This window comes from Nitratireductor aestuarii, from assembly GCF_014641695.1.
Classification (GTDB): domain Bacteria; phylum Pseudomonadota; class Alphaproteobacteria; order Rhizobiales; family Rhizobiaceae; genus Chelativorans; species Chelativorans aestuarii.
The window spans coordinates 1-81,356 of record NZ_BMIF01000017.1 but is presented as its reverse complement, the minus strand read 5'-3'; the positions used below and the strand labels follow the sequence as shown (position 1 = coordinate 81,356).

The 81,356-nt window shown below is 60.2% G+C and carries 73 protein-coding genes, 1 tRNA gene and 1 pseudogene; 37 read left to right on the top strand and 38 right to left on the bottom strand.

What is annotated here, in order from left to right:
* Positions 1–156: 156 nt before the first annotated feature.
* Positions 157–2,415 (bottom strand): DNA topoisomerase IV subunit A, encoded by a 2,259-nt coding sequence (gene parC / locus IEX27_RS19375; protein WP_188722751.1) that lies wholly within the window; start codon positions 2,413–2,415, stop codon positions 157–159.
* Between the two features lie 172 nt (positions 2,416–2,587).
* On the opposite strand from parC, the gene IEX27_RS19370 reads away from it, so the two are divergent.
* Complete coding sequence (locus IEX27_RS19370) at positions 2,588–3,781, top strand: aq_1923 C-terminal domain (protein ID WP_188722750.1); 1,194 nt, start codon at positions 2,588–2,590, stop codon at positions 3,779–3,781.
* 117 nt (positions 3,782–3,898) lie between these two features.
* A complete protein-coding gene (locus tag IEX27_RS19365) occupies positions 3,899–5,074 on the top strand; it encodes an aq_1923 C-terminal domain (RefSeq protein ID WP_188722749.1) in 1,176 nt (391 codons plus the stop codon).
* A 57-nt stretch (positions 5,075–5,131) separates the two neighbouring features.
* Here IEX27_RS19365 and aspS read toward each other — a convergent pair whose 3' ends face one another.
* Positions 5,132–6,916 carry an aspartate--tRNA ligase gene (gene aspS / locus IEX27_RS19360; protein ID WP_188722748.1) on the bottom strand — a complete coding sequence of 595 codons (1,785 nt, stop codon included), beginning with the start codon at positions 6,914–6,916 and terminating at the stop codon, positions 5,132–5,134.
* A gap of 219 nt (positions 6,917–7,135) precedes the next feature.
* On the opposite strand from aspS, the gene rnd reads away from it, so the two are divergent.
* Positions 7,136–8,308, top strand: coding sequence for a ribonuclease D (rnd, locus tag IEX27_RS19355; RefSeq protein ID WP_188722747.1), 1,173 nt, complete (start codon positions 7,136–7,138; stop codon positions 8,306–8,308).
* Here rnd and IEX27_RS19350 read toward each other — a convergent pair.
* The 3 genes from IEX27_RS19350 to IEX27_RS19340 all read right to left on the bottom strand — a co-directional run bounded on the left by IEX27_RS19350 (position 8,305) and on the right by IEX27_RS19340 (position 13,196).
* Positions 8,305–9,390: a serine hydrolase domain-containing protein gene (locus IEX27_RS19350; protein WP_188722746.1), complete on the bottom strand. Its 1,086-nt coding sequence runs from the start codon at positions 9,388–9,390 to the stop codon at positions 8,305–8,307. The two genes, rnd and IEX27_RS19350, sit on opposite strands and share 4 nt — an antisense overlap.
* Before the next feature lie 71 nt (positions 9,391–9,461).
* Positions 9,462–10,985, bottom strand: a complete 1,524-nt coding sequence (ppx, locus tag IEX27_RS19345; protein WP_188722745.1) for an exopolyphosphatase — start codon at positions 10,983–10,985, stop codon at positions 9,462–9,464.
* A 6-nt stretch (positions 10,986–10,991) separates the two neighbouring features.
* Positions 10,992–13,196, bottom strand: coding sequence for an RNA degradosome polyphosphate kinase (locus IEX27_RS19340; RefSeq protein ID WP_188722744.1), 2,205 nt, complete (start codon positions 13,194–13,196; stop codon positions 10,992–10,994).
* Positions 13,197–13,363: 167 nt separating this feature from the next.
* Between IEX27_RS19340 and IEX27_RS19335 the strand changes: the two genes are divergently transcribed.
* Positions 13,364–13,609 carry a zinc-finger domain-containing protein gene (locus IEX27_RS19335; RefSeq protein WP_188722743.1) on the top strand — a complete coding sequence of 82 codons (246 nt, stop codon included), beginning with the start codon at positions 13,364–13,366 and terminating at the stop codon, positions 13,607–13,609.
* A gap of 12 nt (positions 13,610–13,621) precedes the next feature.
* The gene (locus IEX27_RS19330) at positions 13,622–14,827 is read left to right on the top strand and encodes an FAD-dependent oxidoreductase (protein ID WP_188722742.1); all 1,206 of its coding nucleotides are present in this window, start codon (positions 13,622–13,624) and stop codon (positions 14,825–14,827) included.
* Here IEX27_RS19330 and IEX27_RS19325 read toward each other — a convergent pair.
* Positions 14,824–15,270, bottom strand: a complete 447-nt coding sequence (locus IEX27_RS19325; protein WP_188722741.1) for a DNA polymerase III subunit chi — start codon at positions 15,268–15,270, stop codon at positions 14,824–14,826. The genes IEX27_RS19330 and IEX27_RS19325 overlap by 4 nt on opposite strands.
* Positions 15,271–16,767: a leucyl aminopeptidase gene (locus IEX27_RS19320; protein ID WP_188722740.1), complete on the bottom strand. Its 1,497-nt coding sequence runs from the start codon at positions 16,765–16,767 to the stop codon at positions 15,271–15,273.
* 291 nt (positions 16,768–17,058) lie between these two features.
* Here IEX27_RS19320 and IEX27_RS19315 point away from each other — a divergent pair, with 291 nt between their 5' ends.
* The 6 genes from IEX27_RS19315 to rsmA all read left to right on the top strand — a co-directional run bounded on the left by IEX27_RS19315 (position 17,059) and on the right by rsmA (position 24,598).
* Positions 17,059–18,264: an LptF/LptG family permease gene (locus IEX27_RS19315; RefSeq protein ID WP_188722739.1), complete on the top strand. Its 1,206-nt coding sequence runs from the start codon at positions 17,059–17,061 to the stop codon at positions 18,262–18,264.
* The gene (lptG, locus tag IEX27_RS19310; RefSeq protein ID WP_188722738.1) at positions 18,261–19,346 is read left to right on the top strand and encodes an LPS export ABC transporter permease LptG; all 1,086 of its coding nucleotides are present in this window, start codon (positions 18,261–18,263) and stop codon (positions 19,344–19,346) included. The genes IEX27_RS19315 and lptG overlap by 4 nt, the downstream gene beginning before the upstream one ends.
* 61 nt (positions 19,347–19,407) lie before the next feature.
* A complete protein-coding gene (locus IEX27_RS19305; RefSeq protein WP_188722756.1) occupies positions 19,408–21,687 on the top strand; it encodes an LPS-assembly protein LptD in 2,280 nt (759 codons plus the stop codon).
* A gap of 70 nt (positions 21,688–21,757) precedes the next feature.
* Positions 21,758–22,717, top strand: a complete 960-nt coding sequence (locus tag IEX27_RS19300) for a SurA N-terminal domain-containing protein (RefSeq protein WP_188722737.1) — start codon at positions 21,758–21,760, stop codon at positions 22,715–22,717.
* A 17-nt stretch (positions 22,718–22,734) separates the two neighbouring features.
* Positions 22,735–23,763 (top strand): 4-hydroxythreonine-4-phosphate dehydrogenase PdxA, encoded by a 1,029-nt coding sequence (pdxA, locus tag IEX27_RS19295; protein WP_188722736.1) that lies wholly within the window; start codon positions 22,735–22,737, stop codon positions 23,761–23,763.
* A gap of 7 nt (positions 23,764–23,770) precedes the next feature.
* Positions 23,771–24,598, top strand: a complete 828-nt coding sequence (gene rsmA / locus IEX27_RS19290) for a 16S rRNA (adenine(1518)-N(6)/adenine(1519)-N(6))-dimethyltransferase RsmA (RefSeq protein WP_188722735.1) — start codon at positions 23,771–23,773, stop codon at positions 24,596–24,598.
* A 7-nt stretch (positions 24,599–24,605) separates the two neighbouring features.
* Here the strand turns inward: rsmA and IEX27_RS19285 are convergent, their stop codons facing one another.
* The 8 genes from IEX27_RS19285 to fabD all read right to left on the bottom strand — a co-directional run bounded on the left by IEX27_RS19285 (position 24,606) and on the right by fabD (position 31,734).
* Entirely contained in the window at positions 24,606–25,199 is a 594-nt protein-coding gene (locus IEX27_RS19285; protein ID WP_210315573.1) for an ankyrin repeat domain-containing protein, read from the bottom strand.
* A gap of 131 nt (positions 25,200–25,330) precedes the next feature.
* Positions 25,331–25,984, bottom strand: coding sequence for a guanylate kinase (gene gmk, locus IEX27_RS19280; RefSeq protein WP_373869899.1), 654 nt, complete (start codon positions 25,982–25,984; stop codon positions 25,331–25,333).
* A gap of 3 nt (positions 25,985–25,987) precedes the next feature.
* Positions 25,988–26,872: a YicC/YloC family endoribonuclease gene (locus tag IEX27_RS19275; protein WP_188722732.1), complete on the bottom strand. Its 885-nt coding sequence runs from the start codon at positions 26,870–26,872 to the stop codon at positions 25,988–25,990.
* 28 nt (positions 26,873–26,900) lie between these two features.
* Positions 26,901–28,073 (bottom strand): endolytic transglycosylase MltG, encoded by a 1,173-nt coding sequence (gene mltG, locus IEX27_RS19270; RefSeq protein ID WP_188722731.1) that lies wholly within the window; start codon positions 28,071–28,073, stop codon positions 26,901–26,903.
* Between the two features lie 105 nt (positions 28,074–28,178).
* Positions 28,179–29,435 carry a beta-ketoacyl-ACP synthase II gene (gene fabF, locus IEX27_RS19265; RefSeq protein WP_188722730.1) on the bottom strand — a complete coding sequence of 419 codons (1,257 nt, stop codon included), beginning with the start codon at positions 29,433–29,435 and terminating at the stop codon, positions 28,179–28,181.
* Positions 29,436–29,479: 44 nt separating this feature from the next.
* A complete protein-coding gene (locus IEX27_RS19260) occupies positions 29,480–29,716 on the bottom strand; it encodes an acyl carrier protein (RefSeq protein WP_188722729.1) in 237 nt (78 codons plus the stop codon).
* 241 nt (positions 29,717–29,957) lie between these two features.
* Positions 29,958–30,695 carry a 3-oxoacyl-[acyl-carrier-protein] reductase gene (fabG, locus tag IEX27_RS19255; RefSeq protein WP_188722728.1) on the bottom strand — a complete coding sequence of 246 codons (738 nt, stop codon included), beginning with the start codon at positions 30,693–30,695 and terminating at the stop codon, positions 29,958–29,960.
* Positions 30,696–30,792: 97 nt separating this feature from the next.
* On the bottom strand, positions 30,793–31,734 hold the full coding sequence (gene fabD, locus IEX27_RS19250; protein ID WP_188722727.1) for an ACP S-malonyltransferase: 942 nt from the start codon (positions 31,732–31,734) through the stop codon (positions 30,793–30,795).
* 291 nt (positions 31,735–32,025) lie between these two features.
* On the opposite strand from fabD, the gene IEX27_RS19245 reads away from it, so the two are divergent.
* The 13 genes from IEX27_RS19245 (at position 32,026) to IEX27_RS19185 (ending at position 44,915) form a co-directional block, all read left to right on the top strand.
* Complete coding sequence (locus tag IEX27_RS19245; protein ID WP_188722726.1) at positions 32,026–32,952, top strand: ABC transporter ATP-binding protein; 927 nt, start codon at positions 32,026–32,028, stop codon at positions 32,950–32,952.
* Positions 32,949–33,710 (top strand): ABC transporter permease, encoded by a 762-nt coding sequence (locus IEX27_RS19240; protein ID WP_188722725.1) that lies wholly within the window; start codon positions 32,949–32,951, stop codon positions 33,708–33,710. The genes IEX27_RS19245 and IEX27_RS19240 overlap by 4 nt, the downstream gene beginning before the upstream one ends.
* A gap of 269 nt (positions 33,711–33,979) precedes the next feature.
* Positions 33,980–34,423 (top strand): 30S ribosomal protein S6, encoded by a 444-nt coding sequence (gene rpsF / locus IEX27_RS19235; protein ID WP_188722724.1) that lies wholly within the window; start codon positions 33,980–33,982, stop codon positions 34,421–34,423.
* A complete protein-coding gene (gene rpsR, locus IEX27_RS19230) occupies positions 34,423–34,671 on the top strand; it encodes a 30S ribosomal protein S18 (RefSeq protein WP_006466219.1) in 249 nt (82 codons plus the stop codon). The genes rpsF and rpsR overlap by 1 nt, the downstream gene beginning before the upstream one ends.
* A 190-nt stretch (positions 34,672–34,861) precedes the next feature.
* Positions 34,862–35,440, top strand: coding sequence for a 50S ribosomal protein L9 (gene rplI / locus IEX27_RS19225; protein WP_188722723.1), 579 nt, complete (start codon positions 34,862–34,864; stop codon positions 35,438–35,440).
* Between the two features lie 178 nt (positions 35,441–35,618).
* Entirely contained in the window at positions 35,619–36,869 is a 1,251-nt protein-coding gene (locus IEX27_RS19220; protein ID WP_188722722.1) for a cyclopropane fatty acid synthase, read from the top strand.
* Between the two features lie 198 nt (positions 36,870–37,067).
* Positions 37,068–38,558 carry a replicative DNA helicase gene (locus IEX27_RS19215; protein ID WP_188722721.1) on the top strand — a complete coding sequence of 497 codons (1,491 nt, stop codon included), beginning with the start codon at positions 37,068–37,070 and terminating at the stop codon, positions 38,556–38,558.
* A gap of 2 nt (positions 38,559–38,560) precedes the next feature.
* The gene (gene alr, locus IEX27_RS19210) at positions 38,561–39,715 is read left to right on the top strand and encodes an alanine racemase (protein WP_244630460.1); all 1,155 of its coding nucleotides are present in this window, start codon (positions 38,561–38,563) and stop codon (positions 39,713–39,715) included.
* Positions 39,715–41,130, top strand: coding sequence for a DNA repair protein RadA (radA, locus tag IEX27_RS19205; protein ID WP_188722720.1), 1,416 nt, complete (start codon positions 39,715–39,717; stop codon positions 41,128–41,130). Before alr ends, radA begins: the two co-directional genes overlap by 1 nt.
* A gap of 30 nt (positions 41,131–41,160) precedes the next feature.
* On the top strand, positions 41,161–41,700 hold the full coding sequence (locus tag IEX27_RS19200; protein WP_188722719.1) for a CvpA family protein: 540 nt from the start codon (positions 41,161–41,163) through the stop codon (positions 41,698–41,700).
* Positions 41,701–41,755: 55 nt separating this feature from the next.
* Positions 41,756–43,228, top strand: coding sequence for an amidophosphoribosyltransferase (gene purF, locus IEX27_RS19195; protein ID WP_188722718.1), 1,473 nt, complete (start codon positions 41,756–41,758; stop codon positions 43,226–43,228).
* Positions 43,229–43,300: 72 nt separating this feature from the next.
* Complete coding sequence (locus IEX27_RS19190; protein WP_188722717.1) at positions 43,301–44,047, top strand: SDR family NAD(P)-dependent oxidoreductase; 747 nt, start codon at positions 43,301–43,303, stop codon at positions 44,045–44,047.
* A gap of 142 nt (positions 44,048–44,189) precedes the next feature.
* On the top strand, positions 44,190–44,915 hold the full coding sequence (locus IEX27_RS19185; protein ID WP_188722716.1) for a 2-acyl-glycerophospho-ethanolamine acyltransferase: 726 nt from the start codon (positions 44,190–44,192) through the stop codon (positions 44,913–44,915).
* Positions 44,916–45,100: 185 nt separating this feature from the next.
* On the opposite strand, the gene IEX27_RS19180 is transcribed toward IEX27_RS19185, so the two are convergent.
* The 7 genes from IEX27_RS19180 to cysS form a co-directional block, all read right to left on the bottom strand.
* Entirely contained in the window at positions 45,101–45,928 is an 828-nt protein-coding gene (locus tag IEX27_RS19180) for a CDP-alcohol phosphatidyltransferase family protein (protein ID WP_188722715.1), read from the bottom strand.
* Positions 45,928–46,629 carry a phosphatidylserine decarboxylase gene (locus IEX27_RS19175; protein WP_308642633.1) on the bottom strand — a complete coding sequence of 234 codons (702 nt, stop codon included), beginning with the start codon at positions 46,627–46,629 and terminating at the stop codon, positions 45,928–45,930. The genes IEX27_RS19180 and IEX27_RS19175 overlap by 1 nt, the downstream gene beginning before the upstream one ends.
* Before the next feature lie 116 nt (positions 46,630–46,745).
* Positions 46,746–48,638: an ABCB family ABC transporter ATP-binding protein/permease gene (locus IEX27_RS19170; RefSeq protein ID WP_244630459.1), complete on the bottom strand. Its 1,893-nt coding sequence runs from the start codon at positions 48,636–48,638 to the stop codon at positions 46,746–46,748.
* A 22-nt stretch (positions 48,639–48,660) separates the two neighbouring features.
* Positions 48,661–49,002, bottom strand: a complete 342-nt coding sequence (locus tag IEX27_RS19165; RefSeq protein WP_244630458.1) for an ArsR/SmtB family transcription factor — start codon at positions 49,000–49,002, stop codon at positions 48,661–48,663.
* Positions 49,003–49,056: 54 nt separating this feature from the next.
* Positions 49,057–50,727 (bottom strand): LysM peptidoglycan-binding domain-containing protein, encoded by a 1,671-nt coding sequence (locus IEX27_RS19160; protein WP_188722712.1) that lies wholly within the window; start codon positions 50,725–50,727, stop codon positions 49,057–49,059.
* A 255-nt stretch (positions 50,728–50,982) separates the two neighbouring features.
* Positions 50,983–52,593: a citramalate synthase gene (gene cimA, locus IEX27_RS19155; protein ID WP_188722711.1), complete on the bottom strand. Its 1,611-nt coding sequence runs from the start codon at positions 52,591–52,593 to the stop codon at positions 50,983–50,985.
* The gene (gene cysS, locus IEX27_RS19150; protein ID WP_188722710.1) at positions 52,590–54,092 is read right to left on the bottom strand and encodes a cysteine--tRNA ligase; all 1,503 of its coding nucleotides are present in this window, start codon (positions 54,090–54,092) and stop codon (positions 52,590–52,592) included. The genes cimA and cysS overlap by 4 nt, the downstream gene beginning before the upstream one ends.
* A 355-nt stretch (positions 54,093–54,447) precedes the next feature.
* Between cysS and IEX27_RS19145 the strand changes: the two genes are divergently transcribed.
* Positions 54,448–54,627 carry a hypothetical protein gene (locus IEX27_RS19145; protein ID WP_188722709.1) on the top strand — a complete coding sequence of 60 codons (180 nt, stop codon included), beginning with the start codon at positions 54,448–54,450 and terminating at the stop codon, positions 54,625–54,627.
* On the opposite strand, the gene IEX27_RS19140 is transcribed toward IEX27_RS19145, so the two are convergent.
* On the bottom strand, positions 54,601–55,221 hold the full coding sequence (locus tag IEX27_RS19140) for a LysE/ArgO family amino acid transporter (protein ID WP_188722708.1): 621 nt from the start codon (positions 55,219–55,221) through the stop codon (positions 54,601–54,603). The genes IEX27_RS19145 and IEX27_RS19140 overlap by 27 nt on opposite strands.
* 49 nt (positions 55,222–55,270) lie before the next feature.
* The gene (locus IEX27_RS19135) at positions 55,271–56,023 is read right to left on the bottom strand and encodes an SOS response-associated peptidase (protein ID WP_188722707.1); all 753 of its coding nucleotides are present in this window, start codon (positions 56,021–56,023) and stop codon (positions 55,271–55,273) included.
* Positions 56,024–56,105: 82 nt separating this feature from the next.
* On the opposite strand from IEX27_RS19135, the gene IEX27_RS19130 reads away from it, so the two are divergent.
* From IEX27_RS19130 to IEX27_RS19105, 6 genes are all read left to right on the top strand, one after another.
* The gene (locus IEX27_RS19130; protein WP_188722706.1) at positions 56,106–56,540 is read left to right on the top strand and encodes an NUDIX hydrolase; all 435 of its coding nucleotides are present in this window, start codon (positions 56,106–56,108) and stop codon (positions 56,538–56,540) included.
* Positions 56,537–56,920, top strand: a complete 384-nt coding sequence (locus tag IEX27_RS19125; RefSeq protein ID WP_188722705.1) for a TIGR02301 family protein — start codon at positions 56,537–56,539, stop codon at positions 56,918–56,920. The genes IEX27_RS19130 and IEX27_RS19125 overlap by 4 nt, the downstream gene beginning before the upstream one ends.
* A gap of 115 nt (positions 56,921–57,035) precedes the next feature.
* On the top strand, positions 57,036–57,293 hold the full coding sequence (locus IEX27_RS19120; protein ID WP_188722704.1) for a hypothetical protein: 258 nt from the start codon (positions 57,036–57,038) through the stop codon (positions 57,291–57,293).
* Positions 57,294–57,351: 58 nt separating this feature from the next.
* On the top strand, positions 57,352–58,047 hold the full coding sequence (locus IEX27_RS19115; RefSeq protein WP_188722703.1) for a hypothetical protein: 696 nt from the start codon (positions 57,352–57,354) through the stop codon (positions 58,045–58,047).
* A 122-nt stretch (positions 58,048–58,169) separates the two neighbouring features.
* Positions 58,170–59,078, top strand: coding sequence for a CAF17-like 4Fe-4S cluster assembly/insertion protein YgfZ (gene ygfZ, locus IEX27_RS19110; RefSeq protein WP_188722702.1), 909 nt, complete (start codon positions 58,170–58,172; stop codon positions 59,076–59,078).
* Complete coding sequence (locus IEX27_RS19105) at positions 59,078–59,704, top strand: YfbR-like 5'-deoxynucleotidase (protein WP_188722701.1); 627 nt, start codon at positions 59,078–59,080, stop codon at positions 59,702–59,704. The genes ygfZ and IEX27_RS19105 overlap by 1 nt, the downstream gene beginning before the upstream one ends.
* A 1-nt stretch (position 59,705) precedes the next feature.
* Here IEX27_RS19105 and IEX27_RS19100 read toward each other — a convergent pair whose 3' ends face one another.
* Together IEX27_RS19100 and IEX27_RS19095 are read right to left on the bottom strand one after the other, a co-directional pair.
* Positions 59,706–61,166, bottom strand: a complete 1,461-nt coding sequence (locus IEX27_RS19100) for a RimK family ATP-grasp domain-containing protein (RefSeq protein WP_188722700.1) — start codon at positions 61,164–61,166, stop codon at positions 59,706–59,708.
* Positions 61,163–61,621, bottom strand: a complete 459-nt coding sequence (locus tag IEX27_RS19095) for a GNAT family N-acetyltransferase (protein ID WP_188722699.1) — start codon at positions 61,619–61,621, stop codon at positions 61,163–61,165. The genes IEX27_RS19100 and IEX27_RS19095 overlap by 4 nt, the downstream gene beginning before the upstream one ends.
* Before the next feature lie 289 nt (positions 61,622–61,910).
* Here IEX27_RS19095 and IEX27_RS19090 point away from each other — a divergent pair, with 289 nt between their 5' ends.
* Positions 61,911–63,149 (top strand): MFS transporter, encoded by a 1,239-nt coding sequence (locus IEX27_RS19090; RefSeq protein WP_188722698.1) that lies wholly within the window; start codon positions 61,911–61,913, stop codon positions 63,147–63,149.
* A 1-nt stretch (position 63,150) separates the two neighbouring features.
* Here the strand turns inward: IEX27_RS19090 and recO are convergent, their stop codons facing one another.
* The 8 genes from recO to rpoZ all read right to left on the bottom strand — a co-directional run bounded on the left by recO (position 63,151) and on the right by rpoZ (position 70,443).
* The gene (gene recO, locus IEX27_RS19085; protein ID WP_188722697.1) at positions 63,151–63,885 is read right to left on the bottom strand and encodes a DNA repair protein RecO; all 735 of its coding nucleotides are present in this window, start codon (positions 63,883–63,885) and stop codon (positions 63,151–63,153) included.
* Positions 63,886–63,931: 46 nt separating this feature from the next.
* Positions 63,932–64,864: a GTPase Era gene (era, locus tag IEX27_RS19080; RefSeq protein WP_188722696.1), complete on the bottom strand. Its 933-nt coding sequence runs from the start codon at positions 64,862–64,864 to the stop codon at positions 63,932–63,934.
* On the bottom strand, positions 64,861–65,565 hold the full coding sequence (rnc, locus tag IEX27_RS19075) for a ribonuclease III (protein WP_188722695.1): 705 nt from the start codon (positions 65,563–65,565) through the stop codon (positions 64,861–64,863). Before rnc ends, era begins: the two co-directional genes overlap by 4 nt.
* Positions 65,566–65,581: 16 nt before the next feature.
* Positions 65,582–66,331, bottom strand: coding sequence for a signal peptidase I (gene lepB / locus IEX27_RS19070; RefSeq protein ID WP_188722753.1), 750 nt, complete (start codon positions 66,329–66,331; stop codon positions 65,582–65,584).
* Positions 66,332–66,410: 79 nt separating this feature from the next.
* Entirely contained in the window at positions 66,411–66,830 is a 420-nt protein-coding gene (acpS, locus tag IEX27_RS19065; RefSeq protein ID WP_188722694.1) for a holo-ACP synthase, read from the bottom strand.
* Positions 66,827–67,423: a DUF2062 domain-containing protein gene (locus tag IEX27_RS19060; protein ID WP_188722693.1), complete on the bottom strand. Its 597-nt coding sequence runs from the start codon at positions 67,421–67,423 to the stop codon at positions 66,827–66,829. The genes acpS and IEX27_RS19060 overlap by 4 nt, the downstream gene beginning before the upstream one ends.
* 192 nt (positions 67,424–67,615) lie before the next feature.
* Positions 67,616–69,853 (bottom strand): RelA/SpoT family protein, encoded by a 2,238-nt coding sequence (locus IEX27_RS19055; protein ID WP_188722692.1) that lies wholly within the window; start codon positions 69,851–69,853, stop codon positions 67,616–67,618.
* A gap of 197 nt (positions 69,854–70,050) precedes the next feature.
* Positions 70,051–70,443: a DNA-directed RNA polymerase subunit omega gene (gene rpoZ / locus IEX27_RS19050; RefSeq protein WP_188722691.1), complete on the bottom strand. Its 393-nt coding sequence runs from the start codon at positions 70,441–70,443 to the stop codon at positions 70,051–70,053.
* Positions 70,444–70,743: 300 nt separating this feature from the next.
* Between rpoZ and IEX27_RS19045 the strand changes: the two genes are divergently transcribed.
* Together IEX27_RS19045 and IEX27_RS19040 are read left to right on the top strand one after the other, a co-directional pair.
* Entirely contained in the window at positions 70,744–71,322 is a 579-nt protein-coding gene (locus IEX27_RS19045; RefSeq protein WP_188722690.1) for a LabA-like NYN domain-containing protein, read from the top strand.
* On the top strand, positions 71,303–71,974 hold the full coding sequence (locus IEX27_RS19040) for a uracil-DNA glycosylase (protein WP_244630457.1): 672 nt from the start codon (positions 71,303–71,305) through the stop codon (positions 71,972–71,974). Before IEX27_RS19045 ends, IEX27_RS19040 begins: the two co-directional genes overlap by 20 nt.
* Before the next feature lie 63 nt (positions 71,975–72,037).
* Here IEX27_RS19040 and smpB read toward each other — a convergent pair whose 3' ends face one another.
* Positions 72,038–72,511 carry an SsrA-binding protein SmpB gene (gene smpB / locus IEX27_RS19035; protein WP_188722688.1) on the bottom strand — a complete coding sequence of 158 codons (474 nt, stop codon included), beginning with the start codon at positions 72,509–72,511 and terminating at the stop codon, positions 72,038–72,040.
* Positions 72,512–72,535: 24 nt separating this feature from the next.
* Complete coding sequence (gene dapA, locus IEX27_RS19030) at positions 72,536–73,417, bottom strand: 4-hydroxy-tetrahydrodipicolinate synthase (RefSeq protein WP_188722687.1); 882 nt, start codon at positions 73,415–73,417, stop codon at positions 72,536–72,538.
* A gap of 259 nt (positions 73,418–73,676) precedes the next feature.
* Between dapA and IEX27_RS19025 the strand changes: the two genes are divergently transcribed.
* Positions 73,677–75,710: a lytic transglycosylase domain-containing protein gene (locus tag IEX27_RS19025; RefSeq protein WP_188722752.1), complete on the top strand. Its 2,034-nt coding sequence runs from the start codon at positions 73,677–73,679 to the stop codon at positions 75,708–75,710.
* Positions 75,711–75,817: 107 nt separating this feature from the next.
* Here IEX27_RS19025 and IEX27_RS19020 read toward each other — a convergent pair whose 3' ends face one another.
* Positions 75,818–76,897, bottom strand: a complete 1,080-nt coding sequence (locus IEX27_RS19020) for a porin (RefSeq protein ID WP_188722686.1) — start codon at positions 76,895–76,897, stop codon at positions 75,818–75,820.
* A gap of 527 nt (positions 76,898–77,424) precedes the next feature.
* Here IEX27_RS19020 and IEX27_RS19015 point away from each other — a divergent pair.
* A tRNA-Ser gene (locus IEX27_RS19015) sits at positions 77,425–77,515 on the top strand.
* 109 nt (positions 77,516–77,624) lie between these two features.
* On the opposite strand, the gene IEX27_RS19010 is transcribed toward IEX27_RS19015, so the two are convergent.
* A complete protein-coding gene (locus IEX27_RS19010; protein WP_188722685.1) occupies positions 77,625–81,137 on the bottom strand; it encodes a CLIPPER-2 domain-containing protein in 3,513 nt (1,170 codons plus the stop codon).
* A gap of 149 nt (positions 81,138–81,286) precedes the next feature.
* Here IEX27_RS19010 and IEX27_RS21710 point away from each other — a divergent pair.
* Positions 81,287–81,356 (top strand): annotated as a pseudogene (locus IEX27_RS21710) (DUF6429 family protein); the annotation flags it as partial.

Below are 81,356 nucleotides of genomic sequence, written 5' to 3'. Positions count from 1 at the left end.
CACACATGGCCGGGGCGTGAGCCCGCGGGCTCCTTCTTCATCTTCTCTGCGTCAACGCCCGCAGCGACGCCTTCCCGCTCCAACGAAAAACCCGCCAAAAAAATCGGCGGGTTTGTCAGCGGTCTGAGCGGATCGCCAGGGATCCGCTCTTTTACTCTATCCGTTGAACTTGCCAGTGCGGGGGAAGCCCTTCGGCACCATGCGGCCAGCGGCAGCCCGGTCGCCAATCCACTCCAGCAGCTCTTCACGGCTGCGTGAATGGACCCTGTCGGCTGAATCGCGCCAGGTGAGCCCATCGGCGATGTTGAACGTCTTGATATCGCCGACACCGCCATCCTTGTAGCGCTGCAGCCGCACACCCTTGCCGCGTGTCATCTCGGCTATCTGATCGGCCGGGAAGACCAGCAACTTTCGGTTCTCGCCCACGATCGCCACCGTGTCGCCGACAACCGGGATGCAGAAGCGCGCTTCGTCGGGCAGCTTCACGTTCATCACCTGCTTGCCCTTGCGGGTGTTCGCCAACACTTCCTTCTCGGGAACGATGAAGCCGTTGCCAGCATGGGAGACGAGCAGCAGCTTGCGTTCAGGATCGTACGGGAAGGCCGCGACGATGTCCTGATCGGCTTCCAGATCCACCATGATGCGGACCGGATCGCCGTGTCCTCGTCCGCCTGGCAGCTTGTCTGCACCGAGCGTCAGGAACTTGCCGCCGGTCGACAGCAGCAGGATCTTGTCCGTCGTCTGTGCATGGAACGAAAGCTTGAGGCTATCGCCTTCCTTAAAGGAGAGCGACGACAGATCCGTCACATGACCCTTCATGGCGCGGATCCAGCCCTTCTCGGACAGGATGACAGTGATCGGCTCACGCTCGATCATCGCCTGCTGGACGTCTTCCAGATCATGGACCGAAGCCTCGCCGAAGCTCGTGCGACGCTTGCCCAGTGTCGGGTTCTTCTCCGGATCAAACGTCTGGCGAACCTTCTGCACTTCCCAGCGCACCGTCTGCCACTGCTTGGTCTCGGAGCCAAGCAGACCTTCGATCTGCTGCTTCTCCTCGGCCAGCTTGTCGTGCTCGGTGCGGATCTCGAATTCCTCGAGCTTGCGCAGGGCGCGCAGACGCATGTTGAGGATGGCTTCGGCCTGAACATCGGTCAGGTTGAAGCGCTCCATCATCTCCTGCTTCGGCTCGTCCTCCTCACGGATGATCCGGATCACCTCATCAATGTTGAGATAGGCGATCAGATAGCCAGCGAGGATCTCGAGGCGCCGCTCGATCTCAGCGAGACGATGGCGGGAGCGGCGCAGCAGCACTTCACGCCGGTGGTCCAGCCACTCGCGCAGCACTTCCTTGACGGAAAGCACGCCCGGCACCTTGCCCCGCGACAGCACGTTCATGTTGAGCGGGAAGCGCGATTCGAGGTCTGTAAGCCGGAACAGCGACTCCATCATCAGCTCGGCTTCAACCGTACGGCTCTTCGGCACGAGCACTAGGCGGATGTCCTCGGCACTTTCGTCGCGTACGTCGTCAAGCAGCGGCAGCTTCTTGCTGATGATCAGCTCGGCCAGCTTCTCGATCAGGCGGGACTTCTGCACGCCATAGGGGATCTCGGTCACGACGACCTGATAGCCGCCGCGCCCCTGATCTTCCTTGTGCCAGCGCGCGCGAACGCGGAAGCCGCCACGGCCCGTGTGATAGGCCTCTCGGATCGATTCCTTGCTTTCGACCAGAACACCGCCGGTCGGAAAGTCCGGGCCCTTGATGTATTCCAGGAGGTCATCGATCGTGGCTTCGGGATTGTCGATCAGCGCCAGCGCGGCGTCGCAGACCTCGGCCGCATTGTGCGGCGGGATCGAGGTCGCCATGCCGACGGCAATACCGGACGAACCGTTGCAGAGCAGGTTCGGGAATGCGCCCGGCAGCACGATGGGTTCTTCGTCTTCCTCATTATAGGTCAGGCGAAAATCGACCGCGTCTTCGGTGATGCCTTCGAGCAGCTCGGCCGCCACCTCGGTCATGCGGGCTTCGGTGTAGCGCATCGCTGCCGCACCGTCGCCGTCGATGTTGCCGAAGTTCCCCTGCCCGTCCACCAGCGGATAGCGCATCATGAACGGCTGGGCGAGGCGCACGAGTGCGTCATAGATCGACTGGTCGCCGTGCGGGTGGAACTTACCCATCACGTCACCGACGATGCGCGCGCACTTGGCAAAGCCCTGTTCCGGGTTGAGCCGCAGGAGCCGCATGGTATGCATGATGCGACGGTGCACCGGCTTCATGCCATCGCGCACATCGGGCAGCGCCCGGTGCATGATGGTTGAAAGCGCGTATGCGAGATAGCGCTCTTCAAGCGCTTTTTTCAGGTCGACCGGTACGGCCGAGTCACCGCCATCGGTTGGCGGAAGCGTATCTTTTCCCATAGATTTCGGTTACCGGAGCAAGTGATTCGGAACAAGTCTGACGAAGTGAAGCAGACGCTCTGCCCCAACTTTACGCGGGAAAATTGACAGCATTCCCATCAATGGCCATCTTGGTGGCCTTCTACTGCCCCGAACACCCTTCCGCTGAACGCTTTTCGAACAGGACTGGATGATGAACGCCTTTTCACTTGGTTTGAAATCCCTGATGCTGGCCGGCGCCGTGTCGGCCCTTTCCGTTACAGCGGCCCATGCGGTAGAAGCAGCCGATGCCGCAAAGCGCCTGCAGGACCTGCTCGCCCAGCAGCAGATGGAGCTCTCCTTCAGCGCGGCGAATGAGGATGGTAATGATATTATCCTTAGAGATACCACGGTCAAATTCCCGGAGTCGTCCGAAGCAGTCGATCTGGGCGACGTAACGCTCTCCTCGGTGACAGAGGAAGGCAACGGTGACTATCGCGTCGGCAGGCTCTTCATCGACACCATCCTGCAGCAGGACGACGACGGGACGGTCGAGATCAATGATATCACCTTCGAGGGCCTCGTCCTGCCGCGCGATGCGGCATCGGACCCTTTCGGTGGAGCCACGCGCTACGACAGCATGGAGGTCAAGAGCGTGGAGATCGATCTGGACGACCAGGACTTCCTCTGGATGGAGAACCTGACCAGCAAGGCCAGCGTGACGGCTGACGGCGCCATTGAGAGCACCGCAGGGGTGGCAAGCTTCACGCTCAAGCTTTCGGCCATCGACAATGACGAGGATGACGACGAATTTGTCGATACCCTGCAGGAGATCGACTATGACGAGCTCAGCGGCCGCGTGGAAATGGCCGGAAAGTGGAGCCCGTCCGACGGCCGCCTGACGGTCGATCAGTTCGATGTGCAGGTTGACGATGTCGGCACCATGCGTTTCACGGCGGATCTCGCCGGTTACACGACTGAATTCATCAAGAGCCTTCGCGAGCTGATGCCGCAGGATGGAGATTCCACCGACGCTTCGGCGCAGGGCATGGCGGCCCTGGGCCTCATGCAGCAGCTCACGTTCCACGGGCTGAGCTTCCGCTTCGATGACGACAGTTTCACCAGCCGCATGCTCAACCATGTCGCAGATAAAAAAGGCGTTGAGCCAGCGAAGCTGATCGACGAGACCCGTGCAGGCATCCAGGCGCAGCTTGCTCCCTTCGCGGGCGACGCCTTCGCCAAGTCGACGGCTCAGGCTGTCGCCACATTCCTCTCGGATCCTGAAAACATCGAGATCGCCGCAAGGCCTGCCGCGCCGGTGCCGTTCTTCATGCTGGGCGCAGCCCTCATGGGCGCACCGGCTACGCTAGTGACGCAGTTGGGACTGGCCATCACCGCCAACCAGTAATTTGCATTCACCAACTCACTACGATAGAGGGGTCCCTTCAACAAAATTTGGAGGGATCCCTTTTTTTGAATATCTTTTAAGTAATTCAGAATATTATTTAGCAGGATTGCGAATTTAATGCATACCATTTCCTACAAGAGATTGTCTTTTCTATCAACACTATGCCTTCTATCCTTTGCCCCTGGCGCCCAGGCTTTTGAAGCCGAGGATGTTGTCCAGCGCTTCCAGGATAGTTTGTTGTCGGCCCGATATACCCTGAATTATGAATCCCTCCGTCAGGAGGATGCCAACATTATCCTCAGCAAGACCTCCGTCGGCTCACCCTATGGCTTTACGGCCGAACTCGGGGATTTCACCCTCGAGCAGGTAACTGAAGATGAGCATGGAAACGTCCGCGTCGGTCGGATCGCCGTCGACAATGTCAAGGCTGAGGCTGGCGATCTGACCGTTGCCATCTCCGGCTACGAAGAACGCGGCATAGCGCTTCCTCGCGACCCGAACACGGATCCGTTTGCGGGGGTGTGGCGATCTGACGCTCTAAAGATTCGTCGCTTTCACGTGGCATTGAAAGGTGCCGAGGCCTTCTCGTTCGATAATCTAGACAACGAACTGACCATTTCGGAGGGCTCGTTGGGTGTCGATCGATACACGGTCGAACGCTATACGGTGAATTTGCCTGTAGCACTGTCTGCCGCACAGCAGAACACCATACCTTCACTACCCATCGAAACGATCACAGGCCAGCTCGATCTCACTTTTGCGATGGACGTTGAGTCCGGCGAGGCTCAGTCGAAATTGCAGCTTGTTATGGATGGCCTTGGCGTCATCAAAACAAACGAGACCCTGAGTGGATACACACGAGATTATCTCAATCGGATAAGGAAATCTGCCGCCCAGCAACCAAAAACCCATGAAGCCAGCGGCAATTATCCGATGGAGTTGCTTGAACTTTTCAGTGAGCTTCAACTCGTTGAGTCGAGCTCGCGGTTCGAGGACAAGGGCCTGACGCAGCTCCTGCTTGAATACGCAGCAAAATCGCAGGGCATGTCTCCGGAGCAGATGCGAGCGACTACCAAGCAGTCGCTTGCGTTGCTCACACTCGATCTTGAGAAGAAGCTGGGTGACGCCAACGCCGCTGAGGCAATCGAAGCATTCCTAGAAAATCCCCGCTCCATTGAACTCAGGTCCAGGCCAAAAAAGCCTGTCCCGTTGCTACCGCAGGGATCGAATTACCAAGAGATAGCAAGAGCGGTGCACGCGATGGGTCTGACGATCATTGCCAATCAGGAATAAAAGAAGGCTCCCCGCGGTGCCGTGGGGAGCCTTTTCAATTCAAAAGTGCCGTCAGGATCAATCCTGGCGCGGGATGAGACGCAGGTGCAGTTCGCGCAGCTGCTGCGGCGTTGCTTCCGAAGGTGCGTTCATCAGCAGGTCCTGTGCCTGCTGGTTCATCGGGAACAGCGAGATCTCGCGCAGGTTCTTCGCACCGACGAGCAGCATCACGACGCGATCGATACCAAAGGCGCAACCGCCGTGCGGAGGAGCACCGTACTGGAACGCGCGGTAGAGGCCGCCAAAACGCTCCTCCACGTCATCCTTGGAGAGACCGACCTTCTCGAACGCCTTCACCATCAGTTCCGGCGACTGGTTACGGATCGAGCCCGAAGCAATCTCGAAGCCGTTGCAGACGGCGTCGTACTGATACGCCTTGAGGGTCAGCGGATCGGCGCTGTCGAACGCTTCCATGCCGCCCTGCGGCATGGAGAACGGGTTGTGCGCGAAATCGATCTTCTTCTCGTCCTCGTTCCACTCGTAGAAGGGGAAGTCGACGATCCAGCAGAGCTCGAAGCGGTCGCGGTCAACGAGGTTCAGCTCCTCGCCGGCGCGGGTACGCGCAGCACCGGCAAACGAGGCGAACTTCTTGGGATCGCCGGCCGCGAAGAAGCAGGCGTCACCGTCCTCAAGGCCAAGCTGGGTGCGGATCGCTTCGGTGCGCTCTTCGCCGATGTTCTTGGCGATCGGGCCAGCGCCCTCGATCTTGTCGCCTTCCTTGCGCCAGAAGATGTAGCCGAGACCCGGCTGACCTTCACCCTGCGCCCAGGAGTTCATGCGATCGCAGAAAGCGCGCGAACCACCGGTCTTGGCCGGAATTGCCCAGACTTCAGCTTTTGGGTCGTTAGCGAGGATGTTTGCGAACACCTTGAAGCCCGAGCCCCGGAAGTGCTCGGAAACCTCTTCCATGACGATCGGGTTGCGCAGGTCCGGCTTGTCCGAGCCATACTTGCGGATGGCGACGTCATAGGGGATGCGTGGCCAGTTCTTGGTGACCGGCTTGCCCTCTGCGAACTGCTCGAACACCTGCGTGATGATGGGCTCCATCGTGCCCCAGATATCTTCCTGGGTCACAAAGCTCATCTCGACGTCGAGCTGGTAGAACTCGCCCGGCAGGCGGTCGGCGCGCGGGTCTTCGTCACGGAAGCAGGGTGCGATCTGGAAGTAGCGGTCGAAGCCTGCGACCATCAGCAGCTGCTTGTACTGCTGCGGAGCCTGCGGCAGCGCGAAGAACTTTCCGGGATGAATGCGGCTCGGCACCAGGAAGTCGCGCGCGCCTTCCGGCGAAGAGGCCGTCAGGATCGGCGTCGAATATTCGGCAAAGCCGGCGCCTGCCATGCCGGTGCGCATCGAGGCGATGATCTGCGTGCGCTTGACAATGTTCTTGTGCAGCGTCTCGCGGCGCAGATCGAGGAAGCGGTAGCGAAGGCGGATGTCTTCCGGATAGTCCGGCTCACCGAAGACCGGCAGCGGCAGTTCGGCGGCCTGCGACAGGACCTCGATCTCGTTGGCGTAGATCTCGATCTCGCCCGTTCCGAGATTCGGGTTCACGACGTCAGCCGCACGGGCCTTCACCTCGCCATCGACGCGGATCACCCATTCGCCGCGCACGCGCTCGGCGGTCTTAAACGCAGGCGAATCCGGATCGGCCACGATCTGGGTCAGGCCGTAATGGTCGCGCAGGTCAATGAACAGCAGTCCGCCATGATCTCGTACGCGATGCACCCATCCGGAAAGGCGCACGGTCTGGCCGACATGAGAGCTTCTGAGTTCAGCGCAGTTATGGCTGCGGTAGCGGTGCATCGTCTTCAATCCATTCTTTGGTGCTGGGCAACACCCGAAAAGCCCACAAAAGTTGGCGGGAAAAGCGCATGACAGCCCGCCTTTGTCAAGGCGTGGCGATCGAGTGCTGTTCTTGTAGTCGATCCGGAGCCGTTCCTCCATATCAAACAGCTGGTGGCAAACGGAAACAGCTTGTTATCACTGCTTCACATTTACAAAAACTGCGCATAAACAGTCCAAATGGACCTTTTAAAAACCGCACAAGAACTTCAAGACGCAGTCGATCGCCTCTCGGACTCTGCTTTCGTTACGGTTGATACCGAATTTATTCGCGAAACGACTTTCTGGCCGGAGCTTTGCCTGATTCAGTTGGCAGCACCGGGCGTGACCGCATTGGTCGATCCCCTTGCCCCCGGCATGGACCTGAAGCCGTTCTTCGATCTCATGCGCAACGAGCGCGTCACGAAGGTCTTCCATGCGGCCCGGCAGGACATCGAGATCATCTTCCATCTCGGCAATCTGATTCCTGCTCCAGTCTTCGACACGCAGATCGCGGCAATGGTCTGCGGTTTTGGCGACAGCATCTCCTACGACCAGCTGGTTGCCCGCATCACGGGCGAAAAACTCGACAAGACGTCCCGCTTCACCGACTGGCGCCACCGCCCGCTCTCCGAGCGGCAGCTGGAATATGCGCTGGCCGACGTGACGCACCTCATTCCGGTCTACGAACATCTCGTCTCCCGCCTCGAACGCGACAACCGCGGCGAGTGGCTGAAGGAAGAGATGGACATCCTGACGGCGCAGGAAACCTACGACCTGCACCCGGACGATGCCTGGAAGCGCCTCAAGATGCGAGCTCGCAAGCCGATCGAGCTGGCCGTCCTCCAGCAGATCGCCGCCTGGCGTGAACGCGAGGCGCGCGAAAAGAACGTACCGCGCGGTCGTATCCTCAAGGATGACGTTCTCTACGAGGTCGCGCAGCAGCAGCCCCGCGACGTAGCGGCACTTGCACGCCTGCGCGGCGTTCCGAACGGTTGGGAGCGCTCCTCCAACGCTGCGGGTCTCCTTGCAGCAGTCAACGCCGCCTTTGCGATCCCGAAGGAAAAGCTGCCCAAGCTGCCGCGTCCGCCGGTTCTGCCGGAAGGCACGCCCGCAGCAGCGGAGCTCATCAAGGTTCTGCTGAAGCTGGTGTCGGAAAAGGAAGGCGTGGCCGCCAAGATGCTGGCCTCCGGCGACGACATCGAGCGCCTTGCCGCTTACCGCGAGAAGGCGGAGGTTCCGGCCCTCACCGGCTGGCGGCGCGAAGTGTTCGGCGAGCAGGTCCTGAAGCTTCTGAACGGCGAAGTGGGTTTGCGCTTCGAAAACCGCCGCATCCAGGTTTTTCCGATAGATCAGACAGAGACCCCGGCCTAGTTCTTTTCAGCCGGGTTCTTCTTCTCTTCAGTAGCACTCCCTGTCTCAGAAGCCATCGCCGACACGATGTTCCCCATCAGCTTGTGAAGCTTGCCGAGATAGCCGTTGCTGGCCGATGGCCGGCTTTCGTCAGATGTCATCACAACCGTGAGTTCTTCCTCCGGCGCGATGTAGATCATCTGTCCGCCAAAGCCCCAGGCGTAATAGACGGGCTGTCCTTCCATCTCGGTGATGAACCAGCTGTAACCGTATTGGTCACCGTTGCGGATGGATCGCGTGCGCGGTGTCCACGACTGCTCGACCCACGCTTCCGGGACAACCTGCACATCGCCCGCCTTGCCGCGATTGCGGTAAAGTTCGCCGAATGCCAGCATCGAGCGTGGGCTCATCGCCATCTGGTTGCCGCCCATGTAGATGCCCTGGCGATCGCGCTGCCAGTGGCCAATGCGGAAACCCGTCACCGGCTTCAACCATTCGCGCGCCAATTCCAGGGTGGGCTTGCCGCCCTTGCGCGTGAGGATGGCAGAGAGGAGATGCGTGCTGCCGGTGGAATAGAGCATCCCGCCACCCGGCTCATCCTCGAACGGCTGGGCAAGCGCCGCAGCCACCCAATCCCGCGACGCGATCCACCGGCCGTAGTTCGCGCCTGAGGTGGGCCCAATCCCCGCCTGCATGGAAAGCAGATGGCCAATGGTGATCTCTTCCAGTCGGGGATCCGGATCCTCCGGCAGCTTGTCCTTGAGGATCGGCGCGATCTTCTGGTCCACGCCGTCCAGGATGCCCTTTCCGATCGCGATGCCGACGAGTGCAGAGACGATCGACTTCGAAGCGGACTTGATGTTTGTCGTTTCCGTGGTGGTGTGGCCGTGAAAGCCTTCCTCGACGACCACCTCACCGTCACGGGCCACGATCAGCGTTTCAATCGCGTCGAGGGCCCGGGCCTGATCGATGATGTCCTGGTACGGGTGCAGATCGGCAGCCGGAGCCTTGAGGGCATCCGTGACTTCCGTCTGCGCGAGCGTGACTGAGGGATACCCTGCGACAAGGCCGCAGGTAAGCGTCAAGGCCAGAATCGTTTTCATGCGGATTATGATGGGACTGGAAAATGGCAACTTCGGGCACAGCCTATAGCCTGCGCCTGAAGTCCGGCCCTTTATTCACCGGTGAGTTCGAAGGCCAGGTTCAGGCCTGTCACCTTGGCGAGTTGTTCCATGCGGCCCTGCGGCCGTTCACCGATCAGCGCTTCAAACTCACGCGGCACAACCAGCACAAGCGCACCTTCGCCCCTCCGCTCCCATCTGAGCCGCGGGATGATCCCAGGCATCGAGGCCGTGAGCAGGTAGACGACGCGCAGCAACCCGCCAAGAACCTGGGCAAGCTGCACGTAACGCGGCGTAGCCAGCTCACGCATCTCGTCGGACAGGATGTCTTCGTAGAGCCCCTCGTGGCGGAACAGGTTTGCCAGCGCGATATAGGCGCGTGCCGGATGGTCAATGCCGACGAAGGCACCGTGCGAGATCAGGTTCAGCGACTGCAGGCCGCGATAGTCCGGATGCGCCCGCCAGCCGATATCCGCGAGCAGGCAGGCAGCCCGGCGATAGCGTGCTTCCTCTTCCGTCTCGCTTATGCCGAGAGCATCAAACGAATGGCCGGACCATTCGGCAAGCTCGCGCGCATGGGCGACTGAGCGGGAGCGCAGGATCGCCAGCTCTTCCGCCGCCGAAAGCAGCGGATCGGCACTGCGTTCCGGTTCCTGGAGAAGCGACTGGAGGTATCCTTCGCGCACACCATTGGCAGAAATGACGATCTCAGACGGCTTGAGCCTGCGGATCACCTCCAGCAGCACGATAGCCCCATAGGGCAGAAGGTTGCGCCGGCTCTTGGAAATCCGGCCTGAACCCTTGATTTCCTTGACGTCGCCCCTCGCCACCTTCTCGAGGAACTTGAGATGCTTTTCCGGGTCGAGCTTGTAATTGTGCATCACCTGCAGCGGGTATTCCACTGACAGCATGTGAAGCTTGGCAAGGTTGCGCCATGTGCCGCCTACGCAATAGAAAGCCCTGCCCTGGCATTCGGATAGCAGCCAGTCCGCGCGGTCCATTTCCTTGCGGACGATCTTCGCAGCATCCTCAAGCGACCCGTCCGACATCTCCTGCAGCCGCAATCCGCCGAGCGGCAGGGTGAAGCCATCGCCGATCTCTTCGCCGCTTACGTCTACCAGCTCCAGGCTGCCACCGCCAAGATCGCCCACTATACCGTCGGGCTTGTAGAAGGACGACGTCACGCCGAGCGCTGCGAGATGGGCCTCTTGCCGTCCCGACAAGACCTGGATCTCGGTGCCGAGGATCTTCTCAACCTGAGCGATGAACTCGGGCCCGTTACGCGCCTCGCGCGCGGCAGCCGTTGCGATCACATGGAGCGATTCCGCGCCTGCCTGCTCCGACAGCGCGCGAAAGCGGCGGAACTCTTCAATCGAGCGCTTCACGCCTGCGGGATCGAGCTCGCCGGTGGTAACGATGCCCTTGCCGAGACCGGCGAGCATCTTCTCATTGAACAAGACAGATGGAGAGCGGGCAATGCCCTCATAAACCACCAGACGGATGGAGTTCGAACCAATATCGATGACGGATACCGGGCGGCGGTCCTGCAACCTGCCTTGAGATGCCTCGATCGCCACGTGCGTTCAGCCCTCGACAGCGTCTTTCTTGCGACGCTTATAGGCGACGATGCGCTCCGGGGCATTGGACTTCAGCGCCATGCCGCGGCCTGAAAGGCTGGGGTTCTTCATGAAGTATTCCTGGGCGTTGAAGGGTTTCTCTCCATCCTCGGGCACGATGCGCCTGGACGTTCCGTCGGCCAATACTTCGAAACTTTGCTGGTTGTCCATCAGATTCCCGAGCATTATCTGATCAAGAACCTGCTCATGCACAGTGGGGTTCGTGATGGGTACGAGGCACTCCACGCGGCGGTCGAGGTTACGTGGCATCAGGTCTGCCGATCCGATATAGACGATCGCCTGATCCGATGGCAGGCCGTGACCGTTACCGAAACAGTAGATGCGGCCATGCTCGAGGAAGCGTCCGACGATGGACTTCACCCGGATATTCTCGGAAAGCTTTGGCACCTGCGGACGCAGGCAGCAGATGCCGCGCACCACAAGGTCGATCTCCACGCCGGCGCGGCTCGCCATGTAGAGCGTATCGATGACTTCCGGATCGACCAGCGCATTCATCTTCATCCAGATCTGCGCGGGACGCCCTTCCTTCGCGTGTCTTATCTCATCGCGGATATGCCCGAGGATACGCTGGCGCAGCGTGAACGGAGAGACGGCGAGTTTCATATCCACGTCCGGCTCGGCATAGCCGGTGATGAAGTTGAAGACCTTCGTGACGTCACGTCCAATGACCGGGTCGACAGTGAAGTAGGAAAGGTCCGTGTAGCTGCGGGCCGTGACCGGATGATAGTTCCCGGTGCCCAGATGCACATAGCTGCGCAGCTTGCCTTCCTCGCGCCGCACGACAAGCGACATCTTTGCGTGCGTCTTGAGCTCGATGAAGCCGAACACCACCTGCACGCCGGCGCGCTCCAGGTCGCGTGCCCAGCGAATATTTGCCTCTTCGTCGAACCGCGCCTTGAGCTCCACCAGCGCGGTGACGGACTTGCCCTCCTCCGCCGCATCGATCAGCGCCCGCACGATCGGGCTGTCATTGGAAGTGCGGTAGAGCGTCTGCTTGATGGCGACAACGTCCGGATCAGCGGCCGCCTGCCGCAGGAACTGGACGACGACGTCGAAGCTCTCGTAAGGGTGGTGGACGATGAAATCCTTCTCCCGGATGGCCGCGAAGCAGTCACCGCCATGGTCGCGAATGCGTTCCGGGAAGCGTGGATTGTAGGTCTTGAACTTCAGATCCTCGCGCGGCAGCTTGACGATCTCGGAGATCTGGTTGATCGCAAGCGGCCCTTCAAGCACGCTGACGCGCGACGGCGGCACTCCCAGTTCGCTCGCGACGAACTCGCGCAGATCCTCGGGCATCGAGCTCTCGAACTCGATCCGGATCACCGAACCGCGCCGGCGGCGTTTCAGAGCCGTCTCAAACAGGCGGACGAGATCTTCCGCCTCTTCTTCTACTTCAATATCGCTGTCGCGGATGATGCGGAATGTGCCCGAGCCGATGACGCTGTAGCCCGGGAAGAGCTTCGGGATGAACATCTCGACCACGTCTTCCAGCATGACGAAGCGCGCCACCTTGCCCCGGTTAGGCAGAGGGACGAAGCGCGGCAGCGCACTGGGCAGGCGCAGAAGTGCGCTCATCCGCTCGCGCGTGGCTGCATGCCGCAAAGAGAGCGCGATCGAAAAACCGAGGTTCGGGATGAACGGGAATGGATGCGCCGGATCGATCGAAAGCGGCGTCAGCACGGGATAGATGGTCTCGTGGAACTGCTGGTCGATCCAGCGCTTGTCCACCCTGCTCAAGGCATCCGGACGCAGGACTTCGATCCTGTTTGCCTTCAACAGGTCGTGGAGCTGCATCAGGCTCTCGTGCTGGTCATTCTGCAGCTGGTTCGCTTCACGCAGCACCTGCTCGAGCTGCTCTTCCGGAAGAAGGCCGTCAACACTGCGCGCGCTAATGCCTTCGCGGATCTGGCCGGCAAGACCGGCAACGCGCACCATGAAGAACTCGTCGAGGTTATCGGCCGAGATCGACAGGAAACGCAGCCGCTCCAGCAGCGGATGATTGGAGTTCTGGGACTCCTCCAGCACCCGCCGGTTAAACTGCAGCCAGGAAAATTCCCTATTAATGAAACGGTTGACCCCATAGCCGAGGACGACGGCATCAGGCCCATGCGGATCTGGCAGGTCGGGTCTCAGCGGCTTCAATTCGTTCATGGCCAACTCATTAATCCAACGGAAGTCGCCGAAGCGCGACATCCCTGAAATCGAATATGATACATAATTCTGAGTTGTGACAGAGCTTTGCGACAGTTTCATGAGGGCTTGCAAAGTGGGCGTTTATGTATCAAACCCCGCCTGACATCAGAGCGTGGAGAATTGAGATGGCGGGACATCAGACACCCCATTTCCAAAACACCGACGGACATTCATCCATCGAGATCGGCGTGAAGGAATTCATGTGCATGGGTGCCAAGCCCCCGTTCGATCATCCGCATGTGTTCCTGGACCTGGGTGACGATGTGGAGCGGGTGTGCCCCTACTGCTCAACGCTCTACAAGTTCAATCCGAACCTGAAGGCCGACGAGACCGTGCCTCCGGGCGCTCTCTACCACGACGAGACAGCGTAAGCGGATCCGGCCATGGCCGGACTATCCATCGCAATCATCGGTGCCGGCATCGCGGGGCTGACAGCAGCCCTGGCGTTGGCGGCTGAAGGCATTTCCGTCACCCTGTTCGAGCGCGCCGAGCGCATCGAAGAGCTTGGCGCCGGCATCCAGCTGTCGCCCAACGCGACGCGGCTGCTCGCGCGCCTAAACGTCCTCGACGACGTCCTTGCGAAGGCTGTCGAACCCCGCAGCGTGGTCATCCGCAGCGCTCGCGACCTTGGTTCCTTGGCCGAAGTGCCCCTTACCATGGCGCGCCAGCGCTGGGGCGCGCCTTACCTGGTGCTGCGCAGATCCGACCTTCAGGGCGTTCTGCTCAAGGCCGCCGAGCAGAAAGACCTCATCACCATCGTGACCGGCGCGAACGTGCAGAACCTGTCGCTCGCCAACGACAGTCGTTGCGTTCACGTCGATGTTCGCGGGTCAATTCCGGAGCGGCACACCTTCTCCCTGGTCATTGCGGCGGACGGGGTGTGGTCCGGCATACGCAAGAGCCTGGGTGGCCCAGCGAGCAAATTCACCGGCCACGTGGCCTACCGCGCGGTGCTGGACCCGCAGAATGCTGAACCATTTCGCGGCTCGCTCCTGCCCTCGGATCAGGTTTCCACCTTCGCCTCGCCCGGATTTCACCTTGTAAGCTATCCACTGCAGGACGGCGCGTTCAACCTGGTCACCATCCTGCGCGGGAAGGACCTTGCCCGGCGCTGGGAAAATGTCGCCGACATCGCCGAACTCTCGACGGCGGCGCGCAACGTCTCTCCACGCCTCTCCTCCCTGATTGTCCAGGCCGGACCGTGGCATGCCTGGCCCATCCATGAGGTACGCTCGACCTCGCCCTGGAGCACCGGAGACCGAATTGTCCTGATTGGCGATGCGGCACACGCGTTGGCCCCGCACGCCGCTCAAGGGGCGGCCATGGCCATCGAAGATGCGATGTTGCTAGCCAGATTGCTGGGCGGTTCGCGAGATGCGGGAAATGCGCTCGCCCAGTTCGAAAAACTGCGCCGCCCTCGCCTGATCCGAGTTGCGATGCGCGGTCAGTTCAATCATTTCGCCTGGCAGGTCGGTGGGCCGGCTGCCCTGGTCCGCAACCTCATCCTGCGCACAAGATCTGGCGAGAGCCTCGCTGCCGATTTCGACTGGCTCTACGGCTACGATATAGGGAAGATCGCTTTAAACTAGTTCTTCTTCATCCAGCGGCGATCAGGGCCCTGCTGCCAGTAGGTCACCGCGTGACCGGCAGCCTTCAGCACCTTCCAGTGCGACCGGGCAGCTTCAAGCTGCATCATGTCGTGACCATCGAAGAGAAGTGCCGCTCGCTGGTAGCCGTCGAGCGGTCCAGGTTCCGCACCATCCACCAGGAAGCGGATGACCGCCCCGTTGATGTTTTCCGAACTGGTGGTGATCAAAACCGGTTGCTCAGGCGCGTGCGGTTCGCGGTCGGTCCCATGCGGAATGAAACTGTCATCCGCATAGGTCCAGAGCCGCGCATCAAGCGCATCCAACCGCTCCTCGGAGCCGGTCTGGATGGCGACGCGCCACCCGCGCTCGAGGCTTTTTTCCACGAGCGGGGGCAGCGCTTCTTCAAGCGTGGTTTCCGTCAGATGGTAGAATAAGACGTCCACCTATCCCTCGTAATTGTCGGCCACGAGGCGATCGAGCAGACGAACGCCGTAGCCGGAAGCCCAACCCTGGCTGATCTCGTTGGTAGGCGAACCCATGGCGGTGCCGGCAATGTCGAGATGCACCCACGGCGTATCGCCGACGAAGCGCTTCAGGAACTGCGCCGCGGTGATCGAACCAGCGTAACGGCCTGCAGAGTTCTTCATGTCGGCGTTCTTGGTGTCGATCATCTTGTCGTATTCGGAGCCCATCGGCATGCGCCAGACCCGCTCGCCCGTAACATTGCCTGCAGCGGAAAGCTGCTCGGAAAGCTGGTCGTCGTTGGAGAAGAGACCGGCATACTGGCTACCAAGCGCAACCATGATCGCGCCGGTAAGCGTAGCCAGATTGATCATGAACTGCGGGTTGAACTGCTCCTTGCAGTACCAGAGCGCATCAGCCAGCACGAGGCGACCTTCTGCGTCCGTATTGATGACTTCGATCGTCTGGCCTGACATGGAGGTCACGATATCACCCGGACGCTGTGCATTTCCGTCCGGCATGTTCTCGACCAGGCCGATGATGCCGATGGCATTGGTCTTCGCCTTGCGGGCGGCGAGAGCATGCATGGTGCCAACCACGGCGGCTGCGCCACCCATGTCGCCCTTCATGTCTTCCATGCCACCAGCCGGCTTGATGGAGATGCCGCCCGTATCGAAGACAACGCCCTTGCCGACGAAGGCGACAGGCTTTTGCTTCGGCTTGCCGTTCAGCCACTGCATGACGACGAGACGCGGCGGACGCACCGAACCTTGGGAAACGCCGAGCAGCGCACCCATGCCAAGGCGCTTCATCTCGCGTTCGGTCAGGATCTCGACCTTGACGCCGAGCTGCTCGAGCTCCTTGGCCCGAGCGGCAAATTCAACAGGGCCCAGAACGTTGGCGGGTTCGTTGACGAGATCACGGGCCAGAAGCACGCCCTCGCCGACTGCGCTCAACGACGCGTAGGCCTTCTTCGCGCCATTGGGATCAGCGCACTGGATGGTAACCTTTGCCGGCTTCTTGGCGGCTTTACCGTTGCCGTTCTCGTCTTTCTTGGTCTTATACTTGTCGAACTTATGCGCGCGCAGCAGCATGCCAAGGCCGATGGACGCTGCTTCGTGCCCGCCAACCGTCGCTTCCGCGGCATCGGCTACGACGGTGATCTCAGTTGCTCCCTTAACCGCCGCCTGAACCACGCCGCCGATCTTGACCCATGCGTATTCATCGAGCTCGGTTACCTTGCCGAGGCCGATGACCGTGATGCGATCATATGCAGTACCCTGTGGCACCAGTGCCTCGACCGTGCTGGCGAACTTGCCCGAGAACTCCGCAGCAGCAAAAACCTTGGGCAGGATGCCGGCAGGATCGCAGGCTTGCACAGCCTCCGAGAGCGCTCCCCCTTCAGGTACCAGAACAATGACACTCCCCTTCTTGGGGGCTGCAAATTTGGCGAAGGCCAGCGTCGGTCTTTCAGTCATGGATTATCCTATACGGTGAATAACTGATCCAGGCTCGTTCAATTATTGCAAACGAATTGACATGGGGTACCGCGCAAATGCAAGCGCGATCAGGGCGTAAGCTCACAATCGCAACAACGTAAATGCACCGTTAACCCTGTTTCTTTCCGTTTCATTATTCCTGTCAGCCCCAAAATGGAATTGATAAGGTAGGCGATTGGCTTTCAAGTAGGAAGGACGTGCTGTAACCACTCCGGCAGAATAGCGCCGCATGTCAAAGAGTGGCCACTAAAACCGGGAACAAGGGCGCCCATGAAAGTCATCGAATATTACATTCTGCGGCGCGCAGTCACCATCTTCGGTGCGGCGCTCGCATGGGTGCTGGTGATTGCCTGGACGACTCAGGTTTTGAACCGCGTGGATTTCGTCTCCGGAGGCGGTCAGTCCGCGGCAGCCTTCTTCCAGATCGCCTCGCTCCTTCTGGTGCCCATCATCCCGATCGTCATCCCCTTCGCCATCGGCATCGCGGTTGCGCAGACGCTTGCCACCATGAACCAGGATTCCGAGCTGGTGGTGATCAGCGCCGCCGGAAGCCCGCGCAGCACCGTGGTGCGACCCATGCTTCTGCTGGCGATCATGGCGAGCATCGCCTCCTTCGCCATCAACAACACGCTGGAACCCTATGCCCGGCAGGCGCTCCGCTCGTCGCTCGCCAACGTCAACGCCGACATCATCACCTCGGTGGCCCAGGAAGGCGTGTTCTACAAGATCTCCGACGATCTCTTCGTCCAGATCTCCAAGCGCCTGCCGCAGGGGCAGCTTGCCGGCATTTTCGTGGCCGACACCCGCGACAAGGAAGCGAAGTACATCTACCACGCGCAGCGCGGCGCCACCGTCGACCGCGAAGGTCAGAGCATCCTCGTCCTGGAGGACGGCATCCTGCAGCGCCAGACGTCGGGCGGCAATGTCTCGACCGTCCAGTTCGACTCCTATTCGCTCGATCTCTCGCAGTTCCAGCAGGGCATTCCGAACGTGCCCACGCTGCACCCCAAGGACCACTACCTGCCTTATCTCCTGAACCCCGACCCGCGCGACCGGTTCAACCTCAGCAATCCGCAGCTCTTCCGCGCCGAACTGCACATGCGCCTCTCCGAATGGCTCTATCCGATCGTCTTCGCCCTGATCGGTCTGGCTGTTGCAGGTGACGCTCGCTCGTTCCGCGAAGCGCGGCTCCATCCAATGGTCACCGCCCTCGGCATCGGCCTGCTGGTTCGCTGGGCGGGCTTTTATTCGGGCGGAGCAGCCGAGACGAATCCCTTCTTCTCCTTCATGCTCTACGCGATCCCCGTCGGCATGAGCGCGATCTGCATATGGTTCATCGCCACCAGCAGGCCGATGGAACTGCCAAGCGCCTGGACCGAAAAGCTGATGAACAAGGTGCAGCGAGACCGCGAACGGCTCGAGCGCTTTGGAACCTGGCTTGCCCGTCTTTTCGGTTTTGAAAGGAAGCAGGCATGATCGGCCGGACGCTCGGTTTCTATTTCCTGCGCCGCTACGGTGCGATCGCCGCGTGGAACTTCATCGGCATCGCAGCCCTCGTCTTCATCGTCACCTTTACCGAGGTGTCGGGACGTGCCGGCGGACTGGAGAACTACACGGTTGGCTGGGCGCTTGCCGTGGCCCTGCTCCAGCTGCCGATCCTGATGCAGCAGGCGGTGCCGTTCATCGGCCTCATCGCCGCCATGGCAACGCTGATCAGCCTCAACCGCAAGTATGAGCTGGTCATTGCACGCGCGGCCGGGATCTCGGCCTGGCAGTTCCTCACACCCATCGCTTTCGGTGCCTTCCTCTTCGGCCTTCTCTCGCTCCTGGTCCTGAACCCGATCGCAGCCGCTGGATTCGCCAAGTCGGAAGCCTTGCAGGCGGATGTGCGCGGCGCAAGCACGCTCGCCAATTCCGAAACCACACGCTGGCTGAAGCAGCGGACCGAAAACGGCGAAGCCTTCATCGGCGCCGATGCGACGACGAACTTCGGTTCGACCCTCGTCCGACCCGTGTTCCTACTGGTTGGTTCTGACGGCCGAATCATCGAACGACTGGACGCGCAAAGCGCAACTTTACGCGATGGTTACTGGGAGCTTACCGGCGCAATCCGTCACCGCGACGGAGTGCCTTCTGAACGCATGGCGAGCATGCAACTGCCCACAAACCTCAGGCCGGAATACGTCAGCCAGGAGCTCCTAGACCCGCAAGCCCTTTCAATCTTTGAACTTCCCTTCAAGATTCGCGAGGCGGATTCGCTGGGTCTGAGAGCAAGCAACTTCGCGACCCAGTTTCACTCAATGGTTGCTTTGCCGGCTTTGCTCATAGCCATGACGTTAATTGCAGCTACCGTTTCGATGCGTTTTACACGACTTGGTCAGTCCGGGACGATGATTCTGGGTGGAATACTCGCTGGGTTTCTGCTTTATGTCGTTTCGGTTCTGATGAAGGCTTTCGGGGGGTCGGGTGCAGTACCGCCTCTGGTTGCCGCTTGGACGCCGGTTATTATCGCAACTTTCTTTGGAATCACTTTCTTGCTTTTCAAGGAGGACGGCTAGGTTGGGGGCAGTACCCGCTCAAAAGAGCTCTCTTCTGAGCCCGCTTAAGCGCGGACTGCGCATGAAGGCTGGCGTGGCGCTGATCGCGCTCGCGGCATCCCTGTCCGTCGCCCACACGCAGGTTGAAGAGCTTGTTGGAGAAATCCCCGCCGGTCAGCAGATGATCCTGGTGGGCGATACGCTCGTCTATGACTTCGACGCTGGTACGGTTACCGCCGTTGGAGGCGTCCAGATCGAATACGGCGGCATCAACGTCGTTGCCCAGCGCGTCTCCTACAATCGCAACACGTCGCGCGTGATCGCCAGCGGCGGCGTCGAAATTCGCGACCGCAGCGGTAACAAGTACTACGCCGAAGAGATCGACATCACGGATGACTTCAGCGACGGCTTCGTTCGCGCCCTGCGTGTCGAGACGACCGAGAAAACCTATATGGCAGCCGAGAGCGCCGAGCGCTCCGGTGGCAACCTGACGACCTTTATCAAGGGCGTCTACACGGCCTGCGAGCCGTGCGAGGAAAATCCCGAGAAGCCCCCACTGTGGCAGATCAAGGCCCAACGCGTGATCTGGGACGGCAAGGCAAAGACAATCCGCTTCGAGCGGTCCCGCTTCGAGTTCCTCGGCATTCCGCTCGCCTACCTACCCTATTTTGAGGTGGCCGATCCGACAGTGAAGCGGAAGTCCGGCTTCCTGATGCCAAGTGTCGTTGGCGGCTCCGAGGTGGGTGTCGGCCTGACCGTGCCCTATTACTTCGCGCTTTCGCCAACTTATGATCTTACCATCTCGGGAACCGGCTATACAAAGCAGGGCTTCCTTGCCGAGGCAGAATGGCGCCAGCGGTTTGACAATGGCGGCTACACGCTCAAGCTCGCCGGTATCCACCAGAACCGGCCTGGCGCATGGCCCGCTACCTACGTCGATTCCACGGTGGAAAATCGTGGCATGATCGGCACCACGGGTGAGTTCCAGATCAACCCCCGCTGGAAGGCGGGCTGGGATGTTCTGATCCAGTCGGACAAGAACTTCGCGCGCAGCTATCGCATCGAAGGATTTTCGGAGGCTGTCCAGCGTTCGACGATCTACCTGACTGGTCTCAGCGACCGTAACTACTTCGACCTGCGCGCCTACAAGTTCAACGTTCAGGAACGCTATCTGGATTCAAATCCCGGCGCGCGTCACGACAAGCAGCCGGCGGTTGCTCCCTTGCTTGACTACTCCTACACCGTTGGCACTCCGGTGCTGGGTGGCGAGCTGAACTTCGACGTGAACAGCCAGGGCATCCATCGCAAGGAAGGCATGTATGGTGAGACGAAGCTGTCAGGCCTTGAAAGCTCATCAGCTCGCTTCTCCGGCGAAGGTGAGTGGAAGCGCTCGTTCATCACAGGCGGTGGTCTGGTCGTTACGCCGCTGCTCCATGCGCGCGCCGATGCCATCAATGTAAATCTCTCTCAGAGCGCGGTCGCGGCGATCGCCGGCTTTGACAACGGGATAGAGGACATCCGCAGCCACTATTACCGCGCCATGGCGACTGCCGGCCTTGAGATGCGCTGGCCGATCCTGTTCTCGTCCGCCAGCTCCACGCACGTCCTGGAGCCAATGGGCCAGATCTTCGTCCGTCCGGACGAGCCTTATGCAGGCCGCCTTGGAATTCCGAACGAAGACGCTCAGTCGCTGGTGTTCGATGCAAGCACGCTCTTCGAGCGCGACAAGTTCTCGGGCTATGACCGCATCGAAGGTGGTACCCGCGCCAACGTCGGCATCCGCTACTCGGGCCGCTTCGCCAATGGCTGGAGCGCGCAGGGTCTGTTCGGTCAATCTTACCATCTGGCAGGAACGAATTCCTACGCCCAGGCGGATCTGGTCAATGTCGGCGCCTATTCCGGGCTTGAGACGGATCGATCCGACTATGTGGCGATGCTCGGCTTCACGACACCGTTCGGCCTCTCTGCTTCGACCTCCGCCCGGTTCGATGAAGAAACGTTCGAGCTCCGCCGCAACGACCTGAAGGTCGGCGCCAACATCGCCAACGTGTCCGCCAATGCAAGCTATGCCTATATTTCGGCGCAGCCGGATTATGGCTTCAACCGGGACCGTCAGGAAGTGTCCGGCTCGGCCAGCCTGAAGTTCAACGAAAACTGGCGCGTGTTTGCCTCGGGTACCTACAACATCCAGGACAGCGAGCTCACCCGGAACGCTCTCGGCTTTGGTTACAGCGACGAATGCTTCATCTACACGATGACGTTCTCGCAGGTGCGGGAAGACGGAAATACGGAGAACCGTTTCGGCTTCAATATTTCCTTGCGCACGCTTGGGGAAATCGGCAGCAACACATTTGCTCAGTAACGGTAATTTTGCCACGGTTTCGTGTATGCTCTACGGTAACATGAAGCGGAGAGCGTTGATCGAGGGTCGCATGAAACATTTGAAGTTGAAGACTGGGTTTAGAGCGTCGTTGTCTGCGGTCGCGCTTTTGCTCGCGCCGGCCGTGATTACCGCCCCGGTCCTTGCCCCCTCTGTAGCCTACGCCCAAGGCGCTGAAGTCCGCTACATCGTCAACGATACGGCCATCACGAGCTATGACATTGACCGCCGCGTTGCGCTCCTCAAGCTCATGGGCCGCAAGGGCAACCTTCGCGAGATCGCCAATCAGGAGATGGTCGACCAGACCCTTCGCCTGCAGGAGATCGCTCGTCTGCGCGTTGGCGCAAACGACCAGATGGTCAATCAGGCTTACGGGCAATTCGCCCAGTCCAACAAGCTTTCGACCGCTCAGATGGACCAGATCCTTTCACAGGCTGGTGTAACGCGCGATCATTTCAAGACTTTCATTCGCACCCAGATGGGCTGGGGCCGTGTGCTTCAGTCGAGGCAGCAGTCCTCCAAGCGGCTTAGCGAGCAGGAAGTTGTCGCCAAGATCCTGCAGCAGGGCGGCCGCAAGCCAAGTGCGACCGAATACACACTGCAGCAATTCATCTTCGTGATCCCGGCTTCAGAGCGCGGACGCACGCTTGGCAAGCGCAAGGCTGAGGCGCAGGCCATGCGCAGCCGCTTCAACGGTTGCGAAAACTCGCATGCACTCGCCAAGACGCAGCTGGACGTAACCGTCCGTGACCTGGGGCGCTTCCTGAGTCCGCAGCTTCCGCCGGAGTGGAAGACAGATATCGAGAAGATCCGCGCCCGTGGCGCCACCGCAGTGAAGGAAACTGAACGCGGCGTTGAATTCGTGGTCGTCTGCAGCACGCGTGAAGTATCCGACGACTACGTCGCGCAGCTCGTCTTCCAGAGCGAACAGAAGGCCGACACGAACGCCGACAAGTTGTCTGAAGAAGTCATGGCAGAGCTCCGCAAGAAGGCGCGCATCGTCAAGCGCTAAACCGAAAGCGCATCAGGATGACAGACAATCAGGCCCCCGCTCCGCTCGCCATTTCGATGGGCGAGCCAGCTGGGATAGGACCGGAGATTCTCCTCTCCGCATGGGAACGCCGGTTCTCTGCGTCGCTGCCGCCATTCTACGTGCTAGGTGATGTCGCCCTTCTGCGATCGCGTGCAAACGCCCTGAAGCACGACATCTCCTTCGCCGAGGTCGAACCCGAGGATGCGGTTTCGTGCTTTGCCACGGCACTTCCTGTCTTTCCCCTGAAGAACACGCTGATCGATCAGCCAGGCGTTCCTTCCGCAATGAATGCGGCTGGCGTGATTGAAGCGATCGAGCGCGGCGTGGAGCATATCTTCGCTGGTCGGGCAGCCGGCCTTGTCACCTGCCCGATCGCCAAGAAGCCTCTCTATGATGCGGGCTTTCAGTATCCCGGCCACACGGAATTTCTGGGCTATCTGGCGCAGATCCGTACCGGCCAGCCGGCCCTGCCGATCATGATGCTGGCGGGACCGGAGCTGCGCACCATCCCGATTACGGTCCATCTTTCGCTTGAAAAGGCGATCGAGCAGCTCAGCACCGAGCTGATCGTGAACACGGCCCGCATTGTCGCGGCCGACCTCAAATCCCGCTTTGGGATCGCAAACCCTCGCCTGGCGTTTTCCGGCTTGAACCCGCATGCTGGCGAGGGGGGCTCGATGGGGCTGGACGAAATCGAGAAGATCATTCCCGCGATCGAGATCTCGCGCGCGGAAGGCATCGATGCCATCGGCCCCCTGCCCGCCGACACCATGTTCCATGCCCGCGCGCGCGCTTCCTACGACGCCGCACTCTGCATGTACCACGATCAGGCGCTGATACCGGCGAAGACCCTTGCCTTTGACGATGCCGTCAACGTAACGCTGGGGCTGCCCTTCATCCGCACGTCGCCCGATCACGGCACCGCGTTCGATATTGCCGGCAAGGGGATCGCCAAGCCGGACAGCCTGATAGCGGCGATCAGGCTTGCCCGCGAGCTGGCAGACAATTCCATTCCGACTTTGTGAGCCCCCGATGAGTTTCGACGACCTTCCCCCCCTTCGCGAGGTCATCCGCGCGCATGGCCTGTTTGCCAAGAAGGCGCTGGGGCAGAACTTCCTGTTCGACCTGAACCTGACGGCCAAGATCGCCCGCAGCGCCGGCAAGCTTGAGGGCGTGGACGTGATCGAGGTCGGCCCCGGTCCCGGTGGGCTCACTCGCGCCCTTCTAGCCGAAGGTGCAAGCCGCGTCATCGCCATCGAACGCGACGAACGCTGCCTGTCGGCCCTGGCCGAGATCTCGGATCGCTATCCGGGAAAACTTCAGGTGATCCCGGGCGATGCCCTGAAGACCGACTTTGCTTCGCTCACCGACGGAAGCCGACCGGTGAAGATCGTTGCCAACCTGCCCTACAATGTCGGCACAGAACTCCTGATCCGCTGGCTCACGGTCGAGCCTTGGCCGCCCTTCTACGAGTCGCTGACGCTCATGTTCCAGCGTGAGGTGGCCGAACGCATCGTCGCCGAACCGGCTGACAATCACTACGGCCGTCTTGGCGTACTTGCCGGATGGCGCACCCGTTCGCGGATCGTCTTTGACGTTCCGCCGCAGGCCTTCACCCCGCCTCCGAAGGTCACGTCATCGGTGGTCCACATCGAACCGCGTTCCAACCCGCTTCCGGTGGACGGCTCAAAGCTCGCACGTGTGACTGAAGCGGCCTTCGGCCAACGCCGCAAGATGCTGCGCCAGAGCCTGAAGAGCTTAGGCGGCGAAGCTCTGCTCGCGAAAGTCGGTATCGACCCGACCCGCCGCGCCGAAACACTGAGCATCGACGAGTTTGTAGAACTCGCGCAGAATATCTAGGCGAAGTTCAGTCCTGCAACAGCCGGACGATTTGGGTAAATCCGCGAGCCTTCGCGTGATCGAGTGCCGTCACGCCTTGTGCATCGGGGATGGTCTTGTCCGCTCCGCCATCGAGCAGGCGCCGGATGATGTCCTGGTGGATGGGACCACCGCTGGAAAGCACCACTGCCTCCATCAAGGCCGTCCATCCGAGGTTGTTAATGTGATTGACATCCACGCCAGCCTCGATGAGCAGGGACACCGCTTCCGGGTGTCCCTTTTCTGCAGCGGGGATTAGCGCGGTGCCGCCATAGTGGTTGGTGCTTTTCAGATCCGCGCCATGCTCGAGGATCATCTTCAGGATTTCCAGGCGGCCGTGTGCGCCGGCGACCAGATACGGGCTGTCCTGAATGCTGTCCTCGGCGTTTACATCCGCGCCCGCTTCAAGGAGTAACCTGGCGGCCTCGACATCGTTGTTCCAGACTGCGACCAGAAGTGCGGTCTGGCCTGCCCCGTTTCGTTCATCGACATCATGCCCGCCGGCAATCGCTTGAGCCAGCCGATGCACATCATTGGCGTTAACCGCCTCAAGTACCGAAGCTGATGCGAAGCTCGAACCCATGATCAATCCTGCCAGAATGAGAGTGAACCGGTTGAGCCCTGCTTTCACCTCCCGGGCACACATAACACGGCTGAGAGCATGTCACCGCCAGTCTCGCAAGACAACAGGTCTCGCTCAGCCGGCCCAGCAGCTCACTCCGGCTCTTCCTGGAGCAGAGTATTGACGAAGCTTTCCAGCCCGGGGCGGCGGCCGCTCTTCAGTCGTTCTGCGAGAATGATGCTGCGGACGGAGTCATAGGCCCGGTTCAGGTCATCGTTCACGATCACGTAGTCGTAGTTGCGCCACTGCTCGATCTCGGAGCGGGCATTGGCGAGGCGCGTTGCGATCACATCGTCCGGATCCTCGGCGCGCCGCTTCAGACGCGACAGCAGTTCCTTCATCGTGGGCGGCAGGACAAAGATCGAAACAATATCCTCCGGCATCTTCTGACGCAGCTGCTCGGCTCCCTGCCAGTCAATGTCAAAGAGCATGTCGCGCCCTGCGGCAAGCGCCTGCTCCACCGGCTCCCGAGGCGTGCCGTAAAAGTTGCCATGCACCTGCGCCCACTCGAGCAGCTCGCCACTATCGCGGCGCATTTCGAAATCCCGCTGGCTGATGAAGTGGTAGTGCACGCCGGCGATCTCGCTCGGTCGACGTGAACGCGTCGTGACGCTGACCGAAAGCTCGAAGCCCGGCACGTTCTCGAGAATGTTGCGCGCTATGGTCGACTTGCCTGCGCCCGAAGGCGAGGAAAGAACAAGCATCAGTCCGCGCCGGCGGATCGTATCGGAAGGAAGGACTTCCATCATCTACTCCAGATTTTGAATCTGCTCGCGGAACTGGTCGACAGCGACCTTGAGCTCCAGGCCAACCGCCGTGATCGTGGCGGCATTGGATTTCGAGCAGAGCGTATTAGCCTCCCGATTGAACTCCTGAGCGAGGAAGTCAAGCTTGCGTCCGACCGGACCGTCTCCCTTCAACAGGGAACGGGCGCTCGCCACATGGGTGAGCAGGCGGTCGATCTCCTCCCGAATGTCTGCCTTGGTCGCAAGGATCGCGGCCTCCTGATAGAGACGCGCCTCATCCATGGAGGAAATGTCGAGCAAGGGCCTGAGCTGTGTCTCCAGCCGCGCCCGGAGGTTGGCTGCCTCCCGGGCCGGATCCTGCTCGGCCTTCTTCGTCAGCACTTCGATCGTATCGATGTGGCCGAGAAGCACGTCGCGCAGGGCAGCGCCCTCCCCGCGGCGTGCCGTGGCGAGCGCCCCGGCTGCCTCATCGAGCGTGACAAGGATCAGCGCGTCCAGCTTCTGGCGCGTCTCCTCGTCCTCCTCGTGGTCCGGCATTTCGAGAACGCCGCGCAGCGCCAGCAGGCCATCGGCGGTGGCAGGTGCTGCCCCATGCTTTTCGTGAAGGTCCTTGGCGATTGCCGCCAGTTCCGTGAGCAGCTGCTCGTCGATTACCGGTCGCCGCACGGCATCGCTGCGATTGATGGTCAGACTCGCCTGAATGTTACCGCGCGAAAACTGCTTTTGTAGAACGGCCCGCGCCGGCTGTTCCAGACGTTCATATCCGGGCGTCAGGCGCAGGCGGGCTTCAAGCCCCCTGCCATTCACGGAACGCAGCTCCCAGGTCACCGATGCTACGTCATCTTCACGACTGGCGCGGGCAAAACCCGTCATACTTTGAAGGTTCATGCCTCGCCTCTGCGATGCCTGTGCGGCATTAGTTGCTTTTGGGTGCGGAGGCCGCATCGCCCTTGTCCTGGGCGGCCGCCTCGGCCTGTTTCGCGCGTTCGCGCTCTATCTTGCGCCAGCGAGCTACATTCTCGTTGTGCTCATCAAGCGTCTTGGCGAAGGCATGGCCACCGTCGATCCCGTTGGCGACGAAATAGAGCTCACCCGTGCGGGACGGGTTTGCCACGGCTTCGAGCGCCGCGCGGCCCGGATTGGCGATCGGCGTCGGCGGTAGACCCTTTATGGCATAGGTGTTGTAAGGCGTTTCCTTCTCCAGATCGCTCTTGTAGATCGGGCGATCGGCAGGCTTACCTTCGCCGCCAAACAGGCCATAAATGACGGTCGGATCCGATTGGAGACGCATGCCCTTCTTCAGTCGGTTGATGAAGACGCCGGCCACACGCGAACGCTCATCGGCGCGACCCGTCTCCTTCTCAACAATCGAGGCGAGTGTGACGAACTCTTCAATCGTCTCGATCGGAAGATCCGGTGCACGGCGTTCCCAGATGGATTTCACAAGGTTCTTCTGGTCGGCAATAAGCTTGTTGACGACTTCCTGGCGTGACAGGCCGCGGGTGAAACGCAGCGTATCAGCGGCAAGAGAACCCTCAGGCGGCAGTTCAGCGGGTAGATCGCCCGACAGCTCTTCCGTACTGGCGATACGGTCGAAGATCTGCTTGACCGTCAGCCCTTCCGGAATTGTCAGCGAATACATGACCGACTTGCCGCCCTCGAGCAATTCCATGATCTCCTTCATGGAAGCGCCCGGCTTGATCTCGTACTCGCCGGCCTTGAGGCGGCTGTCAGCATTGTTGATGCGCAGGCCTACAAGGAACACGCGGGCATCGCTGATGACGCCCTCCCGCTGAAGCAGGTTGGCGATCTCTCGCGTCCCGGTATTCGGCTTGATGAGTACGGTTTCGGTAGTAGTGGACGGGCCTGGCCGCGTGAATTCGCGCTGTCCGAAGTACAGAACACCCACTGCCAGCAGGATGATGAAGACGACAGACGACAGCACGAAGTTGAGAAACGTAACGATCTGGTTACGTGACTGGCGCGACCGCTTGGGAGGAGGCGGTGTTCCCTGTGCAGGACGAAGGCTGCCCCGTGACGAACTCACCGCTAGAGGGCGCGCCGTATAATCGTTCTGTTCTCCAGGCATACTGCTCGGTAGTCTCCTATGGCGTCGTCCCAAGACTCAAAAATATTAGGATGCTGCACAATAGCGACAATTTTCCGGCGTCAAAGCCTGAATATCAATCAATACTCAGGCTTCGTAGCGTCGGAAGAGCAATGAAGCGTTCGTACCGCCAAATCCGAACGAATTGGAAAGGGCGACATCGATCTTGCGCTGGCGCGGCTTGTTGGGAACGAGATCGATCTCGGTCTCAACCGCCGGGTTGTCCAGATTGATCGTAGCCGGAGCAATGTTGTCGCAAATCGCGAGCACCGAGAAGATCGCTTCGGCAGCACCGGCAGCACCAAGCAAGTGTCCGATGGAGGACTTGGTCGAGGACATGGAGGCGGAGCCTGCTGCATCCCCAAGCAGACGCTCTACGGCCTTCAGCTCGATCGTGTCCGCCATGGTCGAGGTGCCATGGGCGTTGATGTAGTCGATGTCCGCAGCCGAGATGCCGGCGCGCTTGACGGCTGCGCTCATGCAGCGGAAAGCGCCGTCGCCGTCCTCGGACGGAGCGGTAATGTGATAGGCATCGCCGGACAGGCCATAACCGATGATCTCGGCATAGATCCTGGCGCCGCGCGCCTTTGCATGTTCGAGCTCTTCGAGCACGACAACGCCGGCGCCCTCGCCCATGAGGAACCCGTCGCGGTCCTTGTCATAGGGTCGGGAAGCCTTTTCAGGCGTGTCGTTGTAGCTCGTGGTGAGCGCCTTGCACGCGGAAAAACCGGCAATCGAAAGCCGGGAGATCGGCGATTCAGCGCCGCCCGCCAGCATCACGTCGGCATCGCCGAACATGATAAGCCGAGCTGCATCGCCAATAGCGTGCGCACCGGTGGAGCAAGCTGTGACAACCGCGTGATTCGGCCCCTTCAATCCATGACGGATCGAAACCTGGCCGGAGACGAGGTTGATGATGTTTCCCGGGATGAAGAACGGGCTGATGCGCCGCGGACCCTTTTCCTGCAGTATCAGCGCACCTTCTGCGATGCCCTGAATGCCGCCGATGCCCGAACCGATCATCACGCCGGTGGCGCAACGATCTTCTTCGGTCTTGGGCTCCCATCCGGAATCAGCCAGTGCCTGATCAGCTGCGGCTATTCCATAGGTGATGAAGTCCGAGATCTTCCGCTGTTCGCGAGGCTCAAGGAAATCGTCCGGATTGAACGCACCTTCACCTTCGCTCGGGATAAGACTCGCAATCTTGCAGGGCAGATCATCGACCTCAAAACGGTCGATGCGCTTTGCCCCGGACTTGCCTTCGAGCAGCCTCTTCCAGCTCAGCTCGGCCCCAAGGCCGAGCGGAGAGAGGAGACCCATGCCTGTGACGACGACGCGTCTCATCTCTGGAATGTCTCGTCTTCTGATTGCACTAGCTTGGATCGAAATTAGGCCTGGGCCTTTTCGATGAACTTCACAGCGTCGCCGACGGTAAGAATCGTCTCGGCGGCATCATCAGGAATTTCGACGCCGAACTCTTCTTCGAACGCCATGACAAGCTCAACCGTGTCGAGGCTGTCGGCGCCAAGATCGTCGATGAAGCTAGCCTGCTCGGTGACCTTTTCGGCATCGACGCCAAGATGTTCGACAACGATTTTCTTGACGCGTTCTGCAGTATCGCTCATGTGAGAACCCTCAACTTCAGGAATTTTCCAGTCTTCGTTAGCCGCAGGCTTGCAGCTAATCAAGCTTAAAAGAAAGCCGGTACTCGGCTTTTGCGTTCCGTACCGGCTGTTCCGTACAAGGGCTATCTTGGGCCCGTTTGCGTCAGGGCAATACCACGACGCAATATTATAGCCAAGACACCCAGCGTACTTCCACAGCCAATGTGGGCGGAAAGCAGCGCTTTCCCAGCACCCAAAAGGCTTACACCATCAGCATTCCACCATTCACGTGGATGGTCTGACCCGTCACGTAACCGGCTTCATTCGATGCGAGATAGAGCACCGACGTGGCAATGTCAGCCCCGGTGCCCATGCGCTTCATCGGAATTCCGGCCATGATCGATTCGCGCTGCTTCTCATTCAGCTTGTCGGTCATTGCCGATTCGATGAAACCCGGAGCGACGCAGTTGACCGTAACATTACGAGTGGCGATCTCCTGCGCGAGCGACTTGGTGAAGCCGATGAGGCCCGCCTTCGAAGCGCAATAGTTGGCCTGGCCGGGGTTGCCGGCAACGCCCACCACGGAGGTGATGTTGACGATGCGGCCATAGCGGCGGCGCATCATCGGATGGGTCAACTCGCGGGTAAGGCGGAACGCAGCGGTGAGGTTCACCTCCAGTACGGCATCCCAGTCATCGTCGCTCATGCGCACGAACAGGCCGTCACGCGTGATACCGGCGTTGTTGACGAGGATGTCCACACCTTCCAGCGCTTCCTCTGCCTGCTTGGCGAGTTCCTTCACCTGCTCCCGGTTGGACATGTCCGCAGGCAGGATCTTGGTGCGCTCGCCGAGTTCAGCCGCCAGCTCCTCGAGCTTCTCGCGGCGGGTGCCGTGGAGCCCGACGACAGCACCCTGTGCATGCAGCGTCCGTGCGATGGCTTCTCCAAGGCCTCCCGAGGCCCCGGTAACGAGCGCCTTGCGGCCCGTGAGATCAAACATGGAAGTACCTCTCATGCAATGAGTAGTGATTGGCCAGAACATTCCGCCAAACTGCGGCGTCTGTTAGCACAATCACTGAAAAAATGGAAAATCGCTGTTAGAGCAGCGCCTTCATGGCCGTATCGATATCTGCCGGCGTATTGACCGAAACCGGCGTGATTTCGCGGTTGATGCGGCGGGCAAGACCGGAAAGCACCTTGCCGGAGCCGATCTCGTAGAGGGTGCCGATGCCATTGGCGCCGAACCACTCGACCGTCTCGCGCCAGCGCACGCGGCCCGTTACCTGCTCGACCAGCTTGGCGGCGATCTCTTCTGGATCGGTGAGCGGGCTCACCGTCACGTTGGCGACAACCGGAACGACCGGCGCCTTCTTGGAAACCTCTGCCAGCGCTTCCTTCATGCGCTCGGCGGCCGGAGCCATGAGCGTGGAATGGAAGGGAGCGGAGACCGGCAGCATGATGGCGCGCTTGGCACCCTTTTCGGTCGCGAGCCTGGCGGCCTCTTCAACCGCAGTCTTGGCGCCGGAGATGACCAGCTGGCCGCCGCCATTGTCATTGGCGATCTGGCAGGCGCCTGCGGAAGATGCAGCCTCGCAGGCGGCTTCCACGTCAGCGGTTTCGAGGCCGATGATGGCGCACATCGCACCTTCGCCAACCGGAACCGCAGCCTGCATCGCATCGCCACGGATGCGCAGAAGACGCGCCGTGTCGCTGATGCTGAACATGCCGGCGGCGCAGAGCGCGGAATATTCACCGAGCGAATGGCCGGCGACATAACTTACCTTGTCGGAAAGCTTCAGTCCGCCCTTCTCCATAACGCGCATGACGGCCATGGAAACAGCCATCAGTGCAGGCTGGGCATTGGCGGTGAGCGTCAGCTCATCCTCCGGGCCTTCCCACATGATCTTTGAGAGCTTCTGCCCGAGCGCATCATCGACCTCTTCAAAGACCTCCCGTGTCTCCAGGAATGCCTCTGCGAGATCACGACCCATACCGACAGCCTGGCTGCCCTGCCCGGGAAATGTAAAAGCTATGCTCATGCCGCGCTCCGTTTAACTGGAGATGAGGTGACAAATTTCGCGCGGTGGTGGCGCAATGCTTGGGCTCCGTCAAGCCTTTTGCCACGATACAGGCGGCAAAACCGTGATATTCGGCAGGAAATTCAGCTTTTTGGACCCGTCAGGAAGTGTCAGCATTCGATGATAAGCTGCGCCGGCCCATAGATAATCGAACTTTTGCTCCTTATATCATGACCTCATTCGAAGGGCGCCTGTACATTCTTCTGCCCTCCAGCCGCCCAGCCAACCGCAGTTCCAACGCCGCCGGTTCCCATGCAGAACGCAATTTCGGTACAGCAGCTAACGAAGACCTATGACTCAGGCCTGACGGCGCTTCATAGCGTCGACCTGGACATTCACGATGGCGAGATCCTGGCCCTGCTCGGGCCGAACGGCGCCGGCAAGACGACGCTGATCTCCATCATCTGCGGCCTCGTGAGGCCGACGAGCGGCAATGTGCTCGTTCAGGGGCACGACATCCAGACCGACTACAAGACCACCCGTTCACTCATCGGCCTGGTGCCGCAGGAACTCCACGTCGAGACCTTCGAGTCGGTGTGGAACACGGTCACCTTCAGCCGCGGCCTGTTCGGCAAGAAGCCAAACCCGGCCCTGGTCGAATCGCTCCTCAAGGATCTTTCCCTTTGGGACAAGAAGGACGCCAAGATCATGACGCTCTCCGGCGGCATGAAGCGCCGCGTCATGATCGCCAAGGCTCTCTCCCATGAGCCGAAGATTCTCTTCCTCGACGAGCCGACCGCGGGCGTCGACGTAGAGCTGCGCAAGGACATGTGGCAGCTCATCGGACGGCTGCGCCAGTCAGGCGTCACCATCATCCTCACCACACACTATATAGAAGAAGCCGAGGAGATCGCCGACCGCGTCGGAGTGATCAACAAGGGCAGGCTCGTGCTGATCGAGGAAAAGAACGAGCTGATGCGCAAGCTCGGCAAGAAGCAGCTGACGCTGGAACTGCACCAGGCGCTGCAAACCCTTCCCGAAGGGCTGTCGCAGTACGACCTGAGCCTTGTCGATGGCGGTGCAACGCTCGTCTACAGCTACGACACGCAGGCCGCCCGTTCCGGCATCGGCTCTCTGCTTGCCGATCTGAACCGCTCCGGCATTGCCGTGAAGGACCTCAGCACCAAGCAGAGCTCGCTTGAAGATATCTTTGTCAGCCTGGTGGAGGGCGCCCGATGAACCTGCAGGCGATCAAGGCAATCTACGTCTACGAAATGAGCCGGATGCGCCGCACACTGCTTCAGAGCATCGTGTCGCCGGTCCTCTCCACCTCACTCTACTTCGTCGTGTTCGGTACCGCCATTGGCGCCCGCATCGAGACGGTGGAAGGCATCCACTACGGATCCTTCATCGTCCCCGGACTGATCATGCTGACGCTTCTGCAGAACTCGATTTCCAACGCGTCCTTCGGCATCTATTTCCCGAAGTTCGTCGGCACGATCTATGAGGTGCTGTCGGCACCGGTGAACTTTCTCGAGATCGTCATCGGCTATGCAGGGGCGGCTGCCACCAAATCCATCATCCTTGGGCTGATCATCCTTGCGACGGCGCATCTCTTCGTGCCGCTCCACATCGAACACCCGGTTTTGATGGTCTTCTTCCTCGTTCTGACGGCAGTGACCTTCAGCCTGTTCGGCTTCATCATCGGCATCTGGGCCGACAACTTCGAGAAGCTGCAGCTGATCCCTATGCTGATCGTGACCCCGCTCGTCTTCCTCGGCGGATCGTTCTATTCGATCGAGATGCTGCCGGAGACCTGGCAGACGGTGACCCTGTTCAACCCGGTACTCTATCTCGTCAGCGGCTTTCGCTGGAGTTTCTTCGGCCAGTCCGACGTGAGCGTCCATGTGAGCCTGATCATGATCGGCGTGTTCCTGCTTGCCTGCATGTCCATCGTCTGGTGGATGTTCAAGACCGGCTACAAGCTGCGAACCTGACGCAGGCAGAAACGGGCTACAAGGGCCTTAACGCCTTGCATCCCGCCGGAAACCATGTATAAGCCCCCCATCTGCCGGTCCCGGCTGGGGGCTGAACGGAGGGCCTCGCACGTCCGTGCGAGTGTTGAAGCCAAACTGGTTTCCGCCTCCCGTGTCTCCGCTCTCGACCGTCTCGATACGCCTTTCTTCCCCGGACCTGTCCGGCAAGATTGGTCGTTGGGGCTCTGCGCCGCGTCCTGGCAGATGCGAAACTGAAGAAAGGCAAGACAGTGGCTCTATACGAACATGTGTTTCTTGCTCGGCAGGATCTGTCGTCGCAGCAGGTCGATGCGCTCGTTGAACAGTACAAGGGCGTTATCGAAGAGAACGGCGGCAAGATTGGTCGGGTTGAGAACTGGGGACTGAAGTCCCTCGCCTACCGCGTCAAGAAGAACCGCAAGGCTTACTTCACGCTGATGGATATCGACGCTCCGGCAGCAGCCGTGAAGGAAATGGAACGCCAGATGGGTCTGTCGGAAGACGTCCTGCGTTTCATGACGGTTCGCGTTGAGCAGCATGAAGAAGGCGTTTCTGCAATGATGCAGCGCCGTGATGACCGTGGCGATCGCGGTGATCGTGGTGATCGTGGCCCGCGCCGCGATGACCGTGGTCCGCGTGAAGACCGTCCGCGTCGTGATCGCGATGACCGTCGCGCAGAGCAGGGAGCTGAATAATGGTAGACATCAACCAGATCCCGACCCGTCGTCCGTTCCATCGTCGTCGCAAGACCTGCCCGTTCTCGGGTGCGAATGCGCCGAAGATCGACTACAAGGACATCAAGCTCCTGCAGCGCTACATCTCCGAGCGTGGCAAGATCGTTCCTTCCCGTATCACGGCTGTAAGCCAGAAGAAGCAGCGTGAGCTGGCCAAGGCCATCAAGCGCGCACGCTTCCTGGGCCTGCTGCCCTACGTTGTGAAGTGATATTGCGGGGCGCGGGCAACCGCGCCCTACCCTTTCCGTGACGGGCACGGCGAGGCCTTTCTCAAATCCCGGGTTGGAGCCCTGCTCCTAACTGCCTTGGCAGGACAGCGAAATATCAAACCGCCTTTGCGGTCCGTTTCCTGACTGCCTCCAAGCACATGCGGCACTGCCGCCATGAAAGGAAACGAAGATGGACGTCATTCTTCTCGAACGTATCGCACGCCTCGGTCAGATGGGCGACGTGGTCAAGGTCAAGGACGGCTTTGCCCGCAACTTCCTGCTGCCTCAGGGCAAGGCGCTCCGCGCCAATGAAGCAAACCGCAAGAAGTTCGAATCCCAGCGCGTTGAGCTCGAAGCTCGCAACCTGGAGCGCAAGCAGGAAGCTGAAGCCGTTGCTGAGAAGCTCGACGGCCAGAGCTTCATCGTTGTTCGTTCCGCTGCCGAGACCGGCCAGCTGTACGGTTCGGTATCGGCTCGCGACATTGCCGATGTTCTGGACGAGGCAGGCTTCAAGATCGGCCGCAGCCAGGTTGAACTGAAGGCTCCGATCAAGTTGATCGGTATCACCGACGTTACGATTTCGCTGCACGCTGAAGTCACCGCAACCATCACGCTGAACATCGCTCGTTCGGCTGACGAAGCAGAGCGTCAGGCTCGCGGTGAGACGCTTGATTCGGCCGAAGCCATCTACGGCGACGACATCAACGAAGCTGCAAATCCTGATGAATTCTTCGATCCGAACGCGGAAGAGGAAGAAGGCGAAGAGTAATCGCCATTTCGGTTTTTGCCGATCTCTGGCCGGGCTTGTGCCCGGCCTTTTTGTTTACAGGTCACTATAGAATAAATGTCGTAATAATTAGACGGCAAAACGTGAAGATAACCGCCCCCTTTTCATAGCTATCTTTCTGATCCATATTTGCACTGTCCCATAGCCGTGGGGGTGTAAGATGAATAGCTTACTGGAAAGCCTTGCATCACGCCTGATCCGAAATGGATCTCTCACTGTTACTGATGCAAGGGGAAGAATTTTGCGTTTTGGAGATGGCACGGGCGAGCCTGTGCACATCGTTATACATACCAGAAAGGCGGAGCGCGCCATCGCGCTTGATCCCAGCCTTGGTTTCCCTGAAGCCTATATGGATGGCGAACTGGACTTCATCGAGGGTAACCCTCTGGAGTTCCTGCGCATCGCCTACCAGAACATGGGTCTGAGTGCGGCGCACTCGATCACGATGCGGGTAAACGAAGGAGCGCGAAAGCTCTTCCGACGGCTGCAGCAGATCAACCTGCCCGGCAAGTCCCGCGAAAACGTCCATCACCACTACGACTTGTCCGGCGACCTCTACCGGTTGTTCCTGGACGACGACATGCAGTACTCCTGCGCCTACTTCCCCAGACCGGACGCTACACTGGAGGAAGCCCAGCTCGCCAAGAAGCAGCATATCGCCGCCAAGCTCGACCTTAAGCCCGGCCAGAAGGTGCTCGATATCGGCAGCGGCTGGGGCGGCATGGGACTTTTCCTGGCCAGAAACTTTAATGTCGATGTGCTGGGCGTCACGCTTTCAACGGAACAGCTCACGGTGTCCAACCAGCGGGCAGCGGACCAGCATCTCGACAATCGCGCACGATTCGAGTTTGCCGACTACCGTGCGCTCAAAGGACCATTCGACCGCATTGTTTCCGTCGGCATGTTCGAGCATGTGGGGCTCAACCACTACCGGACCTTTTTTGAGAAATGTGCCGAACTCTTGAGCGACGACGGCGTGATGCTGCTGCACACGATCGGGCGGAGCTATGTTCCGGCGCCGACAGCCGCGTTTATCCGCAAGTACATCTTCCCGGGCGGCTATATCCCCTCGCTTTCGGAGGTAATGCCTGCGATCGAGAAGTCCGGGCTGATCGTCACCGACATCGAGATCCTGCGGCTCCACTATGCCGAGACCCTCAAGGCCTGGCGTGAACGCTTCATGGCCAAACGCGACCAGGTGGTGAAGATCTACGACGAACGCTTCGCACGCATGTGGGAATTCTACCTCGCAGGGTCCGAGGCTTCGTTCCGCTGGCAGGAAATGGTCAACTTCCAGATCCAGCTCTCGAAACAGCGCGAAACCCTGCCGCTTACCCGAGATTACATGTTCGAAGCCGAGCGCCAGCTCACCACAGGCACCCGCCCCGCGTTTTCGGATGCCGCCGAATAGGACTACAATTCCGTCAGACGCTGATTCGCTGTCGGTGCCTTGAAGGTGCCCTGGGATAACGGTGAATAACGGGCGCAACTCGCGTCTGTTCTCATCGGGCGGGTTACTTCATGGCGCCAGACGGCATAGGAAGAAACCATGTCTATCGCACGAAACGCCGCCGCGTCGTGCCACGCAGCAATTGAACACGGGTAGGTAATGGTCGACGCAGTCCGAAAACTGGAAGTGGCGGAATCGCCGGTCTACCGCGAGGCGCCGCACAACATCGAGGCCGAACAGGCCCTGCTCGGCGCGATCCTCGTCAACAATGATGCATTCTACCGGGTGTCCGACTTCCTGAAGTCGACTCACTTCTACGAGCCGCTTCACAAGAAGATCTACGAGGTCGCGGGCGACCTCATCCGCATGGGCAAGATGGCCAATCCGGTCACGCTCAAGACCTTCCTGCCGGCAAACGAGAAGGTGGGCGAACTGACGGTCGCCCAGTATCTCGCTCGTCTCGCCGCGGAAGCGGTGACGATCATCAACGCGTCCGACTATGGCCGCGCCATCTACGACCTCGCCATCCGCCGCGCCCTGATCTCGCTCGGCGAGGAGATGGTGAACGTGGCCTACGACGCGCCGGTCGACATGCCGCCACCGGAACAGATCGAAGCGGCTGAGCGCCGCCTGTTCGAACTGGCCGAAACCGGCCGCTACGACGGCGGTTTCGAAAGCTTCGCGGACGCCACCAAGATCGCCGTGGACATGGCGAATGCCGCCTTCATGCGCGACGGTGGCCTCTCGGGTGTCTCGACTGGCCTGCGCGATCTGGACAAGCGCATGGGTGGCCTGCAGCCGTCTGACTTGATCGTTCTGGCAGGTCGTCCGGGTATGGGTAAAACCTCGCTTGCGACGAACATTGCCTACAACATCGCCCACGCCTATGAGCCCGCCCAGCAGGCGGATGGTTCGTTCAAGGCAGCACGCGGCGGTGTCGTCGGCTTCTTCTCTCTCGAAATGTCGTCCGAACAGCTGGCAACGCGTATTATCTCCGAGCAGACGGAAATCGGCTCGTCCAAGATCCGTCGCGGTGAGATCACCGAGGCAGACTTTGAAAAGCTGGTTGCCTGCGCCCAGATGATGCAGAAGGTGCCGCTCTATATCGACCAGACCGGTGGTATCTCGATCGCCCAGCTGGCGGCGCGCGCCCGCCGCCTCAAGCGCCAGCGTGGCCTCGACGTTATCATCATCGACTATATTCAGCTGATGCAGGGCTCGTCCGCCAAGTCGAGCCAGAACCGCGTGCAGGAGATCACGGAAATCACCACGGGCCTGAAGGCACTGGCGAAGGAGCTGAACACGCCGATCATCGCGCTGTCACAGCTCTCCCGTCAGGTGGAATCGCGCGACGACAAGCGTCCGCAGCTCTCCGACCTTCGTGAATCGGGTTCGATCGAGCAGGACGCGGACGTGGTGCTTTTCGTCTACCGTGAAGAGTACTACCTTAAGAACAAGGAACCGAAGCCGGGCACCGACGAATACCTCCGCTGGGAAACGGAGATGAACGAGGTGCGCGGAAAGGCCGAAGTCATCATCGCCAAGCAGCGTCACGGTCCTACCGGTACTGTCAGCCTTGGCTTCCAGGGCGAGTTCACGCGCTTTCACGATCTCGCCGAAGAACACCATCTACCGGAGCGCTTTGAATAGTTGTGGTCAATACAACAAGCATAGGTCAGCCTGGACCGCTCATCGCCGGGGGGCATCTTGTCATCGATCTCGACGCGTTGGCCTACAACTACCGCCTGCTGAAGGAACTGGCAGAGCCCGCCGAAGTGGCGGGCGTCGTGAAGGCGGACGCCTATGGGCTCGGCATCGAGCCTGTGGCCCGCACCCTGTGGGAAGCAGGCTGCCGCCGCTTCTTCGTGGCGCTCCCAGCTGAAGGGGTTGCGCTGCGCCATGTCCTGCCGGACGCGGAAATCTATGTGTTCAACGGCTTGTTCGGTGCCGAGGCGGCCGCGGTGTACTGCGCCCATCGCCTGATCCCGGTGCTGAATTCCTTGTCTGACGTTTCCATGTGGGAAGCCTATGGCTGGGACAATGACGTTCCCCGCCCCTGCGTGCTGCACGTGGAATCGGGCATCAACCGTCTTGGTCTGACCGCAGACAACGTCCGCCAGTTCGCCGAAGAGAACGCGCTGACGTCGGCTCTGACGCCGCTTATCGTCATGACGCATCTGGCCTGCGCGGACGCTCCCGGTCATCCAATGAGCGCCGAACAGTTGCAGCGGTTCAATCAGCTGCGCGCACTCTTTCCCGAGGCAGAAGCCAGCATCGCCAACTCGGCCGGTGTGTTCCTCGGCGGAGACTATCTTTGCGACGTGGTCCGTCCGGGCATAGCACTCTATGGCGGCACGCCCATTGCTGGCATGAACAGCCCATTGCGTTCCGTCGTCACCGCGCTTTCCCGCATTGCGCAGATCAAGCATGTCCCTGCCGGCCAAACCGTTGGCTATGGAGCGACGCCCGTGCATCGTGATTCAATCATCGCGGTCGGCTCCACCGGCTATGCCGACGGCTATCATCGCGCGGTTACATCCCATGCCGCAAAGCCCGGAAGCAGGCAGGCTTATGCCTTCGTCAATGGCCAGCGCGTCCCCGTGATCGGCCGCATTTCCATGGACCTGACGCTTTTTGACGTGACCGAGCTGGGACCAGACGCCGTGTCAATCGGCGACATGGCTGAACTCTTCGGCAAGAACATTCCTGTCGACGAGGTTGCGGAAGTCTGCGGGACCATCTCCTATGAGCTGCTGACGTCTCTCGGCCAGCGGTACTACCGGGAATATGTGAGAAACGAGCGCTGATGGCCCGGCCCCGCACCCAATTTATCTGCCAGAACTGTGGCACCGTTCACGCGCGCTGGGCTGGCAAGTGTGACGGCTGCGGTGAGTGGAATACGCTTATCGAGGAAGGCACATCGAGCGGCATCGGAAGCGGCCCGCAAACCGGGCGCAAGGCCCGCGCCGGTACCCCGGTGACGCTCACCACGCTCTCCGGGGAAATAGAGGACGCACCGCGCATTCGCACCCGCATCGAGGAACTCGACCGGGTGACCGGCGGCGGATTCGTTCGCGGTTCCGCCCTTCTGGTCGGCGGTGACCCCGGTATCGGCAAGTCCACACTGCTGACCCAGGCTGCAGCAGCTCTGGCGGAGCAGGGTTACCGTATCGTCTATGTTTCGGGCGAAGAGGCCGTCGCGCAGATCCGCCTGCGCGCGCAGCGCCTCGGCGTTGCCGATAAGCCCGTCGAGCTTGCGGCAGAGACCAACGTCGAAAACATTCTTGCGACGATCGAAGACGGCAAGCGCCCGGACCTTGTCATCCTCGACTCGATCCAGACGCTCTGGACGGACCTTGCGGATTCCGCCCCCGGCACGGTGACGCAGGTGCGCGCCTCGGCTCAGGCGATGATCCGCTACGCCAAGTCCACCGGTGCGGCGATCGTTCTCGTCGGCCACGTCACCAAGGAAGGCCAGATTGCCGGTCCCCGCGTCGTTGAGCACATGGTTGATGGCGTTCTTTATTTTGAAGGCGAAGGCGGCCATCACTACCGGATCCTCAGAACCGTCAAGAACCGCTTCGGCCCGACCGATGAGATCGGCGTCTTCGAGATGGGCGACAAGGGCCTGCGCGAAGTTCCGAACCCCTCCGAGCTTTTTATGGGCGAACGAAGTGCGGCCTCACCCGGTGCAGCCGTGTTTGCTGCGATGGAAGGCACCCGGCCACTTCTGGTCGAAATCCAGGCACTGGTCGCCCCCTCGCCACTCGGCACGCCGCGGCGCGCAGTCATCGGCTGGGATTCCTCGCGTCTTTCCATGGTATTGGCGGTGCTGGAAGCCCATTGCGGCGTTCGCTTTTCCCAGCACGACGTCTATCTCAACGTCGCTGGGGGTTACCGTATCAGCGAGCCGGCGGCCGATCTTGCGGTTGCTGCAGCACTGATCTCCTCCCTGACTGGTCTTGCCCTGCCGCACGATTGCGTCTATTTCGGCGAAATCAGTCTCTCTGGAGCCATAAGGCCCGTATCGCACGCTTCAAGCCGGTTGAAGGAATCGGAAAAGCTGGGTTTCACGCAGGCCATTCTGCCCGCGGGGAATGAAGAGCTTGTTGGTGGTATCTGGTCGAGAGCATATAGGCCTCGCGAGCTGGCGGACCTTGTAGTAAAGATTGCGGGCGCCTCGAAGGTTGCCAGAGGCGGCAAGTCAGAGAGCGACGAATGAAAGCCGGACCGGAAACGAATTGGGGTAGGAATGCCAATAACGCTTCTTGATGGAATTCTGATCGGATTCACACTGATCTCAGCCATCCTCGCAATGGTTCGTGGCTTTTCGCGCGAAGTTCTATCCATCGCGTCATGGGCAATTGCCGCTGTTGCGGCATTTTTTCTCTATCCGGTGGTATTGCCCTTCATCACACCCCATATTAGCAACGCGATGATTGCTCTGGCCCTGGCTGCGGCAGGCGTTTTCCTCGTTGTGCTGATCGTTGCGACGCTCATCACGATGAAGATGGCGGACTTCATCATAGACTCCCGCATCGGTGCGCTGGACCGTACCCTTGGCTTTGTCTATGGCGCCGCCCGCGGCATTGTTGTCATGGCCGTAGCTTTCCTGTTCCTGACCTGGCTCCTGGGCTCGAACCCTCCGACCTGGGTCGCGGAAGCAAAGTCGAGACCTTTGCTTGAAGGCGTTGGAACCTATTTGAAGGATCTGCTGCCGGATGACTCGGAAACGTCGATCCTCGACCGGTTGTCGCCTCGCTCGGCGGACGATGCCGCCACAAGTAACTGACGGCTGGAAGAGCCGCCGCGCACACGCTGCAAATCTTACATGAGGCACGCCAGCAATGGCTGATGAATGCATTCTTCCTGACGAAGCTGACGACCACTTTCACGACGAATGTGGCGTCTTCGGCATTTTTGGCCGCAAGGACGCAGCCGCAATCGTGGCCCTGGGTCTCCATGCGCTCCAGCATAGAGGTCAGGAAGCGGCCGGTATCGTTTCATTCGATGGCAGCCAGTTCTTTGTCGAGCGGCACATCGGCCTGATCAGCGACAACTTCACAAAGCCAGCCGTTATCGAGCGCCTTCACGGCAGCCGCGCGATTGGCCATACGCGCTATGCGACAGCGGGCGGCTCCGGCCTCCGCAACGTCCAGCCCTTCTTCGCGGAACTCGCCGACGGCGGCTTTGCGATCGCCCATAACGGCAATCTCACTAACGCCAGCACGATCCAGCGCACCCTGCAGAAGCAGGGCTCAATCTTCTCGTCCACGTCCGACACCGAGACGATCCTCCACCTGGTTGCGACCAGCAAGGAGAAAGATACCAACGCGCGTTTCATCGACGGCGTCCGCCAGCTCGAGGGCGCATTCTCGCTCGTGGCGCTCACCAACAAGAAGATGATTGGTTGCCGTGATCCCCTCGGTATCCGCCCGCTGGTGCTGGGTGATCTCGACGGCTCCTACATCCTCGCTTCCGAGACCTGCGCGCTCGACATCATCGGTGCCCGTTATGTTCGTGACGTGAAGCCCGGCGAGATGATCGTGATCACCGATCACGGCACCGAAAGCTTCTTCCCGTTCGAGCCGCAGTCGTCCCGCTTCTGCATCTTCGAATACGTCTACTTTGCCCGTCCCGACTCTTCCGTCGAGGGCCACAACGTCTACGAAGTGCGCAAGCGTATCGGCGCCCAGCTGGCGCTTGAGCATCCCGTCGACGCTGACATCGTCATTCCGGTGCCGGACTCCGGTACGCCTGCTGCCATCGGCTTCGCGCAGGCAGCTGGCATCCCGTTCGAGCTCGGCATCATCCGCAACCACTACGTGGGCCGTACCTTCATCCAGCCGACGGATTCGATCCGTCATATGGGCGTGAAGCTGAAGCACAACGCCAACCGCCGCTCGATCGAGGGCAAGCGCGTTGTTCTGGTGGATGACTCCATCGTGCGTGGAACCACGAGCCAGAAGATCGTGCAGATGGTGCGCGATGCTGGCGCGAAGGAAGTACACATGCGCATCGCTTCGCCGCCCACCCGCGCGCCCTGCTTCTACGGCGTCGACACGCCGAGCGCTTCCAAGCTGCTCGCCTCGCGCATGACGACCGAAGAGATGACGGACTTTATCCGCGCCAACTCGCTGGGCTTCCTCAGCATTGAGGGACTTTATCGTGCGCTGGACGAAGCTGGTCGCAACAATGAGGCTCCTCAGTATTGCGACGCCTGCTTCACCAAGGACTACCCGACCCGTCTGACGGATCAGGAAGGCTCGGAGAACCTGCGCCATCCGTCCGTGCTCGCGGCCGGCGGCCACAACAGCTAATTCCCAGGAGCGTCATCTGGCCCCTGGTGGATACGGCGGGGGCTGATGTCTCAAGAAGGACCAATCTCTTCCATGACTGAAGCTCTCGACCTTAACGGGCAGATCGCTCTCGTAACCGGCGCATCGCGCGGCATCGGCTATTTCCTGGCAAAGGAACTGGCCGCTGCCGGAGCTCATGTCGTCGCAGTCGCCCGCACCACGGGTGGACTGGAAGAGCTCGACGATGACATCAAGTCGGCTGGCGGCCAGGCTACACTGGTGCCGCTCGACCTCACCGACATGGCAGGCATCGACCGCCTCGGCGGCGCGATCTATGAGCGTTGGGGCAAGCTCGACGTTCTGGTCGCAAATGCCGGCATCCTCGGCGTCATCTCCCCGCTTGGCCATGTGGAAGCTAAGGTGTTCGAGCGCGTCATGGCGATCAACGTCACCTCGACGTGGCGTCTGATACGCGCGGTCGACCCGCTGCTGCGCGCTGCCGAAGCCGGACGCGCTGTCGTCCTGTCTTCGGGTGCCGCGCATTCCGCCCGCGCCTTCTGGGGGCCCTATGCCGCCTCAAAGGCAGCTGTGGAAGCACTCGTCCGCTCCTGGGCGCATGAGACAGAAAATCTTCCACTGCGGATCAACGCCGCAAATCCGGGTGCAACGCGCACCGCGATGCGCGCCCAGGCGATGCCCGGCGAAGACCCGAACACGTTGCCGCATCCCTTTGAAGTTGCTGCCAAAATTGCCCGTCTGGCAAGTCGTTCCGTGACCGAGACTGGCGCTATCTTCGACGTCCCGCAGAACAAGTTCCTGCACTATCAAATGCCGCAGTAGTCTCAGAAATCGCTGTTGACGTCCTCCCACCTATGGTTAGGCTAGCCATCCGCTGTGAAGATCTCGCTCCTCGCCTGCGTGAGGGCCGCAACTTCACCATACGTGGGTTTCTGCAGGAAGCGTTCCTATCCAGAGGTAGATCATGCTAGCAGCGGCCATTGTCATTGTTGCCCTGATCCTGGCTCTCTGGAGCGCTTTGGCGCTTTGGCTCATGTCAGCAATGAAACTCACCTTCCAGCAGGCGCTGCTCTATGTGCCGTTCAAGGTGCTCTTCCGGGTGAACGACGAGGACATGGCGACTGCCCAGAAGGCGCAGCCGCCGGTCATCTATGCGATCTGGCACAGTTCGCGGCTGGAACCGGCGCTCATGCTGTCACTGCTGCCGGAAGACACGCTGCACATACTCGACGTCGATTCCGCCAAGGCTTGGTGGCTCGATCCGTGGCGGACCCTGGCGCGCACAATCGTTTTCAACGCGCACCATGTGTTCGTGAGCCGGAGGCTGGTTCGCCGTCTGCGCGGCCGCGGTCGCCTGGCCGTCTACCTGCCGGACGATCCGGCGCCGGACCAGAAGACGTTCCGGCTATTCCGCGCTATCTCACGCATCGCCGTCAGTGCCGAAGCCCGCATCGTTCCAGTCTATATCGAAGGCGCGGCCACTAGCATGTTTTCGCTGGAGAAGACGAAACGCAGGAGCCTCCTGCCTCGCCTGACGATCAAGACCCTGCCCGCGATGACGATCGCTGAACTGATCGCAGCGTCCGCGCAGGAGCGCCCGCTCGCAGCCATGGCGATGTTCAATCACCTGCTGAATGCCCGCACCGACGTCGAAATCGCGCCTGTCCGGGAAGCCGAGCCCTCGCTGTAAGATTGTAGGCTTCAGCGGACAAAGAAAAAAAGCGCACCGCCAATTTGGCAATGCGCTTCGGAATACCCCTGAGCCGTTCCAGGAAAAGTGGAAACCGGTTTTCCGTCCGGAACCGCGAGAAAACAAAGTGGTAAAGCAGTTCAGAGTTTCTGTGAAAGTCTGAACTGGTCTAGAGTTTCTCCCCCTCACCCCTCGTTGACAGTATCTGCCGCAGCCTCTTCCTTTTCCTTCTCCCGAATGGCACGGCGTGAATAGGCGCGCGCGCTGAACCCGAGGAAGATGATGTAGGCGATGGAGGAAGCCGCGACGGTCTGCCAAGTGTAGCTTGCAAGCAGGAACACATAGGCGACCAGCACCAGAAGCAGCGGCATGACGAACTCGCGGCGAATGCGCGTTCCGGTTGACTTGCCCGAATAGACCGGCAGGCGGCTGATCATCAGCATTGCGATGACGATCGTGTAGACGGAGGCGCCGATGGCGACCGTGTCGTTCGTCGGAAAGCCAAGGAAGCCGAAATAGACGGGCAGCATGACGAGCACACCTCCGGCAGGTGCCGGAACGCCGACAAAATAGTCACCCTCCCAGGCGGGACGGTTCGGATCCTCAAGAGCCACGTTGAAGCGAGCAAGGCGCAACGCGCAGGCAATGGCGAAGACGAGCGCGGCAATCCACCCGAACGCGTGCGCGCCGTGCAGAAGATAGGCGTAGAGGACGAGACCTGGCGCGACGCCGAAGTTGACGATGTCGGCGAGCGAATCCAGCTGCTCACCGAACTTGGAGCTCGCCTTGAGCATGCGCGCAGCGCGACCGTCGATCGCATCGAGGAAGGCCGCCACCAGAACCATGATGACTGCGATTTCGTACCTTCCTTCGAAGGCGAGCCGGATTCCCGAGAGGCCTGCGCAGATAGCCGTGACCGTGATCATGTTCGGCACGAGCATACGCAGCGGGATCTCACGAATGCGGGGGCCGCCGCCGCCGTGCGGCTCGAACGGAGCGAAAGGCCCCGCCATCAGGAAACCCTCACAAGCGGTGCAGGATGAGAGCTGCCGAACTCGGCAATGACGGTTTCGCCACCCACAGCCGTCTGGCCGACGGCCACCCGTGGCTTTGCGCCTTCCGGAAGATAAACGTCGACGCGGGAACCGAAGCGGATCAGACCGAAGCGTTCGCCAGCGACGATCTCGCTTGTGGGCTGCGCCCAGCAGACGATGCGGCGCGCGACGAGGCCTGCAATCTGCACGACGCCCACGGGACCGTGGCTCGTTTCGATGACCAGGCCGTTACGCTCATTCTCCTGGCTTGCCTTGTCGAGATCGGCATTCAGGAACTTGCCCGGACGATGTTCGATCATTGAGATACGTCCACGCACCGGAGAGCGGTTGATATGGCAGGAGAAGACGTCCATGAAGATGGAAACGCGCATCATTTCGCCGGAGAGCCCAAGCTCCTGCGGCGGAAATGCCGGGCCGACGGAGGAAACGACACCATCGGCCGGTGCGATTACCAACTGGTCGTCTATCGGCGTGAAACGCTCGGGATCGCGGTAGAAGTAGATGCACCAGACAGTGAGGACGAGGCCGATCCAGAAGAGCGGCTCCCAGATCAATCCGAGCAACAGCGATGCGACGAAGAATGCCGCGATGAAGGGGTATCCTTCACGATGAATCGGCACAAGCGTCTTCTTGATCGTATCGGTCAGGCTCATTTTCACTCGCTTGTAGCTGGGAACAATTCTCTAGAAATGGGGGTTTCGGCGCGAATAGTAAAGGGAGTATGGCAAAATGGCACGCCTTGCCAACACCTTAGCTTTTCACATCCTTCCGGGGCCTAGACCTTTTCTTCGTAGGCCGGCACCTTGCGAACAACAACGCCCATCTCGTCCTCCTCGCGAGCACGGCGCAACCGCTCTTCGGCCTCCGTCGCCTCGCGCTGACGGCTCCACATCTGTGCGTAAAGCCCGTCCTGCTCGAGCAGCGACCAGTGCGTTCCGCGCTCGGCGATGGTGCCATCCCGAAGCACGATGATCTCGTCGGCGTTGATGACGGTTGAGAGCCGGTGCGCGATGACCAGTGTGGTGCGATCGCGGCTCACCAGATCGAGTGCTGCCTGGATTTCCTGCTCCGTCTGGGTATCGAGTGCAGAGGTCGCCTCATCGAGGATTAGGATCGGAGGTGCCTTCAGGATGGTGCGGGCGATCGCGACGCGCTGCTTCTCGCCACCGGAAAGCTTCAGACCGCGCTCACCCACCATCGCCTTGTAGCCATCCGGCAGGTTGCGGATGAATCCATCGATCTGCGCGAGTTGAGCCGCATTGTGCACCTCTTCTTCGCTGGCATCGGGGCGGCCATAGCGGATGTTGTAGGCGATCGTGTCGTTGAAGAGCACCGTATCCTGCGGCACCATTCCAATCGCCTTGCGCAGGCTCTTCTGCGTCACGTCGCGTACGTCCTGGCCATCAATCAGGATCGCGCCCTGCTGGATGTCATAGAAGCGGAAGATGAGGCGCGAAATCGTCGACTTGCCTGCGCCTGAAGGGCCAACAATCGCCACAGTCTTGCCTGCCGGGATCGTGAAGCTGATGCCCTTCAGGATCGGACGGCTCGGGTCATAGGCAAAGTGCACGTTCTCGAACCGAACCTCGCCCTTCTCGATCTGCAGCTCCTTCGCATCCGGCCGGTCCTCGACATCGGGTGCAACGTCGAGCAGGTCGAACATCTCTTCGATGTCGGTGAGGCCCTGGCGGATTTCGCGATAGACCGAGCCGATGAAGTTGAGCGGGATCGAAAGCTGCATCAAGAGCGCATTGACGAAGACGAAGTCGCCGACCGTGTGCGTGCCGCGCATGACCTCAAGCGCGGAGAGCGCCATGATCGCCATCATGCCGAGGCCGAAGATCACGCCCTGACCGAAGTTGAGCCAGCCGAGCGAGGTCCAGGTCTTGGTCGCCGCTTCCTCGTAGCGCTCCATCGACTTGTCGAAGCGCCGTGCCTCCATCTCCTCATTGTTGAAATATTTGACAGTCTCGAAGTTGAGGAGAGAGTCGACGGCCTTTGTGTTGGCCTCGGTGTCTGACCGGTTCATCTGCTTGCGGATGGAGATGCGCCAATCGCTCGCCTTCACGGTGAACCAGATGTAGAGCCAGACCGTGACGGCTACGACGGCGAGGTACTGCCAGCCATAGACCACCGCCAGGATGATTGCCGACAACAGGAACTCCAGAAGCGTCGGAACGCTGTTCAGGATCGTGAAGCGGACGATGATCTCAATGCCCTTCGTTCCGCGCTCGATGACACGGGAAAGGCCGCCCGTGCGCCGCTCCAGATGGAAGCGCAGCGAAAGGGCGTGAAGGTGAACGAAGGTACGATTGGCAAGTTCGCGCACCGCATGCTGGCCGACACGGGCGAAAAGCGCATCACGGAGCTGGTTGAAACCGAGCTGCGCCACGCGCACAACGTTATAGGCAACCACCAGCATGATTGGCCCGGCAAGAACCGCGGGCACCCATGCCGGAGCACCGCCCTCCCCTGCGAGCGCATTGGTCGCCCACTTGAAGAAGTATGGAACCGTAAGCAGGATCACCTTTGCCAGCACCAGGAAGGCGAGCGCAACGACGACGCGGGCTTTCAGGTCCGGACGGTCGGAAGGCCACATGTAGGGCCACAGGTTACCCAGCGTACGTAGAAGGGAGCCCGACTCGGCTGAAACGGTTTTCTGTTGCAATTTTCGCGCCTTAGACTGTCTGTTAAATCTTCTGCTCGTCCTGGAGCGGCGCCATGGCAAAGCCGCCCGCCAGACGGTTCACCGCCGAAGCGAGGGATTGTAGCGCCTCTCGATTGGGCGAGTATTGGGACCTCTGCCCCTGGGGCTTCATCTCAAGCAGGCCCGCCTCAAGCAGTATCTTCAGGTGCTGCGAGACCGTCGACTGCGCCAGATCGAACTGGCACACGACATCTTTGCAGCAGCAGCCATTCACCCGAGTGAGGTAGCTCAGGATCTGCAAACGCACGGGATGCGCCAGCGCGTTGAGTTCCCGCGACAGGCGCTCGGCCGAGCAGTTTTCATGGATACTGTTATGAGGCGACATGTTCATCGTTCATCGTCGATATACGATGAACGATGAAGCTGCAAGCCAGGACCGTCAGTTTGACTGACGGTCCTTGATTGCTTCCAGATCGGCGGTCTCGCCATCCTCGCTCTGACCCGGCAGCGCAAAGGTCTGCCCAGGGTAGATGCGGTTCGGATTGCGGATCTGGTCCTTGTTTGCCTGATAGATGGTCGTGTAGCGAATGCCACGGCCATAGACGCGACGCGAAATGTGCCAGAGCGTATCGCCCTTGCGGATGATCACGGCGCCGTCGGAGCGCTCCAACGCAGCGCCCATCTCGGGATCCTGAGCGGCAGTCGACTGAACCGCAGCGCCCTCGCTTGCAGGGGCCTCCGTTGGTGCCGGGGCGACGGACGTCATGCTCTCGCCTGCCGGTCGCGCGAATGGCACCGCTGCACGGGCAGCCACGGTCACACCGTCTTTGCCGAGGACATCGGCGCGAACGATGTAATCGCCCACTGGAAGATCGCGCTCGGTTTCGATCAGGAAGCGTCCGTTCGTATCCACCGTTGCCTGACCAAGCAGAACCTCGTTTGCATAGACGCGAACGCGCTTGCCCGCTTCAGCCTGCCCCGCCACGAACACCTCGCGACCGTCGATTTCCACCGCCTCAATGAAGGGCGAAGTGCTGGCGCGCTGCACGCTTTGCGGCGCGGCAGGCGGCGTCTGCTGCTCATCCTTTGCAGCCTCATGTGCTGGCTGCGGCTCTTCTTGTGGAGCCGCCGGAGCCACCTGCGGCGCGCTCGGAGCAACGTCCGGTGTGACCGGTTGAACAGCGGCTTGCCGTTCGACTGCAGGCTGCTCGCTGGCCACGGCTGATGGTTCCTCGGCCTTCCCTGGTTCCTCTGCAGCTACATCGGAAGGTGCGGCTTCGGAAGAAGCAGCATCTGAAGCGGCGGCGGCGTTATTCTCAGCGGGCTGCGGGGTGACGACCTCAGGCCGGGCAACGACATCCGATGTATCAGAGGCAACATTGTCCTCGGCCGCATCGGCCTTGGCCGTATCGGCCTTGGCCACATTGTCCGGAGCAGCAGCATCATCATCGGACTTCGGCTGTTCGTCTGCCTGCGCCACCACCTGGGGGGCAGCTTCCGGCACGGAGATCAGGCGGCTCGGCTGACCGGGCTGCTGAACCAGCGCCACGACTTCGCCTTCCTTGCTGGACGGCACGGAGATGATCGCCGTCTCGAGCGAAGTAGCCGAAACCTTTTCGGAGGAGGTCGAGCGCAGGACGACGGTGTGGTCCCCCGGCTTCAGTGCACGATCCAGAACGCTTACGAAATCGCCACTGGCTTCCGTCTTCGCAGAGGCAAGTACCGAGGAGCCGTTGACGATCTCGACCGTCGAATTGGGAGCGGCCTGCCCCGCGATGACGAGCGAACCATCAGGCTCGACGCGCAGCAGGTCAAAACTCGGAACGACGACCTTCGCCTCGTCAGCCGCAGCCTCTTTGGCGGCAACAACGGCTTCATCCGCGCCAACGCTTTCCTCTGACTTGGCGGGAGCCTTTTCCGCTTCGGCAACGGTTTCAGCCGGCTCGGTCTTTTCCGCGCTTGATCCCTCTGCCGTTGCTGTGGCTGGTTGCGTCACGGCAGCCTGGTGAGGCGCCTGTCTGTCAAAGACACCATTGTAGTAGGCTGCGCCAAAGCCTGCGATAAGCAGCCCTGCCAGAAAGAGCAGAATTCGTTGCGGTGTCATTGTCATTGCCGTTTCCCTAGCCCTTCTGCCGGTCTAGCGTGTTTTCAATGTCTGGACAACAAAAGCCTTTGAAAATCAACGTCTCAGCACATCGGAAAGTCCGTTCGTCGCAGTTTCACACAGGAACACTGAAATCCATGCCAAACGACGGGTGCGAGAGCTGCCATGCCATGGCGCATGAGCAGGGCCTAAAGGCGCGCAGTGGCAGGGATTATAAAGGATTCGTGCTCATTTTATAAGGGCGTCGCTGGATGAAATGCTTCACCCAGCCAGCCGGATCGCCTCACGGTTCTTGACCAGCTTGTAGATGATGGAGTCCATGAGGGCCTGGAACGAAGCGTCGATGACGTTGTCGGAGACGCCCACGGTCCACCACCGCTCGCCGGTGCTGTCGAAGGACTCGATGAGCACGCGCGTGATGGCGTCGGTGCCGCCATTCAGGATGCGCACCTTGTAGTCCGTCAGCGACATGTCTTCGATCTCGGATTGGTACTTGCCGAGATCCTTGCGCAGCGCGATGTCGAGCGCGTTGACCGGGCCATGACCCTCGGCCACCGAAAGGCGCGTCTCCCCATCGACTGTAACCCGGACGACAGCCTCGGAAACGGTCTTGATGTTTCCGTTGGCATCGAAACGGCGCTCCACCATGCAGCGGAAGCTGTCGACCTTGAAGAATTCCGGTACGCTGCCGAGCACCCGCCGCGCGAGCAGCTCAAAGCTCGCATCCGCACCCTCATAGGCATAACCCTGAGCCTCGCGCTCCTTCACCTGCGCGATCAGGCTGTCGAGGCGCGGGTCGTCCTTGTCGATCTGGATGCCGCGACGGCGCAGTTCCACGAGGAAGTTCGACTTGCCGCCCTGATCCGACACCATCAGCCGCCGCTCGTTGCCAACGGCCTCCGGAGCCACATGCTCGTAGGTCTGCGGGTCTTTCAGGATCGCAGACGCATGGATGCCTGCCTTCGTCGCGAAGGCGGAGCTGCCGACATAGGGCGCCTGCGCATCCGGCGCGCGATTCAGCAGTTCATCGAACGCATGGGAGAGCTTGGAGAGGCCCGCGAGACGCTCAGGCGTGATGCCCACCTCAAACCGCTCAGCATAGACGGGCTTCAGCATGAGCGTCGGAATTATGGTGACAAGATTGGCGTTGCCGCAGCGTTCGCCAATGCCGTTCAGCGTGCCCTGAATCTGCCGGGCGCCAGCCTCAATGGCAGCCAGAGAATTGGCGACTGCCTGCCCCGTATCGTTGTGGGCGTGAATGCCGAGATGATCTCCGGGAACGCCAGCGGCGATTACTGTTGAAACGATCCTGCGCACTTCTTCCGGCTGCGTGCCGCCGTTGGTGTCGCAGAGCACGATCCAGCGGCTTCCAGCTTCGTAAGCGGTCTTCACGCAGGATAGCGCGTATTCCGGGTTGGCCTTGTAGCCGTCGAAGAAATGCTCGCAATCGACCATCGCCACCTTGCCAGCGCCTTGAGTAGCGGTGACGGAAGCGCGAATGGACTCGAGGTTCTCCTCGTTCGTCGTGCCGAGCGCGACGCGGACGTGATAGTCCCAGCTCTTGGCGACGAAGCAGATCGCATCGCTTTTCGCCTGGATGAGAGCCGCAAGACCCGGATCGTTGGAGGCGGAAACGCCAGCGCGCTTGGTCATGCCGAAAGCAACGAACTGCGACCGGGTCGTGCGCTTTTTGGCGAAGAATTCGCTGTCGGTCGGGTTCGCCCCCGGATAGCCGCCCTCGACATAGTCGATACCGAGATCGTCGAGCATCTGGGCGATGGCAATCTTGTCCTCAACCGAGAAGTCGACGCCGGGCGTCTGCTGCCCGTCGCGCAGGGTCGTGTCAAAGAGGTAGATGCGTTCCTTGCTCATCGTTTCACTTCCCAGCGCGTGCGACGTTCGCCCGTTTCGGTGTCCTTGTAGTCCATGAGTTGCACGCCCTGACTGGTCAGCTCCGCGCGGATCCGGTCAGCCTCCTGGAAATTCTTTTCCTTGAGGAAGGTCAGCCGCTGTTCGATCTGTGCCTCGATGGCCGCCTCGTCGATGCCGGCCGACTGCCGCTTGCCAGCCTCCCATTCGTCATGCGTCTTGGTGAGCAGGCCGAGCAGATTGGCAGCGCCTTTGAGTGCAGCCGCCAGCGCCGGGTCCTTCTTTGTCTCGGCAGCGTCAGCTGCACCCTGCAGCGCAATCAGCGCTTCCCATGTGTTGAGATCGTCCTTGAGCCGCGCCGCGACCTCGTCCTTCGTCTCAGAAGTTTCAGCCGCCTCGACATTGCCGACGACGCGATAGAGCCGGTCGAGCACCTTCTCCGCCTGGGTGAGCTTGTCGACGCTGAAGTCGATCGGCTGGCGGTAGTGCGTCATCAGCATGGCGAGGCGCAGCACTTCACCCGGCCAGGAGCGTCCACCGAAACGGTCCGTCTCCAGCAGCTCGTTGATGGTGACGAAGTTGCCCTCGGACTTCGACATCTTTCGGCCTTCAACCTGCAGGAAGCCGTTGTGCATCCAGTAGCGCGCCATCGTGTGCGTGCCGTGGGCGCAGCGCGACTGGGCAATCTCGTTCTCATGGTGCGGGAAGATGAGGTCGAGCCCGCCACCGTGAATGTCGAAGACTTCACCGAGGTAGGCGGCCGACATGGCGGAACACTCGATGTGCCAGCCTGGACGGCCACGGATGGTGAGCGGCTGGCCGTCGATCTTGAATTCGGCATCCCAGCCGGGTTCTTCCGGCGCGGATTCCTTCCATAGCACGAAGTCTGCCGGCTGCTTCTTGTGCGCCTCGACGGCGACGCGTGCTCCGGCCTGCTGCTCATCCAGCTTGCGGTGGGAAAGCTCGCCGTAGTCATGCATCGAGGCGGTGTCAAAGAGGATTTCTCCTTTTGCCGCATAGGCATGGCCGCGATCGATAAGATTTTGAATCAGCGTCACCATATCGGTGCGGCCGTCCTCGCGCGGCAGCACGAATTCGGTTGCACGCGGCTCCACCGTCGGCGGAAGCGTACCGATTGCGGCGACGTCCTTGTGGAACTGGTCCGCCGTCTTTTCGGTGACCGCGCGGATCGCCTCGTTGAGCGTCAGCTTTCCCGCCCCAATCTCAACGCCATAGTCGCGCAATGCGCGTGCGTTGATCTTGTCATCAACGTCCGTGATGTTGCGGACATAGGTAACCTTGTCCTCGCCATAGAGATGGCGGAGCAGCCGGAACAGCACGTCAAAGACGATGACGGGTCGGGCGTTGCCGATATGGGCAAAGTCGTAGACCGTTGGGCCGCAGACATACATGCGCACACGAGACGGATCGAGGGGAATGAATTCCTCCTTGCGCCGCGTCAGCGTGTTGTAGACGACAAGGCCCTTAAATCCCTCTGACATCTTCGCATCCTGCTCTTTGCGCGTCACGCACGATAAGCCGCCCTGGCCATTCTGGCCTCGGCGTTTTCCATTTCGGGGAGAGAGGTAAAAACGGCCGGACCAGCGATGAAGCTAGCCAATAATGCTAATGCAGATATCGATGGTGGCGCACAGCGTTTTCATGCGCGTCTTATCGCTTTGCCGCTTCCCCGCGTCAAGCGTTGAATCTGTGCTCTGCAAGATACAGTCGCAACCGTTTGTTAACGCTAAACCTATCACGCGGTGCTTAAGGAGAGTAGACTGCGAGCCCTGACATGAATTTGTCAGAATTCAAGCATGCTCTGGACGACCGTTTTACAGCCAAGAGGGCGAACAAATGTCCACCCATCAGGTACAACGACAACCTGCAGTGCAGGCTCCGCAACCGCCGAAGAGCGACCTGATCACCAATTATCATCGCATCGGCATCTCGGCCGTCAACGCAGCGCTTGCCTGCCGTCCGAAGAAGCAGGCAGAAGAGCAGCAAAGCCTACAGGAGCCGCGCGAGGAGTCCTGAAGCGAGAGCCGCCATGACCAGCGCGATGATACTGTCCAGCACCCGCCATGCCATCGGATTGGCGAACAGCGGCTGAAGCAGACGCGCTCCATAGCCAAGGCTGTAGAACCAGATGAATGAGGCCAGCATCGCGCCAACCGCGTAGGCCCATCTTGCAGCCCCCTCATAGGCCGCCGAGAGCGAGCCGACGAGCACCACCGTGTCGAGATAGACATGCGGGTTCAGGAAAGTGAAGGCGAGACAAGCGAGCACGGCGGCTCGCAGATCCCTCTTGCCTTCCCGCGCAGCCTGCATCGCCTCCGGCTTCAGCGCGCGACGCAGCGCGAGAAACGCATAACCGTAGAGAAACGCGGCACCCGCGACGGTCACCACCGTGATCAGCGCCGGCGACTGCTTGATCAAGGTGCCGAGACCAGCCACCCCGGTGACGATCAGAAGCGCATCGGATAGCGCGCAGATCAGGCAGAGCACGAAGACGTGGCTGCCTATGAGCCCCTGCCGCAGAATGAAGGCATTCTGCGCCCCAATGGCGATGATCAATGAAGCGCCGAGGAAAAGTCCCGCCGCGAATGCGGGGATGAGTGAAACGTCCATACTCTGCCTATAGCATCAGATTTCTGGATTGCATCAGATTGGTCGGCTCTTAGAAGAGCTGAAGCTGTGCGGTGGCCTCAGCCTTTTTCTCGCTGCGGCGGGGAGCCTTCGCCTTCACCTCCGCCTGGATCTCCGGAGAAGTATTGGCGACATTGTTGACGAGGTCCGAAACGGCGATGGCTTCGAAGAAGCCCTCCTCCACCGGCTGCAGCAGTTCCTCCACGTGACGTGGCTCATTGGTCCAGCAGTTCAGCCAGTGGTCGAAATGCTCCGGCCGGATGACGACCGGCATCCGTTCATGGATGTCGCGGATATCGGCACTCGCTCGCGTCGTGAGGATCGCGCCGGTGTCGATCTCGCAACCGCCCGGTTCCGACCAGCTCTCCATCAAACCGCCAAAGGCGATCACACCGCCATCGCGTGGCCGCAGCCAATAGGCCTGCGTGCGCCCGTCGTTGAGCTTGCGCCACTCGTAGAAGCCTGAGGCCGGGACGAGCGTACGGCGATGACGCATTGCCGTGCGGAATGAAGGCTTTACCGCAGCACTTTCAGACCGGGCGTTGAACATCAGCGACACGTCCTGCGTGTTCTTGGCCCAGGAAGGGATGAGCCCCCAGCGCACCAGAACCGCCTGCCGGTGCGGCAGATTGGAGCCTTGAGCCCTCGGCGGTGCGGGAACGACCATCATGACCGGCTGCGTCGGCGCGATGTTGAAGCGAGGAGGAAAGTCGTCGCCCTCGGCGAGGCCGAAGACGCGCTCTACCTCTGCGGGCTTGCCCGTCAACGCGAAGCGTCCGCACATTGTTCTTATCCGCTCCTGAATGCTTGCCAGCGCGCCAGTCTCCACTAAGCTAGAGCACCGAAGTCTTCAGGCGCAATCATTTATGGCCGATATCCACGCAGTTTCAATCGTAGCTTTGGACGGGGACCGGTTCCTGCTGGTGAGGCGCGGCCGTGCCCCGTCCGCCGGCCTTTATGCCTTTCCGGGCGGACGCGTGGAGCGCGGCGAGACGGACGAGGAGGCAGCCATGCGCGAGCTTAACGAGGAGACGAACCTGACGGCAGCGCGCCTCACTGCACTCGAGCAGATGACTCTGGAGGGGGATAACGGCAAGCGCTACCGACTGGCGATCTTCCTGGCCGAAAGCCTCTCCGGCACTTTGCAGGCGAGCGATGACGCCGCCTCTGCGGGATGGTACAGCCTTGACGAGATGCGTGCTCTTCCGATCACACCCAGCACGTTGTCGGTTGCTACGCGGCTGATCGACAACGCCAGCCCCCTTGTTGTTCCGCCGGATAGCGGCAAGATGAGCGAATGAAGACGAAGTCCCTTACGGTATCCATACTCCTGATTCTGGCTCTCCTTGCTCCCTTGGGCGGAAGGACAGCCGTGGCCGCCGAGATGGCCTATGACCGCCAGCTGCTGCGGCTGGCCGAAGTGTTGGGCTCGCTCCACTACTTGCGCCCGCTTTGCGGGGAGAAGGATGGGCAATGGCGGGAGCGCATGGAAGCCCTGCTGGATGCCGAGAAGCCCGATCCTGAACGGCGGGCGCGCCTCGTCTCCAGCTTCAACCACGGCTACAGCGCCTTTGCTTCCGTCTACAAGACCTGCACGAAATCGGCTGTCATGGCCATCGAACTCTACATGAAAGAGGGCGAACAGCTGTCGACCGGCATTGTCGATCGCTACGGATATTGATCTTTGTTTACCGTCGCTTAACCACAAAGTGGTTGGTCTCAGCGGGGCCGCATTTCACGTGATAAGGTTTGCGGATCGAGTTCAAGCCACTCGTGCAATGCGAAGGATGATAACGATGTTCGTAACGGTAGCTGATCTGCGTGCAAAGATTGAAGAAGACATGCGCCTGAGCTCCGCCGAGTATCAGAACGAGGCATGGGCCGAAGCCCAGCTCGCCGGCATCGAACCCGAGATCATGGCCGAATCAGCCTTCTCGACCGCGCTCCGCGAGCTCGGCAAGACACACGACGAAGAGGAGCTTCTGATGCTTCTCGACGAACTGCGCGACCGTGTCGTGTCCGGCGAATTCCTCGACGCGCGCACACATCATTGAGCCTCGTGCCGCTGCTGGTATAGTTTCCGGGAATCATACCAGAAGGCGACCTGCTCCGATGTCCAAACGATCTGCCACTTTTCCGCTTGCGGCCGTTCTTTTGCTGACGGTAGCGGCTGCCGCCACGCCTGCGCTTTCGCTCCCGAAGGATGTCGTCGACGACGGTGAGGAGAAGGTGATCCAGGAGAAGGTGCAGCGTATTCCGCTCGACTCCATGACGCCTGGCGTAACTACAACAGACACGGATGACGATGCGCCCGCCGCCAGTGCGGATGAGGATGCCACGCCACCGCCGATCCTGCGCGACACGGCCATCCTGCCGGAACCTGTGCAGCGCATGCGTCGGCTCATCATGGAAGCGGCCAGGAGCGGCGACATCAATCGCTTCCGCCCCCTGCTCGGCTCGCCCGAAAACGGCACCCAGCTCTCCTTCGCGGACCAGCCTGAGGATCAGGTCGATTTCCTGCGCAGCATGTCCGGTGACGCGAAGGGCTATGAGATCATGGCGATCCTGCTCGAGCTCCTGGAAGCTCCATTCGTGCAGGTGGCCCAGGGTACCGATGAGGAGCTCTATGTCTGGCCGTACTTCGCTGCCATGCCGCTACAGAAGCTGACGCCAGAGCAGATGGTCGAGCTCATGACGCTCGTCACTGCCGGCGACTACGAGGGCATGGAGGAGTTCGGCGCCTACAATTTCTTCCGCGTCGGCATCTCGCCTGAAGGCGAATGGGTGTTCTTCGTCGCCGGTGACTGAGTAGCCCAAGCGTCGGGGTGTGTCCCTCGTCTCGCTCTTGTCCGACTCTGTAAAGCGTCTTACCTACGGGCCTGCAGCCGCAGCGCACGTCGAAGAGCTGTCCCAGATCTGGAGAAATATTCATGGCGCTTGTTCATCTTGCCGACCGGGCCGTCATTCGTGCCGAGGGTCCGGACGCGGAAAGCCTTCTGCAGAATGTGCTGACGCCGGACCTGACGCAGCTCGCCGAAGGTGAGGTTCGACCGGGCGCACTACTCACACCGCAGGGCAAGGTACTCTTCGATTTCGTGATTTCGCGCGCTGGTCCCGACGCCTTCCGGCTCGACTGCCGCAAGGATATTGCCGAGGAGTTTCTCAAGCGCCTGACCTTCCTGCGCGTCCGCGCCAAGGTCAATTTCTCTCTTGCTGATCAGGAGCTTGTGTCTGCCTGCTGGCAAAATGATTCATCAACTTCAGACGTTGATTCAACGACCGGAGAGATTGATTCAGCTTCCTCAGAAACTGATTCAGCAAAGCTCGCTGACCGTCGATTCCCGGACGAAGTTTCCGTCTTCCGTATCTACGGCCCGGCTGCCGAAAACGAGCAGGTCCTCGCCGAATGGCACCGCCTGCGCATTGAGCATGGCGTACCGGAAAGCGGGCTGGACTACGACCTGTCTGACGCCTTTCCGCACGACATCCTGTTCGACCAGAATGGCGGAACAGGGTTACGAAAAGGTTGCTATGTCGGCCAAGAGGTCGTCTCGCGGATGCATCATCGCGGCACCGCCCGTCGTCGGCTGGTGATCGTGGAAGCTGCTGCTCCCTTATCGGCGGATGAGCGTGACATCGTTGCCGACGGTAAGCCCGTCGGCCAACTCGGCACCGTCAGCGGCAACCAGGCTCTCGCCATCGTGCGCATCGACCGGGTGGCGGAAGCGCAGGCCTCTGGTATTCCGGTTCTCGCTGGGGAAACGGAACTCTCCTTCCGGCTTCCAGCCTATGCGAAATTCTCCCTCGAAGGTGCTGTCAGCGAAGCGGGCAATCACTGATGTCGGAGACCAATGGCAAACCGGCGCGCGCCTGGCAGCGGATGCTTTCCGGTCGCAGGCTCGATCTCCTCGACCCCTCGCCGCTCGATGTAGAGATCGCCGACATCGCCCATGGACTTGCACGTGTGGCCCGCTGGAACGGACAGACGGTCGGTGACCACGCCTTCTCTGTCGCCCAGCATTCGGTTCTGGTCTGCGAGATCTTCCGCAAGCTGAACCCCGAGGCGACAGCGCGCCAGCAAATGGCCGCCCTTCTCCATGACGCGCCTGAGTACGTGATCGGCGACATGATCTCCCCCTTCAAGGCTGCACTCGGAGACGACTACAAGCTGGTCGAAAAGCGGCTCCAGAACGCTGTGCACCTTCGCTTCGCCCTGCCGGTGGAGCTGCCCGCTGCGCTCAAGAAGGAGATCAAACGGGCCGACCGTGTGAGCGCCTATTTCGAGGCGACGCGACTTGCCGGATTTGACGAGAAGGAAGCAGCCAAGTTCTTCGGAAGGCCGCGCGGCATCCATGCCGATGATCTGGATCTCTCACCCCTGCCCACGGTACAGGCTCAGGCCTGCTTCATGGACTGCTTCCACGGCATTGAAACGCTCATAGCGGATTTGCGCGCCACAGGCTGAACTATCTGCGCTGCCTTTCCAGCTTGTCGATGAACCATTGGGTGAGGCGCACCCAGACCTCATCCTTCTCGCCCACATCCTCGCATCCGTGATTTAGGTTTGGATTGTCATTCACCTCGATCACGTAGATGCCCTCCGGCGTTTCCTTGATGTCGACGCCATAGAAGCCGTCGCCAATGCAGCGTGCCGCCCGCACGGCAACATTGAGCACGTTGGGCGGGGTCTCGGATAGTTTGAAGCTGCGGAAGCCGCCCTCTACCGGCCTGCCGCGCCGGTCGTGGTTGACGATCTGCCAGTGCCGGCGGGCCATCAGGTACTGGACTGAGAAGAGCGGCTCGCCGCCGAGCACGCCGATCCGCCAGTCGAACGTGGTCGGCAGGAACTTCTGCGCGATCAACAGGTCAGAGTCCTCCAGCCACTTGCCCGCGAGCGTCTGCAGCTCGTCCATGTTCTCCGCCTTCTTGACGCCGCGCGAGAACGCACCGTCCGGGATCTTCAGCACGAGCGGGAAACCGAGCGTCTGGGCGGCCGCCTCAAGGTCTCCTCGCCCGGCAATGATGATTGTAGGCGGGACCTGGATCTGCTTCGCCAGCATCAGTTCATTGAGGTACACCTTATTGGTGCAGCGGATCATCGACAGCGGATCGTCGATCACCGGCATACCCTCCTGTTGGGCTCGGCGGGCAAAGCGGTAGGTATGGTTGGAGATGGACGTCGTCTCGCGGATGAAGAGTGCATCGTAATTGGCTAGCTTCGGCAGGTCCTTCTTGGTGATCGGCTCTACTTCGACGCCCATCCGTTCGGCAATGCGCGACCAGTGCCGCAGTGAGGCGACGGTAGACGGCGGTAGCTCCTCCTTCGGATCGATCAGCGTTGCGAAGGTATAGCGCGACGGCGTGCGCGTCTTCCCCTCCCGCCATTGACGGCTGGTGTAAGTCTCCAGCGCGGCAAGGAAGCGCTTGCGCTCCTCGTCCTTGATGCGTGCGAGCGGCAGAAAACCGATCTTGCGGATACTCGCCCATTCGCCTTCATCGATCTGCACTTCCAGGGCTGGCGCCCTGAACCAGTCGAAGAGCAGCCGGGCGAACCGCTCCCATGCCTTGTCGGGCCCGAGGCCAAAGAAAATGGTCACACGCGAAGGAATCGTTCCACCGAGATCCTTCCGGCAGCGGTTGAGCGCGAGTTCAAGCTCCGGCAGCGCATTCTCGTAGAGCTTGCGCTCCGACAGTTCGATCATCGTCTCGACCGAAGGAATGACGCGGTGAGCGCGCGAGCTTGCGAGCAGCGAAGCGTAATAGCCCCGGCTCTGGTAGGCATAGTTGTTCGAGAGGTTGATGATCTTCGGCTGCTGCGACCGAAACAGCGCCGGATGCGCGAGGTATTCTCGGCTCGTGATGATCTTGTGCGGTGTTGCCGCCTGGTCGAGGTCACCCTGCCTCCCCGTCAGAATGACCCACGTCATGACTTGCTCTCCAGAGACTTCCGCAGCCTCAGTGCCGGCGCGCCGTCCTCATAGTAGTTGGCTATCTTTTCTGCGCCTGCGTAACCGGCCTTCCGGTAGAGTTCGGCGGCGCGGCCATTGTCCTCCCGGACCTCGAGCGTCAGCAGGGAACGCCCGAGTGCGCGAGCTTGCGCTTCCGTCGCCTCCAGCAGCGCGCGCCCGATCCCCCTGGCCTTGAAGGGCTCGGAGACGGCGATGGAATAGAGCCTTGCGCTCCGTCCACCACGGCGGTGGAAGAGCAATGCATAGCCTGCAATCTGGCCCCCTGCCTCAGCAACCAGCAATGATGCGGTCTCACTTTCGACATGGCGATGAAACGAACGGCGGGAGAGGCGATCACCCGTGAAGGCGGCAGACTCGATAGAGAGCAGCGTGTCGATATCTTGCCTGCGCGCACGCCGAATGCTGACGCTCATCGGGTGATCGTATCCGCCCGCTGACGACGGCGATCAGGACCGCACTGCAACTCTGTGGACATACCGATTGGCATCACGAAAAGCCCCTCCTCCCAATAGCTTGAGTCTCGTTCTGATAGAGGCGGAATTGCGGCGGAACAGCAGGAAAGCGGCAACTGCTCGGGGAGGAACAAACGCAGAAATTCCATGATGATTACTATCAATACATTTGAAGCTTCCGCCGCCTTCCAGTCATTTCAATAATGATAATCGTCGGCTATGGTATTGCCATCTGACAAAGGTTTCTCCCATGGCCAATACCCACGCCTCCAGGCACACTTCGGCATCGTCCTTTCCCTGGCTGATCATCATCAGCGGCTGCCTCATTGCGGCGATGTCCTTCGGTCCTCGTTCTGCGATGGGGCTCTTCCAGCTTCCCATGCTGCAGGAAAAAGGCTGGGACCGAACCACCTTTGGCCTCGCCATGGCGTTCCAGAATCTCTGCTGGGGCTTAGGACAGCCATTCTTCGGCGCGATTGCTGACCGGTTCGGAAGCTGGCGTGTTCTGGCCCTCTCGGGCATTATTTACGCCACCGGCCTGCTCATGATGGCCTGGGCGCCTGCGCCGATATTCCTGCATATATCCGGAGGTGTGCTCGTGGGCCTCGGCGTGGCAGCAGGCTCCTTCGGCATCATACTCTCGGCTTTCGCCCGCCATGTGCCGGCAGAAAAGCGCAGCGTCGTCTTCGGCATAGGCACGGCCGCGGGATCGGCTGGCATGTTCCTGTTTGCGCCGATCACCCAGGGCATGATCGACTCACTCGGCTGGTCGGACACGCTGGTGTGGATGGGTATCGCCATGCTCTTCATCCCGCTTCTGGCCATCCCCCTTGCAGGCAACTCGAAGTCCGGTCGCCAGCAGGTGCACTTCGAGCAGACCTTCGGGCAGGCCTTGCAGGAAGCCTTCGGTCACCGCAGCTTCAACCTGCTGGTATCCGGCTTCTTCGTCTGCGGTTTCCAGGTGGCCTTTATCACCGCCCACTTCCCCGCCTACCTCGGCGACATCGGAATTGACGCCCGCTATGCCGTGATCGGTCTTGCTGCCATCGGCTTCTTCAACGTCATCGGCTCGCTCGCCTCGGGCGCCATCAGCCAGTACTATTCCAAGCCGATCTTCCTTGCGATCATCTATCTGGCGCGTTCCGTGGCAGTGACAGCCTTCCTGCTCCTGCCGCAGACGCCGACCTCCGTGGTGATCTTCTCGATCGTCATGGGTCTTCTCTGGCTCTCCACCGTACCGCCGACGAACGCGCTGGTCGCGATCATGTTCGGCACGAAGTACCTCGGCATGCTGGGCGGCATCGTCTTCTTCTCGCACCAGGTCGGCTCGTTCCTGGGCGTCTGGCTTGGTGGCTATCTGTACGACAAGTTCGGATCCTACGATCCGGTGTGGTGGCTGGGTGTTGCGCTTGGCGTCTTTGCCGCGATCGTCCACTGGCCGATCCAGGAGCGACCGGTCGACCGCGCAGCGCCTGTACCGGCTGAGTAGTTCAAGCGGCTTCGAGCTGCTTCAGCACCGCGGTGATGAAGCCGCCGCGGGCTTCCGGGACGCTGAGGCCGCGCGGTTCATAGACGTGGCGCGACAGAAAATGCCCTGTCAGCCCCAGCGCCTGCCGTACAGCCAGTGCGTCACAATCGGCTTGATCAGGTTCGGTGAGAACAACCGGCAGTGGCAGGAGCTTCTCCGCCCATGGGGCTCCGGCCTCACGCGTCACAGCCCGTCCCGTCTTGGGCGAAACATAGGCGAGGTTCGCCCTCGCGCCAGTCAGCGCACACTGCGCGAGATCGAGACCGAACCCCAGTTCCTCAAGCACAGCCAATTCGAAGCGCGCCAGCAGGATCCCGCAGAGCGTAGCATCGGCGAGATGTTCGGAGATGAAGCCCAGCGCCTTGAAGAGGCCCGGGTGCGGATCGCGCTCCGGCAATAGCCGCAGGTGGGCGGCGAGCGTCTGGATGCCGTAGATGGCAGTGGCAGAATCGAGGAGCCGGGCGGCGTTGAGCTGCAGCGGCTCAACCTGAAAAGTGCCTAGATGCTCATCAAGCCGCGCCCACCAGGTCAGCTCCAGCAGGTTACCCGCCTGAAGTGCCGGCTGCATGCGCTTTGAGCGCCCTCCCCGCACGAGCCCCATGTGGCGCCCGTGGGTTTCGGTCATAACTTCAAGCACGACACTCGTTTCGCCGTGCTTGCGCGTGCCCAGCACTATGCCCTGATCGCGCCATTCCATGGCTGGAACCTCTTTCGGCACTCCTCAAGGGTGATGGAGCAGAGCGTCAGCTCGAAAAGTCGAGCCCCATCTCGCGGTAGCGCTCCGGATCATCGCCCCAATTTTCGCGAACCTTCACGAACAGGAACAAGTGAGCCTTCTGCTCGAGGATATCCCCGATCTCCTTGCGTGCGGCCTGTCCGATCGAGCGGATCGTCGTTCCCTTGTGGCCGAGCACCAGCTTCTTCTGGCTCTCACGCTCCACGTAGATGACCTGCTCGATCCGCACCGAGCCGTCCTTCATCTCTTCCCACTTTTCAGTGGTGACATGGGCCGAATATGGAAGCTCCTGATGAAGGCGCAGGTAAAGCTTCTCGCGCGTGATTTCCGCCGCGAGCTGCCGCATCGGCAGATCGGAAATCTGGTCTTCCGGATAGTACCAGGGTCCTTCGGGAAGCGTGGACGCGAAATAGGCCAGCACGTCCTTGCATCCGGGGCCCTTGAGCGCGGAAATCATGAAGGTGCGCTCGAACTGAGCGCGCTCGTTGGCCTCGGCAGCCAATGCCAGAAGCTTCTCCGGCTCGACGCGGTCAATCTTGTTCAGGATCAGCACCTTCGGCTGCTTGACCTCGGACAGACTGTCGAGAATGGCTTCCGCGTCACCCTTGATGCCGCGTTCGGCATCGATGAGGAACGCAATGATATCAGCATCGCCCGCCCCGCCCCAGGCACTCTTGACCATGGCGCGGTCGAGACGGCGGCGCGGACGGAAGATGCCGGGCGTGTCGACAAACACGATCTGCGTCTGACCTTCGGTCGCGATGCCGCGGACGAGCGAACGCGTCGTCTGCACCTTGTGGGTGACGATCGAGACCTTGGCGCCCACCAGCTGGTTGAGAAGCGTCGACTTGCCCGCGTTCGGCGCGCCGATCAGCGCGACAAATCCTGACCGCGTTGCCGCTTCACTGTTCTCCGCTGGAGATTGAGGCTCGTTACTCATACGTCTGTTGCTTTCCATACGCCTTCGCGGGTTAGAACCTCGAGCGCAGCGTGCTGTTCCGCCTCGCGCTTCGACCGTCCCTGACCCCGCCCGTCGGCAATTCCCTTGATCTTAACAGAGATGGTGAAGACCGGCTCATGATCCGGTCCACTCCGCTCTTCTATCACATAGCGCGGCGTATCGCCCGCGACTTGATGCGCCCATTCCTGCAACGCCGTCTTGGCATCAGCGCGGGCCTGTCCAATGGACATCGCCCGTTCTTGCCAATGGGCAAGAATGAAGGACCGCGCACCTTCGATGCCATCTTGCAGATAGATCGCCGCGATCAGCGCTTCCATCACATCGGCGCGGATGTTGAGCTGCTTGCGCGCGGCAAGCGCCTTCACGTCGCTGCCGGTGCGGATCAGCTCGCCAAGGCGCAGCTCATCGGTCATTTCGGCCAGCACTTCGGCATTGACCAGCCCGTTCAGGCGGATGGACAGCTCGCCTTCCGTCGCCTTGGGGAACTTGCCGAACAGCATCTCTGCGATAACGAGGCCGAGCACCCGATCGCCCAGGAACTCGAGCCGCTGGTAGTCCGCATGGGCCCTCGCGCTAGAATGCGTGAAGGCCTCCTCCAGGAGGGGGATGTTGTTCAGTGTGATCCCGATGCGCTCTTCAACGGCCTTGACCACTTCCTTCCCGCTTGAAGGCTTGCTCATGATAGTACGGCCGTCATTACTTGACCCAGGTGAAGAGACGCGAGAACCGCACCTCGGCCGGCCATCTCCAAACTTCAAGCGCGCTTGCGCCGCCCGCGATAGAGAAGAAGATCATGTTAGCGCGACCGACCAGATTTTCCTTCGGAACGAATCCGACGGAGAAGCGGCTATCGGTGGAGTTGTCGCGGTTGTCGCCCATCATGAAGTAATGGCCGGCAGGAACGACAAACTCACGCGTGTTGTCGCCGATCGAGTTCGGCGCCAGATCCAGCGTCTCGTAGGAAACGCCGTTCGGCAGCGTCTCGCGGTAGACGTCCACCGGACGATTCATCTCGGTGATATCGATGTCATTGATCTGGTTGACCAGCTCGCGCGGCACCACCTGACCATTGATGTAGAGCTCACCATCACGCATCTGCACGCGGTCACCCGGCAGGCCGATCACGCGCTTAATGTAGTCGAGCGACGGCTGCGGCGGATATTTGAAGACCACCACGTCACCACGTTCCGGCTCCGAGCCGAAGATGCGACCGGAAAAGAGCGGCGGCGAGAACGGGAAGGAGTGGTGCGAATATCCGTAGGCCCACTTGGTGACGAACAGGTAGTCACCTTCGAGCAGCGTCGGCCGCATCGAACCCGACGGGATCGAAAATGGCTGGAACAGGAATGTGCGAATGACAAGCGCCAGCAACAGCGCCTGAATGATGACACTAACCGTTTCTCCGAGTCCGCCGGACTTTTTCCGTGTTTTGACAGCCACGCCTATCTCTTTCCTCAGCTCTATCGTTGCGGCCGCAACAATGCGCTTTCATATCGGCTAGAATCTATGCCCGCAATGCGGCAGGTCACACTTTGCGATCTTGATGCTGGTTCTGTATTGCTTCAATTACCACGAAGGCCTGAGCCAGTGGATAATCGTCCGTGATCGTTAGATGGACGACCGGCTGCATGCCTTCGGGCACCAGCGCCTGAAGGCGCTTGGCGGCACCGCCCGTGAGTTGCATGGTGGGCTTGCCCCCCGGCAGGTTCACGACACCCATGTCGCGCCAGAACACGCCCCGTGCGAGGCCGGTCCCAAGCGCTTTTGCGCAGGCTTCCTTGGCGGCGAAACGCTTAGCGTAGGATGCCGCCCGCTGTGCCCTCGCCTCAGACTTCCTTTGCTCGATCTCCGTGAAGATGCGGCTGATGAAGCGCTCGCCATGACGCTCTAGGGTCTTTTCGATCCGCCGGATATCGATGAGATCACTGCCAAGCCCGATTATCACGAGACCACCGTCGCGTTGATTTGCACCGATTGGTTCAATGCGCGTCGCTGAGCTCGTTCAGCAAGGCGCATGCGTCGTTTCTCACGGAATGTACGCGCAGCCATGAGCACGAGGAAATAAGCGATCACTGCCGCCGCCGCGCCAAGCAGCACGGAGCCGATCAGCATGGGCTTCAGGATCGGATCCCAGAGGCTGGCAAACTCAAGTTCGAGCAGATGGTGGCCGAGGTCATCCTTGGCGATATCGTCCAGAAGATCCTGGTTCAGGATGAGGTTGCCGAGCTGCAGCGTCGCGCCCCAGATGAAGGGGATGGTGATCGGATTGCCCAGCGCCGTTCCGGTGACAGCAGCCACGATATTGGCGCGGATCATCCAGGCGATCACGATGGCGAGCAGGAAGTGCAGTCCGACAAAAGGCGTAAACGTGCAGAACACGCCGACCGCCACACCCGCAGCAATCGCGTGGGGCGAAGCCTGGAGTCTCAATGCTCTCTTCGCAAAATACCGGGCCGAACGGCGAAACGAACGCCGCGGCCAGAGCATGAGCCTGACACACTCTCCGATGGTAACCTTCGCTCTGCGCCTAAACAGCATGTTATTAGACTATCATCCCTACTCTTGCTGCATGGCTCCTGGCGTCTAACAGCAGGTCAATTTTTTATTTACCGGCTGAGCCAGGCGAAGGAAAGCACAACTTGCGCCTGCCAATGCCTGGCACCGGCGCCGCTGCGGGAATCGCATACGCCTGGTGCGCGGCAGAATTGCGGCTCCGAACGGTTCCAAACCTCAGCCATGGACGCGCTTCACGTCGCTCACGCACCCAATGTCCTTGAGCTGGGAGATGAGCCGCGTCAGGTGCTTCAGGTCCCAGACTTCGAGCTCGAAATCCATCTCGGTGAAGTCCGGCGCAGTGCGGCTCATCGACAGCTGATGAATGTTGGCGTCATTCGCCGCGATGACCTGGGAGATCTCCGCCAGCGAACCGGGCTCGTTGATGGCTGAAACCGAGAGCCGGGCGGGGAACCGCTCCTTCATGTTCTCGTCGATGTCCCAGCGCACATCGACCCAGCGCTCCGGCTGATCGTCGAAAGCGGTGAGCGCCGGCGACTGGATCGGATAGATTGTAATGCCTTTGCCGGGCTGCAGGATACCGACGATGCGGTCGCCCGGTACGGCCCCTTCGGGAGCAAAACGAACCGGCAGATCGGAATTGATGCCGCGGATCGGCAGCGCATTCTCGCCGCCGCCCTGTCCATCCTTGCCCTTGCCCTTGCGGCTCCTCAGCCCTGGCACCTGGAACAGCATGCCGGCGGCATTGCGCAGGTTGAACCAACCCTCCTCGCGGGGTTGCTGATTCTGCGTTACGCGCTCATCCTTGTAGTCGGGATGAACCGCACGCAGCACGTCCTGTGAGGTGATCTCACCGCGTCCGACAGCCGCCAGCACATCCTCGATGTCCTTACGCGCCAGGCGATGGAGCACCGGCTTGATCGCTTCCTTGGTGAAGACCTTGCCGGCGCGTTCAAACGCACGTTCAAGGATGCGCACGCCGAGCCCTGAGTACTGCTTGCGGATCGCGTTGCGGGTTGCGCGGCGGATGGCCGAGCGGGCCTTGCCGGTAACGACGATGGATTCCCACGCCGTCGGCGGTACCTGCGCCTTCGAGCGGATGATCTCGACTTCGTCGCCGTTCTTGAGCTCGGTCATCAGCGGCATGATACGACCGTTGATCTTGGCGCCCACGCAGGTGTCGCCGACGTCGGTATGGACCGCATAGGCGAAGTCGATGGGCGTGGCTCCGCGCGGCAGCGCGATCAACCGGCCCTTTGGCGTGAAGCAGAAAACCTGGTCCTGGAACAGCTCAAGCTTGGTGTTCTCCAGAAAATCTTCCGGATTGTCGCCCTCAGCCAGAGCTTCGATCGTCCGCCGCAGCCATCCATAGGCGTTGGTGTCCTTGGAGATCTGGTGGCCTTCCACCTGTTTCTTCGAACCGAAATCCTTGTAGACGGTGTGGGCAGCCACACCGTATTCGGCGACGAAATCCATCTCCCTGGTGCGGATCTGCAGTTCAACGCGCTGGCGCGACGGGCCGACGATGGTCGTGTGGATCGAGCGGTAGTCGTTCTGCTTCGGCGTCGAGATATAGTCCTTGAAGCGTCCGGGAACCATCGACCACGTGCGGTGGATCACGCCCAGCGCGCGGTAGCAATCCTCCAGATCGTCGACGAGAACGCGGAAGCCGAAGATGTCTGACAGCTGCTCGAAGGACAGCGCCTTGGTCTCCATCTTGCGGAAGACCGACCACGGCTTCTTCTGCCGGCTCTTCACGCTTGCCTTGATATTGCTCTCTTCGAACTTCCTGGCGAGTGCCTGCTCGATCTCGCTGATGACGCCCTTGTTGCGCTCCATGAGCTCGGCCAGACGTTCGGTAACCGCCTGGAACGCTTCCGGATTGATGTAGCGGAAGGCGAGCTCTTCGAGCTCCTCGCGCATGTCCTGCATGCCCATGCGGCCGGCGAGCGGCGCATAGATATCCATCGTCTCTTCGGCGATGCGCAGGCGCTTTTCCTCGCGCATGACTTCGAGGGTGCGCATGTTGTGAAGGCGGTCAGCGAGCTTGACCAGGAGCACGCGGACGTCGTCGGCGATCGCCAGCAGCAGCTTGCGCAGGTTTTCCGCCTGGGCCGCCTTGGTGGAAACGAGGTCGAGCTTCTTGAGCTTGGTCAGGCCTTCGACCAGTGCGCCGATGTCCGCGCCGAAGAGCTCATCGATCTCTTGGCGGGTGGCCGTCGTATCTTCGATGGTGTCGTGCAGAAGCGCAACGGCGATGGTCGATTCGTCCAGATGCATATCTGTGAGAATCGCCGCGACTTCGAGGGGATGGGAGAAATACGGGTCGCCTGAAGCTCGCTTCTGATGGCCATGCTTCTGCATGGCATAGACATAGGCTTTGTTCAGCAGGGCTTCGTTGACGTCAGGCTTGTATCGCTGCACGCGCTCAACAAGCTCATACTGACGCATCATGCGCGTTCTCTCCCCAAGCGTAAGACATGCCCGCAAAGCGATTGGAACTGGCGAGACGAGCCAGCAGTTGCTTTGACGGCCTGCATCTACATGGTGTGTCCGGGAGCCATTCGCCAGACAGACAGAAAGATGCAGCGCGTAAAAACTAGCCCCGCCCTGCGGGGCTAGCATAGTTCGGGGAAGCGTAGATCTACGAATTAGTAGTCTTCGTTCTTCTCAGGTGCGACCAGACCTTCGATACCTGCGAGGAGCTCGTCTTCGCTCATGCGGTCGAAGGAGATCGTCTCCTCAGCGATCAGTTCGCCGGTCTCGCTCTCGGTCTCATCGGCAATCGCCGGCAGATCCGGTTCGGGCTCATCGACCTCCACATGCTTCTGCAGCGAGTGGATGAGGTCTTCCTTGAGGTCGCCGGGCGAAAGCGTTTCGTCAGCGATTTCGCGCAGGGCTACGACCGGATTCTTGTCATTGTCGCGATCGACGGTGATTGCCTCACCCTGAGAAATCAGGCGAGCGCGATGAGCAGCCAGCAGAACCAGCTCAAAGCGGTTGTCCACCTTGTCAATGCAATCTTCTACGGTGACGCGGGCCATCCCTTGCCCCTTTCATTCGTATGTTCCGGAAAAACTTGGTCGTCCCATAGCTTTTCCTCACGGAAAACACAAGGGTTCCGACCTAGGAGCATCCTCCTAACGGTGAATGATTTGGCTCATCAGCCTCAGTCAGTTCGCGCTAACACATAATATTTTTGATGGCAAATTGTAACCCATTGGCATGGTTTCAATAGAGCACTATGTATGCAAATATCAACGTTTGCTTGGGACCGTGCAAGACCGCCGCAGCCCACGTCATTGAGAAATAGCTGATTGCCGTTATGAAGGGATTGTCGTCACATGTTTGACTCTCGGGAAAAGATCGCAATGTTCATCGACGGTGCGAATCTTTACGCGACTTCCCGTGCGCTGGGCTTCGACATCGACTACCGCAAGCTGCTCGCGGCCTTCCAGAAGCGGGCGTACCTCCTGCGCGCTTACTATTACACAGCGCTCGTGGAGGATCAGGAGTACTCATCAATCCGCCCGCTGATCGACTGGCTCGATTACAACGGCTACAAGGTCGTCACGAAGCCGGCGAAGGAATTCACGGATTCTGCCGGTCGCCGCAAGATCAAGGGCAACATGGATATCGAGCTCACCATCGACGCGCTGGAGCTCGTCGACGTGGTCGATCACTATGTCCTGTTCTCTGGCGATGGCGACTTCCGCACCCTGGTTGAGGCGCTTCAGCGCAGGGGCCGCAAGGTCAGCATCGTCTCCACGATCCAGTCGCAGCCGCCGATGATCTCCGATGAGTTGCGCCGCCAGGCGGACAGCTTTATAGACCTTGCTTCGCTCCAGAATGAAGTTGGCCGGGAGCAGTCCGAGCGCCCGGTTCGCAAGGTTGACCCAGAGTTTGACAACTCACACGACTGATCATCCCGCGGAACCACCGCACACCTGTCTACTCTGCCCCCGTCTCGCGAGCTTCATCGCGGGATGGCGAGCGCGGGAGCCGGAATGGTTCAATGGTCCGGTGCCAAGCTTCCTGCCGCGTAGCGGCGAGGAAGACGTTCGCGTTCTGATCATCGGCCTTGCGCCGGGTTTGCGCGGAGCAAACCGCACGGGCCGGCCATTTACCGGCGACTATGCCGGCGACCTTCTCTACTCGACGCTGGTGAAGTTTGGCTTTGCCAAGGGGATCTTCGAGGCGCGTCCTGACGACAGCCTCGAACTGCTCGACGCTGCGATCACCAACGCCGTCCGCTGTGTTCCGCCGGAGAACAAGCCCGAAGGTGCGGAGGTCAACACCTGCCGCCAGTACTACCTTACGCCCACCATCGCCCGCTTCCCCAATCTCCAGGCGATCGTGACGCTGGGCACGATCTCGCACCAGACGACGGTGCGCGCGCTTGGCCATCCGGTGAGACTGTTTCCATTCTCCCATGGAGGAGAACACGACGCGGGTGGCCTGCGGATTTTTTCCAGCTACCACTGCTCGCGCTACAACACGAACACCGGCAAGCTGACGACGGAAATGTTCGAGAGCGTCTTCAGCCGCGTGCGCGGCTATCTGAACGATTGTTAGTAGTCATAAGGGATTGATCCCCTTTCATGGTGAGCTTGTCGAACCACGAAAGGGGGATAGACGCTACGCCCTCTCCTTCAGGAGGCGGGCTTTTTCTCTCTGCCAGTCGCGCTGTTTTGAGGTCTCACGCTTGTCGTGAAGCTTCTTGCCGCGCGCAACCGCCAGCTCGAGCTTTGCCATTCCCCGCTCGTTGAAATAGAGCTTGAGCGGAACCATTGTCATGCCTTCGCGCTCGATGGCCTGGGCAAGCTTGCTCAACTGCTTCTTCGAGACAAGAAGTTTTCGTCTCCGCCTTGGCTCGTGGTTGAACCGGTTTCCGGCGAAATATTCCGGCACATAGGAGTTGATGAGCCAGAGCTCACCACCCTCCACCGAGGCGTATGATTCCTGGATGTTGGAGCGCCCCTCGCGGAGCGCCTTCACCTCAGTACCGGTCAGCACCAGGCCAGTCTCGAGCGTATCCATAATCTCATAGGCAAAACGCGCCTTGCGATTATCGGCAACGATCTTGATGTTCGGGTTCTTCTGCTTGGACATACTGCCTACATAAGGGCTTACGCCCTAATTCAAAAGTCCTGCGTGCATCAGCGCAGTATCGATACGGTCCGCCGTCTCACGCTCTACCGTAACGAGCGGATTGCGCAGCACGTTCTGGATCTTGCCGAGACGCGACAGAGCGTACTTCACGCCAGCCGGATTGGGCTCGAGGAAAAGCGCCTTGTGCAGCGGCATCAGACGGTCCTGAAGCTGCAGGGCCGTCTCACGATCGCTGGCAAGGGTAGCAGCCTGGAACTCCGAGCAGAGACGCGGCGCAACGTTGGCCGTGACCGAGATGCAGCCGACGCCGCCATGGGCATTGAAGCCGAGCGCAGTCGCGTCTTCGCCAGAAAGCTGGATGAAGTCGGCACCGCAGGCAAGGCGCTGTTCGGTCACACGATCGAGCTTTGCGGTCGCATCCTTGACGCCGACGATGTTCTTGAAGTCGGCAGCAAGGCGACCCATCGTCTCCGGCGTCATGTCGATGACCGAGCGTGGCGGGATGTTGTAGATGATGATCGGCAGCGACACTGAACGGGCGATCGCGGCAAAATGCTCGTAGAGCCCGCGCTGGTTCGGCTTGTTGTAATAAGGTGTCACGATAAGCAGGCCGTCTGCTCCGACTTCCTCGGCATGCTGGGCGAGATAGATCGCCTCGCGCGTGGAGTTGGAGCCGGCGCCGGCGATGACCGGAACGCGGCCGGCAGCGATCTCGACGCACATCTTCACGACGTCGCCATGTTCCTCATGGCTGAGCGTCGGCGACTCACCGGTGGTGCCGACCGGAACAAGACCGTTCGTGCCCTCCTGGATCTGCCAGTCCACCAGTTCGCGAAAGGCTTTTTCGTCCAGGCTCCCATCCTCACGGAATGGCGTCACGAGCGCTGTGATGGAACCCCTGAACATGCGAATGTATCTCCTTAAAGATCGTTGACGGTGCCCTTTCGCGAGGACACCTCGGCGCGCGGCCGACGAGTGACGCGCACCATAGTATTGCCATGCTGACGCTGCAAGAACTCTACGTTAAAGACACAAAACCGTTACGTGCGACAAACGCGACAGTTGTTCTTCAGACCTTAAGCCTGCTTCGAAGGGAGTTGATATCTTTTTTTTGTCGAACGAAAAAGGTGTTTCTCGTTCTGTATCGGCGAGTGCGATTGCCCTGGTGCTCGCCCTTTCGCCTGCGTCTGTATGGGCACAGGGAGTAAAGCTCCCTTCCGAGGCCCCCGTCCCTGAACTGCGCCCGTATTTTCCAACAAGTTCCGTCGCAGCGTCAGCCTCCTCCATATTGGGAAGCCTCCTGAAAACGGCACCGGAACACCAGCGCCTGAGAGAGGGGCTGGAGGCAATCGCTGCCGGAAATGTTGCGACAGCGAAGGAAGCGCGTGACGCATTGGCTTCAGGCTCGCGCGACCGCAAGATTCTCACCTGGGCGCTAGCGCTATCGAACCACAGTGAGGTTTCAGGTCTAGACATTGCCAAGGCCAAGGCGGAGCTGAAGGATTGGCCCGGCCTCAACCGGCTCGAGGCCGCGCAGGAACGGGCGCTCTATCGCGAAGAGCCGCCGCTTCAGTCGGTGCTCGCCTCCCTCGGCCAAACGAAGCCCCAGACTGTCGAAGGAACGATCCTGCTCGCGCGCGCCTATCTTGCAGCCGACAACCCTGCGGCCGCCCATGCGCTGCTATCGCCCTTCTGGCGCACCGGAGAACTGACAGACTATCAGGAAGATCGCATCATCAGCGAGTTCGGTGCCCTGCTCACGGAAGAAGACCATCGATTCCGCACTGAGCGGATGCTCTATGCCGGCCGCATCGCTTCGGCGGACCGGGTCGCGCATCTTGCGAAGATGAAAGAGCTGGTTGCAGCCTGGCGTGCGGTTGAGCGAAACGCTTCGAAGGCTTCCGAGCAGATCGAGGCTGTCGCGAAGGCGCAGCGCACCGCAGCCTGGCATTTCCTGAAGGCACGGCAGCTGCGACGGTCTCAAAAATTCGAGGAAGCAGCCAGGATACTGCAGGCAGTTGACCCGTCCGATGCGGAGAAGGTCGATCCGGATGCCTGGTGGGTGGAGCGGCGCGCTCTGAGCCGAGAGCTGCTCGACATCAAGCAGGAGGAGCTTGCGCATAAGGTAGCCGCAGCCTACACGGGCGGCACGCCGGTGGCGATCACGGATGCCGAGTTCCACGCGGGCTGGTACGCGCTTCGCTTCATGGATGATCCGATAACGGCAGTCGCGCATTTCCAGCGGATGAACGAGGTTGCAAACGGCCCTATCTCCCTGGCGCGTGCTCACTACTGGATCGGACGAGCAGCCGAGGCAGGTGCGCCAGATATCGACGCGCAAAAACACTACGCCGAGGCTGCGCGATACAGCACTGCCTTCTACGGCCAACTGGCCGCTGCGAAGATTGGCCAGACCAAACTCGCCAGCTCCCTGCCCTCGATCTCACCGGAGCAGAGACTCGCCTTTGCGGCCCGCGAGCCGGTCAAGGCCATACTGCGCCTGCAGGAGATCGGCTTTGATGAACGCGCCGGGGTGCTCTACCGCGACCTTGGCGAGGAGCTTGCATCGGCGGAAGACCTCGCGCTGCTGATCGAGATGGCCGAAAAGGCGGGAAAACATTATCTCGCGCTGCGCATCGCCAAGGCGGGTTCTTCACGCGGTCTGGAGATCGGCAGCCTCACCCATCCCGTTGGCGTCATTCCGAAGGGCACAACGCTTTCGGGTGCCGGAGAAGCGCTCGCCTATGCGATCGCCCGTCAGGAAAGCGAGTTCAACGTGGGCGCCGTCTCGCAGGTTGGCGCGCGGGGATTGCTGCAGCTGATGCCCGCCACGGCGCGGGAAGTTGCGCGAAAGAATGGCCTGCCCTTCTCTGCCCTGAAGCTCACGTCGGATGCCGGATATAATGCCACCTTGGGTGCGGCCTATCTTGACGAGCAGCTTGCCCGCTTCGGCGGATCCTACATTCTGACGTTCATCGGCTACAATGCCGGGCCGCGACGCGCCAACGAATGGATCGAGCGCTATGGCGATCCGCGCGGAAAGCCATTGGAACAAGTCATCGACTGGGTTGAACGGATACCGTTCACGGAGACGCGCGGCTACGTCCAGCGCGTGCTGGAAAACTACCAGATCTATAAAGCGCAGCTGACGGGTCAATTCGAGATCGAACGCGATCTCGTGCATGGTCGCTCACAGTAAGCGAACGCGCCCCGCGCCGATCGGTGTCAGCACATATATATAATGAGTCACTAAAAAGTGGCCTGTGGAGATCCACAGGCCACCAATTGGCTAACTTCTAACCTAGATTAGAAGCTGCGCTGCAGGCGCAGGAAACCATTCCAGTTGTTGTCGTCACCGAAGCTGTCGCCGTCGAAGTAGTTGACTGCGAGCTTGGCGTCGAAGCCCTTGACGATCTGGTAGTCGACAACTGCGCCGAGAGCCCAGTCGTTGTTGCCACCGAGAACGGCGTAATCAGTGGTGCCAACCGTTACGACGCGGTCGTACGCATCGCCGTAGTACTCACCACCGAAGCCGAGGCTCAGCTTGTTGCTGACGGCGTACTTCAGGTGCGCACCGGCAGCCCAGGTGTAGTTACGCGCAAAGGACGTAGCCGTGGTGCCCGTGAAGATGTCGGAGAAGCCGAGGCTCGGAGCGTAGACGTTGTTGCCCGAAGCGTATGCAGCAGCAACCTGCAGGGACAGCGGGTCAGACAGCTTTACAGTCGCACGAGCCTTTGCAGCCCACTCTTCAGCGGTCGCATCGTAAGCAGCCCAAGCGTCGAACGAGCCCCAGCCCTGCTTGACGCCAACCTTACCAACAACGTTCGGCGTGTAGTCGTAGTTGTTGTCGTACTCTTCAAGAGCGAGACCAACGTTTACGCCGTTAGCAGCTGCGAAGTTGTAACCAACGGTGTGGACTTCAGCGTCATAACCGAAGTTGTCGTACTCGCCGTCCAGACCACCGTCCCACAGGGTAACCTTGGTACCGAGGTAGAGGCCACCGAGCTCAATGAAGGCCTGACGAACGCGAGCCGTGTCGCTGGCGCCACCGTTGTTCGGGGTGTTGTTCTGGAACCAGAGTTCCGTGAAGGCGCGCAGGGTGCCAAGCTCGGTCTCGGAGCGAGCGTCGAGCTGTACGTTAGCGCGGCTTGCCTTGCGCCAGCCATCGTCACCTTCGGCCCAGTCGATCTGGTAACGAACGTAGCCGCCGATCTTGAGGCAGGTCTCGGTGCCAGGAATGTAGAAGAAGCCTGCGCCGTAGACGTCGCAAACGCGAACGTATTCCATCGGTTCCGGCTCTGGAACGAAGATTGCGTCAGCAGCCTGAGCGCCGGTGAAAGCCACCGAGGCGACCGCGGAGCCGAGAAGAAGGCTCTTAATGTTCATTTTCTGACCTCCAGTCAAAAGTTCTAATAACGGGTCTGGGTTTTTGCTGAAGGACAGCGTTCCCTGCCCCATCCCCAACATGTGAAAAGTTGCTTACGCCCCTTCTCCGAAGTCGACATTACCGATCACGCGATCCGGTTCAACTGTCTTGGTCACTTTGATGCCACGTTCTGGTCGGGATGGGAAAGGGCTGTTGCAGAAAAGCCACGATTGGAGCACCCCAATTAACACTTTGTTAGGGAAAGACGGCCGGACTTACCGCAATGTGCGGGTAAAAGTGCCCTGTTGTTAGTGGCTTATGATTCGAAGGTGATGAGAATCAGGGGCGAGGGCGTGGCAGGACCGTGGGGGCTGAGTTTCGGCTGTTCCGGGTGCTGTGGAGCCACGTGGCTCCAGGCTGCGGGCGTCCCTCTGGCTGGTCGCGGATGATTTTCCCCACAGGCGGGCTCATTCCACACAATAAAGCGCAAGAAAGCGCAGATCGGCTGTTGATTGTGCCGGCGGATTTCTTTAATCGAACTCTCACCGGAGAGGTGGCCGAGTGGTCGAAGGCGCTCCCCTGCTAAGGGAGTAGACCTCAAAAGGGTCTCGTGGGTTCGAATCCCATCCTCTCCGCCACCTTCAGCAAGAATCAATCGCAATCGGATCTGGCGCAATCGCATACTGGCGTCTTTACAGCGCTGCGCTCAGCAGAGCCCTCGCATGAAACAGCGTTTCGGAATGCCTCCTACTGCGCGGCGATGATCGCGGTTTCGACGTCTAGCCGGTAGCGGTTTCGCTTCGTCCGCCAAAGCTTTTCTATGGCTCTTCGAACCTCCCATATACGGGATCTGGCGGAACCGTCATTTCCTGTTTTGCTGCGGTAGACAATGCGCAGCACTGACGGCTGCACTTGCAGCAGGTTCACAATTGTCTCCACCTGACGCGCCCATTCGGGCCGCAGCTGCATGCCGTCTGATGTGAATGCGTCGTCCGTTATGTCGATCCGAAGCACGCGGGCTTGGGTGACGCCGAATTCCACCGTGCTTACGCTGCCGGCCGTAAGGCGCACGTGCCGGGGATTTTCTGTGACAATCCTGTATCCCGTTGGCAGAGAACGCGGATCCAGCTTGAGCAGGTGGCTTGAGCCTATGCGCGAAACCGTGCGCGAAACGCAGGGGATGGAGAAGCGTCCATGGGCGTCAGTTGTGACTCTCGCGCCGCTGACATCACTGATGGAACTGCCAGGGACACCCGGCTCGCCTTTGTCACGGTAGCCATTGTGGTTCTTGTCCACAAACACCTGTCCCAAGATCGTGGCGCAATCGAAAATAGCTTCGGAGGCAACGTTCACTATGGCTGTGGCTTCATTGGAAACTCTCTGCCCGGTCTTGGGATCCACAGCAAACGCACGGTTCCTGTGCTCGCCTGATTTGACGGAAGCCCCCACGCGCGCACCATAGACGATCATGGTGGGGGTTCCAGGCTGCACGGTAATATCCTGGAACAGAATCGTTCCACCGTCCACCGTCGAAGAAACGGCCGCGCCGTTGGCGGTTGCGCTGTCCGGTAGATGAAGAAATCCAGGTGGCAGCACATCTTTAACCGCGATACCGACGGCTCCAAAGCCCTCTGGCGTGGTCAATTCAAGGCTGTAGCTGACGATCTCGCCAACGCGGACCGTGTCAATGAGAGCCTTCTTCACGATGGTGATCCAGGGAGTTTCAAGAGTGACCTCCCCCGGTATGGCTTCCGGCTCCAGGCCGTTCCTCGTTATACCCGTTGCGGACGCCATGTTCATGACACCAATTGACGGGTCTCTGGTGGCATTCACCACGTCCGTTTCGGTGACCGTATAGACCGCTTGAAAAGGTGGTGATTTTTCACCTGCGCCGAGTGTTACCGGATCGGGGGTGAACGTTCCGAGCACTCCAGATGCCGGTTTGGAGCCGAATGTAATCCCCTGATCAAGAGGGTAGACGTTGTTGAGCGTGACATTGCCGACATTGGTAATCACGATCTCATAGAGAATTTCGGAGCCGGCTTGGATTGGGCCGGTCTGCAGGAATTTGCCCGTCTTTTCCACCTGCACTTTCGCCAGTTGCGGCAGTTTCACCACGGTTGGATAATCCGGCTTTCCGTCTCCATCCGTATCGAGGGTGCTCTCCACAGTCGGATCGTAAGAACGGGACCTGACAACCCGCTTGTCATCCGGCATGGAAGCCGGCCCGGTGCCCGTGACCTCAATCTGGGTGTATATAGCCCCCAAGTCCAGATCATCTTGCGTCAGTGCGTAATTGAAGTGAATGACCGTGGACTGCCCCGCAGCCAAGGCAGAAATCTGCTGCTCGATCGCCAATTTGAGGCCAGGCATGCCAGCAGGTAAGCCGTCCGTCGGGATCATCCCGACGATATCGGCCGCGCTTAACGCGACATTGCCCGTGTTGGTGATTGTGACAGCATACTCGACGATCTCACCGAGGTCGGCGATCGTATTGGTGTTGACGTCCTTCCACGTGCCCTGGAGTGCCGCAGTGACACCCACGCTTTGCTCCAGCAACAGCTTGGTAGGCTGGCCGTCCGGGCCGTGCGAGACCGCGAGAACCGGGATGCCGTTGGCAGCCGTGCCCTCCAGATAGGCAATATTCTCGAGGTATCCCGCGTCGACATCTGCCGCCGTGATGGTTCGCGAGCCAACATAGGTAGTCGAATCGACCGTTCCCGCAGCCAGAGGAGGAGGCGTTCTGGTCATCGTCAGAACTGCTTTGTCGTCCCTGATTTCATAGCTGTTGATGGTGACATTGCCGGTGTTGGTAACGGTGAATTTGAAATCAATGCGATCACCCACTTCGGGTAGGGGCGAGCCAACTACGTTCACGAAGGTCGCTTCTTTCAGAAGGTCAACTTCAGGATCTCCCGCCAGATATTCTATGTGGCGTGCGGTCGTACTCACATTCTGAGAATCTCGGACAATGCCGCCCACAGATGCGACATTGTCGATGAAGCCCCGATCGATGTCCTCTGACGTTATGGTGTAAGCGAACGGCCCAAAGGTGGCGACGTTCTGGCCAGTTACGACCGGTGGGAGATCACTGCCTGTCTGATTAACGCCAATCAGAGGATCCACGACTGTGAGGCTTTTCACCGTGACGTTGCTAACGTTTGTGACCGTCACAACGTAGTTCAATGTGTCACCAGGTTTAGGCTTATTATCTACGATGGTACTGGAGGCGACGGTCTTCTCCGCGATCAAAATAGCGCCCGGAGCAGGCACAGGAATGGATATCGTTGTTCCACCTGCCGCAGTTGGGCTTCGAGAGCGGACTGAAAGATTCTCACCCGCTGCGGTATAGTTTGCGGTTGCCTGGTTGACGATTTCACCTGCATCAATATCGGCTTGAGTGGCGACGTAATAGCCTGAAAATGAAGCACTTTGGCCCGGGTTCAGTGAATACGTCGGAGCCGCCGGCTGGAATGTGAAACCCGGTAGATCGTCCGTGATCTGGGTGACATTCGCCACCACGGTGCCAGTGTTGGTGATCGCGAAGTCAAAATAGACGCGTTCGCCCGCATCCAGATATCCGTTGGCGGGAGCAGTGTCGTCGAAAAATGGAGTTGGCCTGACAGACTTTACGAAATCGAGGGTCCTGACCACGTCCAATGGTTGCGTGTGTGTGTCTGTAACTGTTGGAACGGCAACTGAACCCGTTGGATTCTCTGTGATCGCATTTGCTTTGGCGGTAACTGTGTTCACAATTTCACCGTTCTGCATATGCGACGCGGTTACGGGGTAGCTAGCGGTGAATTTCTTGGACGCGCCCACAGCAAGATTAGCGACAGTGCCACCGTCGCTTAGTGTTACCAAGCTGTCCGTGACGACAATATTCGTGAGCGGAAACGTGCCAGAATTAGTGACGGTCACTTCATAGCTGATCGTATCTCCAATGAATGTCCTGGGATCAGAATTGCCATCGACAACCGTTCCGGTCTTTTCAACAGTGAGGCTCACATCGTGGATCGTATAAGTTGCATGCGCGTTTCCGTCGCCGCCGCATATGATGGTGCTCTGGATCAGAAAACTGTCATCTTCCACAATCTCGAGCTCAAAGGTTTCAGCACTCTCGAGCAGTCCATCGGCTTGAATGGAGATCTGGTTGTGGAAAGCGAAGGAAGTGCTGTCGTAACCACCGCTGTCATTGGCCGGGATGGTAACGTTGATGATGGCGCTACTGGTATAATCGGCGCCGTTAGCTGCTGTCACAGGTGTTACCCTGACCTGAACGGTCTTGTTGATTGCATTTCCGTTAGTATCGGTGAATATTCCGCTTACCCGCAACGCTACACGGTTGTCCGGTATCCATCCGAGGTGGGCCGCGGGACTTGGGATCTCGCGCGTGGTAGCATAGCAGAATGGAGATCGACGAGGACAAAATCGATGACGCGGTCCTGGCACTGTTATGGCTGACGCTCCACGATGAGC

Bases quoted from the DNA above. Each gene is read 5' to 3' on its own strand.
- dapA (WP_188722687.1), bottom strand. From the start codon at position 73,417: ATGTTCAGGGGTTCCATCACAGCGCTCGTGACGCCATTCCGTGAGGAT.
- ygfZ (WP_188722702.1), top strand. From the start codon at position 58,170: ATGGCGCTTGTTCATCTTGCCGACCGGGCCGTCATTCGTGCCGAGGGT.
- rnc (WP_188722695.1), bottom strand. From the start codon at position 65,565: ATGAGCAAGCCTTCAAGCGGGAAGGAAGTGGTCAAGGCCGTTGAAGAG.
- IEX27_RS19315 (WP_188722739.1), top strand. From the start codon at position 17,059: ATGAAAGTCATCGAATATTACATTCTGCGGCGCGCAGTCACCATCTTC.
- IEX27_RS19145 (WP_188722709.1), top strand. From the start codon at position 54,448: ATGTCCACCCATCAGGTACAACGACAACCTGCAGTGCAGGCTCCGCAA.
- gmk (WP_373869899.1), bottom strand. From the start codon at position 25,984: ATGGAAGTCCTTCCTTCCGATACGATCCGCCGGCGCGGACTGATGCTT.
- purF (WP_188722718.1), top strand. From the start codon at position 41,756: ATGGCTGATGAATGCATTCTTCCTGACGAAGCTGACGACCACTTTCAC.
- IEX27_RS19320 (WP_188722740.1), bottom strand. From the start codon at position 16,767: ATGACTGAAAGACCGACGCTGGCCTTCGCCAAATTTGCAGCCCCCAAG.
- IEX27_RS19350 (WP_188722746.1), bottom strand. From the start codon at position 9,390: ATGAAAACGATTCTGGCCTTGACGCTTACCTGCGGCCTTGTCGCAGGG.
- IEX27_RS19370 (WP_188722750.1), top strand. From the start codon at position 2,588: ATGAACGCCTTTTCACTTGGTTTGAAATCCCTGATGCTGGCCGGCGCC.
- IEX27_RS19115 (WP_188722703.1), top strand. From the start codon at position 57,352: ATGTCCAAACGATCTGCCACTTTTCCGCTTGCGGCCGTTCTTTTGCTG.
- rsmA (WP_188722735.1), top strand. From the start codon at position 23,771: ATGAGTTTCGACGACCTTCCCCCCCTTCGCGAGGTCATCCGCGCGCAT.
- IEX27_RS19340 (WP_188722744.1), bottom strand. From the start codon at position 13,196: ATGAACGAATTGAAGCCGCTGAGACCCGACCTGCCAGATCCGCATGGG.
- IEX27_RS19335 (WP_188722743.1), top strand. From the start codon at position 13,364: ATGGCGGGACATCAGACACCCCATTTCCAAAACACCGACGGACATTCA.
- era (WP_188722696.1), bottom strand. From the start codon at position 64,864: ATGAGTAACGAGCCTCAATCTCCAGCGGAGAACAGTGAAGCGGCAACG.
- IEX27_RS19200 (WP_188722719.1), top strand. From the start codon at position 41,161: ATGCCAATAACGCTTCTTGATGGAATTCTGATCGGATTCACACTGATC.
- fabF (WP_188722730.1), bottom strand. From the start codon at position 29,435: ATGAGACGCGTCGTCGTCACAGGCATGGGTCTCCTCTCTCCGCTCGGC.
- IEX27_RS19100 (WP_188722700.1), bottom strand. From the start codon at position 61,166: ATGACGTGGGTCATTCTGACGGGGAGGCAGGGTGACCTCGACCAGGCG.
- IEX27_RS19330 (WP_188722742.1), top strand. From the start codon at position 13,622: ATGGCCGGACTATCCATCGCAATCATCGGTGCCGGCATCGCGGGGCTG.
- IEX27_RS19020 (WP_188722686.1), bottom strand. From the start codon at position 76,897: ATGAACATTAAGAGCCTTCTTCTCGGCTCCGCGGTCGCCTCGGTGGCT.
- IEX27_RS19060 (WP_188722693.1), bottom strand. From the start codon at position 67,423: ATGCTGTTTAGGCGCAGAGCGAAGGTTACCATCGGAGAGTGTGTCAGG.
- IEX27_RS19105 (WP_188722701.1), top strand. From the start codon at position 59,078: ATGTCGGAGACCAATGGCAAACCGGCGCGCGCCTGGCAGCGGATGCTT.
- IEX27_RS19300 (WP_188722737.1), top strand. From the start codon at position 21,758: ATGAAACATTTGAAGTTGAAGACTGGGTTTAGAGCGTCGTTGTCTGCG.
- pdxA (WP_188722736.1), top strand. From the start codon at position 22,735: ATGACAGACAATCAGGCCCCCGCTCCGCTCGCCATTTCGATGGGCGAG.
- IEX27_RS19125 (WP_188722705.1), top strand. From the start codon at position 56,537: ATGAAGACGAAGTCCCTTACGGTATCCATACTCCTGATTCTGGCTCTC.
- IEX27_RS19090 (WP_188722698.1), top strand. From the start codon at position 61,911: ATGGCCAATACCCACGCCTCCAGGCACACTTCGGCATCGTCCTTTCCC.
- cysS (WP_188722710.1), bottom strand. From the start codon at position 54,092: ATGTCAGAGGGATTTAAGGGCCTTGTCGTCTACAACACGCTGACGCGG.
- cimA (WP_188722711.1), bottom strand. From the start codon at position 52,593: ATGAGCAAGGAACGCATCTACCTCTTTGACACGACCCTGCGCGACGGG.
- smpB (WP_188722688.1), bottom strand. From the start codon at position 72,511: ATGTCCAAGCAGAAGAACCCGAACATCAAGATCGTTGCCGATAATCGC.
- IEX27_RS19160 (WP_188722712.1), bottom strand. From the start codon at position 50,727: ATGACAATGACACCGCAACGAATTCTGCTCTTTCTGGCAGGGCTGCTT.
- IEX27_RS19190 (WP_188722717.1), top strand. From the start codon at position 43,301: ATGACTGAAGCTCTCGACCTTAACGGGCAGATCGCTCTCGTAACCGGC.
- IEX27_RS19215 (WP_188722721.1), top strand. From the start codon at position 37,068: ATGGTCGACGCAGTCCGAAAACTGGAAGTGGCGGAATCGCCGGTCTAC.
- recO (WP_188722697.1), bottom strand. From the start codon at position 63,885: ATGGAATGGCGCGATCAGGGCATAGTGCTGGGCACGCGCAAGCACGGC.
- rpsR (WP_006466219.1), top strand. From the start codon at position 34,423: ATGGTAGACATCAACCAGATCCCGACCCGTCGTCCGTTCCATCGTCGT.
- IEX27_RS19055 (WP_188722692.1), bottom strand. From the start codon at position 69,853: ATGATGCGTCAGTATGAGCTTGTTGAGCGCGTGCAGCGATACAAGCCT.
- IEX27_RS19045 (WP_188722690.1), top strand. From the start codon at position 70,744: ATGTTTGACTCTCGGGAAAAGATCGCAATGTTCATCGACGGTGCGAAT.
- IEX27_RS19220 (WP_188722722.1), top strand. From the start codon at position 35,619: ATGAATAGCTTACTGGAAAGCCTTGCATCACGCCTGATCCGAAATGGA.
- IEX27_RS19285 (WP_210315573.1), bottom strand. From the start codon at position 25,199: ATGGGTTCGAGCTTCGCATCAGCTTCGGTACTTGAGGCGGTTAACGCC.
- mltG (WP_188722731.1), bottom strand. From the start codon at position 28,073: ATGCCTGGAGAACAGAACGATTATACGGCGCGCCCTCTAGCGGTGAGT.
- IEX27_RS19185 (WP_188722716.1), top strand. From the start codon at position 44,190: ATGCTAGCAGCGGCCATTGTCATTGTTGCCCTGATCCTGGCTCTCTGG.
- IEX27_RS19120 (WP_188722704.1), top strand. From the start codon at position 57,036: ATGTTCGTAACGGTAGCTGATCTGCGTGCAAAGATTGAAGAAGACATG.
- IEX27_RS19260 (WP_188722729.1), bottom strand. From the start codon at position 29,716: ATGAGCGATACTGCAGAACGCGTCAAGAAAATCGTTGTCGAACATCTT.
- rplI (WP_188722723.1), top strand. From the start codon at position 34,862: ATGGACGTCATTCTTCTCGAACGTATCGCACGCCTCGGTCAGATGGGC.
- IEX27_RS19140 (WP_188722708.1), bottom strand. From the start codon at position 55,221: ATGGACGTTTCACTCATCCCCGCATTCGCGGCGGGACTTTTCCTCGGC.
- rpoZ (WP_188722691.1), bottom strand. From the start codon at position 70,443: ATGGCCCGCGTCACCGTAGAAGATTGCATTGACAAGGTGGACAACCGC.
- fabD (WP_188722727.1), bottom strand. From the start codon at position 31,734: ATGAGCATAGCTTTTACATTTCCCGGGCAGGGCAGCCAGGCTGTCGGT.
- rnd (WP_188722747.1), top strand. From the start codon at position 7,136: ATGGACCTTTTAAAAACCGCACAAGAACTTCAAGACGCAGTCGATCGC.
- IEX27_RS19240 (WP_188722725.1), top strand. From the start codon at position 32,949: ATGAACCTGCAGGCGATCAAGGCAATCTACGTCTACGAAATGAGCCGG.
- IEX27_RS19130 (WP_188722706.1), top strand. From the start codon at position 56,106: ATGGCCGATATCCACGCAGTTTCAATCGTAGCTTTGGACGGGGACCGG.
- IEX27_RS19165 (WP_244630458.1), bottom strand. From the start codon at position 49,002: ATGTCGCCTCATAACAGTATCCATGAAAACTGCTCGGCCGAGCGCCTG.
- IEX27_RS19095 (WP_188722699.1), bottom strand. From the start codon at position 61,621: ATGAGCGTCAGCATTCGGCGTGCGCGCAGGCAAGATATCGACACGCTG.
- IEX27_RS19245 (WP_188722726.1), top strand. From the start codon at position 32,026: ATGCAGAACGCAATTTCGGTACAGCAGCTAACGAAGACCTATGACTCA.
- radA (WP_188722720.1), top strand. From the start codon at position 39,715: ATGGCCCGGCCCCGCACCCAATTTATCTGCCAGAACTGTGGCACCGTT.
- IEX27_RS19305 (WP_188722756.1), top strand. From the start codon at position 19,408: ATGAAGGCTGGCGTGGCGCTGATCGCGCTCGCGGCATCCCTGTCCGTC.
- IEX27_RS19365 (WP_188722749.1), top strand. From the start codon at position 3,899: ATGCATACCATTTCCTACAAGAGATTGTCTTTTCTATCAACACTATGC.
- lptG (WP_188722738.1), top strand. From the start codon at position 18,261: ATGATCGGCCGGACGCTCGGTTTCTATTTCCTGCGCCGCTACGGTGCG.
- IEX27_RS19180 (WP_188722715.1), bottom strand. From the start codon at position 45,928: ATGGCGGGGCCTTTCGCTCCGTTCGAGCCGCACGGCGGCGGCGGCCCC.
- aspS (WP_188722748.1), bottom strand. From the start codon at position 6,916: ATGCACCGCTACCGCAGCCATAACTGCGCTGAACTCAGAAGCTCTCAT.
- parC (WP_188722751.1), bottom strand. From the start codon at position 2,415: ATGGGAAAAGATACGCTTCCGCCAACCGATGGCGGTGACTCGGCCGTA.
- IEX27_RS19135 (WP_188722707.1), bottom strand. From the start codon at position 56,023: ATGTGCGGACGCTTCGCGTTGACGGGCAAGCCCGCAGAGGTAGAGCGC.
- IEX27_RS19275 (WP_188722732.1), bottom strand. From the start codon at position 26,872: ATGAACCTTCAAAGTATGACGGGTTTTGCCCGCGCCAGTCGTGAAGAT.
- fabG (WP_188722728.1), bottom strand. From the start codon at position 30,695: ATGTTTGATCTCACGGGCCGCAAGGCGCTCGTTACCGGGGCCTCGGGA.